Origin of the sequence: Pilimelia anulata (assembly GCF_014647895.1) — a bacterium.
Lineage (GTDB): Bacteria > Actinomycetota > Actinomycetes > Mycobacteriales > Micromonosporaceae > Pilimelia > Pilimelia anulata.
Genome location: NZ_BMQB01000003.1, coordinates 173,015 through 288,357, shown reverse-complemented (window position 1 = coordinate 288,357; position 115,343 = coordinate 173,015). Strand labels below are relative to the sequence as shown.

Here is a 115,343-nt window from a genome sequence, read left to right as displayed (position 1 = left end):
GGGCAGCGCGGCCCGACGCCGAGCCGCTCGTACCGGAGCTGGCGCACCTGGCCCACCGGCGAGGGCGAGCAGCTCACCACCGACGACCTGCGCTGACCCGCGACGCCCGACCCGGCGAAGCGCGACCCCGGCGAAAGCGAAAGCCCCGGGCCGCCCGGCCCGGGGCTTCAACGCGTGCGGATCAGTACGCCGGGCGGCCGAAGCTGTGGATCGGCTGCTCGTCGATGTGCGCCATCCGGACCACGTCGCCGCTGGTCGGGGCGTGCACCATCCACTGCGTGCCGCCCATCTCGCCGGCGTAGATCGCGACGTGGTGCAGGTTGCCGCCGTAGAAGACCAGGTCGCCGGGGCGCAGCTCGGAGCGGCTCACCGACTGCATCGCGCGGCGCTGCGCCGCGGCGTTGTGCGGCAGGCCGACGCCGGCCTTGCGCCAGGCGGCGAGGGTCAGGCCCGAGCAGTCGTACGAGCCGGGGCCCTCGGCGCCCCACACGTAGGGCTTGCCGATCTGCGAGCAGGCGAACCGGATCACCTTGCCGACGGCGCCGCCGGGGTAGTTGGTCGGGCAGGGGACCGGGCGCAGGCTGCCGGTGCCGCCGGTCCGGCCGTACGCCTTGAGGCGCAGCGCCTCCAGCTTCTTGACCTCGGCGTTGATCTGCTTGGCCTTCTCGGTCAGCGCCGCGTCGGTCTTGGCCAGGTCGGTGATCATCGCGTCGAGCGGGGCCTTCTGGTCGGCGTACTGGGCGCGCAGCTTCGCCGCGTCCTCGACCTGGGCGGCCTGGCGGCGGGCGAACTGGTCGATCACGCCGAGCTGCTGCACCAGGCCGGTGGGGGAACCGCTGGTGAGGACCGCGTTCATCGCGTTGACGTTGCCGCCGCGGTACCGGACGGCGGCGAACCGGCCGACCCGGGCCATCGCGGCGTCGACCTTCTCGGCCAGCGGCTTGATCTTCTCCTCGAACTTCGCGGCGGCCTTGCGCTTGGCCTTGAGCTGGCCGCTGACGAGGTTGTGCTGCTCGATGACGGGTTCGAGCTGGTTCCAGGCCCCGTCGATCTGCTTCTCGATCTCGGCCACGGTCGGGTCCGCGGCGGCGGGCGTCGCCGGTACGGCGAGGGCCCCGACGGCCACGGTCGCGCTGGCGAGGGCGGCGAGGATGGTCTGGCGCGCGGTGAGCCGCCGGTGATCGCTGTCCACGGAGGGCAGCACTCCTTCGGGATTCGCGGGCACCGCCACTCGAGGGAGGGGGTCGCTTCAGCAGCGTGAGGCGGCCGCGGAGGGCGGTGGCGAACCGGCGCGCCCGAGGGGATGGGCACCGACGTCCGGTCCGACGCCCACTCAGGTTAGGGACGGCACCGCCGCCCCGCAACTCCCGGATCGCATCCTGTCACCATTCGGGAATGGGGTTTATCCCCGGATCACCCATTATGGAGTACGGCCGTGATTACCCCGTCACAGCGGGTAGATGCTGACGAATACGTCCTCGATCTCGCCCGCGAACTGGTCGTTACCGGGGTTGACGCTCTTGCCGCCGATCCGCAGCGGCTGGTCGTTGTGCACCCGCAGGCCGGGGGGCAGAGTGGTGCGCGTCACCGTGCCGTCGACGTTGATCAGCAGGTGGCCGTCCGTGACCGTGCAGGCGACGCCGTGCCACCGGCCGTCGGTGACCGCGCGGGTCGACTCCAGCTTGTGAATCCGGCCGCCCGCCGAGATCACGCAGCTCGGGTGGCCGGCGGCGCCGTCGACCTGCACCTTGTACTGCGTGCCGCCGCCGGTCGAGAAGCCCTTCTGCAGCACGTTCGCGCCGGGGCCGGCGTCGACGGCGGTCATCTTGAGCAGTGCGCCGAAGCGCATCGGGCTGCCGTCCGGGTTCAGCAGCAGCGGGTCGTTGGCCTCCAGGATCGCCCGCGGGCAGGCGGCCGACTCGGGGCAGCGCGGCGGGAAGTACGCGGCCCGCCCGCGCGGCGACGGGACGAACTCCACCGCACCGCCCTTGGCCACCCGCGGCCGCAGGTCCAGCGGCGGCGGGGTCGGCGCGCCGGCGGTCTCCGGCAGCACCCGGCTGGCCGGGTCCGGGGTGTCGAAGCCGAACCGCACGGTCGTCGGCGGGCCGGTCGGCAGCACCGCGCGCTCGGCCGCGGCCAGCAGCACCACGGACTCGTCCAGGCCGATCGGCTTGGCCGGCTTCTCCGCCGTGCAGCCGACCAGGGTGGCGCAGAGCAGGGTCAGGGCGAGTGCGGTGCGCGGCGCGGTCATGCCGCTAATTGTTCCTCCCGGCGTGGCCCGGGCCGACGACGGCGGTCAGCACGTCGTCCAGCGTCACCACCCCGAGTGGCGCCCGGCCGTCGCTGATCAGGACCATGTGCCGCCGGTCCCGGCGCATCCCCAGCAGGACGTCGGCCAGCGACCGCTCCGGCGGGACCACCGGCAGCGGGCGGACCACGTCCGGCGGGATCGGCGCCACCCGGGCCGGGCCGGTGTACCCGAGGATGTCCTTGACGTGCACGAAGCCCAGCACCCGCCGGGTCTCCCGGTGCACCACCGGGAACCGGGACCGCCCGGTACGGCTGACCAGGTCCTCCAGCGACGCCGGCGAGACGTCGTCGGCGACCGTGGTGACCTCGGGCCAGGGGCGGCCGGCGTCGCCGGCCGTGCGCTGGCGCAGCGCGAGCGCGCCGGCCAGTCGGGCGTGCTCGCGCGGGTCGAGCAGGCCCTCGGTCCGGGACTGGGTGACCAGCCCGGCCAGCTCCTCCGCGGTGAACACGGTCTTGACCGCGTCGGTGACCTCGATCCGCCAGACCCGGAGGAAGTGCTTGGCCGCCCAGCGCATCGCCATCAGCAGCGGGCGGGTGAGCCGGCAGAAGGCGAGCATCGGCGGGCCGAGCACCAGCACCGACCGCTCGGGCCCGGCCAGCGAGATGTTCTTGGGCACCATCTCGCCGAGCACGGTGTGCAGGAAGACGATCACCGCGAGCGCGAGCACGAAGGCGATCGGGTGCAGCGCCCGGTCCGGTACGCCGAGCGCGTGGAACGGCGCTTCGAGCAGGTGCGCGAACGCCGGCTCGGCGATCGCGCCCAGGCCGAGCGAGCAGACGGTGATGCCGAGCTGCGCGCCGGCGATCATCAGCGGGATGTCGTTCATCGCGGACAGCGCCCAGCGGGCCGCCCGGGAGGTGGCGACGAGCGGCTCGATCGCGCTGTGCCGGGCGGCGATCAGCGCGAACTCGGCGCCGACGAAGAACGCGTTGCCGAGCAGCAGCCCGACGGTGATCAGCAGGCCGGTCACGCGACCCCCTCGCGCCGGGCCACCCGCACCTGGGCGATGCGGTGCTTCTCCACCTCGATGACAGTGAACTCCCAGCCGTCCGCGCGCAGCGACTCGCCGGGCGCGGGCAGCCGGCCGAGGCGGGCGAGCAGGAAGCCGGCGAGGGTCTCGTACGGACCGTCGGGCAGCCGGTACCCGGTGCGCTCGTACACCTCGTCGCTGCGCAGCACGCCCTCCATCAGGTACGCGGGCTCGGCGCCGGGCGCGGTCAGCTCGCCGACCAGCTCGGGCAGGTCGGGCGCCTCGTCGTGCTCGTCGGCGATGACGCCGACCAGCTCCTCGGCGAGGTCCTCGACGGTGACCAGGCCGTCGGTGCCGCCGTACTCGTCGACGACGATGGCCAGGTCGGCGCCGGCGCTGCGCAGCTCGCCGAGGACGGCGTCCAGGTCGAGGCTCTCCGGTACGTAGATCGGCTCCCGGGCCAGCGCCGCGACCGTGACCAGGCCGCGCCGGTCGGGGACGATGGCCAGCGCGTCGGCCAGCCCGGCGATGCCGGTGATCTGGTCGACGGTCTCGGTGTACACCGGGAACCGGCTGTGCCCGGACTCGCGCGCGGCGGCCAGCAGGTCGGTCACGGTGGCGGTGGACTTCAGCGCGACCACGTCCACCCGCGGGGTCATCGCCTCGGCGGCCCGCTTGTCGGCGAACCGGATCGTCCGCTGGAGCAGCAGCGCGGTGTCCGCGGGCAGCGCGCCGGCCTTGGCCGACATGACCGCGACCAGGCCCAGCTCCTCCGGCGAGCGGGCGTTGGCCAGCTCCTCCTGCGGCTCGATACCGAGCCGGCGGACGACCGCGTTGGCGGCGCCGTTGAGCGCCCGGATCAGCCAGGCGAACGCGGCCGAGAAGGTGCGCATCGGGCCGGCGGTGCGCAGCGCGGCGCGCATCGGGTGCGCGAGCGCGGCGTTCTTCGGGATCAGCTCGCCGAACAGCATCGACAGCAGCGTGGCCACGACCAGGGCGAGCAGGCTCAGCACGGTGTCGGTCGCGCCGCCGGCTAGCGGCCGGACCAGCGGGGCGAGCAGGTCGGCCAGCGCGGGCTCGGCCAGGTACCCGGTGAGCAGCGCGGTCAGCGTGATGCCGAGCTGCGCGCCGGAGAGCTGGAAGGACAGCGCGTGCAGCGCCTGCCGGACGGTCCGGGCCCGCTTGTCGCCCGCGTCGGCCCGCCGGTCGATCTCCGGCCGGTCGACGGTGACCAGGGCGAACTCGGCCGCGACGAAGAACGCGTTGCCGGCGGTGAGGAGCACGAAGCCGAGCAGCGGCAGCACGGTGGTCACGAGCACGGTGTCGATGGAAACCTCACCTCGGGCCGATTCTCGCACGACGCCCCGGCACCCGCGGGGCAACCCGGCCCCGCCGGGAACCGGTCAGCCGGACTCGGTGGTCCGCAGCAGGACGGAGGCGACGTCGACGACCTCGACCTCCTCGTGCCGGCCCTTGCCGGTGACGCCGTCGCTGATCATCGTCGTGCAGAACGGGCAGCCGACCGCGATCGTCCGGGCGCCCGTGGCCAGGGCCTCCTCGACCCGCTCGACGTTGATCCGCTTGCCGATCCGCTCCTCCATCCACATCCGGGCGCCGCCGGCGCCGCAGCAGAACGAGCGCTCGGTGTTGCGCGGCATCTCGGTGACGCCGCCGCCGACCGCCGCGCCGAGCACCTCCCGGGGCGGGGTGAAGACGCGGTTGTGCCGGCCCAGGTAGCAGGGGTCGTGGTACGTCACGCCGCCGGCCAGCGGCGTCACCGGGGTGAGCCGCCCGGTGGCGACGAGGTGGGCCAGCAGCTCGGTGTGGTGCACGACCTCGAAGGACCCGCCCAGCTCGCCGTACTCGTTGCCGAGGGTGTTGAAGCAGTGCGGGCAGGTGGCGACGATCTTCCGCTTGCCCGGCTCCCGCCCCTCGAACGCCTCGTTCAGGGTCTCGACGTTCTGCTGGGCGAGCATCCGGAACACGAACTCGTTGCCGATCCGGCGGGCCGGGTCGCCGGTGCAGGTCTCGCCGGCGCCGAGGACCGCGTACGACACCCCGGCCCGGTGCAGCAGCGTCGCCACGGCCCGGGTGGTCTTCTTCGCCCGGTCCTCGAAGGCGCCGGCGCAGCCGACCCAGAACAGGTACTCGAAGTCCTCGACCTCGCCGACCCGCGGTACGGCGAAGTCCAGGCCCTTGGTCCAGTCCGCCCGGGTGTTCGGCGGGGCGCCCCACGGGTTGCCCTTGTTCTCCAGGTTGCGCAGCATCACCCCGGCCTCGGCCGGGAAGCTGGACTCGATCATCACCTGGTACCGGCGCATGTCGACGATGTGGTCGACGTGCTCGATGTCCACCGGGCACTGCTCCACGCAGGCGCCGCAGGTGGTGCACGACCACAGCACGTCCGGGTCGATCACGCCGCCGGCCGCGGCGTCGCCGACCAGCGGCCGCTCGGCCTCGGCCAGCGCGAGCACGTCGACCCCGGCGAGCTGCTCGGCGGTGCCCTGCTCCTCGCCCATCAGGTCCTTGCCGCCGCCGGCCAGCAGGTACGGGGCCTTGGCGTACGCGTGGTCGCGCAGGCTCAGCACGAGCAGCTTCGGCGACAGCGGCTTGCCGGTGTTCCAGGCCGGGCACTGGGACTGGCAGCGGCCGCACTCGGTGCACGTACTGAAGTCCAGCAGCCCCTTCCAGGAGAACTGCTCGACCTGCGCGACGCCGAACTGGTCCTTCTCGGGGTCGGCGTCGTCGAAGTCGAGCGGCTCGCCGGCCGAGGTCATCGGCCGCAGGGCGCCCAGGCCGGAGCCGGCGGGCTTGGCCGGGTCCCGCTTGAACCAGATGTTCGGGAAGGCGAGGAACCGGTGCCAGGCCACGCCCATCGTGACGTTCAGGCTGATCACGATCAACCAGGTCATCGAGATGCAGATCTTGACCATGGCGGCGACGCTGATGCCGGCCGGCCAGGCCGGCAGCGCCGCGCCGACCCAGTGGCTGACCGGGGTGGCCCAGAACGGGTGCGCGAAGTGCCCGGTGGCGACCTGGAAGCCGCGGATGAGGAAGCCGCAGACCAGGACCGAGAGCACGACGTACTCGACGAAGTACGCCTGCCACATCGTCGAGCCGGTGAACCGCGACCGCCCGCCGGCCCGGGTCGGCAGGTTGGCCAGCCGGATCGCGATCAGCACCGCGATGCCGACCGTGCCGAGGACGCCGATCCACTCGGTGAGCAGGCCGAACGGCAGCCAGGTACCCAGCCAGGGCAGGTGCCCGGCCGGCGTGACCACCTCGAAGTACGCCTCCAGCACCAGCGTGGAGAGCGCGATGAACGCGATCATCACGAACCAGTGCGCGGCGCCGACGACGCTCCACTTGAGCATCCGGGTGTGGCCGAGCGTCTCGGCGAGCATGACCCTGGCCCGGGCCGGCCAGCTGCCGGTCCGGGTGGGGTCGGGCTGGCCGAGGCGGACCACGGCCAGGATCCGCCGGACGGCGCGGACGGCCAGCACGGCCGCGACCGCGGTGATCGCGGCCGCGACGAGCGAGGTGAGCACCTGGATGAGCATCCAGCGACTCAGCGCCAGCGGGAGAGGATGCCCAGGGAAGCCACCATGGCGCCGAACCCGACGGCCAGGTTCCAGTAGTGCCAGGACTTGACCGGGAACTCCTGCTCAGACAGGTAGAACACCACGAGCCACGCGATGCCGAAGAGGATCAGGCCGACCGCGAGGGCGGGCACCCACATCGGGCTGGGCTTCTTGCTCGCCGCGGCGGACGTCGCGCGCACCTCCGGCGGCGGCGCGTAGCTCTTCTTCTTGCGGACGGTTGACTTGGGCACGACGCTCTCCTGAGGGGCCAGTGGGCGAACACGCTCGCCGGGCGGCCCCTGCCCGGCCGGGCGGCGGAGCGCGGACCGGCCGAACGGACCGAGCCGCGCCGCCGGTCCTGCGGGTTGCGCCCTCCTCCGGGTCCCGGTATGGGTCCGGTGGCGCGCGGTCCCGCCCGGGTGACGGACGACGACGAATAATGTTCGAGAGCTAGCGTAGTCACATTCGGCCCGTCGAGCACCAGCGGACACCCCGTCCGTCGGCGCGCGACACGCCGCGGGAGCTTGGAGGCAGCGTGGAGTACACGTCCGGGACGTCATCGTGGCGCACCGCGGCACTCCGCTCGCTCCGGGCGCTGCGGCCCCGGCGCCGGCCCCGGTCGGGTTGGGCGGCGGGTGTACCGGTGATCGCGCTGGCCGCCGGCCTGCTGTTCACCACCTCGGCGACCACGGCCGAGGGGACGGCGCTGCGCGAGGACCGGCGCCCCCGGCTGGCCCAGTTGATCAAGCAGCGGCAGGAGCGGCTGGACCGGGCCGAGGCGCGCGCCGCCGAGCTGCGCCGGGCTGTCGCCGGCCAGACCGAGAATCTCGCTGGAACGGACGTTCCGGTACGACAGGAACGAGCCAGGGCAAAAAGGTTCGAGGCGGACGCCGCGTTCACGCCCGTACACGGCCCGGGACTCACCGTAAGGTTGGATGACGCGCCGCACTCCAGCCGGGCGGACCCGCCCCGCGGCGCGACCAACGACGACCTGGTCGTCCACCAGCAGGACGTGCAGGGCGTGGTCAACGCGCTGTGGGCCGGCGGCGCCGAGGCCATGGCGATCATGGAGGTACGGGTGATCTCGACGAGCGCGGTGCGCTGCGCGGGCTCGGTGCTCGCGCTGCACGGCCGGCTGTTCTCGCCGCCGTTCTCCATCACCGCCATCGGCGACCCCGACGCGCTGCGCGCCGCGCTCGCCGCGGCCCCCGACGTCGCCCGGTTCCGGGCCGACGCCAAGCAGTACGGCCTCGGCTATGAGGAGCGCGGCCACGCCGACGTCAAGCTGAAGGCGTTCGACCGCGCCGACGTCGTCCAGGCCGCCAGGGTGAGCCCGGAATGAGCGACGAGTACGACGTCCACCTCGACGGCGAGCGGCGGACCCGGCGCGGCCGGTACGACCGCGGCGGCAACGAGGGCGCGTACCGGCCCGGCCCGGCCGGCGGCGGCCGGCACCGCAGCGAGGACGCCGACGACCAGCCCGGCCTGCCGAGCTGGATCGCCGACCAGCCGCGCCCCGCCGGCCCGATCAACCCCGGCACGGCCCGCGGCAGCGCCGCCATCCCGCCCGCCGGCCTGACCTCGGCGCCGCCGCCCCTGCCCTCGGAGTACGGCCCGCCGGCGCCGACCCCGCCCGGCTCGTACCGCAGCCGCAACTCCCGCGACAGCGGCCCGTCGGTCGGCGGCTTCGTCCGCGGCACCATCCGGGTCTTCGGCGAGCTGATGATCACCTGCGGGCTGATCCTGCTGCTGTTCGCCGCGTACGAGATCTACGGCAAGACCGCGATCGTGGACGCCGCCCAGGGCGACCTGGACCGCGCGTTCGACACCCCGGCCGCCGCCGCCCGCCCCGGCGGCACGGGCAGCACCGGCAAGCCGCCGCCCGGCGGCGCGGTCGCCCGGCTGCACATCCCGCGGCTGGCGAAGAAGTGGGTCGTCGTCGAGGGCGTCGCGCCGAAGGACATCGAGGTCGCGCCCGGCCACTACCCCAAGAGCGCGCTGCCCGGCCAGGCCGGCAACTTCGCCATCGCCGGGCACCGGGTGAAGTCGACGTTCTGGGACCTGGACGACATGGTCAACGGCGATCCGATCGTGGTCGAGACCAAGACCACCTGGTACGTGTACAAGGTCGCCAGGACCAAGATTGTCAAGCCGTCCGCGGTCGAGGTCGTCGACCCGGTCCCGCCCGGCTTCGCCGCCGGCGACAAGCTCGTCACGATCACCACCTGCAACCCCAAGTGGGACAACTACGAGCGGCTGATCGTGCACGGCGCGCTCATCCGCAGCCAGCCGCGCGCGGCCGGCGACCCGCCCGAGCTGAGGGGCTGAGCCGATGTACGGCCTGATCTGGCGCCTGCTGCCCTTCGGCAGGCCCGGCAAGATCATCGGATCGCTGCTGCTGATCGCCGGCGCGCTCGCCCTGCTGTGGTTCGTGGTGTTCCCGTGGGCCGAGCCGCTGCTGCCGTTCGACGACGTCCAGGTCGGCGGGGTGGACACCACCGGCTGAAACGGCGCAGCGCGCGGGGCGCCGGATCGCCTAGGGTGACGGGGTGCGCGTACTCGTCATCGACAACTACGACTCGTTCGTCTACAACATCGTGCAGTACCTCGGCCAGCTCGGCGTCGACTGCGAGGTACGGCGCAACGACGAGCTGACCGTGGCCGCCGCCGGCCGGATCGACGCCGCCGGCGTACTGCTCTCGCCCGGCCCCGGCACGCCCGCCCGCGCCGGCATCTGCCTCGACCTGATCCGGGCCGAGGCGCAGACCCGCCCGATCCTCGGCGTCTGCCTCGGCCACCAGGCGATCGGCGAGGCGTACGGCGCCGTCGTCGACCGCGCCCCCGAACTCCTGCACGGCAAGACCTCGCTGGTCCGGCACGACGGGACCGGCGTGCTCGCCGGCCTGCCGGACCCGTTCACCGCCACCCGGTACCACTCGCTCGCCGTCCGGCCGGAGACGCTGCCCGACGAGCTGGCGGTCACCGGGCGCACCGACTCCGGCGTGGTCATGGCGATGCGGCACCGGGAGCTGCCGCTGGAGGGCGTCCAGTTCCACCCGGAATCGGTGCTCACCGAGGGCGGGCACCTGATGCTGGCCAACTGGCTGGCCGCGTGCGGGCATTCGGCGGCGCTGGAGCACGCGCCGGCGCTGGCCGCGGAGGTGGAGGCCCGGCGCCGCGCCGCCTTCGCCACCACCTGACCGACCGCCCGCATCGGCACGAGGTGGGCCGCAGCCGCCCCATCCGGCGGGGCATTGGGCATGGCGGCCGAGGGGCACGCCGACCCGCGGCGGCCTCAGGCCGCGCGCGGTGCCCTCGACGAACGGATGGCGGGTTCAGCGGGTCGGGTTGATCGGGGGGTTCGGGGGGAAGGTCGTCTCGGTCGGCGACGGCGTCGGGTTGTCCGTCGGCCGCTGCGCCACCGTGATCCGCACCGTCGACCCCACCTTCAGCACCGTCCCGCCCGAGGGCGTCTGGTCGGTCACCCGCCCGGCGTTCTGCGTCGACGGCTCGCCGTCCTCGGTGATCACCTCGAACCCGGCGCTGCGCAGCGCGTTGACCGCCGCGTCCACCGTCTGCCCGAGCACGTTCGGGACCTGCTTCCGGTTGCCCCGGGAGATCTGCACCTCGACCCGCGAGTTCAGCTCCACCGACCGGCCGGCGGTCGGCACCCGGACCACCGTGCCGCGGGTCGCGTCGCTGTCCACCTGCACGATGTTGGCGTTCAGCTTGACCTCGCCCAGCCGCCGCTCGGCCTCGGCCTGGGTGAGCCCGACCAGGTCGGTGGGCACCTGCACGGTGTTCGGCCCGGCGCACAGCCCGACCGTCACCGTGTCGCCCTTGTTCACCGGCGCGCCGGCCTGCGGGATCTGCCTGGCCACGGTGTTCTTGACGCAGGTGTCGTTCTTGATCGGGTCGCCGACGGCGTACACCAGGCCGACATCGCGGAGCGTGCCCTCCGCCGCCGTCGGCGCCTGGCCGACCAGGTTCGGCACGTCGACCGTCTGCGCCCGCGGCGGATTCTCCCGGGTCAGGCCGATGACCAGCGCCGTCGCGGCGATCACCGCCAGCGCCGCCAGCCCCGCGATCACCCAGGCCGACGCCTTGCGTCGCCGGGCGTTGCCCACCCCGGCCGCCTGCTGCGTCGCGGTCTGCCCGCCCGCCGCGGCGAGCTGCATCGTCTCGGCCTCGCCCAGTACCGGCGTCGCCATCACCGGGCGGCCGGCGGCGGCGCGCAGCACGTCGGCGCGCATCTCCGCCCCGGACTGGTACCGGTTCAGCGGGTTCTTCGCCAGCGCCTTGAGGACGATGGCGTCGATGTCCGGCCCGACCTCGGGGTTGAGCTGGCTCGGCGTCGGCGGGTCCTCCCGGACGTGCTGGTACGCCACCGCGACCGGGCTGTCCCCGGTGAACGGCGGGTGCCCGCAGAGCAGCTCGAACAGCACGCAGCCGGCCGCGTACACATCGGAGCGGGCGTCCACGGCCTCGCCGCGGGCCTGCTCGGGGGAGAGGTACTGCGCCGTACCGATCACCGCGCTGGTCTGGGTCATCGTCGTCGCGCCGCTGGCCAGCGCCCGGGCGATGCCGAAGTCCATGACCTTGACCTGGCCGTTGCGGTTCAGCATGACGTTGCCGGGCTTGATGTCCCGGTGGATGATCCCGTGCCGGTGGCTGAACTCCAGCGCCGCGCAGATGTCGGCGACGATCTCCAGCGCACGCCGCGGCATGATCCGGCCCTCGGCCGCCAGCACCTCCTTGAGCGTGCGGCCGTTGACGAACTCCATCACGATGAACGGGAGCACCTCGCCGGTCGGCGCGTGCTCCTCGCCGGTGTCGTAGACGGCGACGATCGCGGGGTGGTTCAGGGCGGCGGCGTTCTGCGCCTCGCGGCGGAACCGCTCCTGGAACGTGCGGTCCCGGGCCAGGTCGTTGCGCAGCATCTTGATCGCCACGTCGCGGCCCAGCCGCAGGTCGCGGCCGCGGTGCACCTCGGCCATACCGCCGTAGCCGAGCAGTTCGCCGACCTGGTACCGGCCGCCCAGCAAGCGGGCCTGCGCCGTCATGTTCGGGACCGTCCTTCACTCAATTCGTACGTGCCCACTATGCCCTGCTGCGGCGCGTACCGCGCGTTAGCCGGGCCCTGCGGCAGGAGGAATGTGATGACACCGACGCATGCCAGCAGGGCCAGCAGGCCCACCACCAGCGTAATGATCATGACGCGCCGGAACCATCGACCGGAGCCGCCGGACGCGGCCGGGTAACCGTAGCCGGGGGCCGGGGACGGATCGCGGTACGCCCCCCGCGCGGGCTGGCGGTGCTGCGGCGCCGGCGGACGGTACGGCACCGGCTGAGCACCCGCGGCGGGCCGGTCGGCCGGCGCCGCCGCGGGCGGATTCACCCGCCCGGGTGCGGCGCCGGCGGCCGCGGCCGCCGCCCCGCGCGGCGCGGCGGCGGGCGGCTGGTAGCGGGGCGCGGCGCCGGGCGCGCTGCCCCGGGCCGGCGGCGGGGTGGCCGCGCCGCGGGCCGGCGCGGCGCCGCGGGCCCCGGTGCTGGGGACGGCGGTACCGCGGGCGGGTCCGGGCGGCGCGGTCGGCTGGCGCGGCGGGCCGGGCGGGCCGGACGCCGCCACCGCGGCCTGCCGGGCGACCGCGGCGAACGCCGCCGCCGACGGCCAGCGGTCGACCGGCTCCTTGGCCATCGCCCGCTCGACGATCGCCTTGATGCCGGGCGGGATGTCGCCGGGCAGCGCCGGGGCCGGCTCCTGCGCGTGCTTCATCGCGATCTCGATGGGGTTGTCGCCCTCGAACGGCCGCCGCCCGGCCAGGCACTGGTACGCGACGATGCCGAGCGAGTACACGTCGGAGGCCGGCGACGCCTGCGCCCCGGTGGCCTGCTCGGGGGCGATGTACGACGCCGTACCGAGCACCGCGCCGGCGGCGGTGAGCTGGCCGACCAGCGCCGAGCGGGCGATGCCGAAGTCGGTGAGCACGAGCGTGCCGTCCGGGCGGACCATCAGGTTCCCCGGCTTCACGTCCCGGTGGATGATGCCCTTCAGGTGCGCGGCGTGCAGCGCCTCCGCCGCCTGCGCGACCAGCGACATCGTCCGGGCCGGGGTGAGCCGGCGGACCCGGGCCAGGGTGCGGGACAGCGCGTCGCCCTCGACGAACTCCATCACGAGGTACGCGGTCTGCTCCTCGTTGCCGTAGTCGTAGATGTCGACCACGCCGGGGTGGTTGATCGCCGCGATCGTGCGCGCCTCGCCGCGGAACCGCTCGGCGAAGCCGGGCTCCTCCAGCAGCGCGGGCAGCAGGATCTTGACGCCGACCGTCCGGCCGAGCACGTCGTCGGTGCCGCGCCAGACGTCGCCCATGCCGCCGCCGGCGATGCGCTCGTCCAGCCGGTACCGCCCGCCGAGGATCACCCCGGGGCTGAACATGTCAGCCTCCTCGCCGCGGGTCTTCGACCACCGCCCGCATGATCCGCCCCGCGATCCGGGTGGCCTCGCCGCTGCCGCCCTGGCCGGCGTTCTCCAGGACGACCGCGACCGCGGAGATCGGCGTGCCGCCGCTGTCCCGGACGAAGCCGATGAACCAGCCGTGGTCGGGGGCGTCGCCGTTCTGCGCCGTACCGGTCTTGCCGCCGACCTCGTACCCGCTGATCCGCGCGTTCGTGCCGGTGCCGTTGCGGACCACCGAGACCATCATCTGCCGCAGGTCGGCGGCGACCGCGCTGTTGACCGGCTCGCGCAGCTTGGCCGGCGAGGCGTTGTACAGCGTGCTGCGGTCCGGGCCGAGGAGCTGGCGGACCACGTACGGCCGCATCTGCTTGCCGTCGTTGGCGATCGCGCCCGCGATCAGCGCGCCCTCCAACGGGGTCATCCGCACGTCGCGCTGGCCGATCGAGGACTGGGCGACGGCCGCGGGGTCGTCCTGGCCGTTCGGGTTGCGCATCTCGCCGGTCTCGCTCGGGGCGGTGCCGATGCCGCCGTCGTCGAGCCGGCCGACGGTCAGCTCCGCGTCGCCGAAGCCGAACGCCCGCGCCTCCGACTTGAGCCGCTCCGCGCCGAGCTTGACGCCGAGCTGGGCGAAGCCGGTGTTGCACGACTCGGTCAGCGCCTCGATCAGCGTCACCTGCGACTCCGGGCAGATGCTCGGCACCGCGTTGCGGATCTCCTGGGTCGTCCCCGGCGGGCGGTAGCTCGGCCCGGCCGGGATGGCCGTGCCCGGCTCGTACCCGTTCTCCAGCGCCGCCGCGGCGACGATCACCTTGAACGTCGAGCCGGGCGGCAGGGTCTCGGCGGTGGCCCGATTGTTCAGCGGCTTGTCCGAGTCGGCGAGCAGCTTGTTGTACGCCGCCAGCGCCGTCTTGGTGTTGTGCACCACCAGCGGGTTCGGGTCGTAGCTGGGCAGCGACACCAGCGCCTGCACCGCGCCGGTGCGCGGGTCCAGCGCGATCGCCGCGCCGCGGCTGGCGTCGACCTGGTTGCGGGTCAGCTCGGTGAACGCCGCCTGCTGCGCCCGCTGGGACAGGCTGAGCAGCACGTTCCCGCCGCCGGTCTTCTTGCCGGTCAGCATCTCCTTGATCCGGTCGCCGAGCAGCCGGTCGGAGGAGCCGGCGAGGAACGCGTTCTCCGACCGCTCGATGGCGATCGAGGCGAGGTCCAGCGGCTTGTAGCCGACGACGTGCGCGTACTGCGGCCCGAACGGGTACTTGCGCAGGTACCTGAACCGCCCGTCGGTGGCGACGCTGACGGCGAGCGCCTTGCCCTGCGCCTCGACGGCGCCGCGCTGGCGCAGGTACTCCTCCAGCTTGCCGCGGGAGTTGTACTCGCTCTCCCGGTACTCGTCGGCCTTGTACGCCTGGACCCAGTTGAGATTGCCGAACAGCAGGCCGAACAGGATCAGGACGACCACGCCGACCTTGCGGAGCGGGGCGTTCACGGTCGGATCACCTCTGTCTGGGCGCCGTGGATCTGGGCCGGCGGGGCGACCACGCCGCCGGGCCCGGTCTCGGCCGGCGACCGCGCGGCGTCGGAGATCCGCAGCAGTACCGCGATCAGCAGCCAGTTCGCCATCAGCGACGAGCCGCCGGCGGACAGGAACGGCGTGGTCTGCCCCGTCAGGGGGATTAACTTGCTGACCCCGCCGATGATGACGAACAACTGGAGGCCGAGGGTGAAGGCGAGGCCGCCGGCGACGAGCTTGCCGAACGAGTCGCGCACGGCCAGCGCGGTGCGCAGGCCCCGCTCGACGATGAGCAGGTACACCGCGAGCAGCGCGGTCAGGCCGAACAGGCCGATCTCCTCGCCCATGCCGGCGAAGATGAAGTCGTTGTGCACCTCGGGGATCTCGCCCGGCTGCCCGGCGCCCGGGCCCGCCCCGAACAGCCCGCCGGTGCCGAGGCCGAGCAGCGACTGGGTGAGCTGGAAGCCGCCGCCGTGCGCGTCGGCGAACGGGTCCAGCCAGGTCTCGGCCCGGACGACGAAGTTCTCGAACGGCCCGCCGAACGCCCGCCCGAGGTAGTACGCCGAGAACGCCCCGCCGAAGAACAGCGCCAGGCCGATGATCAGCCAACTCGCCCGCTCGGTGGCGACGTACAGGGTGGCGACGAACATGCCGAAGTACAGCAGCGAGGTGCCCAGGTCCTTCTCGAACACGAGCACCATCAGCGACAGCAGCCAGACCACGATGACCGGGCCGAGGTCGCGCCCGCGCGGGAAGTCGATGCCGAGGAACCGCTTGCTGGCCAGCGAGAGCACCTCGCGCTTGCGGACCAGGTAGTACGCGTAGAACGACAGCAGCATGATCTTGGCGAACTCGCCGGGCTGGATGCTGAACCCGCCCACGATGATCCACAGCTTCGCGCCGTTGATCTCGGACATGCTGGCCGGCAGCAGCGCCGGCAGCAGCACCAGGACGATGCCGACCAGGCACAGCGTGTACGCGTACTTGGAGACGATCCGGTGGTCGCGGACCAGCGCGAGCAGCGCGACCGCGCCGACCACCGCGGCCAGCGTCCAGCCGAGCTGGCGCCCGCCGACCCCGCCGAACACGGTCAGGTCGGTGACCGCCTCGCCGGCCTCCGGCGCCAGGTCGAGCCGGCGCAGGAAGCCCACGCCGACCCCGTTGATCAGGGCGACGGCCGGCAGGAGCACCGGGTCGGCGTACGGCGCGAAGATCCGGATCGCGACGTGCAGCGCCACGAACACCGCGGTCAGGATCGCGGCCGGCACCCAGAAGTCCGGGGTGACCCGGCCCAGCACGGTGCCCTCGACGATCGCCCCGTACGCGGCCACGATGCCCATCGCGAACAGCAGCATGGCCAGCTCGGCGTTCCGCTTGCCGCGCGCGGGGCGCGGCAGCGTTGCCGGCGCCGCCCCGGCGGTCACCGGGGCCCCTCGCCGCGCGGTGCGCTAGTCACGGACCACACAGTCGTCGGCGCCGGGCGTCGCGGTCGGCGGCGGCGTGGTCGCCGGGAACCCGAGCAGCGGGTCGGTCGGCGGCGGCGTCGTCCGGTCCGCGGCGGGGCGGGGCCGGCTCGACGCGCTCGGCTTGGCGCTGGCCGCCGGGGACGGCGTGGCCGGGCGGGCCGGCGACAGCACGATCGTCGGCGACGGCGTGACCGGCGACGGGCAGGTCGGCCGGCGGTTCGGGTTGGCCGGGTCCTCGCTGATCAGCCGGCCGAGCACGGCCTGCGCCTCGGACTGGTTGCGCGCCTCGATGCCGCGGCGGACCTCGTCCCGGGCGACCGGGGTCAGCTCCTCCAGGTCGATCATCGTGGCCTCGTGCACGCTGGACAGGCGCAGCCCGGCGATGTCGCCCGGCACGCCCTGGAAGATCGCCACCTTGCCCTCCCGGGTGGCGCCCACGTAGTACTGCCGCTGCGCCCACGTCCAGCCGCCCCACATCGCGCCGCCGACCAGGCCGAGCAGCAGCACGGTGAACACGGCCGCGCGCAGCGGCCGGCGGCGCTTCGGCGCCTCGTACTCGACCGCCGGCTCCGGCGCCGCCGGCTCGGGCGTCGCCGGGCGCGGCGGGGACAGCGCCGCGGAGGCGCGGGCCGCGGGCGTGGACTCGTCGGCGGCGGTGGCCATGCCGCGGTCGCTGGCGGCGGCGCCGCCGACCACCGGCGTGGACTCCACGATGTCGGCGTCGGTGGCGTCGGCGACGATCACCGTGATGTTGTCCGGGCCGCCGCCGCGCAGCGCGAGCTGGACCAGCCGCTGCACGCACTCCTGCAGGTCCGGGATCTCGGCCAGGGTCTGCGCGATCGTCTCGAACGAGACCACGCCGGACAGGCCGTCGCTGCAGATCATGTACCGGTCGCCGGGCCGCACCTGGCGGACCGAGAACTCCGGCTCGACGTCCCGGCCGTCCAGCGCCCGGGTGAGCAGCGAGCGCTGCGGGTGGCTGCTGGCCTCCTCGGGCGAGATGCGGCCCTCGTCGACGAGCATCTGGACGTACGTGTCGTCCTTGGTGATCTGGGCGAACTCGCCGTCCCGCAGCAGGTACGCCCGGGAGTCCCCGATGTGCACCATGCCGATCTTGGTGCCGGAGAACAGCACCGCGGTCAGCGTGGTGCCCATGCCCTCCATCTGCGGGTTGGCCGCGACCGTCTCGCGCAACTGCGCGTTCGCGGTCTCGACCGCCCCGCGCAGCGCGTCGACCAGGGCGTCGCCGGGCGCGTCGTCGTCCAGCGGGGCCATCGCGCCGATGACGATGTTGCTCGCCACGTCGCCGGCCGCCATCCCGCCCATGCCGTCGGCCACGGCGAGCAGCCTGGGTCCGGCGTAGACCGAATCCTGGTTGCCGTCGCGGATCAGCCCGCGGTCACTGCGGGCGGCGTAGCGCAGAGTCAGAGTCATGGGCGCAGCTCGAGAGATGTACGGCCGATGCGGATGGGGACCCCCAACGGTACGGGAGTCGGGCCCGTGACCTTGTTCCGGTCCAGGTACGTCCCGTTCGTCGAGCCGAGGTCCTCCACGAACCACTGCCCGCCGCGCGGCACGAGGCGCGCGTGCCGCGCGGATGCGTAGTCGTCGGTGATCACGAGGGTGGAGTCCTCCGCCCGGCCGATGGTGATCTGCGCCTCGCCGAGCGTGATCCGGGTGCCGGCGAGCTGCCCCGCGGTCACCACGAGCTGGTGCGCGGCCCGGCCCTTGGCCGGCTTGCCGGTCTGCCCACCGGCGAGGGTCGCCAGGTTCGCCCTGGGCGCAGCGACCAGCCGGCTCGGCCGGCCACCGGCGAACAGGTCCCGCCGGATGACCCCCACCACCGCGAACACGAAGATCCACAGCAGGATGAGGAAGCCGAACCGGGCAACCGTGACGACGATCTCGGGCAACGTCGCTAGCCGTCCACGCGGAACGTCAGGGTGGTGGTGCCGAGCTGGATCATGTCACCGGGGCTGAGGGACACCGCCGAGACACGCTGGCCGTTCACCATGGTGCCATTGGTGGAGCCCAGATCGGTCAGCACCGCCTGCGCGCCGTCGAAGTCCAGCCGCGCGTGGCGGCGGGAGATGCCGACGTCCGGCAGCCGCAGGGTGGCCTGGTCGCCCCGGCCGATCACCGTCGAGCCGGCCTGCAGCGGGTAGCTGCGGCCGTCGCCGGCCACCAGCCGGGCGCCACCCTGCTGGTGGTAGCCGCCACCGCCGCCGCCCGCGTCGTACTGGCCGGACTGGTACCCGCCCTGCCCCGCGGGGGCGACGTCGCCGCCGGTGTACACCTCGGCGGTCACCCGGAACATGCCGGTGTCCAGGCCCTCGCCGCGCTCGACCTCGACGATGACGTCGCCGTACACCGTCCAGCCCTGCTCGCCGATGAACTCCGCCTGCGACTGGGCCAGCTCCTGCGCCAGCGCGGCCGCGTAGGGGGCCAGCCGGCTGTGGTCGTACGGGGACAGGTCGATCACGTACCGGTTCGGCACGAGCGTGCGGCCCCCGGCCAGGATCGCCTTGTGCGCCTCCGCCTCACGCTGCATCGCGTTGAGGATCTCCACAGGGTGCACGACACCCTTGAAGACCTTGGCGAAGGCCCCCTCGACCATCCCCTCCAGGCGCTTCTCGAAGCGCTGTAGCACACTCACCGGCTCCTCCTCGGCTCCCGAGGCATCATGGTATCCGTCATCGGCACCGCCGCGACGCAGGCGACCGGCCGCCGGCCGGCGGCCGCCGCACCGACCCCGGCGGGGCCGGGTGCGCCGCGGCGCGGGGGCGGGCCCGCCGCGGCGCGGATATTCGTGGTCGTAATGCCCCGCGGGCAGACTAGTCTGTCAACGCACGTCGAATGAAGGCCGTCACCGCTGCCGGGGCACCCCACGTTCGTGGGACCGCGGTCGGTGGGGTAGCCTTCTCGAAGCGTTGACCACCGGCATTAGCGTGCCGGGGGACTTCCCGCTGGGGGAGTGGCGGAATGGCAGACGCGCACGGTTCAGGTCCGTGTGCCCGAAAGGGCGTGGGGGTTCAACTCCCCCCTTCCCCACCAGCGAACGGCCCGGCTTCCCGCCGGGCCGTTGTTCATTCACCCCCGTAAGCCTGAACCTCGGGCCGCGTACCGGCCCCACCGGCGGGGTGCGGCCTAGCCTCGGCAGCATGATCACTGCTCTCGCCCGGCCGGCCGCCGCCGTCGCCGCGCTCGCCGCCGTCCTCGGCGGTGCGCTGCCCGCCGCCGGCGCGCCCCGCCGGCACACCGGGTACGGCGCCTGCTCGCCGTACGCCGCGATCTCGTCGGCGCCGGGCCTGGCCACCACGTACTTCTACAAGCACTTCACGGCGACCGCGCCGGCCGCGCCGACGGTGACGTGCACGCTGGAGGTGCCGGTCACGGAGTACCCGGGGGACTTCGACGGGGACGTGACGATCGCCGCGAGCGCGGGCGGTCGGCTGGCGCTGGGCCCGGGGGGCACGGCGACGGTCACGATCGAGTCGGGGATGCGGGGGACGGCGCTGGTCCGGCACTCCGAGACGCTGACGGCGGCCGCGGGTGACCCGTGGTCGGTGTCGTCGACGACGCCGCATCGACTGCCGGCGGGGGCCAATTTGACGTTCGTGATCCGTACCACGGTGACGCTCACCGGCGTGGCGGGGTCGGTTTCCGTGACGTCTCTGTCGGCGAGTGGGACGGATGTGAGTCCGGGGGGTCGGCGGCGCTGACGGTTGTCCCCGGTTGTGGGGGCGGTGGGGAAGGGCGGGTGCCCCGGCCGGGGCGGTCAGGCTTGATCCCCTGCCGGGGCACCCGCCCCTCCCCACCTTCGGCCGCACGCGGTCTCGCAGTCGGTGGTCACGGAAACCTTTGGTGGCTGCTGGTGGTGGCTGGGGTTGGTGGGGCGGTGGCGGCCCGCTCCGCGTCCGCCGCACCCGCACCCGGTCAGGCGCCGCGTTGGTGGGGGTGGGTGGCGGACGGGGTGGGGCGGTGGCGGCGGCCGCGGGCCAGTTCGGTGGCCAGGGCGTCGAGGCGCTGGGGCCAGAACGCGCGGAAGCGGTCCAGCCAGTCGTCGATCGCGGCCAGGCCGGCCGGGTCGACCGCGTACAGGCGGCGGGGGCCGGCGGGGCGGACCGTGACCAGGCCCGCCTCGCGGAGCACCCGCAGGTGCTGGGAGACCGCCGGCTGGGAGATGCCGAACTCGGACCGGGCCGCCGCCGTCAGCTCGCCGGCGGCGGCCTCGCCGCCGGCGAGCAGTTCGAGGAGCCGCCGGCGTACCGGGTCGGCCAGCGCCTCGAACGGCGTCACGCCGTGTACGCGGCCAGGCACCGCTCGGCGGCCGCGCCGGCCCTCTCCGGGTCGGTGCCGGCGGCGACGCTGGCCGCCCGCCACGCCTCGCTGCTCGCGGCGATGTACGCCCGCCCCTCGGGCGTGCCGCCGAACGCCGCCGCCTCGGCCGGGTCGAGCGGCTTGCCGGCGAGGTACAGCTCCAGCCCGAGCAGGGCGAGGTCCCAGCCGAGGCCGACGGCGCCGGGGCCGTACTCGTCCCAGTGGTCGTCGATGTGGTTGACGTGGCGCAGTTCCAGGTCGGTGCCGCCGTCGGCCGGGGCCAGGACGGCCTCGACCCAGCTCACGCCGCCGCCGAACTCCCAGGTCAGGGCCAGCCGGCGCGGCGGTACGCACTCGCGGATGACGCCGCCGGCGTTGCCCTGGAGCTGGTACCGGCCGCCGGCGCGCAGGTCGCCGCTGACCGGCAGCAGCCAGCGGGGGATCCGCTCGGGGTTGGTGATCGCGTCCCACACGTCCTCGATCGGCGCGGCGTACCGCCGCCCGGCCACCAGGTCGGCCGCGGGCCGCCCCTGGTGCTCGCGCAGCGCCAGCCGGCGCACGACCCCGTCGATCCCGTCGATCCCGTCGTCACTCATCGGGCCTCCTTTTATAAGCTCTGACTTATATAAGCTAGCACTCATGAGTCGCGGGGCGCCACCGTTTCGGGCGGGCCGCTGGAGTACTGTCTGGGCAGCCGTTCCAGCACGCTCGGGAGTTGACTGAACCGTGGCTGTCGCACTGGTGACCGGGTCCGCCGGACTGATCGGGTCCGAGGCCGTCCGGCACTTCGCCGGGCTGGGCCTCGACGTCGTCGGCGTCGACAACGACATGCGCCGCGAGTTCTTCGGCCCCGAGGCGTCCACCGCGTGGAACGTGGTCGAGCTGACCAGCGAGCTGGGCGACGCGTACACCCACCACGACATCGACATCCGCGACCGGGGCGCGCTGGCCGGGATCTTCCGCCGGTACGGCAGGGACATCGCCGTCGTCATCCATACCGCCGCGCAGCCCTCGCACGACTGGGCCGTGCGCGACCCGTTCACCGACTTCGACGTGAACGCCACCGGCACGCTGAACCTGCTGCAGAACGTCCGCGAGCACTGCATCGAGGCGCCGTTCATCCACTGCTCCACCAACAAGGTGTACGGCGACCGGCCCAACAGCCTGCCGCTGGTCGAGCGGGAGACCCGGTACGAGCTGGCCGAGGACCACCCGTACTTCGGCGGCATCACCGAGGACATGTCGATCGACGCGTGCCTGCACTCGGTGTTCGGCGCGTCCAAGGTCGCCGCGGACGTGATGGTGCAGGAGTACGGCCGGTACTTCGATATGCGGACCGCCTGCTTCCGCGGCGGCACGCTGACCGGCCCCGCGCACAGCGCCACCGAGCTGCACGGCTTCCTCGCGTACGTGATGCGGTGCAACATGGAGCACCGGCTCTACAAGATCTTCGGGTACAAGGGCAAGATGGTCCGGGACGCCATCCACTCCTCGGACGTGGTCTCGGCCTTCGAGGCGTTCTTCCGGGCGCCGCGCAGCGCGGCGGTCTACAACCTCGGCGGCGGCCGGCACTCGAACACCTCGCACCTGGAGGCGTTCGCGCTGGCGCAGGAGATCACCGGGATCGAGATGATCACCGAGTACCACGAGGGCAACCGGGTCGGCGACCACCAGTGGTGGATCGGCTCCAACGCCGCCTTCGCCGCCGACTACCCGGACTGGAAGCAGGAGTACGACGTCCCGATGATCCTGCGCGAGATCCACGAGGCGAACGTCGGCAAGTGGGTCCCCGCGTGACCGACAGCAAGCGCAACGTGCTCGGCGTCCTGGTCGACGCGGTCGACTACGCCGCCGCCGCCGACCGGGTCGTCGCCGCCGCCCGCGAGCGCCGCCCGCTGGCCCTGACCGCGCTCGCCGTGCACGGGGTGATGACCGGCGTCCAGGACCCGGCGCACAACGCGCGGCTGAACTCGTTCGACGTCGTCACCCCCGACGGCCAGCCCGTCCGGTGGGCGCTGAACGTGCTGCACCGCGCCGGCCTGGGCGACCGGGTGTACGGGCCGGAGCTGACCCTGCGGGTGCTCGCCCGGTGCGCGGCCGAGGGCCTGCCGGTGTACCTGTACGGCTCCACCGACGAGACCCTGGGCCGGCTGATCCCGGCGCTGGAGCGGATGTTCCCCGCGCTGAAGATCGCCGGGTCCGAGCCGTCGAAGTTCCGCGCCGCCGCGCCCGGCGAGGACCGCGAGATCGCCGACCGGATCACCGCGTCCGGCGCGCGGCTGGTGCTGGTCGGGCTGGGCTGCCCGCGGCAGGAGATCTTCGCGTACGCCATGCGGCCGCTGCTGGACATGCCGCTGATGGCGGTCGGGGCGGCGTTCGACTACCACGCGGGCGGGCTGCGCAACCCGCCGCCGTGGATGCAGCGGTACGCGCTGGAGTGGCTGTGGCGCCTCGGCCTGGAGCCGCGCCGCCTGTGGCGCCGCTACCTGCTGCTGAACCCGGCGTACCTCTCCCGCCTGGCCGCCCAGCGCACGGGCCTGTGGCGCGCCACCCCGCCGCCCCCCACCGCCGACCGCCCGACCACCTTCGCCATCTGACGCACGAGCACCCTGTGCGACGCCAACTCCTTCGCTGATCGGTGGAGGAGCGCCCCGGACGCGGCCGCGTCGGGGGCGCAGGACCGGATCGCGGCGGCTGCCGCCTCCCGACGCACATGAGCCGGGGTACGCCGTCGTGGTCGGACGGCGTACCCCGGCTCACGGTGCGGCGCCGGCCGGCGGGGCCTGGCGGCGCCGGGTGAAAGCCCGCGGGGAGGTGCGTGCCTTCGGGGGAGGAGGCCGCCGACCCACCAGAGCGCGGGCTGTTGACCGTTGCGCACGGCCGGCGACCGGGTGCTCAGGCGCCGCGGTGCGGATCCTGGGCGTAGAGCAGTTCGAGAATGGAGCGGGTGGCCGCGAACCAGCGGTCCAGCCAGCCCGGCGGCAACTGGGTTCCCTTCGGTGGCAGTTCGAGCAGCAGACCCCGCAGCAGCGGGTGGTCGGCCACGGCGTGGCCCTGGTCGCCGAAGGCGCCGGCGAGGTCGAGGCCCGGGTCGCCGAGCCGGACCGGGTCCAGCTCCGGCAGCGGGCCGGGCGACAGGGCGGGCTCCGCCGGGTCCGGCCCGGGGTGGCCGAACCCGTCGCCCGGGCCGAGCTGGCCCGGCACCCGGGCGCGGCCGTTGTTCATCCGGCCGACCGTGGCGTTGCCGCCGCGCAGGGGGAGGCCGGGGACGGCGCTGTCGGGTTCACCGATGCCGCGGAAGCCGTTGAACTGGTTGCCCGCCGCATCGGGGAAACTCTCCGCTGCCATACCGGCCTTTCTCGATGTTTCGGACGGTCAGGGCAGGTCGAATTCGCCGTCCTTGGCGCCGCCGACGAACGCGTCCCACTCCGCGGGCGTGAAGAGCAGGGCGGGGCCGTCGGTGTTCTTCGAGTCCCGGACGGCGATGGCGCCGCCCACGAACGCGACCTCGACGCAGTTGTCGCAGTTGGGTCCGCTGCGCGCGCTCTTGAACCAGCGCGCCTCGGTCAGGTCGACCCGGAATCCCTTGGCCTCGACGAGTTCCACAGTGGCTCCTTTGCCAGCTTGCCCAGTTGGGCGACTGACTCCTCCGGACTGAGTGCCGCCGCACCGATCTCTTGGAAGATGATGTTGTACTTGCGCAGCTCCTCGGATTTCTCCAGGAACAGGCCGCCAGTCGCGTTCTCGGCGTAGACCACGTCCGGATCGTGTGGTCCCGGGAACCCGAGGATGGCGAAGGTACCGTCCATCCCCGCGTGCCCCCCGACGGAGAAGGGCAGCAACTGGAGCGTCACGTGCGGAAGATCCGCCGCCGTCACCAGGCGGTCGATCTGCGTGCGCATCACTGCGTCGCCGCCGACCGGCCGGCTGACCACCGCCTCGTCCAGCACCACCCAGAAACTGAGCGGATCGTCCTGTGTCAGCAACGACTGACGTCCCAATCGGACACGGACCCGGCGCTCCACTTCGTCCGAAGAGATGTCCGGGCGGGCCGCGCGGATCATCGCGCGGGCGTACTCGTGGGTCTGGAGCAGGCCCGGGACCACCTGCTGCTCGTACGCCTGCACCGACGACGCGGCGGCCTCCAGTCCGACGTAGGCACCGGTGAGCACCGCGCTGTACGGGTGCCACCAGCCCTTCTGCCGCGCCTGCTGGGCGATGTCCACCAACTCGGTGGCCACGTGTCCGGAAACGCCGTACCGCTCCAGCAGCCGGGCTACATCGCGGGGTGTAGCCGAGTTGTGCCCCGTCTCGATCCGCGAGATCTTCGACGTCGAACAGGCGAGGTGCGCGGCGGCGCCCTCGATCGTGATGCCGGCGGCTTCCCGGTATCGACGCAGCTCAGCGCCCAGTCTTCGGCGCCGGATGGTGGGGCTGGGACGGTCGGTCACGGCAACCTCCTCACGCCGCGGACACGGCGATGGCGGCCTGCCGACGCATGTCCGCGCCGGGACCCGAACGGTACCGGTGCCCCGAAAGTCCGCCACAGTGTTACGCCGTCCGACAAAGACCAGCAACCACCGAACGGGGTAGATGTCACCAACGCCACGTGGAATCTGCACGATGCAACTTGCATTGATCATGTTCGTCATGCAAGCTGTGCGTAGGGCAAGGGTTACTCACTGTTGGTTAAAGATCCATCGCGGGCGGACCAGCGAGTGCCCTCGCGTCCGGCGTACCAGCCGGGCGCGGATCCCCATCGGACACACGGCAAGTCGTACAGGCGCTCCGTGGAGAAAGCCCCGTCGGCACACGCGCAGGGCAAGGCTGCGCCGGTGGGCGCACCGCGGAGAAGACGGGTGTTGACCGGTTCGGCGGTACCTCGATGGGGCGGCGGCTCGCGCCCCGGCCGGGCCGGTCAACCCCGCCCGTTCCCCCGGTTCCACCCCCGCTCGACCCTCGTTTCACGACGATCCAGCTCGGGACAGGAGTCCAAGTGCTACCCCGATCCGGCGATGTTCTGGAAGTGACCCGCTCGGCCAGCGTGCAGTTCGTCTCCCCGCTGCTGTTCCGCGTCATCCGGGTCCTCGACTGGCCCACGTACGACGGCTGGGCGTGGCTGGACGGCTACAGCCTGAACGCCGCCGGCGACGCCGTCGAGCGCCGGTCGATCTTCGTCCAGGTGCACGGGCTGCGCCAGGTCACCGCGTGCGCCGAACCGCGCGGCCGGACCGCGCGCCGCGGGCGGGCGACGGCCCCGCACCCGCGCAGCCGCGCCGCCTGTCTGAACTGACGCTCGGTACACCCCCTCCCCACGTGGTCCATCCGGCCCGCCGCCGGCGGCACTCCCCCGCGCGGCGGGCCGGATGGGCCCACCCGCACAACCCGGCGACACCGCCACCCGGCTGACCACCCGGCTCGGCGGCTGACCGGCCGGCCCGCGCCGCCCGGTACCTGCCGAACGACGCGGCCCCGCCGCCCGCTGCCGGCCGTGCGGCCGCGGATCGATGGTCCGCACCCGGTGGTCGGGTGCGGTGACCCGGCGGGCGGTCGGACGAGGGTCGATATGCGGCGCGGCCCGACGCCGGTGCCCGTACGATCGACAGTGGCCCCCCACGGCTGAAGCCCCGCGCGCCACCCGGACCCCGACACCACGGGGGCAGGCGCCATGCAGCACGTCCGCGACACCGCACCACCCGGTCGCCGCTGGCCCACCGCGGCCGTCGCGGTGGCGGTGGTCGGCTGTGGCGGGTTGCTGGGCGCGGCGCTCGGTGCCGGGGCCGCCGGCGGGCGGACGCCGTCCGCGCCGGCCTGCACCCCGACTCCCGCCCCCGCGGCCACGCCCGGCCGCGTGCTGCGCCTCGTCGCATACGCGTGCGCCACCCCGCGGCCGCCCGCCGCCACCCCGGCGCGACCGCGGGCGAGCGCGCTGCCGCCGCCCGGGCCGACCGCGCCGCCGGTACCGGTCGCCACCCCGGCCCCCGCGACGCCCGCCCGCGCCGAGCCGGCGGGGCGGCTGCGCTCGGCCGCGGCGCCCGCACCGCGCCACTCACCGCCGGCGGTACCGCAGGCCGCGGGTCCGCCGGGCCCGCTGGCCGCGACGTCCGGCCGCTCCCTGGTGTACACCGGCGCGGCCGGCCTGATCACGGCCGTCGCCGGAATGATCATGCTGGCCTGGCGCCGCCGCTACTGGTGACGGCGGCGGACGGCGCCGGCCCTCATGCGGACCGAGGCGCGGGTCAGGTGAGTTGGGGGGTGGGTTCTTCCGTTTCCGGGGGGTCCGTCTCGGCCGGCTCCTCGGCGATGGTGAGGGTCACCACCGTGTCGTTCGGGTCGACCTCCTCGCCCGGGCCCGGGTCGGTCGCCAGGACCGTGTCGGGGTCGGCCTCGTCCGTGACCCGGTACCGCAGGCGGTAGTTCAGGCCCGCGGCGTCCAGCCGGCGCTGGGCGTCGGCCCGGCTGCCGCCGACCACGTCCGGGACCTCGACCAGCTCCGGGGCGACCGTGGTCCGGGTCGGGCGCGGCACCGTCCGGGTCGGGGCCGCCGTCGTCGGGCGGGGGCGGGCCGAGGTGGCGGACGCCGTCGGGGTCGGCGCGGCCGGCTCGTCGTCGTCGCCGAAGGCCAGCCACAGGCCGTAGCCGAGGGAGCCGAGCAGCAGGACCGCCACCAGGCCCAGCAGGACCGGCAGCCACCACCGCTTCGGCTCGCCCGCCGGGGCGCCCCAGCCGGGGTCGGGCTCGGCCGCGGGTACGTACTGCGGGACCTCGGCCCGGGCCGACCACTGCCCCGGCCCGCCGGGCACGCCCGGCATCACCGAGGTGGCGTCCGGCGGCGCGGGCCGGCCGGGCATCGCGGCGGTCGCGTCGGTACCGCCCACCGCCGGCATCCGCGTGGTGGCGTCGGCCGGCGGCGCGGCCTGCCCGGGCCGGCCGGGCTCCCCGGCCGGGTGGATCGGCGCGGTGTGGCCGGGCTCACCGCCGGGTGGGCCGGCGGGGGGCATCGGGGCGGTGTGGTCGCCGCCGGGGGAGCCGTCGTCCGGCCACCGGCCGCGCTGCCCCGGCTCGTCTCCCGCCATGCCGGCCCTCCTAGCCCTCGACGTCGCCCACCAACCTAGCGGCCGGGCGCCGGACCCGCGGGCCGCGACACCGTTCACCCGTTGGGGGCATGCGCGCAGGGCCGGACGGACCGTTCCGGCCGGGGCGACGGCGACGGCGTCGCCGCAGCTCACCGCTATGCCCGGCGGTGGTACGGCCCTTCCGTAGCGCGGCGTTTGCGTCGTTCGCCAGCGCGCGGCGTCCTGGCTAGGCTGCGCCCCATGGCCGGACGAGGCTGGGCAACATCGATCGCCACCGCGCACGGCGTGGCGGCGGGGGTGGGTGCTGCCCAACTGGGCCTCGGGTACGGGCTCGGCATCGTGAGCTGGCAGCCGCCGGCCGACGCCGACAGCGCGACCGCGTGGGCGGTGAACGTCACCTGGTCCGTCTGGATCACCGCGACCGCCGTCATCATCGGGGCGCTCGCCGCCGACCGGCTGGCCTGGCGCAGCCGCGGCCCGGCGGCCGCCCCGGCGCCGGACCCCACCCCGGGCGGGCTCTGGCGCCTGGTCCTCGCCGCCGCGGCGGCGCTCGGCGGGCTGGCCGCGGTCGCGCTGATCGCGATCCCCGCCCGGGACGCCCCGGTCAACGGCCCGCTCGGGCCGGCCGCCGCGGCCGCCGGGTACGCGCTCGCCGGCCTGGTCCTCGGCCTCGCCGTCGCCGGGCCCGCGCTGCGCTCGCCGGCCGTCGCCGGCAACGTCGTGCTCACGATCGCCGCCGTGTGGGTGGTCACCATCCTGTCCGTGGTCGCGGGCGCGCTCGGCGCCGGCTCCGGGGCCACCGCGCTCGGCGCCTGGCCGCTGGCGGCCGGGTCGGCGGTGTGGTTCCGCGGCCTGCACGTACCGGCGGCCGGGCTGAGCCTGGGCCTCGCCCTCCTGCTCGGCGCGGCCGGCGCCCTCGCCGTCCGCCGCTGGCCGGCCGGGCGCCTCGGCACGGCGGTCTCCGGCGCGGCCGGCCCGCTGCTGGTCGCCGTCGCGTACCTGATGGCCGGCCCGCGCGTGACCGGCGCCTCGACCACCCAGCTCTCGGCGTTCCTCATCGCCCCGTACGCCGTCCTGGCCGGCCTCGCCGGCTCCCTCCTGGTCACGGGGCTCACCGGCAACGCGGGCCGCCCCGCCGCCGGCCCGGACCCGCGCCCCCGCGCCGGCCGCGCCGCGGTCCCGGCCCCCGAACCCCGCCGCCCGGCCGCCGCCGCCCCGGCCCCCGCACCCGCCGAGGCGCCCGCGGCCGCCCCCCGCCGCCGGGCCACCGCGGCCCGGGCCGGCGGCGCGGGCACCGCGAGCAGCCCGGCGGACACCCCCGCCGACGCCGGACGCCGTACCGACCGGCCGGCGGAGGACGGCGAGAAGCGGGGCGGCGGTTGGCTGTTCGGCCGCGCTGCCCGCGAGAGCCGCGAAACGAGCCGCGACGCCGCCGCGGCGCCCGGCCCCGACACCCCACCGGCCGGCCGCCGTACCACTCCCGCTCCGGCCCCCCGCCGCGCGGGCGCGGACACCGAGACCCGCCGCACCCCCGCCACGGCCGGGTCGGCCGACCGCCCGGCGGCCGCCGACCGCGCCCCGAGCACCGACCGGACGCCCGCCGCCGACCGCGGCACCGCCGCGGCCCGCGCCGCCGGCACCGACAGCCCGACAGCCGCGGGCCGCACCACCACCCCGGCCGGCGCCCCCGACAGCCCGACCGCGTCGGGCTCCGGCGGGGGAACGGCGGAGGGCAGCCGGGCCGCCAAGTCCGCCGGCCGGTCGGCCGCCCGCCGGGAGACCGGCGACGACGAGCCCCCGGCGCCGCCGAAGCGCCCGCGCAGCCGCCGCGCCGCCACGGCCGACCCGTTCACCGAGGACGACTGACCCGGCCACCCGGCGGCCGGTCGGTCCGGGATGGGCCGGGACCGGGCGAGGGGAGCCGCGTCAGCCCACCGGCCAGAGGTGGACCGGTACCTCGGTGCGCTGCAACTCGCTGTACCGCTGGAGCATCGCCCGCAGCGCCGCGTCCCGGTCCAGGTGGTGCCGCTCCCCGTACGCCACCATCTCCGTCTGCCACACCGCCCCGTTGCGCCGCGTCCGGCACCGCCCCTCGACCACCCCGAGCAGCCGGTCCCGGATGGGCGCGTCGACCCCGTACCGGTCCAGCCCCTCGGCGGCCTGCGGCAGCAGCTCGTCCAGCACCAGCTTCGTCACCGGCGTGTCGCCGCGCCGCGGCCAGCGCACCGTGGCGCCGATGCCGCGCCGGGCGGCCGCGTGGAAGTTCTCCTCGGCCGTACTGAACGGCAGCATCGTCCAGATCGGCCGGTCCTGCTCGGCGAGGTACCGGGTCAGCCCGAAGTAGAAGGCCGCGTTGGCCAGCATGTCGACGACGGTCGGCCCGGCGGGCAGCACCCGGTTCTCGACCCGCAGGTGCGGGCGGTCGTTCATGATGTCGTACACCGGCCGGTTCCACCGGTAGACCGTCCCGTTGTGCAGGGTCAGCTCGGCCAGCTTCGGCACCCCGCCGGAGCGCAGCACGGCGAGCGGGTCCTCGTCGCCGCAGATCGGCAGCAGCGGCGTGAAGTACCGCACGTTCTCCTCGAACAGGTCGAAGATCGAGGTGATCCACCGCTCGCCGAACCAGACCCGCGGCCGGACGCCCTGCGCCTTCAGCTCGTCCGCCCGGGTGTCGGTGGCCTGCTCGAACAGCGCGATCCGGGTCTCGGCCCACAGCCGCCGCCCGAACAGGTACGGCGAGTTCGCCCCGATCGCCACCTGCAGCGCGGCGATGGCCTGGGCGGCGTTCCAGTAGTCGGCGAATGTGTCGGGCGCGACCTGCAGGTGGAACTGCACGCTCGTGCAGGCGGCCTCGGGCGCGATCGAGTCGGCGGACTCGCGCAGCTCCTCGACGCCGCGGATGTCCAGCGGGATGTCCTCGCCGCGGGTGTCCAGGATCTCCTCGTTGAGCACGTGGTACCGGTCGTTGGTGGAGATGCTCTCCCGGGTGGTGTGCCGGGTGGTGAGGGTGGGCAGGATGCCGACGAGCACGATCCGCGAGTCGGCCCGCCGGGCCCGCTCGGCGGCCCGCTCGAGGCTCTCGGACAGCTCCTTGTCGTACGCGTCGAAGCCCTCGCCGGCGATGAGCCGGGGCGCCGCGTTCAGCTCCATGTTGAACCGGCCCAGCTCGGTCTGGAAGGCCGGGTCGTCCAGGTGGTCGAGGATCTCGTCGTTGCGCATGGACGGCTCGGCGTCGGGATCGACGAGGTTGAGTTCCACCTCCAGCCCGGTGGTGGGCCGGTCGGCGTCGAACTGGAACTCGTCCAGCATCAGCGCGAAGACGTCGAGGCACTGGCGCACCTTCTGCCGGTACCGTGCGCGGTCCGCGCGCGTGAAGCTGCGCTGATTGACGTCCTTGCCCATGCCCTGCCTCCCGTGCACGCGGGGTGCCGCCGCGTCGACCCTCCACGGTAGTGAGCCCCAACGCCGGGAAGCTAGGGACAAAACGGGCCGATTGTCACCGGAGGGTGTGCACCCGACTGCATACGGTTGCGGTCGTCAGCCCGTCGAGATCCACCCTTTCCCGCCCGCCCCGACCCTCAATCACCGCCGCCGCCCGGCCGGGGTCGGCGCGGGCGGCGGGGGCCGGAAAGTGACCCTGGTCACTGGCGGATGGCCTCCGCCGAAATCTCGATCTTGACCTGCTTGCCGACCAGCACGCCGCCGGTCTCGAGCGCCTGGTTCCAGGTGATGCCGAAGTCCTCGCGGTCGATCTCGGTCGTCGCCGTGAAGCCGATCACCTCCTGGCCCCACGGGCTGCGGGCGACGCCCTCGAACTCCACGGCCAGCTCGACCGGCCGGGTCACGTCCCGGATCGTCAGCTCCCCGGCCAGGACGAACTCGCCGCCCCCGGTCGGGCGCAGGCCGGTGCTGCGGAAGCGCAGCTCGGGGTACGTCTCGGCGTCCAGGAAGTCGGCGCCGCGCAGGTGGCCGTCCCGGTCGGCGACGCCGGTGTCGATGCTGGCGGCCGGGATGTCCGCCGTGACGGACGACCCGGCCGGCTCCTCGGCGATCGTGACCGTACCGCTGACCTGCGTGAACGCGCCGCGCACCTTGCTCACCATCAGGTGCCGGGCGACGAAGCCGGCGCGCGAGTGGGCCGGGTCGAGCGCGAAGGTACCCGCGGTCGGGATGGTGACGCCGTTCCACTGCCGGGTGGTCTCGACAACGTCGGTCATGGCTGCTCCTCCGGAAAAGTTGTTGTTGAAGCAACTATACACACGGCAATAGTCTCCGTGTCAACTTTTGCTAGACTGAAGGCATGGCCACCGATCTGTTCGACGACGGACGCATCACCGCCTTCGGCCTCTTCGTCGAGGCGTACACCGGCATCCTCAACCGGCTGTCGGAGCAGCTCGGCGAGCACGGCCTGTCGCTGGTGGAGTTCGAGGTACTGCTGCGGCTCAGCCGGTCCGACCAGCACCAGCTCCGGATGAGCGACCTGGCCGCCCAGACGTCGCTGTCCACCAGCGGCGTCACCCGGGTGGTCGACCGGATGGAGCGCGACGGGCTGCTCTGCCGGCGCGCCTGCGCGCACGACCGGCGCTCCTCGTACGCGGCGGTCACCGCCTCCGGGCTGGCCCGGCTCAACGACACGCTGCCCGGCCACCTGGCGCTGATCGAGCAGTGGTTCACCGGGCAGCTACCCGACCGCGAGCTGGACGGCTTCCTGCGCAACCTGCGCACGCTGCGCGACGCGGTCGCCCCCGGCGCCACGTCCGGCATCGCCAACCCCGGCTGACCCGCCCGGGCCCGGGCGCTACCGTCGCGGCATGAGGTACGGATTCGTGCTGCCCCGCGGCGACGCCGCGACCGCCGCCGAGCTGGCCACGGTGGCCGAGCGGGCCGGCTGGGACGGCTTCTTCGTCTGGGAGCCGGTCTGGGGCGTGGATGCCTGGATCAGCCTCGCCGCCGCGGCCATGCGCACCTCCCGGATCAGGCTGGGCACCCTGCTCACCCCGCTGCCCCGGCGCCGCCCGTGGGACCTCGCCGGCCAGGTGGCCACGCTGGACAACCTCTCCGGCGGCCGGGTGGTGCTGTCGGTCGGGCTGGGCGCGACGCACGAGGGCTGGCTCGCGTTCGAGCCCGACCGGGGCCGGAAGGTGCGCGCCGAGCTGCTCGACGAGGGCCTGGCCATCCTGGACGGGCTGTGGCGGGGGCAGCCGTTCACGTACGACGGGCTGCACCACAGCGTCCGGCCCACCGACTTCGTCGTGCCACCGCCCCCGGTGCAGCGGCCGCGCGTCCCGATCTGGGTGGTCGGCGGCTGGCCGGCGCCGCGGTCGATGCGCCGCGCCGCGGCCTGGGACGGCTGGCTGCCCAACGTGGTCGCGCCGCTGTCCGGCCCGCTCACCCCCGAGCTGCTCGCCGAGGGCGCGACCTGGATCCGGCACGAGCGGACCCGGCAGGGCCTGGACCCGGCCGGGTACGACGTGGTCACCGAGGGGTGTACGCCGCTGGACCCGGCCGCGGGCCGGGAGATCGTGGCGCCGTGGGCCGCCGCCGGGGCGACCTGGTGGATCGAGGCCGACTGGGCCGTGCCCGCCGGGGAGGTGCGGGCGTACGCCCACGCCCGGCTGGCCGCCGGCCCGCCCCGGTGAAATCACTCGATCGATTCCCGGTCGGCAGCGAAAACTCTCACAAACCGGGCGTACGTCCGGTTAACGTGCTTGTCGGAAGCGCCGAAACCGCGTGGCGAACCGCAGCGGGTGAGCTTCCTCGGGGGATCGCTGAGCCACGCGCGAGGGTGGACAGCGTGCGCCGGGCCGTATCGGGGGAACGGCCCGCCACGCTGTCCACCTCAACTCGCTTCCACCGGCCGGAACGCGCTGCTACAGGCCCAGGTCGCGCGCGATGATCATCCGCTGGACCTCCGAGGTCCCCTCGCCGATCTCCAGGATCTTGGCGTCGCGGTAGAACCGGCCGACCGGGAACTCGTTCATGAACCCGTACCCGCCGTGCACCTGCGTCGCCTCGCGGGCGTTGTCCATGGCGATCTCGGACGCGTACAGCTTGGCGATCGCCGCCTGCCGCTTGAAGTCCTCGCCGGCCAGCATCCGCGCCGCCGCGTCGTAGTACGCCAGCCGCGCGGTGTGCGCCTTCATCTCCATGTCCGCGATCTTGAACTGGATCGCCTGGTAGTTGCCGATCGGCTGGCCGAACGCGTGCCGCTCCCTCGCGTACCTCAGCGACTCGTCCACGCAGCCCTGGGCCAGCCCGACCGCGAGCGCCGCGATGGCGATCCGGCCCTCGTCCAGGATGCGCAGGAACTGGGCGTACCCGCGGCCGCGCTCGCCGAGCAGGTTGCCCGCCGGCACCCGGCAGTCGTCGAAGGCCAGCTCGTGCGTGTCGGACGCGCACCAGCCGACCTTCGAGTACCCCGGCTGCACCACGAAGCCCGGCGTGCCGGACGGCACGACGATCGTGGAGATCTCCTTGCCGCCGTCCGGCCGGGTCCCGGTGACCGCGGTGACGGTGACCAGCGAGGTGATGTCGGTGCCGGAGTTGGTGATGAACGCCTTGGCGCCGTTGATCACCCACTCGCCCGTCTTCTCGTCCAGCACGGCGCGGGTGGTGGTGCCGCCGGCGTCGGAGCCGCAGCCGGGCTCGGTCAGCCCGAAGCCGGCCAGCGCCTCGCCGGCCACCAGCGGCGGCAGCCACTTCGCCTTCTGCTCGGCGGTACCGAACTTGAAGATCGGCATCGCGCCCAGCGAGCAGGCCGCCTCCAGCGTGATGGCGACCGACGAGTCGACCCGGGCCAGCTCCTCCAGGACCAGCGACAGGGCGAAGTAGTCGCCGCCCATCCCGCCGTGCTCCTCGGGGAACGGCAGTCCGAACAGGCCCATCCGGCCCATCTGGCGGACGATCTCGTACGGGAAGCTGTGCTCCTCGTAGTGCTTGCCGATGACCGGCGCGACGACCTCGCGGGCGAACTGCCGGACGGTGTCGCGCAGCGCCACCTGCTCCTCGGCGAGTCGGAAATCCATGGTGCCTCCTTGCGGGATCCGGCGCGGCAGCGCCGGTGGGGTGGGTACCGCTAGACCGGGGTGACGCCGTGCCGGCGCCGGGCGAAGTGCCGGTCCTTGGTGCGCGCGGCGGCGTACCGGGCGACCAGCTCGGCCCGCAGCTCGCCGGGCTGGACGATCGTGTCCACGACCAGCTCGCTGGCCAGCCGGACGACGTCGATGTCGGTCTCGTACTCGGCCCGCCGGGCGGCGACGAACGCGTCCCGCTCGGCCTCGTCGGCGATGGCGGCGATCTTGTTGGCGTACACCGCGTTGACCGCCGCCTCGGCGCCCATCACGGCGATCTTGGCGGTCGGCAGCGCGATCGTCGCCTCCGGCTCGAAGCCGGGCCCGGCCATCGCGTACAGGCCGGCGCCGTACGCCTTGCGCACGACCACGCAGATCTTCGGCACGGTCGCCTCGGAGATCGCGGTGATCATCTTGGCGCCGTGCCGGATGATGCCCTGCTTCTCCACCGCGGTCCCGACCATGAAGCCGGGCACGTCGGAGAGGAACAGCAGCGGCACGTTGAACGCGTCGCAGAGCTGCACGAACCGGGCCGCCTTGTCGGCGGAGTCGACGAACAGCACCCCGCCCTTGAACATCGAGTTGTTCGCCACGACGCCGACGACCTCGCCGTTCAGCCGGGCGAAGCCGGTGGTCAGCTCCTTGGCGAACAGCGCCTGCGTCTCGAAGAAGCTGCCGTCGTCGACCAGCGCCCTGACGTACCGGCGCATGTCGAACGCCTGCCGCTCGCTGGCCGGCACCAGCGCGGCCAGGTCGCCCTTGCCGGGCCCGGCCGCCTCCGCCGCCGGCGGGGGCTGGGTCCAGTTGCTCGGCAGGTACGACAGGTACCGCCGGACCGTCTCGATCGCCTCGGCGTCGGTCTTGCACAGGAAGTGGCCGACGCCGCTGTCCTGGCAGTGCACCCGGGCGCCGCCCATCGCCTCCAGCGTGGTCTTCTCGCCGGTGACCATCTCGACCATCCGGTCGCTGCCCAGGTACATGCTGGCGTTGCCCTCGACCATCGCGACGACGTCGCAGAACGCGGGGATGTACGCCCCGCCGGCCGCGCTCGGCCCGAACAGCGCGCACGCCTGCGGGATCGAGCCGGAGGCCCGCACCTGGTTCCAGAAGATCTTGCCGGCGCCGCGCCGGCCGGGGAACAGGTCGACCTGGTCGGTGATTCGGGCGCCGGCCGAGTCGACCAGGTACACCATCGGCACGCCGGTGTCGTACGCCCGCTCGATGATCCGGATGATCTTCTCGACGGTCCGGGCGCCCCAGGAGCCGGCCTTGACCGTCGAGTCGTTGGCCATCAGCGCGACCGGGCGCCCGTCGACCGTGGCCGTACCGGTCACCACGCCGTCGGCGGGCAGGCCCTCGGCCTGCGCGTTGGCGTACCGGCCGTCCTCGACGAACGAGCCCTCGTCCACCAGCAGCGCCACCCGCTCGCGGGCGAACAGCTTGCCCTTGGCGGCGTTCGCGGCGTGGTACTTCTCCGCGCCCCCGGCCTGCATCCGCTTGCGCAACTGCTCCAGCGCGTCGTGATCGAGCGTCACGGCTTCGCTCCCTCTCGGCACCGACGGACGGGGAGCCCGGCCGGACTCCCTTTAACGATCGTTAGGGTAGCTCATTCGGGTTAACCCGGGTGTCCGGCATACGGCCGCGACCGGCGCGGCACAATGCGCCCTTCGGGGCATTGGTGGCGCGGTGTCGGTATCGCAGGATGGACGCCATGACGCGGCGCTGGTTGATCACGGGATGCTCGTCCGGTCTGGGTGCGGCGCTGGCCGCCGCGGCCGCCGCCCGCGGGGACCGGGTGCTCGCCACCGCCCGCCGCCCCGAGGCGGTTGCCGAGCTGGCCGGCCGGTACCCCGACCTGATCACCACCGCCACCCTCGACGTGCGCGACACCGCCTCCTGCGAGGCCGCCGTCTCCCGCGCCGTGGCGCGGCTGGGCGGCCTCGACATCCTGGTGAACAACGCCGCGTACGGGCAGTTCGGCGCCGTCGAGGAGATCGACGACGACCTGCTGGCCGAGCAGCTCGACACCAACGTCGGCGGCGCGCTGCGGATGAGCCGGGCCGTGCTGCCGCACCTGCGCGCCGCGGGCGCCGGCCGGATCCTGATGGTCTCCTCGACCGCCGCGGGCATCGCGTACCCGGGGCTGGGGGCGTACAACGCCTCGAAGTGCGCCCTGGAGGGCCTCGCCGAGACGCTCGCCGCCGAGGTCGCCGCGTTCGGCATCGGCGTGACGATCCTGGAGCCCGGCGGGTACGCCACCCGGTACGGCGCCGCGCTGCGCGAGCCGCACCGGCGGATCGAGGCGTACGGGCCGATCACCGCGGCCATCCACGACGGCATCCGGTCGATGGCCGACGGCGGGCCGGGCGTCGGGCAGCCGGCCGAGTTCGCCGCCGCGGTGCTCGCGCTGGTCGACTCCGGCGAGCACCCGATGCGGCTGCCGATCGGGGCCGGCGTCGCCGACGACCTGCTGGCCGCCTGGGACCGCCGCCGGGCCGACATGATCGCCGCCCGGGACCGGCGCCGGGCGGGCCTGCTCGCCGCCCATCGGGTGACGGGCGCGCCCGAACCGGTCTGACGAATCGGCGATCCGACCACGGGGCACCGGGTCCCGGTCCTACCCTCATAGGCGATATCGACGCATTCATGGGGGTACGGTTCGTGTCGACGCTTCCTGTTCAGGGCTCCGCCGTCAGCCGGCGCGGCCTGCTCGCCGCCGGCCTGGGTGCCGGCGCCGCGCTCGCCGCGGGCGCCGCGCCCGCCGCCGCCGCGCCGCGCCGCCGACGCGGGCCCGGCGCCGCCGGCCCCGGCCGGCGGGCCGTCGCCTTCCTCGACGCCATGACCGACGCCCACGAGCGCACCGGCCCGATCCGGCTGCCCCAGTCCTACGCCGACGAGCTGGGCCTCTACACCACCGGCTTCACCTACGACGCCGCGCTGGCGGCGCTCGCGTACCTGGCCGACGGGCGGCCGGGCAGCGTCGACCGCGCCGGCCGGCTGGCCCGGGCGCTGGTCTGGGCGCAGCAGAACGACCCGCACCACAGCGACGGGCGGCTGCGCCAGGCGTACGCCGTCGGCCCGTACACCCGCAACGGCGTCGAGCAGCCGTACGGCCTGGTCCGCGGCGACGGCACCGCCAACGTCGGCGGCCCGTTCGGCTTCGTCGGCTCCGGCACTGGCGAGCTGGCCTGGGCCGGGATCGCGCTGTGCGCGGCGTACCAGCGGATCGGCGACGCCGCCCTGCGCGCCGCGGCGGTCCGGCTGGCCCGGTGGATCGTGAACACCTGCCGGGTTCCCGGCGGCTTCCTGGACGGCCTCGACCGCGGCGGGCGCCCCGTCCGCTACCTGGGCACCGCCCGGCACGCCGTGCTGGCCGCGTTCTTCGACCACCTGGAGACGGCCACCGACGACCACGAGTGGCACCGGCACAAGGTGCACGCCAACCGGTTCGCCCGGTCCATGTTCTCCGCCGACCGCGGCGGCTTCCGCGCCGGCCGCCCGGTCGACGCCGACGAGCCGGACCGCGGCCACTTCGTGCTGGAATCGCAGACGCTGGGCTACCTCGGCCTGCCCGAGCACCGGCACCGGGACGCGCTCGACCTGGTCGACCGGCGGCTGATCGTCGAGGACACCGCCGGCCGGCGCAACAGCGCGCTGCGCGGCGCCCAGCGGTTCGTCGGCACGACGATCTCCACGCTGAGCCGCACGGTGGACGAGAACACCCCGATCGAGGGCGGGACCGTCCGGCCGGACCGGTACGGCGTCTGGCTGGAGGGCACCGCCCAGTACGCCGTCGCCCTGCACGCCGCCGGCGACCGCGCCGGCACCCGCGAGCAGCTCGACACCCTGGAGGCGGCCCAGGAGCAGCTCGGCGTGGACCAGCACGTCGGCGACCGGCCGATCGCCGGCGGCGGGCTGGTCGCGGCGACCAGCCCGCTGCACGTCGGGTACCTCGACTCCGGCTACTACCCGTACCTGCACGTCGCGGCGACGTCCTGGTACGTGCTGGCGCTGACCGGACACAACCCGCTCACGGTCCGCCCCTGGTGCTGACCCGGCCGGCCCGGGTCGACCGGGCCCGCGGCCGGGCGCCGACGCCGTACCGGCGGGCGGCCGGGTCGCGGCCCGGCTCAGCCGATCGGCGTCAGCCGGGTCCGCGGGCCCGCCCGCAGCACCCCGGACGGCAGCTCCTTGCCGACGATCTCCCGGGCCAGCTCGGCCGCGGACAGCAGCGCGGCCAGGTCGATCCCGGTCTCGATGCCCATGTCGTGCAGCATGTGCACGACCTCCTCGGTGGCCACGTTCCCGCTGGCGCCGGGCGCGTACGGGCAGCCGCCGAGGCCGCCGACCGCCGCGTCGTACTCGGTCACGCCCAGGTCCAGCGCGGTCAGGATGTTGGCCAGCGCCGTGCCCCGGGTGTTGTGGAAGTGCAGCAGCAGCGGTACGTCCGGCTGCCGCCCGCGCACCAGCGACACCAGCTCGCGCACCCGCCGCGGGGTGCCCATGCCGGTGGTGTCGCCGAACGCGATCCGGTCCGCGCCGTCGGCGAGCACCCGGTCGACCAGGTCGGCGACCCGCTTCGGGGCGATGTCCCCCTCGTACGGGCAGCCGAACGCCGTCGACACGATCACCTCGACCCGGGCGCCCGCCCCGTGCAGCAGCGGGATCAGCGCGGCGATGTCGTCCAGCGACTCGGCCGTGGACCGGTTCACGTTCTTCCGGTTGTGCGTGTCGCTGGCCGAGACCACGACCTCGATCTCCCGGAAGCCGGCGGCCAGCGCCCGCTGCGCCCCGCGCGAGTTGGGGATCAGGGCGGAGTAGCCGACGGCCGGGTTCTTCGCTGCCCGGGCCCACACCTCGTCGGCGTCGGCCATCTGCGGGATCGCCCGCGGATGCACGAACGACACCGCCTCGATCCGCTTGACCCCGGTCGCCGACAGCGCGTCGATCAGGCGCACCTTGGCGTCGGTGGGCACCGGCGCCTCGTTCTGCAGGCCGTCCCGCGGCCCGACCTCCCGGATCGACACGACCCGCGGCAGCTCACCCATGCGACTTCCTCCCGTCCCTGTCCCCAACGCCCGCGGCCGGCCGCGGCTTCCCGCGGCGGTCAGCGCATCCGGCCGACGATGCCCGTGTCGTAGTCGCCCGAGCGGAACTCGGCGTTGTCCAGCAGCTCGGTGAAGAACGGCAGGTTGCACTTCGGGCCCTCGATGGCGAACCCGGCGACGGCCTCCCGGGCCCGGGCGATGGCCTCGTCCCGGTCGGCCCCGTACACGATCAGCTTGGCCAGCAGCGAGTCGTAGAACGGGGTGACCGTCGTCCCGGCGGCGTAGCCGGAGTCCACCCGGACGCCCTCGCCGGTCGGCTCGACCCAGGTCCGGACCGGGCCCGGGCCGGGCAGGAACCGCTTCGGGTCCTCGGCGTTGACCCGCAGCTCGATCGCGTGCCCGCGCGGGGCGAGCGCGGCCGGGTCGAACGTCGGCGGCAGCCCGGAGACCACCCGGAGCTGCTCCTCGACCAGGTCCACGCCGTACGTCAGCTCGGTGATCGGGTGCTCGACCTGGAGCCGGGTGTTCATCTCCAGGAAGAAGAACTCGCCGGTGGCCGGGTCGAGCAGGCACTCGACGGTACCGGCGTTGCGGTACCCGACCGCCTCGCCGGCCCGGACCGCCGCCGCGCACAGCCGCGCCCGCAGGTCGGCGTCCACGGCCGGGGACGGGGACTCCTCGGCGACCTTCTGGTTGCGCCGCTGCACCGAGCACTCGCGCTCGCCGAGCGCGACGACCCGCCCGTCGGCCAGGCCGAGGATCTGCACCTCGACGTGCCGGACCCGGGGGAAGTACCGCTCCAGCAGCACCGACCCGTCGCCGAACATCCGCTCGGCGAACCCGCGCACCTTCTCGAACTCGGCCGCCAGCGCGGCCTCGTCCGCGGCGACGGCCATGCCCATCCCGCCGCCGCCGGCCGCGGCCTTGACCATGATCGGGAAGCCGATGTCGCCCGCCGCGGCCAGCGCCGCCTCGACGGTGCCGACCGGCTCGACGGTCCCCGGCGCGACCGGCACGCCGGCCGCCGCCATCAGGTTCCGGGCGTTGATCTTGTCGCCCATCGCGGTGATCGCGTCCGGGTCCGGCCCGATCCAGCCGATGCCGTTGGCGACGACCGTACGGGCGAACTCCGCGTTCTCGGACAGGAAGCCGTAGCCCGGGTGGATCGCCGCGGCGTTCGTCCGCTTCGCGGCGGCCAGCACGGCCTCGACGTTGCGGTAGCTCTCGGCCGGGTTCGCCGGGCCGATCGCGACGGCCTCGTCGGCCTCCGCCACGAACGGCAGGCCGACGTCGGCCTCCGAGTACACCGCGATGGTCCGCACGCCCAGCCGCTTCGCCGTCCGGATCACCCGTCGGGCGATCTCGCCCCGGTTCGCCACCAGCACCGACTCGATCACTCTGGCCACTCCTGAAGTCCGTGGTCGCGCGCGTGGGTGAGCGCGTACCGTCCCCGCATGATGGCCGGCGGGCCCGCGGGGTGTCGAGCCGGCCGGGGGTGACGCCGGTTACCCGGCGCCCGGGCCGCGCAGCGCGCCGAGCGCGGCGGCCCGCAGCAGGTCCGCCCGGCGGGCGGCCTCCACCTCGCCGCCGTGGTACGGCGTCGAGTTCATCAGCCCGAACGCGGCGTGCGCCAGCACCCGGGCCTCCTCCGCCCGCAGGCCGGCGCGCAGCGCGACCAGGACGCCGACCCACTGCTCGACGTACTGGCGCTGGAGCCGGCGGATCTCCCGGCGGGGCTCGTCGGGCAGCCGGTCGAGTTCGTGCACGTGCAGCGCGATGACGGCCGGGTTGCGCAGGGCGAAGTCGACGTGGAAGTCCACCAGGGCAGTCAGCGCCGGGTCCGGCCCGGCCGCCGCGGCGACCCGCTCCCGGGCGCCGGTGAGCAGCGCCTCGCTGACCGGGGTCAGGGCGGCGGCGAGCATCGCCTCCTTGCCGGCGAAGTGGTGGTACAGCGCCGGGCCGGTCACCCCGGCGGCGGCGCCGATGTCGTCCATCGAGACGCCGTGGTACCCGCGGTTGGCGAACAGCCCGACCGCGATGGCCAGGATCTCGTCCCGGCGCGACCGGCGCCGCCCGGTGGTCGTCCCGTGCGTCATCGCTACAGGGTAGCGGCGAATCCGCCGAACCTGAACGATCGTTCACCGGCGGCGCCGTGCGGGTGCGCGCATTTCGGTGGGCGGCCGGCGGGACCGGCCGGCCGCCCACCGGTCCTCATGCGTACGTGTCGAACCCGCCGCTCGCGGTCACGCCGGACAGGACCGTCCCGCCGTGCGCGACGCCGCGCAGCGCCTGGAGCAGGTCCGCCTGTGCGTTGACCTGCGCCTGCCGCGCCGCCGGATCGACCGTCTGCCCGGCGTGGACGACGCTGAACGCGCCCCCGCCGATTCCACCCACCGACATGTACCACCGCCCTCGCTCCGGGGGCCGACCCGCGCCGGCACCCACCCACTCGGCGGGCTCACCATCGGCCGGGCCCCGGCGGACCTGAGCCCGGCCCGCGGCCCTGTGGTCCGGCTGAATCGCCCGGCACCCGCCGCGGGCATTCCCGGGGCCGCGCGCGGCCATTTCCGGGGTACCGCCGCTGTCCGGCGCCAGCGCCCGGAAAGCGGGCCACCGGCACCCCCGCCGAATGGCTATTCCTGCGCGCTGGGAACAACGCCGGGAACTATCGGAACCGCTCCGGAATGCGGCTTTCCGGGCCATCCCGCCGCTATTCGTGAACGCCTCAAGAATGGCATTGACCGGTAGCATTTCCGCAGGTCAGAGCGACTTCTCCGCGATCGTCCTCGATGGATGGGCAGCCCCGCCCGACCCACCGTCCCCACCGCCACCGCGGATGAATTCACCGACTCCGATCGGGTGGCGCACCTCACCCCGGACCCGGGGAATCGATAGGTCTTGCCTCAGGTGACGGACCACTTGAACACTTTTCCTCCGTACCCCGCACACGGTGACGAGAACGCCCCGGTCACCCGGTCCATGGAGGACACCCCGCCCATGATCGCCCCTCGCATCGGCAAGCGCGGCCGCGCCCTGGCGGCGGCCGTCACCGCGGCGCTCGCCACCCTCACCGTCGCCGGCCCCGCCGCCGCCGGCCTGCCCGTGGTCGGCCCGGAGAACAACGTCAAGAACTTCCCGCTGTACGTCGAGGACGGCAACGGCCTGCGCCTCTCCCTCTGCGACGACCCCGCCGCCGGCTGCGGCCTGGCCGCCGAGGAGCTGCCGAACCCCGACGCGCCGATGTCGTTCCCCGACAACTACGCCGCCGAGAACTTCTACTTCTACGCCGGCTCCGCCATCAACAGCGGCGGCGTGACCGGCGAGCTGGAACTGACGCTGGAGACCGGGTACCTCAACGACGCCCCGATCGAGGGCGACGAGATGATGTTCGCCCGGGCCGAGCTGGACAACGTCGAGGGCCTCCAGCCCAACTCGACGTACCGGATCATGCACCCGTACGGCGACTTCACCGTCGTCAGCGACGGCGACGGCGACGTCGACCGGATCTCGCACCACCCCGAGACCGGCTGCGGCCCGGCCGAGCCGGGCGAGGCCGGCGAGGAGCCGGAGGCCGAGTTCGGGCAGCTCTGCGGGCCCGAGGGGTACAACGCGGCCGCGGCGGCCTTCCTCGGCGACGCCGCCGACCTCAACGGCGACCCGCAGACCCCGGCGCCGTTCGTCACCTGGGACCCGATCGCCGACGCCCCCGCCGGCCACATCGGCGACCCGGCCACCCCGCACGCCATCACCGGCTCGATCGTCGCCGACGACGACGGCGCCGCGCAGAACTACTTCCGGATCGTCGGCCCCGGCGTGGACGTCCGGCAGACCCTGTTCACCCTCCAGGGCCGGATCGCGCCCGTGAACCCCGGCAACCCGCCGACCACCCCGAACGTCGCCGACGGTTCGGACAGCGGCTGGTCGCACCTGGACAACGTCACCAGCGACACCACGCCGACCGTCGCCGGCCGGGCGTCCGGCGGGACCGTCGAGCTGCTCGCCGACGGCCGGGTGGTCGCCACCGCGCCGGTCAGCGGCCGGGCGTACGAGGTGACCGTCCCCGCCGCCGAGTCCCTCGGCGACGGCCAGCACACGCTCAGCGTGCGCAACGGCGACGAGGTCTCCGGCGACGCCGCCGTCACCGTCGACACCGCGGCCCCGGCCGCGCCGGCCATGCCGAACGTGGCACCGACCTCGGGCGACACGGCCACCCTGAGCTGGGACGGCGTCCCCGGCGCCGAGCGGTACACCGCGTACCGCGACGGCGTCGAGGGCGAGACGACCATGGTCGCCGACATCGGCTGGGGCGGCGCGACCGAGATCGCCGACCTGCGCGGCCGGATCACCGGGCACGCCATCAGCGCCACCGACGAGGCCGGCAACACCTCGGGCCGCTCGCCCGCCCGGCTGGTCGGCGTACCGAGCCGGGTGACCGCCAAGTCGGTCGCCGGCAGCAGCCGGGACCGGCTGGCCAACGCGACCGTCTCCTGGTCGTCGGCCTCGCCGCACGGCGCCGCGATCACCGCGTACCGGGTCACCGCGATCCGGTCCGGCACCGGCGCCCGGGTCACCAAGGGCGTGCGGCCGGCGCTGCGCCGGCACGCGTTCCCCGGCCTGGAACGCAACGTCCGCTACCGGTTCGTGGTCACCCCGGTCAACGCCTTCGGCCCGGCCACCCCCTCGTACGGCACCCCCTGGACCTTCGTCCGCTGACCCCGCCCCTTCCCATCCCCCTGGAGCAACGCATGAACGCACCCCGGTCCGAACGCCTCAGCCGGCGCGACCTGCTGCGTTGGACGGCTGCCGGCGCCCTCGTCGCCGGTGCCGGCGCCGCCATCCCGTTCACCCGGGACGTCCGGACCGCGGTCCTGCCCGCGCTGCCCGCGGCAAAGATGCCGCGGCCGTTCACCACGCCGTTCCGCCGGCCGCCGGTGCTCAAGCCGTACCAGACCGGGCAGGACGCCACGGGGAAGTTCGCCAAGTACGCGATCACGCAGAAGCCCGGCCTGGCCAGCATCGTGGCCGGCCTGCGGACGCAGATCTACGCGTACAACGGCATCTTCCCCGGCCCGGTCGTCGAGCTGGAGCAGGGCACCCGGGCGATGGTCCGGATGCGGAACAAGCTGCCGGCCACGCACCCGCGGATGAAGCACCCGTACCACACGTCGACCCACCTGCACGGCTCCGCGTCGCTGCCGCAGTACGACGGGTACGCCAACGACGTGACCATGCCCGGCTACTACAAGGAGTACAAGTACCCGAACTTCCAGCCGGCCCGCACCCTCTGGTACCACGACCACGGCGTGCACCACACCGCGGAGAACGTCTACGGCGGCCTCGCCGCGTTCTACCTCATGCACGACCCGGCCGAGCGGGCGCTGCTGCCGCAGGGCGAGTTCGACGTGCCGCTCATGGTCAGCGACATCATGCTGGCCGCCGACGGCTCGCCGAACTACAACGACCGCTCGCACTCCGGCCTGTGGGGCGACATCATCCTGGTCAACGGCGCGCCGTGGCCGGTGATGAAGGTGAAGCGGCGGGTGTACCGGTTCCGCATCCTCAACGCGTCGATCTCCCGGTCGTACCGGTGGGCGCTGTCCACCGGCGACCCGCTGACGGTCGTCGCGACCGACGGCGGGCTGATGCCGCGGGCGCAGCAGGTGAGCGAGATCCGGCACGGCAACGCCGAGCGGTACGAGGTGCTGATCGACTTCAGCAAGTACCGCCCCGGCCAGCGGGTCGAGCTGCGCAACCTGAGCAACAAGAACAACGTGGACTTCGCCAACACCGGGCGGGTCATGGCGTTCGACGTGGTGGACGACAAGTTCACCACCGTCAACAACCGCATCCCGACCACGCTGGTCCCCTCGCCGGTCATGCAGCTCACCGAGGCGCAGGCGGTCGCCACCCGGTCGATCCGGGTACAGCGCACCAACGGCCACTGGGCGCTGAACGGGCAGACCTGGGAGGAGGTCATCGCCAGCGACTTCCGCGCGGTGCTCGCCAACCCCGACTACAACGACGTGGAACTCTGGGAGATCACGAACCACTCCGGCGGCTGGTTCCACCCGGTCCACATTCACCTGATCGACTTCCAGATCGTCAGCCGCAACGGCGCCGCCCCGTTCGCGTTCGAGCGCGGGCCCAAGGACGTCGTGTACATCGGCGAGAACGAAACCGTCCGGCTGCTCATGCGGTTCGAGCACCAGCGCGGGCGGTACATGGTCCACTGCCACAACCTGCCGCACGAGGACCACGACATGATGCACCAGTTCAGCGTCGGCCTGCCCGACGGCGCCGTGGACCCGAACGACCCGGTCAGCGCCGACAAGCCGATCACGGACTCCCTGCCGCCGGACGCGTGACGCAGCCGGCCGCCGCCCGCCGCCGCCCCCGCCCGCCGGTGGGGGCGGCGCTGGCCGTCGCGGTCGGGATCGTGCTGGTCCTGGCCGGCCGGGCGTGGGCGGCCGAGCCGCTGCGGGTCGAGTCGGACAGCATGACGCCGACGCTGGCCGTCGGCGAGCGGGTGCTGTTCGACAAGGTCACCCCGGCCTGGCACCCGCCGCGCCGGGGCGAGCTGGTGGTGTTCCGCAGCCCCGCCGACGGCGCGCTGACGCTCAAGCGGGTGGCCGGGGTCGCCGGGGACGACGTGGAGATCCGGGACGCGCTGCTGTACGTCAACGACCGCCCGGTCGACGAGCCGTACCTGGACCTGCCGTCGATCGACGGCCTCTACTACGGGCCGGTGCGGGTGCCGGCCGGGGCCGTGCTGGTGCTGGGCGACAACCGCGGGTCGTCGATCGACTCCCGGGACTACGGCCCGGTCCGGCTGGCGGACGTCCGCGGCCGGGCCTGGCGCTGGGCGCCCTGACCGCGCCGCGGCCCGCCGCGCTGTCGGGCTCGCGGCCCCCGTCGGGGTCGCGGCCCGCGGCGGCCGGGTGGTCGCCCGCGGCGGCGGGGCCGCGGGGCTAGTCACGGATCTCCGCGCGGACCTCGCCGCCCGCGCAGCGCACCCGGATCTCCGAGCGCCCGCCCGGGCCCTCGAACCGCACCTTCGCGTCGTGCCGCTCCACCTCGTCCACCGCCCAGCCCTGCGCCGGCGTCCAGCCCAGCAGCACCGGGCGGCCGCCCGCGCAGGCCGCGGTCACCGTCCCGCCGGGGGCGCGGAGCAGCCGGGCCTCGCCGACCGGGTCGGTCCGGGTCGGCCGGGTCGGGGCGGGCGTGCGGGTGGCCGGCGGCGCGGTCGGGCCCGCGGTCGGGGCCACCGTCGGCCGTACGGTCGGCGCCGCCGCCGGGGCGGTACCGGTCGGGGTCGGCCCGCCCGGCGGCGAGCCGGGGGTTCCCGCCGCGGACAGCTCGGCGGCCGCCTCCCGCTCGGACAGCGCCGTACCGCCGCCCAGCCCCCGCCCCAGCGCCACCACGACCGCGACGACGCCGAGCGCCAGCACCGCGGCGGCGAGCCAGCCGGCGGTGCTGCGGAGCGTCCTGGCAGTCATGCCCGCACTATGCCCCCGGACGCCTCAACAGCAGGTCAGCGCCACGCTAACGCCGCCCTAAGGCGCACCGGGACGGCCCCGCCCCGGGCTACGGTGACGGCGATGGCCAGCTTGCTTCTCGTCGAGGACGACCCCGCGATCCGCGGCACCCTGATGCGCGCGCTGCACGACCTGGGGCACGCCGTCCGGTCCGCGTCGACCGCGATGAGCGGCCTGGACCTGGCCCTCGCCGAGCCCCCGGACCTCGTCGTCCTCGACCTCGGCCTGCCCGACCGGGACGGCGTCGAGCTGCTCCGGATGCTGCGCGCGGTCAGCCGGGTCCCGGTGATCGTGGCGACCGCCCGCGACGACGAGGCGGACATCGTCCGGGCGCTGGACGCCGGCGCCGACGACTACGTGGTCAAGCCGTTCCGGGCCGCCCAGCTCGACGCCAGGGTCCGGGCCGTGCTGCGCCGGGCCGCCGACGGGGACCGGGCGCCCGCGGCGATCCAGGTCGGCGCGCTGCGGGTGGACGTCGCCGGCCGCACCGCGAGCCTCGACGGCCGTACCCTCGACCTGACCCCGCGCGAGTTCGACCTGCTGCACTACCTCGCCGCCCGCCCCGGCCAGGTGGTCAGCAAGCGGGAGCTGCTGACCGAGGTGTGGCGGGTGCCGTACGGCGGGGCGGACAAGACCGTCGACGTGCACCTCTCCTGGCTGCGCCGCAAACTGGGGGAGACCGCCCAGCACCCGATGTACGTGCACGCCGTCCGCGGGGTCGGCGTCAAGCTCGCCGCGCCCGGCGGCGCCGGGTGAGGTCCCGGCTGACCCTGCTGCTCGCCGCGACGGCCGCCGCCGTCCTGCTCGCCCTGGTCGTCCCGCTCGCCCTGCTCGTCCGCGCCACCGCCGCCGAACGCGCGGTCGCCGCCGCCGACACCCAGCTCCGGGCGCTGGTCCCCGTCGTCACCACCGGCACCGCCGAGGCGGTCAACCTGGCGGTGGCCGGCGCCGACCGCCCGATCACCGTCTTCCTCCCCGACGGCCGCGCCGTCGGCGCCGCCGCGCCGGTCACCGCCGCGGTCCGGCTGGGGCAGCTCGGCCGCAGCCGTACGGTCGACTCCGCCGCCGGCCGCGAGATCGTCGTCGCGGCCGGCACCCCCGCCGGCACCGCGGTCCTGCGCACGGTGGTCCCGCCGGCCGAGCTGAACCGCGGCGTACCCCGCACCTGGCTCCTCCTCGGCCTGCTCGCCGCCGCCCTGATCGCCCTCGCGGTGGCCGCCGCGGACCGGTTCGCCCGCGCCCTGGCCCGCCCGCTCACCGCCGTCTCGGCCGCCGCCCACCGCCTCGCCGGCGGCGACCTCGACGCCCGGGCCACCCCCGCCGGCCCGCCCGAGGTACGCGAGGTCGCCACCGCCCTGAACCACCTCGCCGAGCGCATCCGCGACCTGCTCGCCCGCGAGCGCGAGCGGGTCGCCGACCTGTCCCACCGGCTGCGCACCCCGCTCACGGCCCTGCGCCTGGAGGCCGAGTCCGCGGTACCGGCCGGACCGCGGCTGACCGCCCTGGTCGACGACCTGGAGCGCGCGGTCACCGGCGTGATCCAGCAGGCCCGCCGGCGCAGCGCCGCCCCCGGCCGGTGCGACGCCGCGGCGGTCGTCGCGGACCGGGTCGACTTCTGGACGGCGCTCGCCGACGAGACCGGCCGACCGGTCCGCCGCGACCTCGCCCCCGGCCCGCTGCCGGTCGCGGCGGCGGCGGACGCGCTCGCGGCGGCGCTGGACGCGCTGCTCGGCAACGTCTTCGCCCACACGCCCGACGGCGCGGGCTTCACCGTGACGCTGAACCGCCCGCCCGGCGGCGGCGCGGCGATCACCGTCGCCGACGAGGGCCCCGGGCTGGCCGCGGCCGCCCTGGCCCGCGGGGTCAGCGGCGGCGCGTCGACCGGCCTCGGCCTGGACATCGCCCGGCAGGTCGCCGAGGCCGGACGGGGCACGCTGGTGGTCGACCGGGCGGCGGGCGGCGGCGCGGCGATCACCCTCACCCTGTCGGCCCCGGCCCCTTAGCCCGCCGTTAGCCATCGACGAACGCGCCGCTAGGGTGCGCCGGCGCAGGCTGTGCCCAGAACCGAGAACCCCTGGAGGTGGGCACGATGAAGAAGTCGATCCTGATCGGTACGGCAGCGGCCGGCATCGCCGCGGCGGCGGCCCTCACGGCGACGGTGGCGCTGGCGGACCCGCCGGCCACCCCGGTGGCCGCCGAGCTGGTGGCCAGCCCCGACGACACCCCGACCGCGGACGCGACCCCGACCGGCGACGCCACGCCGTCGACCGGCGCGACGGACGACAGCGGCCGCGGCCGCCCCGGCGACGACAACCCTACCGGCGACGACCCCGGCGCGACCGCGCCGCGCAAGCCGGCCGCCGGCCGCGCGGTGAGCAGCGCGGCGGCCGGCCGGATCGCGGTCGCCCGGCTCGGCGGCGGCACGGTCAGCCGGGTGGAGTCGGAGTGGGAGCACGGCAGGGCGGTGTGGAGCGTCCGGATCGTCCGCAACGGGGCGCGGTACGACGTGGACGTGGTGAAGGCGACCGGCGCGGTCTCCCGGCTGCGGGCCAAGGACGGCGGCGATGACCGCGGGCGGGGCCGGGGTCGGGGCAGCGACGACGGCGGGCGCGGGCACCACGGCGCGGACGACAGCGGGCACCACGGCGGGCGCGGGCGGGGCGGGGACGACCACCCGCACGGCGACGACCACTGAGCCTTTTCCGCACCGCCGACGGCGGGCCACCCCGGGGGTCGGGATGGCCCGCCGTCGCGCGTGCACCCGTCCGTGTTCGTACTGGTTGCGCTGTTCGGGCAGCTCTCGGTTCGATGCCGGGTGCCGTCCGGGCGCCGGTCGGGGCGCCGGTCAGCCGGTGCGGCGGGCGGACAGGATCGCGCCGTTCCTGCTCTCCGGCGAGGTCACGGTGGTGCGCGCGTCCACGGCGAAGCCGGCGGCGTGCAGGCGGTCGGCCAGCTCGCGCGGCTCGCGCCGGTGCACGCGAACCCGCATCGGGTGGCCGCCGTACCCCTCGGTCTTCAGGCTGCTCCCCGTACCGGCGTGAAAGGCGACGAGGAGTCGTCCGCCGGTGCGCAGGACGCGGCGGAGGTCGGTCAGGACGCCGTCCAGTTCCCGGTCGGGTACGTGGATGAGCGAGTACCACGCGACCAGGCCGGCGGTCGACGCGTCGGCCAGCGGGAGGTGGGTCATCGAGCCGACGGCGAACGGCAGGTGCGGGTGTGTGCGGCGGGCTGTGCGGATCATGGCGGGGGACAGGTCGATGCCGAATGCCCGCATGCCGCGGTCGTGCAGGTACGCGGTGATCCGGCCGGGGCCGCAGCCGATGTCCCCCACGGGTCCGCGGCCGGTGCGTTCGGCGAAGGTGTTCAGCGCGCCGCGTTCGTGGGGGGAGTCGGCGAGGAGGTCGTGGAGCAGGGTGGCGTAGCTCTCGGCGACGGTGTCGTACGACGTCCTGGTTTCGGTGAGCCAGTCCTCCATGACCGGCCACGGTACGGGTCGGATTTCGTTCGTGCGGGTTTCGGGCGGCGGGAGGGGGTGGGTGACCGGCAGGGGCGGTCAGGCTTGATCCCCTGCCGGGTCACCCACCCCCTCCCGCCTCGTGTTGCCCGGTTCGGGTCAGTGTGCTCGGGCCGTTGGGTGTGTCGTGGTGGGACCCGGTGTCGGATTGCTGACGGGAGGCGGGTGTGCGGGTGTGATGCGGCCTACATTCGCGACCATGACTCGCTTATCGCGCTCCGTATCTGCCGCTGCCCTGAGCGCACTGGCGCTCGCGACCCTCGCGACGCCGGCGCACGCGGGGGGCGCCGGCCCCGCCTGGGAACCCCTGACGACCGGGTCCGACGCCAGCCTGCGGGGGCTGTCCGTGGTCAACAGCAAGGTCGTCTGGGCCGGGGGCTCGGGCGGCACCATCCTGCGTACGGTCGACGGCGGCGGCGCCTGGCAGAGGGTCGGCCCTACCGTGGCCGACGCCGCCGCGCTCGACTTCCGGGACGTCGAGGCCGTCGACGAGCGGCGGGCGATCGCGCTGGCCTCGGGCGACGGCCCGGAGTCGCGCATCTACCGCACCGAGGACGGCGGTGCATCGTGGACGGAGGCGTTCCGCGGCGCCGCCGGCTCCTTCTGGGACTGCATGACCTTCTTCGACGCCGACCAGCGCCGCGGCCTGGCCGTCGCCGACCCGGTCGACGGCCGCTTCCCGCTGATCAGCACCGCCGACGGCGGCCGCACGTGGCAGCCGCTGCCCGCCGCGAGCCTGCCGGCGACCACGGCGAAGGACGAGGCGCCGTTCGCGTTCACCGGCTCCTGCCTGGTCGCCCCGGAGGACGGCCCGGCCGGTACGGCGGTCTTCGCCACCGGCATCGGCGCCTCCAACTACTACCGGACGGCCGACCACGGCGCGACGTGGTCCGTCCAGCCGACCGGCTTCCCGGCGAACGAGACCAGCGGGGTGTTCAGCCTGGCGTTCCGCAAGGGCAAGGGCGTCGCGGTGGGCGGCAACGGCGCGTCGCACGCGGGCGGCGCGGCGTCCTGGACGGGCGACAACGGCCGGACCTGGCAGCCGGCCACCGCCAAGCCGGTGGAGCACCGGTCGTCGGCGGCGTGGGCGACGGACAGCATCGTGCTGGGGGTCGGGCTGTTCACCAGCGACCTGAGCACGGACGCGGGGCGGACGTGGTCGACGTTCGACAAGACGGCTTACCGCGCGGTGGACTGCTCCCGGGCGGGAGCCTGCTTCGCCACCGGCGACGCCGGCCGCGCCGCCGTCCTCACCGGCCTCCGCTGACGGCGAGGGCTGAAGCGGCCTGTCGATGGCGACGGGCCGCTGAGCCCCGCTCGCGGTCCGGTTCGAGGGGCCCCGATCAGCTCGGATGCGCGGGCCGCGGCCGTTCGCCGCGGCGGGCGGCCTCCCGCGCGAGGTGGTCGCGCCCGGCCGGGTCGAGCCCCGACCGGCCCGTCCAGGTCGCGCGGGTGAGGGCCAGGCCCAGCAGCATCGCGCCGGCGGCCGCGACGACCGGGACCAGGTGGCCCACGTCGACGTACCCGACCACGAGGTGCCCGGCGATCGCCGCCGTCAGCGACACCGCCCCCGTCACCGCGAGCGTCTCCCACAGCGCCCGGCTCGCCCGCCCGCACCACACGCAGGTCAGCGCCACCAGCCCGGTCAGCGCCACCGCCGCCCCGAAGCCCACCCGGTCGTGCGCCATGAGCGGTACCAGGCGCGGGCTGACGGCCTCCAGGTCCGCCGCGGACAGCCCGATGTACGCCAGGTCTCCGCCGGTACGAAGGTGTCGGTGAGCCCGACGGCGAGGATCACGACGCCGGCGACCGCCGTCCGCCCGCCCCGGCGAGCAGCGTCGCCCGGCCGAGGGCGGCCAGCGTGGTGAACTCGGGGAGTCGCCCGTCGGCCACCATCGACAGTGGACCGCGCCACGGCCGCACCGACCGCCGGCTGCGCACCATCCCGACGACGAAGATGACCAGCAGGAGCGCGGTACCGACGGCGTGCCAGGTGTCGAGGTAGCCATAGTCGAGGTACGTCAGGAAGCTCGCGAAGCCGGCCGCCCCGCTCGCGGCCAGGATCCACCAGGCCCACGCGGCGCCGCGCCGCAGCGGGAAGAGCACCAGGTACGCGTACAGGCCGCCGATGGCGAACAGCGCGCCGCCGAACGCCGCCCGGTCGTGGATCAGGAAGCCGACCACCCGGCAGTCGGCGAGCGCGCACAGCTCGTCCGGCGTGATGCCGAGGTACCACACGTCGTGCGGGAGGAACTGCCCGGTCGCCGCCAGGAAGACGGCGAAGCCGCCGGCGAACATCAGGCCGGCGGCGGTCAGCAGGAGCGGCGGCCGGCCGTCGCCGATCGCCGTCCGCAGGAGTCCTCGGGCCTCGTCGCCGCCGTCCACAGGCGCAGCGTAGCCCGATCCGCGCCCGTACCGGTTCGGAGTGGCGGGATGCCGACCATCCGGCGCCCGGACCGCAGGACGGGGCGGGGTGGGCCGAAGGCGTCACCATGCGAACACCACGACCACGGTCACGGGTGACCCGATTCCCCTACCTATGGTCGGCTCTGCCCGGCGGGGTGGTGCCCGATGAACGACCCTCTCACCCGATTGCTAAAGATCGACCTGTTTGCCGAACAAGTGAAGCATATGGCCTTCGCCGATCCGGCGATTGCGGTGCACAGCAAGATCGTGACAGAGATGATCCGTCAGCTCCACCTCGCGCTGGCGGGTCCGGACCCCCAGATCCTCGACGAGGGCTACACGACGGACGAGGGCTACGCGATGTTCGTGCGGGTGATGCGCCTGCTGAACCAGTTCCTGCCGCCCGAGGACCGTCGCCGGTGAGCGGCCCGACCGTGCGGTCGCGGCGTCAGGGCGACAGGTTGCAGATGTCCGCTGGTCTCACGGTGGTGGGGCTGGCGGGCATCGCCGCGGCGATCTCGTACGGGCACATGGCGGTGTTGGCCGAGCGGCACGGTGAGATCGGCTGGCGGGCGCACATGTTCCCGCTGTCGGTGGACGGGCTGGAGATCGTCGCGTCGATCGTGCTGCTGGCTGACCGGAGGGCCGGTCGACGCTCGGGCTGGCTGCCGTGGGCGGCGCTGGTCGCCGGCACCGCTGCCAGCCTGTCGGCGAACGTGGCGGTCGGCGGGTCGGACTGGGTGGGCAAGGCGGTCGCCGGGTGGCCCGCGCTGGCGCTGCTGCTCGCCGTAAAGCTGCTCTTCAGCCTCCTCGACAACGGGCCCGGCGGCGAGGTGGCTCCCGACACGCGTCCCGCCCCGGAAGCGGCGGTTGCCGGGACGGCGGCCTTGTCGCCCAGCCAGTGGGTGGGACGAAGTATCAGCACTCGTCCCGGGATCACGGCTGGCGAGGTCGCCGTCGAGTTGGGCGTTTCGAAACGGCACGCCCGCCGCTTGCTGGCCGCCCACGCACCCCACGATTCAACTCTGCATACTCACGACGCCGTTGACTGACCCGTCCGGAGGGTTCATTTCGAAGGCCATCGGAACCTCTGGAGCTCGGCGCGACGTCACAATCGGTGGCGATAGCTCACCTTTGGGCGTCCGCTCTCGCCGCATCCAGGCTGTGACTTGCATCACCCAATCGCCGGACCCACCCGTACCTATCCGGACTGAGCCGCACCCACCCGGACGCGATCGGACAGTCGACCTTCGCACCCCTGCTGACCTGCGGAAACAGTGCCTTCCCAAGGGTAGGTGATCGAGCTACGCTGATCAATCACAGGCCAGGTCTAACGCCACTTGCCCGAGCGCCACGAAAGCGCCGGGGTGCGCGCAGCCAGCCTCGATCTAGCCGGCTTCGCCGGCCTGTTTGCCTTCGCCGCGCCACCGACAGCGGCGAGCTACAGGCGCCGACCCGGAATTGCCGATCATCAGCCAACACCGGGCTGCGTTACGCCTGCGCTCATACCCCGGATCCCACGACGCCGCCCTGGCGATGTCAGGGCAGTCCGGCCGTAGACAACACCATAGTGACCATCCACTCACGGCCTCCGCTGCTGCAGCCCGTCCGGCCCGGACCACTTCACCAGCACCTCAAGCGGGGGCCGTCGACCCGAGGGTCGGATGGGCCAGTGCCGACCACGCCACGCTGTTCGTGCCCGGCGCCCAGGTGCGCTTCACCGGCACGGGTTGTCGACCAGCGCCGAGGCTCCACTACAGGAAGATGGAACCGTCTACGAGCCGAGTCAGGTCGATCTGTCAGTTGCTGGCCGGCGCGTTAGCCGGCCAGCAACTGAGTGGCGACTTCTTGATTAGGAAGCCGACTCCAGATCATTGAGCAGGGCATGTACAGGCGCCCAACACATCCGCACGGTGTCTAGATCGGGCACGAGCCCGTACTCGATCTGGCTGCGAGGGTGGACGAAGTTCCGGTAGTCCCTGACCTTCTCCATGAAGTCCTTGGCGTCGGTTTGTACCCACTTCTTGCGATGTGCGTGCTGCAGTAGGAGATGAAGCCCCGCACGGTCGGCCGGAACCCGCCGGCCACGCCCGTCCACTAGGCCACTCTTTCGCACAGCTTCGTCGCGATCGGTCACGACGACGTGTAGCAACCCTTCCACGAAGCTGCCGATGCCGATGATCGCCAGTGCGTAAGCGCCATTGCTTTGACAGATTGACGCTTCGTCAGCCCGCGCCAGCAGGATGTCGACCGCCGTGCTGCGCCCGGATAGTCGCCGCACTCGCTCGTGGAGGTCGGGCGGCGGCCCATAGAGAGGGACATCGCTGGACTGGCTGAGTTCCCCCAGCACTGGACGCCCGCCGACGTAGGTGACCGAATACGCCTCAGGGCGAAGGATGCGGTTCAGCTCCTGTGCTATCGGCTCGGCGGCCTCCATGCCGCCGTCGTACTCCAGCGGATCACAGATCCGACAGAGCAGCCGGTCGAGCGCGGCGGCATCGTCGGCATGGGAACCTAGTTCTTCCGTCAACCAGGGGATACGTGGCGAGCCGTCGTACTGCGGATTGCCCGGCCACCGTACCCGAGATAGAAATCTCTCTATCTGCGATCCTGTCCGCTCGTAAGGTCCGTCTGCGTCGCAGACAAGGCGCGCGACGCGCTCCAGCGTTAGGGGGTCTAGAGCAATCATCACGAGATCTCCCAGTCGGCGCGCTGCTGCGCGATTTCAAGAGCGTCACTCAAGCGTTGGGTGATGACCGAGCCCCGCTTACGGAAGCCGAGCTCGGTCATGGCCTCCTGCAGGCGTTCATCCCGATCACGCTGAAGCTGGTCGCTCACTAGCCAGATACAAATCCGTACCAGTTCTTCACGGGTGTACTCGGTGATACGCAGGCCGACCGGCACGTCGGGCCGCGGCCCACGGCGGGACGCTGGCGGAACCGGTGGATCACCTTGCCGCGGCAAGGCCGCAACGACTTGAGACCTCGCGGCGTGGTCGGCGCGATCCACGGCCTCCTTCCACCGAGCGACAATCCTGGCTGTTTGACCTGCCCGGTCCAGGTACCAGTCCGTCGACCAGATTCGGTGGAACTCCCACCCAAGTCGTTCCAGATGTTGTTGACGCAGCCGGTCCCGGTCCCGAGCACTGCCCGCCTGGTGGTAGGAGTGACCGTCAGTCTCCACAGCGAGGACCATGCGGCCGGGCTGCTCCGGGTGGGCAAGGGCTAGGTCGATTCGATAGCCAGAGACTCCCCACTGCGGCACGGCGCTGATGCCCTCTTGCTGAAGGGCCTCCAGGACACTCCGTTCGAGGCCGTTGAGCTCGACCTGGGTGTGCTCTCGCCCGCCGAGGTGGCCACCGAGGTCAACGAATTCTAGGTAGCGGCGGAGTAGTTCGGGCCCGCGGTTCTTCGTCGCTGCGGTCTGGTTCGGGTCCATGTCGTGATGCGAAAAGGCGCTTACTACCGTCATCCGACTTCGCGCACGGGTGACCGCGACGTTAAGGCGTCGCTCACCACCTTCCTGATTTAGCGGGCCGAACCTGAGCGGTAGTCGACCGTCTCGCGTCTTGGCGTAGCCGATGCTCAGAATGATGGCATCTCGCTCGTCGCCTTGAACGTTCTCAAGACTCTTGATGAAGAATCGCTGACTGGCGAGCTTCTCCTGCGAGAAGTAGTCATCGAGGTGGTCGTTCTCCCGGCGTCGACTGCGTAGGATCGCCTCGATCCGCAAGGCATGCTTCTGACCCATGGTGATGACGCCCAAGCTTTCGTTCGGCCGCTGCTCGACATGCTCGAGAACAAGGTCGACCACGCGATTGACCTCTTCGGCAGATGAGCCGCTCTGCCCGGGGGCTACGCGCCCGTCGACGGTCTCCAAACGCAGCGGGCTATCGACCTGAACGCCAGGGAAGGTAACCAGCGAGCTGTTGTAGATCTCAACGTTGGAGAACGCGATCAGGCGCTCGTCTCGACTGCGGTAGTGCCAAGAGAGGCGGTGCCTGTCGGAGATCAGACCGCCCAAGACGTCGAGCACGGACTCGTAGTCATCAAGGCTCTCGTCGCCGAAATCGTCGTCGTCGCCAGGAAGTGCCTGCTGAACAAGGCGCCGGAAGAACGGTGTTGGAGGGAGTTGCTTCGGATCGCCAGCCACAACGAGTTGGGTGCCACGCATGATCGAGGTGACCGCGTCGTGTGGCTCAATCTGGCTCGCCTCGTCAAAGATGATCACATCGAATGATCGCTCGGGCGGTAGGATCCGGCTGACCACAAGTGGCGACATTGCCCAGCACGGAAACGCGGCGAGGAGCACCTCCGGTGCACTGCTGAGCAGCTTCCGTAGAGAAAGGTGACGGCTCTTCTTGGCCGCCTCCCGACGGACCAAGCCGTTCTGGTCGGGATAGGCATCCCGCGCCTTACGCAGGTTAACTGCCACGTTGCGGCGCACATGCCTTGCAGCCATTTCAATGTGCCGGCTATCGGCAGTGCGGAAGTCCTGGACCACCGTCGAATGCTGCTGTCCGACGAAATGACCGAGATCTGGGATACGCGTGCGCATCTCATCGAGGATCACCTGTAGCCAGGAACGCTGCAACGTGGCGACTGCTTCGCCGCTCGAGACGCTACGTGCGGCTAGGTCATCAAGCATGTATCCCAACCCCAAGGAGCGGAAGAGCCCCCGTTGCTCGTTAAGGTCGGGCATCAAGAACAAGGTTTCGCGGTCGGCATTCAATTCTGCGACGGTGTCCGTAGCGGTGTTGGTTGAGCCACGCTCGAGTCCCTCGATCTGCACACACGCTGCTACCGCGGCGAGGTGGTTCCGCACCTTCGCGAAGGACGACTTGCAAGGGTCGGCACCGGCCAAAGCCGTGGGTGCGCTGTCCTGTCTGCTGAGCTTGCGCCACCGCTCACGCTGGTCCACCGCTGCCGCCAAGCCCAAGTGTTTCTCGGATCGTCGCCGCGGAGCGGCCGGACAACTGCGCCTCAACTCGCGGCGTAGCCGGAGGCGACGGATCAACCCCAGCGCCTCCGGTCGAGGTGGTCGCTTTCGGGATGGTGCCGTTGCATAGACGAAGTCGTCCAGATTCGGGCCGAACGCGGACTCGCCGAAGGTTGCGATTGTGCGCTCGACTTCGCTGAGGAGGTCAAACATTTCCTCCCATGCAGCAAGGTCATCTGGTACCTCGAGCCCTGCCTGGTCGACCAACTCTCGCACCTGGCGCTGGGTGCCCTGCAGAGCGCCGGAAGCAAGTCCATCGAGATGTGCCAGCACCCTGTCCACGTCATCCGGGGTGTGGACTGCAGCCCGCGCCCACGGCGACTCTCCCCGCCAGATCCTCAGTCCACCACGATCTACGAACGTCCGCAGCTTCTCCTGTGTGGACTCCAGCTCTAATCGGTCTAGCTTGCGCAGTCCGGAGGCGCGCAGGTTGTATCCGCTGACGTCACAGGCTGGGAGTGTGAGCAGCTGTTCGATAACCTGAAACGCGCTCATGCCCCAGGGTTGCCGTTCCTCATGCAGCACAGCTGGGTGCCGTATCGCCGTCGCCCGACGGTTGTGTAGGCGGCGGTGCAGCTCGCGGGTGTCGACGGGCGGCTCAGCGCCGGCTTGAGTGAGGACGTCGGCGATTCGCTGCGCGACCTGCCGCTTACTGATCTTGCGGTCGTGAAGGTCGAACACCAGGTTGTCGAGTCCCACGTCGCCGAGGCGGTTCATCACCGCCTCGATGGCAGCCCGCTTCTCGGAGACGAACAGCACGCTGCGACCCATCGCGGCCATGTAGGCGATGATGTTCGCGATCGTCTGGCTCTTGCCAGTGCCCGGCGGACCCTCGATAACCACATGACGGCCGGACAGCACCGCGTCAATCGCCTGCTGCTGAGACGAATCCGCGTCGTGAACGAGGAACTCCTTGGCCGGCTCGATCCGATCCGCGCTGGAGCTGGGCCCCAGGGCAGGCTCGGTGCGCAGCTCTTCCCGAGCATCGCCATCGCCGGCCATGGCGCAGATCACCGCATGCGATGCCAACAGCTCCGCGGAGTTGCGTAGATCCTCGACCATCGGCAACTTGTCGAAGCTGAAGACGCCGGCCACCACCGCTGGCTCGAGCCGGAGAGACAGGTGACTGGGCGCAACTGCCTCAGCGATCACGTCGTAGGTCGTGCGCAGCTGCTGGTCCGGGTCAGCGAGTTCGGACAACATCGCGCCCAGCCTGTCGCCGAGGGCGCTGATGTCCGCCTCCACGCCGTACTGCCTCTCCAGGGCGTATAGGAGGACGGGGTTGATCTCGGGTGAGTCCGACAGCTCCAGCGTGAAGTCGTTCTCAGTTGCCGTCCTGCTGTCAAGCGCAAGCTGGTACAGGATCAGCGGCGCCCGCAGCGGGGGCATCGGTACTGACCCACGCGTATGCGAGCCGACCATGCAGACCAGGCCGCGGGCCACCCAGCCGGCCTCGATGCCCTGCTCCTCCTCCAGCTCGACCAGCTTTCGACGAAGGCTGCGGGCCGTGTTGCAGGCCTTGTTGTGACGGTCTTGGTCGGGGAACAGTGTCCGCAGGCGGACCTTCTGCCCTCGCAACAGGTCGGCGACGGCATCGGCGGCCGCATCGGCAAGATCAAGAGTGGTACTCTGTCGGTCCTTGAAGTAGAGCAACGTGTTGCGCGGGCCGAAGTCGATCAGTTGATCTGCCCACCTGCCGGCGGCCTGCTGGACGAGGTTGAGCACATCCGGTTGGGTCAACAGCATCCCGTCTCCAAGTCAGTCGACGTCCCCAGTGCTGATGCGCCGAGCCGTCGGCCCGAGGCAAAGCCTTTCAGGATAGCGCATACGGCATGTCGCCTCACCTCTGAACAACCAACAATGTCGGCACAGGACGCGGGCGACAAGCCCTCGGCCTGTCGATCGACGCCGTCCATCGCGTACAGCGTCGAGCGACACCGGGTTGCTGTGCTAGAAGTGCACCCGTGGGATCAGTCCAACGAGGAGTGTCCATAGAGGCAGGACAAGGCGGGCGAGGTGACACTTTGCGGGTAAACTTCACATTTCGCGGCGGTGTTCTGATGCGGCCTGGACCCACTCGACCAGTGCTGCGGGGTGGGATTCGGCCGATGCCCGGCAGGACTGCATGAGCATCCAGCCCAGTCTTGATCTAGTGATCTTCGACTGCGACGGTGTGCTGGTCGACAGCGAGCCGATCGTCCTCGGGGTAATGGCGGAGCGGATGCGGCGGCTCGGTATCGCGATCACCGATGCGGAGTGCGCTCGAGATTTCGCGGGGCTCACCCAGAACGCTACGGCGGATCTGATCGCCGGTCGGCTCGGCGCACCGGTGGCGCGGCGCTGGTTCGACGATCTCACGCTGGCCGTGGACAGGGCGCTGGCCGAGCGGGTCCAGCCGGTTCCGGGCATCACCGCGGTTCTCGACCGATTGACGATCCCGTACTGTGCGGCCTCGAACGGGCGACCGGAGAAGGTTGCGCTGACCCTGGCGGCTACGGGGCTCGCTGGCTACTTCCACGGTCGGGTGTTTACGTCGGCGCAGGTCTCACGCGGGAAGCCAGCCCCGGATCTGTTCCTGCTCGCAGCGAAAAGCATGCTCGTGGCACCGGAGCGCTGCGTGGTGATCGAGGACAGCGAGACAGGCGTCTCGGCAGCGAGAGCAGCTGGGATGCGGGTTCTCCGCTACGAGACCGGCGCTCCGGGCCACGGTGCTGACGGCGGGTTCAGCAGGATGGAGGATCTGCCGAAGTTGCTGGGCCTGCCGACGCCTTGATCGCCGCGCCGCAGGACGCGAGGAGGCCCGATATCGGGCAGAGCCGAAGCGACGTCCCACGGTACAGTCGCGGACATGGGTTCGACGGCGCGTAAGGTCTCGCTCACCGGCATCAAGCCGACGGGCGAGCCGCATCTTGGCAACTACATCGGCGCGATCCTGCCGGCCCTGGAACTGGCCGACAGCTACGACTCGGTGTACTTCATCGCCGACTACCACGCGCTGACGACCATCCGCGACCGCGACCTCCTACGGCACTACACCCGATCGGTTGCTGCGACCTGGCTGGCGGCCGGGCTGGACCCGGACCGGACGACGTTCTACCGACAGTCTGACCTCACGGAGACGTTCGAGCTTGCCTGGGTGCTGTCCTGCGTGACCGGCAAGGGCCTGATGAACCGCGCGCACGCCTACAAGGCGGTGCGCGACCGCAACCGCGAGGCAGGCAAGGACGACCTCGACGCCGGCGTCAACATGGGCCTGTTCAACTACCCGGTCCTGATGGCCGTCGACATCCTGATCATGGACGCCGACGTGGTCCCGGTCGGCCGCGACCAGCTCCAGCACGTCGAGTACGCCGCCGACATCGCCGGCGCGTTCAACGCCGTCTACGGCGAGCGGTTCGCCTTCAAGGTCCCCGCGCCGATTGTTCCCGCGGAGGGGACGGCGCACACGTTGCCGGGCACCGACGGGCGGAAGATGAGCAAGTCCTACGGCAACACGATCCCGCTGTTCGCTCCCGAGGCCGCCCTGCGCAAGACCATACGACGCATCCCGACCGACAGCGTCCCGGTTGAGGCGCCAAAGGATCCGGACTCCTCGGCGGTGTTCACGCTGCTGGAGCGTTTCGGCGATCCCGCGGTCGTGGCCGAGACCAGGGCGGCGCTGCTCGCCGGCGGGGTCGGCTGGGGCGACGTGAAGAACCACCTCGCCGAGGCGCTGATCACCCGGTTCTCGCCGCTGCGGGACCGGTACGAAGCGCTGATCGCGCCGGGCAGCGAGCTGGACGACCTGCTCGCCCACGGCGCGGACAAAGCGCGGAAGCAGACCCGGCCGCTACTGGAGCGGGTGCGCGACGCCATCGGCATCGGCTGAGCGACGTCGCGGTCAGGCGATAGCGTCGATGACCTGATCGGCGCAGTGCCAGGCGGTGGTCCACTTGCCGGGAAGCGCGACGATCAGGTTCGCCGCCGGGGACCAGCCCGCAAGCGGGCCGCGGAGGTCCATGATGAGGGCCGACGGGTCCGCCCCTGCTTCGCCTGGCTCGCACACGGTGCCCCAGCGCAGGCTGAGGCTTTCGGCGGCCATGCCGCGCTGTGCAAGCGCGGCATGGAGCCGGGCGTATTCGGCTTCGGTGGTGCCGTAGCGGCCGGCGGTGCCGGGAAGGCCGACTCGGGCGCCGTCTCGGTCCGGGCTGATCGCCAGCATGTCGCCGTCCAACCAGTAGGTCAGCGTTCCGGAGGTTGCTTGCGGGAGCCGACCCCAGGCGATGCGGCGGGTCCGGAGCGTATTCCCGATCCCGGCATGAGCCAGGAGGGCCGGGGTGTCGGCTCCCGTCGCCAGGACGATCGTGCGGAACCGAGGACCGACGCCTGCCGTGACGAGCGTGGTGCTGGGATCCCGGCGGACGGTGACGTCGTATCCGGTTGCCGTTCGCACGCCGCTCGCCCGGGCGAGGTCTAGGAGGCTGGCGCGCAGGGCCGGCAGATGCACGCTGTGGTCCGGGATGCGGAAGGCAGCCACCGCGTGCCCGAATGGGTCCGCCGTACGGGGGTCGACTTCCGCGACATCGATGCCGAGCGTGTGCCACGCGGCACGGTATCGGTCAACGGTGTCGGGGACGCGGAACAACGCCAATCCGTGGGCTCCACCGGCCCGTGCCGGCCCGATGAGGTCGTACCAGCGATGGCGGTACTGCCAGCATGCCTGTGCGACGGCGGGCAGGACCGGCGCGTAGACGGCGCCGGAGTGCAGCTGGCCGAAGTTGTCGCCGGAGGTGCCTGGCCGTCCGTCGCCGACGCACTGCACGGACAGGCCACGGCGCGCCGCGGTGATGGCGACGGCCAGGCCACAGATGCCTGCCCCGACGACGAGAACGTCAACGCTGTCGTCACGCATGGGTCGCTCCTGGGCTGGTGACGGCGAGCCCGGAGTCCCGGTCGTCAGTCACGGTGAGGTGGTAGCGGTGGGCGAAGCGGCGTACCAGTTCCGGTGGAGCGAGGTGGTGGTCAACGAGACTTCGGAGTCGCTGGGGCGTCAGGCGCAGGCGGCTGTGGGCCGCCGCCCTGTGGGCCTGCATCGAGTTACGCCGTAGGAGCAGGCTGCGCAGGTGGGCGATAGCTGCGGATCTCTCACCCCGCGGCGCGGCCGCGTTGGAGCACGCGGCCCTACCACGAAGGGCAGGGATACGCAGCGAAAAGCCTGCCGGCGGTTGCAGACTGCTCTCGAACAACGCGGTGGCGGCCTCGCTGAAGACGCACGTGCCCGCGACCGCCGGGGCGGCGGCTAGTTGAGGTAGGAGCAATGCGACGCCGGACAGGCCGGAGCGCGCATACGTGATCACCTGCCGTCGCTTGGCAAGCCCGTAGGGTGTCTGGAGAAGTCCCGGTGCGAGTACAGCCGTGGTGCTTGCGGCGATCAGGCCGCACCACCGACTCCTCGCTGCCAGGTGCGAATGCAGACGCAGCACGGTCGTCGTTACGCCGTCGATGCTTCGGCGCATGGCATCGACGCCGCTGCGATCGAGCGCGCTGTCGACCAACCAGACATGCCGGTGTCCGGCGGTCAAGCGGTCCACTGCGGTCACCATCCGGACTTGGTCCCGGTGATCGGCCAGGTCCGCGGCGATCCACAGGCCGTTCTGCAGCGCCTCGGGCCGGGTGCGGCTGACCGCGACGACCTCAAAGCCAGCCGCGAGGTACAGCGGAAGTGCAGCGGTGCCGAGCCGCCCGGAGGCTCCGAGCAGGACGACGGTCCTGGTCACGGCGCACACCGGCGCCATGCCTCGGCGAAAGTGGTGAAGGTGTCACAGAACTCCCGGCGAACGTCGGTCCAGGGACCGGGCAGTTCGCCGCGTTCAGCACATGCCTGGCGTGCTTCGTCGACCTCTTGGACGGCCCAGCCGCTGCTCAGCTCGATGGCCGACAGCAGGGCGGCTTGGCTCGCGTCGTCGTCGCTCAGCACCCGTTCGGCGATCTCGTCCGGGGCCATGTTGAGGTGGATGCTGGAGGCCGGAATGCTCTTGGACATCTTCGGGTAGCCGGCGAGCCCTTCGAGTACCCGGAAGTAGAGGGCACCGATCCGGCCGTTCCAGTCCAGGCTCAGCTCACCGGCGGCGGCCTGCCGATCGAGCACCAGCCTGGCGAGGTCGGTGAAGTACGCCTCTTCCATCCCGGAGACCATCAGCACGCTGGACGCGCCGGAATCGAATGGGCCGAGTACGTCGGCGACGGTGTACAGCGAGTCGACGACCACACCGATCTCGCTGCCGAGGAGCCCGTGGTCGGCGTACAGCTCCAGCAGACTCTCCCGGTGCTGCTGAAAGTCGGCGCGAGACAGGTACCGGGCGACCCGGCCAGCACGGACAAGGTTGTCGTGGTCAAGGTGCGAGCGCAGCCCCGCCGTCTCCGGATCGAGGCCAAGCTCGATCAAGAACGCCGACATCTGGTCCCGGACGCGAATCAGCACCGGCCAGGGGACGTTGCGCGAGTTCCATGCACCGAGGTCGGAGATGACGACCGTCATGGGCGCCTTGAGTCGTCGTTGCAACTCGACAGCGCCGAGCATGACTGACAGCGTTCCGGCGGTCGGCGCGTTGGTGGGACCGAATCCGGTGACGACGGCGAGTCCGTCGCGCTGCGCGGTGTCCAGCACCGCAACTGCGTCGTCGATGTGGGTGAACCGGCCGGCGGTCGGGCCGAGGTCTCCGGCCACCGCCGCCGCGGTAGCCGGATCGATGAGGTCAGCAGGCATCTCGGGCTCCCTATCGGGCGTCGGTGAGGGTCGTCAGGAGTCGCATGGCGCGGCCAGACCGGCGCGCGTCGCGGACCCGCCCTGCCGCCTCGAATGGGCCCCAGTACGCACCACTGGCCTCGACGACCAGAGCGGCGTTCGCTTCCACGAGCCGGGTGGTGGGTGTGTCCGGGCCGGCGGCCAGAGCATGGGCAACGAGGGTGGCGTTGGCGCCGTGGGTGGACCGATGTGCGACAGCTCGCCGCCATGAGGCGGTCGGCGGAGCGCCGCGGCGCAGGTCGCTGGTGATGACTCCGGCCACCTGTCGGGCCAACCTCAGCACGCCGACGTCGCCGTACTCGTCGATGGTCTCGCCGGGGGACAGTTCCGTTGAGACGACGAGGCCGGTGTCGAGGTCGGGCCGGATGCGTCGCAGCGCGGCGGCGGCGAGCGTGACGTCGTTGTGCGCCAGGCCGAGTACGTAGCCGCGGGCTCGTACACACATGGTGGCGACTGGCATGAAGAAGCTGGCGGGGTTCAGCACGTCGAAGACGCCGTCGTACCGCGCCGCGTAGCTAGGGCAGAACTGCGGATAAGGAACGAAGGCGATGCCGTACCGGTCCAGCGCCTGCGGAATGGTCGCCGGATCTGGTACTGGCCGGATGCCCAGTGATTCGAGGATGTCGGTGGCGCCCGAGACTGCCGACACCGACCGCGAGATTCCCTTGACGACCGGTGCCCCAGCCGCGGCGGCGAGGATGGCGGCAGCGGTGCTGACGTTAAAGGTCTTGAACTGCTCCTTGCCGCTGCCTGCCACGACCACTGTGCTGTCGGGTACGTGAATGAGGCGAGCGGCACAGGTGGCGAGGACCGGGTCGAACTCCGTGATGACCCGCCACCAGTCGTGGAGGGTCCGGGGTCCCAGCCGGTCCGTCCGGAGCAACTCGGCACACCATCGGCGCCAACGGGTGTCGGAGGCCGGAGAGGCGTCGCGCAACAGCGCCTGGAGGGACTCCCGAGACCAAACGGCGGCAGGGACGTCGAGGGCTCGGGCGTTCAACGGGTCCACCGCGTACCCAAGGTGGTGATTCGCTGGGAACGGCGGCGCACGGGTCGAGGTGCCCCAGGTCCGTGCATCGACAGGTGATTCCATGATCGTTTGGTTCGGCGAGTCATCGGCGCCTCCTCATCGCTGTAGCCCTGAGCGGGGCGACGGCTGTGTGGCGGCGACGCTATGGCGGTCCATGGGGTGTGGATCAGTCCTCGGTAGGGGTCCATGCTGGACTCCCCCTGCGTTCCGACCCAGGACTACGATCGGCCTGCCTCCCACGGAGGCTGACGTCGAGGAGGGCAGGGGTGGCCGCTCCGGAACTGGATCCGACCTGGTGGGCCGCGGCCGAATTCGAAGGTGTGCCGCTACGTCAGGCACTCGCCGGCCATCAAATCGGGCTACTTTTTCGCTTCCTCCGCAGCCGAGGAGTTTCGAGGGCACGAATCGCCCGACACACCGGGCTCAGCGAGACCCGCGTCCGGGCGATCTCCCAAGGCGCCCAGCGAGTGTCCTCGTACGAAGTCCTGGAACGGCTGGCCGAGGGCCTACGAATCCCGCGCCACCTGCTTGGCATCAGCTTCGACCCGCCGCCACCCACCCGCGAGCCCCTCCTCCCGCGGGCGACGGAGAACGACGTCTCTGCTTGGAACAGCTTGCTGCCTCTGGTCGCAGCCGCCACGGCCGACCGCGGGCTCGGCGACAGTCGCGGCGTGGTGCTCGGGCAGCTTCGGCTGATCACCCAGGCATGCGCCCGCGCCCCGGCGAAGCTCCGTTCGAACTTGCTGGTCGTCGAGGCCCGCTGGTTGGAGTTCTTGGCATGGATAGAGGACAACCGACGGGCCTACGCCGACGCCAACCGACATCTCAGGCGTGCGTTCGACCTGGCCACGGCCGCAGGTGACGACACCGTGGCTGCGTACGTACTGATGCGGCGCAGCCAGCAGGCCATCGAGCATCTCGACCCTGCAGGGGGCATCGCGCTCGCTCAGCAGGCGCAGCTTGCGGGTATTGCCCTGCCCGATCGAGTGCGGGCACTCGCGATCGTCCGCGAGGCCGAAGGACACGCGCTCACCGGCGACGACCGGGACTGCCTCTCCGCCCTGGACCGCGCTGGGCACCTCCTGCAGGAGCCCTCGGGCGACGACCCTCTCGCCGGTCACTGCACCGCCGTCTACGTCTCGGCTCACAGGGCCCGCTGCCTGCAACTTCTAGGACGCGCCGACGCCGCCGCGGAAGAACTCCACGCCCTTCTCGCCAACCAGTCGGCCATGCCCGTGGACCAGGCGCTCTGGTTCGCCTGGCTCGCCGATGCTTACGCCGCGCAGCACGAGGTCGATGCCGCAGCTGTAGCCGGACTGCGCGCGCTCGACCTGGCGAGCACAGCCGGATCGGCCCGCGCTCTCCGGGCCATCGCCCCGACCGCTCAGGCGCTGCGCCGACACCGCGGCGTAAGCACGGTCGACCAGTTCCTCGCCAACCACCGACAGACCGCCAGCACCTGGAAGGATTGAGCCCGTGGACCTCATCTCGACCGCCACCAGCGCCGACGAGGCACAGCGGGCCTCGGACGTCGCGGTGCTACCGATCGGCAGCTTCGAACAGCACGGCGAGCACCTGCCGCTGGCCACCGACACCATCATCGCCAGCAGCATCGCCAACGCAGTCGCCGCCGCCTATGGGCTGTTCCTGCTACCGCCGATCACGATCTCCTGCTCACACGAGCATTCCGCCTGGCCCGGCACCCTAAGCATCAGCCACCGGACGCTCAGCGCCATGATCAACGATATCGCCGACTCGCTCCGGCGATCCGGCGTCCACAGGCTCGCACTGGTTAACGGCCACGGCGGCAACTACGTCCTGTCGAACATCGTGCAGGAGGCGAACATCGCCAGGCCGGCGATGACGCTGTTTCCCACCCGCGACGACTGGCACGCCGCCCGTGCTGCCGCCGGGCTAGCCTCCACGTCACACGACGACATGCACGGCGGTGAGCTGGAGGTATCGATCCTTCGACACGTAATCCCGAAGCTGGCGCCACACTCCGTAGACGAGGACGACCACCTCAGCGGTGAACGCAGCCTGCTCCTGGTCCACGGCATGGCCGCATACACCAAGTCCGGAATCATCGGACAGCCATCACTGGCAACGGCTGCCAAAGGCGAGGCGCTTCTCGCCAGCTTGGTCCGCGGGTTCAGCACACACCTCGACGCGCTCCGCGGCCCCGACCGGTCCTGATGAAGGTCGTACCCATGCGACAGCAGGACATCGCGGAGGTCATCGAGCTGATGAGTCTCGGTGAGCCGTACATCCGGCCTCGCACAGCGTCTGACTACTGGCTCTACGCGAAGCTGTTCTCCTCCACCTGCCCGCTCGCGTTCGTCAATGACCATTTGGCCGGCGCGGTCTTTGCCTTCCGCAGCCAGGACGATCCCACCGACGTCTACATCCAGGACGTCATGGTTCACCCCGACCACCGCCGCGAAGGCATCGCGTCGGCACTGCTCACAGGGGTTGGGGACCGAGCCCGCGGCTGGGGCTGCCAGCGCCTCTACTTGACGTCCGAGCCGGACAACGGCGCCGCGCACCGTGCGTGGCTGACCCTCGGCTACACCAACGTTCCCGGCGATCTCAAGATCGGCGACGTGCACGTCCACGCGGACTACAAAGGGCCGGGCAAGGACCGCGCGGTCTACGAGTACCGGCTCTAATCAGCACGGCTCGGTGATCGAGATGCAGTAGCGGCTGCTCTCTGCCGCTGGTCGGTCGTCGCGAGGCCGGGCCGGTAGGGTCCGCCGGACGAGGAGGCTACGCCGCAGCGGCCCGAACGCTTGGCGAAGCTCAGCGAGTCCGGTATCGCTCAGGACTACCTGCCAGCCCTCGGCGCAATAGGCTTGGCTGGGTGGTTGATGGGTGAGTTGTCCGCGGGCGCGGCGAATTGAGCGTGCCCGCCAGCCTCCGTCGTCGCCGTGCCAGCAGAAGGGCTCGGTCAGGTCGGGTGTCCAGGCGAGGTGATGGCCGACCGCGGGGTGGAGTGCGAGCCAGTGGTACCACGGCGGGTCGGTGTCCCTTTCCCATCCCTCGACAACCAGTTGCTGGTCTGCCCAGGCCAGGTATCGAGCCCGGGAGTAGTCGGTTGCGGGCGCCAGGCTCGTTTCCCAGAGTTCCCGGGGAGGCAGCACGATGCCGCCCGCTTCAACTAGCCCGTGCGCGGCCCGGATAGTCCGGCGCTCTTCGGGCAACTCCCACTCCAACCGGACCCACTCGGTGGACTCGGCCAGTACGTATTTCGACGCCAGCTCCACCGCGGTCGCGTAGGTCCGTGCAGCGTCCTCGGTCTGCCTGCACCAGCCCCGCACGTCGTAGCTGGCGTCGGTGGGTGCGCGCCACGGCGCAGGTGTCGTGTCGTCCAGCGGCTCCGGAACGACGTGCACCAGCACTTCATCGATGAGCCCGAGCGCGTACGAAGGGGCGGCGACGACATCGCCATCGAGGGATTCAGCGTCGACCAGCTCGGCGAGAACCAACCCGAGCGCGCGGCGACCAGCCATGAACGCCCACGGGCGGTAACCATGGCGCTGCCCTCGGGTCTCCAGACGAGTTGCATGTGCTTGGTGCCCGCCCTGCAACCACGGCAGGTCGAGTGCTGTCGCGATGGTTGAGGCGCGGTGCAGGACCGCTATCTCCGGCAGTCCTGCAACCCTGGCCGCAAGGCGAAGTGGCTCATCGAACGGCGCGACGATCTGCTGCGGGTCGTGCATGTCGATCATTGGAACCCCGCGGCTGTCCGGTTCGGGCGCGGCGCGCTCTCGCAGCGGGGGTAGGGCCAGTTCGTAGGTGCGTGCCAGTGGGCGCAACGCGGGCACGGCGGCGGTGAGCCCATGGCGCTCGCATAGCCGACGGGCCAGGTCGCGACATATGGCGTCATCTGATGCAGCCGCCGTTTCGATTGACTCCGCGAGTGCCGGCGACAGCGCCGCCCGCGGCGGGCCGTTGACGGCCAGGGTGTGCAGCGCGGCCTCTGCTTGCCACCCACCGAGACTGATGGACTCGGCGAGCACGGTCCCCGCTTCCGGGAGCGCCATCTTGAGTCCAGTGTTCAGGACGCGCCTGGCGCCGAAATCGCGTGGCCGAACGGGATGTCCGAAGTAGCCCGCGACCCATCGCAGCAGTGCCTCCGCTGGTGTGCCGGCAGCAGCAACTGGCTCGTCCGGGCCGGGCACCTGGTGGACTGGTGGCGCATAGACGTCTAGGTGTTCCGCCACCTGTGACCAGGCGGATGCGACTGCGCCTTCGCCGGCGATCGTCTCGAGGATCCGGCGCAGGTCAGTGGGCTCGATCTGCCCCGACAAGGCACCGGTAGACAATGCCCCGGCAAGGTCGGATGCCGCCAGTCGTGCGATGGTCGGATCACGGTGCCGCAGTGCGGCCCGCAGCAGGTTGAGGCGGCTGCCACCGTCGTAGTGGCGGATCCAGCCGTAGGCCGGGGTGCGGGCTAGGGCGTCGGCGAGCGCCTCTGCGGCGGCCTCGGCCAGGCCGGCTCGTGCGGCAATCGCGGCGATCCCACCAAGGGCCTCGCCGTCCATGCGCAGCCGGCTCGCTTCCTTCAGCAACGCCCCGGCAACGGCAGGCGTCACCTCATGGCTAGCCGCTGCCTCGACCGCGCGACCCCAGTCGCGGTGTTCGCCGCCCGGGTGCGGGGTGCGGCGCATCTCAGTCAACAACGCTGTAACGCTCGTTGCGGACACCGCCGGCACCGGGCTTTCGCCACGTTCGGTTGACGCGGCAGGTGGACCAGCGCTGTTGGCGGAGGTGCGGCTGTCGGCGTCCTCGGGCACCGACCACACCGCGATGGCACCGTCGATGGTGGCGACCGCCTGCGGCGTTTGCGGATCCAGGCGCTGCTCGATCGCCCGGCGCACGTCGTGGGAGGGCTGCTTGCGAAGCGGGATGAGCAGTTCCGCGGCCGCTATGGCGGCGAGTTCGACCGGCACTTGCGGGTCGCGTGTACCTCCCAGCAGCACAGCCTCGACCGCGTCGTCCTCGTCGAGAATGCCGGATTCGCACAAGGCCTCTGCCAGTGCCGTGCTCAGAGCGGGGTCAGCCGGCCATACCATTTGGACAAGCAGTGCGGCGGCCTCGGCGATGTCCCCGTCGGCGTCGTTCGCCGCGACTAGCCGGCCCGCGTACCTGCGGGCAGCCTCGAGGAACTCTTCGCGCTCCAGCATGTTGTCGGCGGCAGCGCTCAGCCAGTCGAGCCAGGCGGTCAGCTGTCGGTCGTCGTGATGGATTCCTGGACCCCAAGACGCGCGCAGCGCTGACCGGACCGCCTCCTCCGCCCGCTGCAAGTTCCCAGCCTTGCTCCACGCTTTCGCCTGATCGAGCCAGACCTCAGCCAGGTCGTGCGGTCCGGCGGTCCACCCCGCGATGGCGGTGTCGAGCCGTTCAAGGTGGTCCCGCACTCGATCGATGACAACATCGGCCCTCGCAAAGGACAGAACAGCGCGCAGGGCATGCAACTGCCTCCGCGGCGACCAGTACTTGACTCGATGCGGGTCTTCCCATGCGGCAGCAAACCGGTCCAGGAGCGCCTGGACAGCATCCGGTCCACTAGCCGCGGCAAGTCGGGTCAGCCGCCGAAATAGCCCGGGCGCCGCGTCCGAGACGGAGTGCCAACCCGTCCAGTCCCGTGTCTGGTGATTCGGCACCTCGAGCAGGCGAGTGATCGGATCGGCCTCAGCAGCGACACTTGGTGCGCTCCCACGGCCGATGTTGGCTGCGGCCTGGCGTCCCTCCAATTGCGCGAGGGTGCGTAGGGCAAGCCGGAACCGTTCGGTTCCGGCGTCACGCGACTCGGAGACCGGTGACAGGGCGCCCGTGGGGGTGGTGCCGCCGGTCGCAGCCCTTAGGACGCGCAGCCTAGCCAGGTCGATGAACGTCTGGAACGGCGTCAACCCGTCCCGGCCCGACAGCACGGACGGCCATGCAGCGACGGTATCCGGCGGCACGAGCAGATCGACTTCGGGCGCGTCGGCTAGACCGCTAGCGATGAGCATGTCCACGGCCGTGAGGCGAAGGCCGAGCGGGACCCCACCGGGGCGCGTTGGTGAGGCATCTTCCTCATCTTCGTCGTCTCGCTCAACCGTGTTCAGCGAGACGATCTCGCGGCTCCAATGCAAGACGGAGCTCCTATCGCCGTCCTTCCAGGCGGCGACCGCGTGCACAACCCGGGCCCGTGCGCGCCAACCCAAGGGCGACTCCCGGTCGATCCTGTCCCGCAGTGTCGTCAGGGCTGCCTCTTCACGGACTTCGTTGAGCAGATCGAAACACCGGGCCAGCATCACCTGGCGCGCCGACCTTGTCTGGGCGATGCGTTCCTCCTGATCACGTCGGCGACGCTCGGCAGCCCACTTCGTCTCGTCATCGAGCGCCCCCGACAGGGCATCCGGCTCAGCGTCGGCGGTTGGAACCCGCAGCTGGTCATCGAGCTGCGCGAGAACCTCGTCCAAGCCGGAAACCTGGAGTGTTACCTCGGCCCAGTCGGCGGCGCTCCCGGGCTTGTCGCGCACGACCTCAGTCAGGCTGCCGGCAGCGCGGAGAATCTGCGCTGCCGCCTCGATGGATCCCGCACGGGCGAAACGAACAGCGGACTTCAAAGCCGCCTCGATCGGCACTCGCAAGAGACCAGCCGCCACGACGTGCTCGAGAGCTCGCTCGGGCGGCCCCATGTAGACCATCACGCCGGCAAGCTTCTCGGGGCGGATGACCATCTCCCGCTGACAAATCTCGTTATGAAACAGCAGCATCCGGACGAGGTTGGCGTGATCACCAGTATCGGCAGCTGCACGCAACGCGAGCCGCGCCTGGTCTCGCACGACGGCGATCGGGCGCAGCGCCAAGATCTTGTCCCGCAGCAGCCTCGGTGTCGCCAGGTCGATCACCCGCGCGTAGTCCCTTGCCAGGTACCGATGCGCCAGCTCCTCATCCCGGTACAGCAGCCAGCGCTGATCGGAGCGCCCGCAGACGTCGGCCAGCGCGACGTGCAACGCCCGATCCCGCTCGCCGTCGAACGTCCCGGCAACTCGCGACGTCTCCTCCATGAGGAACCGGCGAAAGCTGTTGTGGATGAACCGCCACACCGTTCCCTCACGGCGAAAGAACGTCGCCGTTCTTTGAACGAACGCCTCAAGTACCGGCGTCGCGACCCATGTCTTGAGCCACTCAAGATCCACCGGTGTGCGCAGCCGGGCCACCGCGGCCAAGACGTCGAGCAATTCACGGTCATCGCCAACGGCGAGCAGATAGCCGCGGTATCGCACCCCGACCTCGCTGCCGTACGCCGAGGCATCGCTCAGCAGCGTATCCACGGCCAAGCTCCGTAGCTGCGAATCAGGCTCCGCGGACTCCAGCGCCGCGAGATCCTGCAGGAGGTAGGTCAACGCAAGCGGGTGACCCTCGCTGGCCGCAACTAGGCGTTCGCGCTGCCCGGGAAGCAGCCAATCGCCCGGTCCGGCGGCGTCGGCCAGCGTAAGCACCTCATCCGGCGCCAGCGGCGGCAGCTCGACCGTCCGATCCTCGACGGTCAACGCCTCACGGATCGGCCGCGGCAGGATGCCGGTCGTCTGCGTGCCGAGCACGACGAACACGCCCTCCGGCAGCCCCACCGGTGAAGGCAACTCCTCTAGAAGCGACCGCGACGGGTTCTGCTCGCGCGGGATGTGGTCGAGCCCATCGACCACGATGACAGTCGCCTCCTCGCTATCCCGCCACCGCTCGCCGGCCTCGGAAAGCTGCGCCTGCAGCACGGCACGCTGGCTGCGCAGGTCGTTGCCGTAGCCGCGACGACGGAAGCCGACCCCTTCCAGCGCGAGACTCACGTCGTGAAGGAAGCTGTCGGCCTCACCGCGCCCACTCAGCGGATCGGAGGCGTCGGGAACAAACGCGTAGTACCGGACAATCCGCCGCTTCGGCCAGGTCAAGCTGGCCAGCAACGTCGACTTGCCCGCACCGGCCGGACCGACCAGTGCCACGTAGCCGCCCGTCAGTTCGTCGAGCCGTACCTGCAGTTGCCGCCGGGCGGCCTCGTTCGCCGTATAGACAGTGGGTACTGGGAAGGTATGTCGATTCCGGTAGCGGAGCCTGTCGGTCCAGCCAAGCCGTTCGAACAGCGCCTCGCGGCTAAGCTGCATCGGTCTGGCCGGGTCAGCTACCAGCGCCTGCAGCGTCGCGGCGAGGTGCTCCAGGTCTTCGTCTCGGGGGGCCTCGTCCGGGCGCAGCAGCGGATCTTCGACCGCAGGGCCGAAGTGCAGGTCCAGGTCGCCGACGAATGCGGCGAACGCATCGGCGTCCAGGCCGGTCGCGACGCGCAGTGCCTCCCACGCGGACTGCCAGGCGGTCGCCTCAGGCAGCGCCGCGACTTGCGACCAACTGCCGTCGCCACGGCGTAGGCGCTCCCGAAGCGGCATCCAAGACCTGGCTAAGAACGCGGCGAAATGCCGCGGCGGCAGCGCTGAACTGGACGCCAGGGCAGAGCCTTTGCGCGGTGCGGCTGCCGAGGGGTTCTCGTTGCTCCATAGCCCGATCTCGAGCGGTCCCGACCAGGTCTCACGGATGCGCTGCCAGGCTTGCGCGAGGCGTGCGACAAGCGGTGGCGCATCTTTCGAAGCATTGACCAGTTCGGCCCAGCCGAAGGTGCTGGGGTACTGCGCCCACTTGACCTGCAGGGCGTACCGAGTCCCTCCGGCCTGGAACTGAAAATCGTCCGCGGCTCCCGCATCGGGATCCGCGACTCGAATCCACTCCAGGGTAGTGATCTTTGCGCGTACGGTCCGCGCAGCCAGCCTGTACTGGCCGCTGAACCCGACGACGGCGGCGCGCTCACCTTCGGCTGGACGCGGGCCGCCGTTGTCGACCCTGGGCCGGTCTGGATGCACGCAATCATTGTCGCCTGGTCCCCACACAGTGGAAGTGTGACACCCGGATCCCGCCGTCTGAGACCGACCTGCGTCACCACCCGGAGCCGCATCGATCGTCCGCTCCTCGGGACGGACTTCGTCACCCATGATCGAGTGCCACGTCGCTCTTCGGGATCGGCCGTTGCGCAGGAGCTGCTCGGCGGCCTAGGCGAGCCGGCAAGTCCGGCCGGGCCGGACACACCGCGGCGGTTCGACCGGGGCTGACCACGTTCGTCCGACAGCCCGACGGCAGCTACCACCGCGACCACTAACACCACCGCAACGTGCTGCTCAACACCTCGAACCTTCCGGCACCCCTCCGGGACCATGCTGTGAGAGCAACGATCGGCAGCCCTTCAACGACGAGGCGCACCCGCCGCCAGTCGGGTTAAAGAGCAGCATCGGCTATCGGAATCGCTCGCCAACACCATGACCAAGCCGGCCGGCGGGTTGCGACGCCGCCGACCTATCCCCAAACGACGCCGCTCAGCGCGCCATCGGCGGCACGAGAGTATGTCGGGCACAACGCGTTCGATCCGGCCGTCAAGGAGTACGCGCGCTACGCAGATGCACCATGCGCGATCACACCGAGGCTGTCCGTCGACGCTCCTCGACTCGGTCCAGCAGCCTATGCAGCAAATCAGCAAAGAGTACGATCTCACTCGCCAGAGTCGGATCCTCGTAGTCAACGGGCCGGTGAGAGGAAGGGTTTTTGAAGAGTCCGATGGCGCCCTTGAATAGCTCCATCATGGCAACCTGCTCACCGCGGTCAGCCGTAGTGTCTGTTAGCGGCCCCGGCCTGGTGGGCGAGAAGGCTAGGGCCATTAGGTCAGTACCCAGGACAGAATTTGGCTGTCCAGCCATCTCTCTGACCCGGACCTCGATCTCCTTAGTAGCGATAAACACCGCCTGCTCGAACTCTCCGAGCAGAAATTGCTGTTCAACTCGTTGCCCAATTCGCGGATGCAGTGTCGTTACGCCCAGCCGTTCGGCTGCGGCAAGCCTAGACAAGCCGTGCGTCAACGTTTGCCTTCCGAGTCTCGAAATTCGGTACGCATTGGGGGAAGCTTGCGTGGCATCTGGCACGACTAGACCATGCGTCATGAGCCATGCCCAGCCCTCGCTTAAAGCACCATTGATCTCGGGATCCCGCGCCGTACCCTGCTGCTCGGCCCCGCGCATCCAGTTCTGCCAGTTCCAACCATTTGTAGCGTCGTAACTCTTCAAGATCGACAACGCCAAGGCATCGATCGGTAGCGCGAGCGTCTCCTGCTTGTCCCTGCTCCAAGTCACGCCAGCATTCTGACAGCACACCCTTTTGGAGGCTGTACTGACCTCCGGCGTCCCTTCGGGGCGGCGTGACGGCCCATGGCCACGGCTCGACCACCTGCCCAGGGCAGGACACAGGGCCGGGGATCCGACCCGCAGCAGATGAGGATATCGGCATCTCGTGTGTCAGCGGAGCTCGGAGAGCTTGGCGGGACCGCTGGTCACACGTGAGGCGAACTCCGTTCGGAGTTACGTTGACAGACCGGCGGACGAGTGCCCCCACGTAGCGCGCTGCTGCCAAATATCCAACCCGCAGCGTCCGGCGCTGCCACAGTGAGGCCATGGCTGTCTCACCGATCAAGGCCGCAGCGGACGTGCTCGATAGGGCAGATGAGTTGCTGAAGCTCGACGTTGCTGGGACACCGATTGGAACACGGGAGGACCTCCGTCGTCAGGCGTGGGTCATGGGGATTGCTGCAATTGACACCTACTTACACTGGGCCGTTCACAGAGTGGACTTGAACGGAAACCTCCCGAAGGAACTTCGGAACACAGAGGTTCCGCTGTCTGACCTAGTAGAGATGGCGCGGTCGTCCGTTTCTGCACGCCAGAAGACCCCCACGACCTCCAAGGCGCTCAAGCCAGCTACGACGGCGAACGCAGTCAAGGCAACCAGACCGGCGAAGGCGGCTAAGGTGGCGCCTCAGAACTTCCGCCCAACGGTCCGCGTCAGAAACGCGCTTCACCGCGCAATCCTTAAACAGACTTTCCAAGGGCAGAGGAACGTGAGAACAGCACTCAAGATGTTGGGAGTCCACGACTGCTGGAAGGCAATCGGCGGGATTACGGGCGAAGCCCCGGGGCAGGTCACAGGGCGGCTCGACTCCCTGACGAAGCGCCGGAATCTTATTGCACACGAAGGCGATATCGAAAGGCAGTCACGACCACGCAAAATAAAGCGCCATCCCATTGACGGCATCACTGTAGCCGACACCCTGTTATGGGTGAGGACTTTTATTACCGCCATGGATACCTTAGTTCCATGAGATGCACTGTCGCACTGCCCAGCTCTCAATGCCGAGCGCCCATCTCGGCCTGATGTGGCGCACTCAACTCGGCACGACAGTGCGGCATCAGGGGAGGCGTGGGTGCATCGCGGTTTCGACCGCGGCTGTGTGTTGCCGAGGATCGTCCACCACTGAGTGCCAGTGGGGCCAGTGAGGCCGTCGGGGTGGGAACTCCGAGAACCACTACCCGGACCAGGCGCGCTTCACCATCTGAAAGATTGCTCGTAGCATCCCGAATCGGTCTCGATTCTGGACTCAGGCGTACTGGGAAGGACTGAGGCGTACTGACCCGCACGTCATGCTTGGCTGCCGCCTGCGGGGGTCAGAACAGCGACTTGACCTGGCGTTGTGATCGAGGGATCGTCGTTGTCGAGGTTGTTGTTGACCTCGGCGAGGCTGGCCTGCTGCCATCTGCCTGAGCGCGTGGACGCGCCGGGGTGTGCGGGGCCGTTTCGTCTTCGAGCCCAACCGTGTTCGGGGTCGGCCGTACCGCTCATTCGCATGCGGGCGCCGCCGCCGAGCCGACCATCGGCTCACTCAATCCACCAACTGGTGTCGCTGCTTCATGCCGTGACGCGGCACGACTGTGCCCGCGACGCGGTGACCAGGTCTGCCGCCGACCGTCGGTCCGGCGCTGTTCATTGACAACTCCACAGCGACGTCCTCACCCGCCGGCTGCATCTCGGGCGCTGTCAGCGGCTGGCGGGTTGCCCGGGCGGGCGCCCGTGTGGGTGCCCGGCTTGGCGCCCGTGTTGGGACGGTGCCCCGGACGGGCTCGTTGCCACCGTGCTTCCGCAGCGTGTGGCCGCTGGCAGCGGCTGGTGCGCTGCTCAGACAGACCCTTTGGGGTCATCCTTCTCTCCCCCTGGAGGGGCTTATGGCAGCAACTGACCATGTACTGACAATCCAGTCCCGGCTGACCGGCCGGGACCTCCAGCTCCTGGAGTGGCTCGCCGATCATGGCGTGCTGACCTCCGACCAGATCGCCAGGGGGCTGTTCCCGTCGCTGGACGCCGCGCAGCGGCGGCTGCAGACCCTGCACCACGCCCGCGTGCTGGGTCGGTTCCGGCCGCAGCGGTGGGAGGGCGGCTCCTACCCCTACCACTACGTTCTCGACCAGCTCGGCGTCGACGTGGTCGCCGCGCAACGCGGGGACCCGGTACCGCGGCGCACGGCGGCCAGGCAGCGGCGCTGGCACCTGACCCAGCGGGCGAACCTGGACCACAAGCTGGGCGTCAACGGGTTCTTCGCCGACCTGGCCGGCTACGCCCGCACCCGTCCAGGGGCGGCGCTGCTGCAGTGGCGGCACGCGGGGTTCTTCCAGGGCGAGGGGGCGTTCCGCGAGCCGGGCGACAGCCCGTTCAAATCGCTGCTGCGGGCGAAGGTCCGCCCGGACGCGGCCGGGGTCTTCGCCGAGGACGGCCGGCGGGTGAGGTTCTGGTTTGAGTACGACACCGGTTCGGAGTCGCTGACGGTGCTGGTGGACAAGATGCACCTGTACAGCGACATGGCCAACGACTTCGAGCGCGTCCGACCGGTGCTGTTCTCGCTGGGAACCTCAGCGAGGGAGGGGAACCTGCACCAGCGGCTGCGGGAGGCGGGTATCACGCACCCGGCGGCCACGCTGGCCCGTGACAGCCTCCCAGCCGGCCTGTGCGCCGCCGACGCGGTGTGGTGGGCCACGCAGGGGGATCCGGCTCGCAGGCGGCTGATCGACCTAGATCGGTTCGTCCTCGACAGGCACACCAACCGTGATCTTTGACGTACCCGCACGGGCCGGACATCGCTGTCCGGCGCCCGGACAAGGCATGTCCACCCGGCGAGCGTCCACCAGCGGCCAGGACCGGACCGATGTCCGGGGCAGCGGACCGACGTCCGCCGCCGCGTCCGCCCGCATTTCCGCATGCTTCGTCGGCTCGAGTGCCGGCGGGCAACAGTGTCACACAATCCGACTGCCGATGCCTCGGCGCTGCCAGCGGCCGAAGGTATCATCCCGCTCCTTTATCGACAGAAAGGAAGGACCCGCATGAACGGACTCCATCGACTCCACAAGAATGCCCTAGCCGGAGGAACATGGCTTCCACACGCCGTCCACACCACATCAATCCGAGCTATCCTGACCAGGCAAAATCCATACCAGACGATACGTCAGCTACGTCGCGGCGACGCGGTAGAAGGCGAAGCCGCAACACCGAAACCACACAGTTGGCGAAAGTCGAAACCGCCTCCATGAACCGCGACGAACTCGACACGGCGGCTGACGCTTTGGCCGTCCTCATTCAACGATTCTGGACCACCGACAAAGAACCCCCAGACCCCTTGCAGGAGCAGATATGACCAGCCCACCCTTGACACCGCCGCGGCGGCGCGGGCGACCCAGCCCCGCCGCCGCCGCGGCGGCACCTGACAGCACACGGATGCGGCGGGTAGCGATCTACACCCGCCGCTCCACCGACGAAGACAACCAGCCGTTCTCCATCGACGCCCAACGCGGCGGGCTGCACCGCCACGTCGACGCCCGCGACGACGCCACCATCGTCGCCGAGTACTCCGACGACGCCTCCGGCGCCACCCTCAACCGGCCCGGCCTGCAAAACGCCCTCCGCGCGGCCCGGGCGGGCCGCTTCGACGTCCTGCTCGTTTACCGCCTCGACCGGCTCTCGCGCCGCCAACGCGACCTGCTCAAGCTCTTGGCCGATCTGGACGAGGTAGGGGTGGCGTTCGAGTCGGCCACCGAGTCGATCGACACCAGCAGCTCCGTGGGCAAGCTCAACATCCAGATGCTGGGGATGTTCGCCGAGTTCGAACGCAACACCATCATCGACCGGGTCAAGGCCGGCACCGCCGCCAAGGCCGCCAAAGGCCGCTGGGTCGGCGGACGCACCCCCTACGGCTACACCGTCGACCGCGACACCCAGAAACTCACCCCCTGCTCCCACGAGGAGTTTGTGGTACGCGAAGTCTTCCGCCTCTACGTCGAACGCCGGCTCGGCACCCGCGCCGTCGCCGACGAACTCAACCAGCGCGGCCTGACCACCCGCGCCGGCAAGCCCTGGTCCGGCGTCATCATCGGCCGCCTCCTCGACAACCCCGCCTACGCCGGCGACATCGCCTACCGCGACGTCTACGTCCCCGACGCCCACCCCGCACTCATCGACCGCGACACCTTCACCAAAGCCCAGGCCATCGCCGAGGCCCGCACAGACAGGACCAGCCACCGCGCCATGAGCGACTCCGACTACTACCTCACCGGCCTCATCCGCTGCCCAGCCTGCGGCAACCGCTACATCGGCACCGCCGCCACCGGCAAGACCCGCCGCTACCGCTACTACACCTGCTACCACCGCATCCGCTACGGCACCAACGGCTGCCAAGCCCGACGCCTACCCGCCGACATCCTCGACCAACTCGTCCTCGACGCCCTCGCCGACTTCTACGCCAACGCCGACACCCTCCTGGCCGCCGCGCTGCAACGCGCCCACGACCAACACCACCAGGACGCCGCCCACCAACGACAGGAACTCGACGCCCTCACCACCCAGATCCGCGCCAAGAACGCCGCCATCGACAAGTACCTGACCGCCTTCGAAACCGGCACCCTCGACGACACCACCGCCGGAGCACGGCTACGCCAACTCCGCACCGAGATCGAACACCTACGCGCCCGCCACGGCGACCTCGAAGACCACCTCAACGACGTCCCGACCGCCCCACCACCAGGCACCATCGACCGGCTCCGCCAACACCTCACCGAGATCATCGCCAGCGGAAGTCAGGCAGAAAGGAAGGCCACCATCGAAGCACTCGTAGCCGAAATCAAGATCACCGACGAAGGAGTGATCCCCGTGTTCCGGATCCCCAACCAACCCACCGGCATACCCGCCACAACCAGCGGAAACACCGAACCACGTCAGGTTCGCGCAATGCAACCTTCGGTGGAGCCAAGGGGACTCGAACCCCTAACCCCTGCCTTGCAAAGGCAGTGCTCTGCCAGTTGAGCTATGGCCCCGGTGCGCCCGCTCCCGCAGGCGGCCGGTTCAGCGCAGGTCGGGTGCGGCCGTGGCCTCGTGCCAGAGCGCCCGCTCGTCGCTGGCGCTCTTCACCTTCTTCGCCACCAGCGCCGCGGCGCCGACGATCCCGGCCAGGATCAGGAGCTTCTTCCACATGGGGCAGTCCCCTCAAAGGCGGTGTGGCGCTGCTGGTTGGCTGTGCTGGGTGGGGCTAGCTGGAATCGAACCAGCGACCTCAGAGTTATCAGCTCTGCGCTCTAACCGACTGAGCTATAGCCCCATCGAACCGCCGCCGCACGGCGGTGACCACGCTGATCCGCAGGATCGGCGGGCCGCCTCGTACGACCGAGCTAGGTTACCGTACCCCGCCGCCGCGGCCGCCCGCAGGGCCCCATCCGGCGGACGGCGGGCCGGCGGCGGACCCCCGCGCGCGGCCCGACCGGGTCGGTGCCGGTCGGGCGCGTCGGGGGCGGTCAGTCGCGCTCGGCGAGCGTCAGTTCGACGCCGCCGACCAGGTCGGCGCAGACGTTGTAGATGAACGCGGACAGCGTCGCCAGCGCGGTCATCAGGACGATGTTGACGAGCCCCAGCAGGGCGGCGCTGCCGATGACGCCCTTGGCCGTGATCATGAAGCTGCCGCTGCCGCTGCCGCCGCCGGCGTTGACCAGGTCGACCAGGGTCGAGTTGACCTTGTCGAAGACGCCCATGGCGTCGAGCACCAGGTACAGCACCGACGTCGCCACGATGATCACGATGAACAGGACGATCGACAGGGCGAACGACAGCTTCATCACCGACCACGGGTCGACCCGCTTGAGGTGCAGGCGGGCCCGGCGCGGTCCGCGGGAGGTGCCGGTGGCGGCGCCCCGGGCGGCCCGGACGGCCTCGGCGACCCGGGCCGCGCCCGTGGCGCCGGGCGCGGTCGGTGCCGGCTTGACCGCGGCGCCGGTCGGGATCGGCATGGTGGTGGCCGCCGAGCGGGCCGCCGCGGCGATCCGGATCGGCGCGGTCGGGTTGTTGCCGGCGCCGGCCGGGGCCGGCTTGCCGGTGCCGTTGGGGCCCTGGCCGGGCTTGCCGCCCGGGCCGGGCTGGGGCTTGGCCGGGGCGGCCGGCGCCGGCTTGCCGGCGGTACCCGGTGTCGTACCGGCCGGTCCGGCAGGAGCCGGCTTCGCCGCCGCGGCGGGCTTGCTCGGCGGGGCCGCGGGCGCCGCCGGCTTGGCGTTGCCGGGCACGATCCTGGTCGTCTTGTCCGCGGACGCCGACGCGGACGCGGTGGGGGGCTGGCCGGCCGGCTTGGCGGGGGTGCCGCCCTGGCTGCTTCCGGGTGCCGACGTGCCGGCCGCGGGGGCCGACTTGGCGCCAGTCGCGTCCGCGGCCGCGGAGGTGCGCGTGACGACGCGGGTGGCGTCCGGGTCGTCCGGCTTGCTCCCGTCCGCCGGCGCCCCCGTGGCACCAGACTTCGCCTGTGTCTCCGTCATCAACTAATCCTGTTCGTCCGGCTCGTCGGCATTGCGAGCAATGGCCACTAGGCTCACGCCGTCTGGTAGGTCCATCAGCTTGACCCCCATTGTGTTCCGATCTCGCGTTCGGCGCACTGGCTTCACCGGAGTCCGAATAACTCCACCATTACTGGTGATCGCGAACAATTCGTCCCCCGGGTCCACCACCAGCGCGCCGACCAGGCCGCCGCGCCGCTCCGTGATCTTGGCCGTGAGGACGCCCTTACCACCGCGCCCCTGCACTGGATACTCCTCGATCGGAGTACGTTTCGCATATCCTCCGTCGGTCGCCACCAGGACATCCGTTCCGTCCTGCACGACCTCCATGGCCAGCAGCACGTCGTCGTCGCCGAACCGCATCCCGATAACGCCCGACGTGGCCCGGCCCATCGGCCGGAGCGCCTCGTCCGTCGCGTTGAACCGGATCGCCTGGGCGAGCTTCGACACCAGCAGCAGGTCGTTCTCCTGGGAGATGAGCGCCGCCCCCACCAGCTCGTCGTCGTCGCGCAGGTTGACGGCAATGATGCCGCCTGTCCGGTTCGAGTCGAACTCCGTGAGCCGGGTCTTCTTCACGAGACCATTCTTGGTGGCGAGCACAAGGTACGGGGCCACCTCGTAGTTCGGGATCCGGATGACCTGCGCGATGATCTCGCCCGGCTGGAACGCGAGCAGGTTCGCGACGTGCTGGCCGCGCGCCGTCCGGTTGGCTTCGGGCAGCTCATAGGCCTTGGCCCGGTACACCCGGCCCTTGTTCGTGAAGAACAGCACCCAGTCGTGCGTCGAGCAGACGAAGAAGTGGCTGACGATGTCGTCGGCCCGCAGGCCGGCGCCGCTGACGCCCTTGCCGCCGCGCTTCTGCGACCGGTACAGGTCGACTTTTGTCCGCTTGGCGTACCCCGTCCGGGTGATGGTCACCACCACGTCCTCGCGGGCGATGAGGTCCTCCATCGAGACCTCGCCGTCGAACGGGATGATCTGCGTCAGCCGCTCGCCGCCGTACTTGTTGACGACCTCGGCCAGCTCCTCGGAAATGATCCTCCGCTGCCGCTCCGGCTTGGCCAGGATGTCCCGGAGGTCGGCGATCTCCGTCTCGATCTTGGCCAGGTCGTCGATGATCTTCTGGCGCTCCAGCGCGGCCAGCCGGCGGAGCTGCATGTCCAGGATCGCGGTCGCCTGGACCTCGTCGATGTCCAGCAGGCGGATCAGGCCCGACCGGGCGTCCTCGACGGTGGGCGAGCGGCGGATCAGCGCGATCACGTCGTCCAGGGCGTCGAGCGCCTTGACGTACCCGCGCAGGATGTGCGCCCGCTCCTCGGCCTTGCGCAGCCGGTACCGGGTCCGCCGGACCACGACCTCGACCTGGTGCTGCACGTAGTGCCGGACGAACTGGGCCAAGTTCAGCGTGCGCGGCACGCCGTCGACCAGCGCGAGCATGTTCGCGCCGAACGTCTCCTGCAACTGGGTGTGCTTGTACAGGTTGTTCAGCACGACCTTGGCGACCGCGTCGCGCTTGAGCACGATCACGATCCGCATGCCGGTCCGGCCGGACGACTCGTCCCGGATGTCGGCGATGCCGGCGAGCTTGCCGTCCTTGATCAGCTCGGCGATGCGCTCGGCGAGGTTGTCCGGGTTGACCTGGTACGGCAGCTCGGTGATCACCAGGTTCGTCCGGCGCTTAACGTCCTCCTCGACCTCGACGACCGCGCGCATCCGGATCGAGCCGCGGCCGGTCCGGTACGCGTCCGAGATGGCCTGCTTGCCGACGATCAGCGCGGCGGTCGGGAAGTCCGGGCCCCGGACGATGCCGAGCAGGGCGTCGAGGGTGCTCTCCTCGTCGGCCTCCGGGTGGTCCAGGCACCACTGGACGGCCGCGCCGATCTCGCGCAGGTTGTGCGGCGGGATCTTGGTGGCCATGCCGACCGCGATGCCCTCGGAGCCGTTGACCAGCAGGTTCGGGATGCGCGACGGCAGGATGGTGGGCTCCTTGGCCCGGCCGTCGTAGTTGTCCTGGAAGTCGACGGTGTCCTCGTCGATGTCCTTGAGCATCTCCATCGCCAGCGGCGCGAGCTTGCACTCCGTGTAACGCATCGCTGCCGGAGGGTCATTTCCGGGGGAGCCGAAGTTGCCGTTGCCGTCGACCAGCGGGTACCGCAGCGACCACGGCTGCGCCATCCGGACCAGCGCGTCGTAGATGGACGAGTCGCCGTGCGGGTGGAACTGGCCCATCACGTCGCCGACGACCCGGGAACACTTCACGTACCCGCGGTCCGGCCGGTACCCCGAGTCGAACATCGCGTACAGGATCTTGCGGTGCACGGGCTTGAGCCCGTCCCGCACGTCCGGCAGCGCCCGGCCCACGATGACGCTCATCGCGTAGTCGAGGTACGAGCGCTGCATCTCGATCTCGAGACCGACCGGCTCGACGCGCTGCCGCTGGCCCGGCGCACCCTCCTCGGGCGTGGCCGCCGCGTCGCCGTCTGGTGTCTCCGTCACAGTCAACCCTCATCGTTCGTTTACCGGCTGCCCCGAGCATCAAACGGGACAAAGTTCTATGTACCACCACATAAGGCTGTGGATAACGCCTGTGGATAACTCTGTGGCTGTGGACAACCACTCAGATATCGAGGAAACGCACATCCTTGGCATTGCGCTGGATGAACGAGCGCCGGGCCTCCACGTCCTCGCCCATGAGGACGCTGAACAGCTCGTCGGCGGTCGCCGCGTCGTCCAGCGACACCTGGAGCAGGGTGCGGGTGGCGGGATCCATCGTGGTGTCCCACAGCTCGGGGTAGTTCATCTCGCCGAGGCCCTTGAACCGCTGGATGTCGTCCGGCTTGGCGTTGGGCTTGGTCTCCTGGCGCAGCCCGATCAGGCCGTCCCGCTCGCGGTCGGAGTAGGCGTACTGCGCGTCGTCGCCGCGCCTGTTCCACTTGATCTTGTACAGCGGCGGCTGCGCCAGGTACACGTGGCCCATCTCGACCAGCGGCCGCATGAACCGGAACAGCAGGGTCAGCAGCAGCGTGCGGATGTGCTGGCCGTCCACGTCGGCGTCCGCCATCAGGACGACCTTGTGGTACCGCAGCTTCTCGATGTCGAACTCGTCGTGGATGCCGGTGCCCAGCGCCGTGATCAGCGCCTGGACCTCGTTGTTCTTGAGCACCCGGTCGATCCGGGCCTTCTCCACGTTCAGGATCTTGCCGCGGATCGGCAGGATCGCCTGGGTGCGCGGGTCCCGGCCCTGCTTGGCCGAGCCGCCGGCGGAGTCGCCCTCGACGATGAACAGCTCCGACTCGCGCGGGTCGGTGGACTGGCAGTCGGCCAGCTTGCCCGGCATCGAGCCGGACTCCAGCAGCGACTTGCGCCGGGCCAGCTTGCGCGCCTGCTGCGCGGCCACCCGGGCCCGGGCCGCCTGGGACGCCTTCGTGATGATCGTCTTGGCCTCGGCGGGGTTCCGCTCGAACCAGTCGGTCAGCCACTCGTTGGCCGCCTTCTGCACGAACGACTTGACCTCGGTGTTGCCCAGCTTGGTCTTGGTCTGGCCCTCGAACTGCGGGTTCGCCAGCTTCACCGAGATGATCGCGGCCAGGCCCTCGCGGATGTCCTCGCCGGTCAGCTTCTCGTCGTTCTTGAGGATCTTCTTCTCGGCGCCGTACTTGTTGACGATCGAGGTCAGCGCCGCCCGGAAGCCCTCCTCGTGGGTGCCGCCCTCGTGCGTGTTGATCGTGTTCGCGAACGTGTAGACCGACTCGCCGTACGACTCGTTCCACTGCATCGCGACCTCGACGGACGACCCGGTGCCCTCGGCCTCGAACCGGATGACCGACTTGTGGATCGGGCTCTTGGTGCCGTTGAGGTGCCGGACGAAGTCCGCGATGCCCTCCTTGTAGCAGAAGGTCACCTCCCGGACGCCGCCCTCCTCCTCCGGCTTGCGCTCGTCCCGCAGGATGATCGTGAGGCCGCGGTTCAGGAACGCCATCTCCTGCAGCCGGCGGTAGATCGTCTCGAACGTGAACTCGACCGTCTCGAAGATCGTCGGGTCCGGCCAGAACGCGACCTTCGAGCCGGACCGGTCGGTCGGCTCGCCCTTCTCCAGCGGCGCGGGCTTGGACGCGGCGTACTGCTGGCGCCAGACGTGCCCGTCCTTGTGGATCTCCACCGACATCCGCGTCGACAGCGCGTTGACCACCGAGACACCGACGCCGTGCAGGCCGCCGGAGACCGCGTACGCCTTGCCGTCGAACTTGCCGCCCGCGTGCAGCACGGTCAGCGCGACCTCGACGCCCGGCTTCTTCAGCTTCGGGTGCAGGTCGACCGGGAAGCCGCGGCCGTTGTCGGTGACCGACACGCCGCCGTCGGCGGTCAGCACGACGTTGATGGTGTCGCAGTGCCCGGCCAGCGCCTCGTCGACCGCGTTGTCCACGACCTCCCAGACCAGGTGGTGCAGGCCCCGCTCGCCGGTGGAGCCGATGTACATGCCGGGGCGCTTGCGGACCGCCTCCAGGCCCTCCAGCACCGTGATCGACTCGGCGCCGTACTCCTGCTTCTTCGCTGCCACCCTCGGTCGCTTTCTCGCCCCGTGGCCGGGTCCCGACGGGCTCGCCGGGGCGGCGCGGTGCGGGTCAGTGGGGCGGTCACGGCGGGTGTCCACGGGCCGCGCCGGGCACGGCGGTACGGACACGCGGCGACCGTCCCCGGTCGTCGGACTCGATCCTACTGTGCGCCGCCGACAACGACATGCTCCGGCACCCGTGGCGAGGCACCTGAGAGGGCCGTACGCGGCCGAACGACACTAGTCGTAACTCCCCCCACGCACGCCGGGGTGCGGGGAGGGCCCGGTCGATCGAGGCCCGATGACACGCCATCACCCACCCGGGCACACCCCCTGTCGCAGCGCGACGCCGTGGCGTAACCTCCCCGCGGCACGGACTTCGAGGGGAGTGACCCGCCATGGGCCTGGAGAACGTGGCCGTCGTGTGGCCGCGCATCGGCGACCAGTACCAGCCGGCGAACCCGGCCGGCTTCGCCGACTTCCACGGGATCGCCGAGGCCACGGCGGGCGTCTCCGGCGCCGCCGCGGCGCTGGCCGACGCGGTGGCGAAGACCGCGACCGTACCGGCCACGCCGTACACCGGCCTGGTCGACCTGCTGCTCGGGCTGGACGGCGTGCTGTACGCGACCGAGGCCGCCGCCGAGGACGAGGACCCGGTCATCGACCCGGACGGCTGCGCCTGGATCGCCGGCGGGCTGGAGCGGTTCGTCGCCGGCCACGAGGCGTACGGCGAGCGGGTGGAGTTCGCCTCGGTCGGCGCGGTGATGCGGGCGGCGCTGGCCGACGGCCGGCTGGCCGAGCAGCAGCTCCGCTGGCTGGACGCCCGCCTGGACGCCCTGCGCGACGCCGACGGCCGTCCGCCACAATGGAGCTTCGCCCGGACGGAACTGGCCGTCCTGGCCCGCTTCTACCGCCACTGCGCCACCACGGGCCACGCGGTCTACGCCGCCGCCTGACCACCCCGCTGCCGCTGCCGACGCCGACATGGGTTCGGTACCGAATGGCGGCGGAATGAGGTCGCTGGCCTCACGGTGATCCTCAGCGGCCCAGCGGCGGGCGCGTCGGCGCGGGGCGGGCCGGTCAGCCGTAGGTGTCGCCGGGGCCCTTGCCGCGGACGCGCAGCGGGCCGCGGCTCCACGACGGCGCCGCGGGGCCGTGGATGCGCAGCCGGCGGACGACGCCGTGGCCGACCTCGCCGGCGATGTTGCGCAGCAGCGTGGCCTGGAGCAGCCGGAGCTGGGTGGCCCACGCGGTCGACTCGGCCTCGACGGTCAGCTCGCCGTCGTCGAGCTTGACCGGCCGGCTGTGGCTGGCGATCTCGGCGCCGACGACCCGCTCCCACGCGCCGAGCACGGTCGCCTCGGCGGCCGACTGCTGCCAGCCGCGGGACTTGAGCAGGCGCTGGATGACACTGCCGAAGAGCTGCGGGTCGCGCGGGTCCGGTCCGGGACCGGTGTAGCCGCGGCGGCGCCGGGGCTCGCCGGTACCGTCGCCGCGCGGGCGGCGGGCGGTCCGCGCGGCCTGGCGGTGGGCCCGGGCGGCGTCGAGGACGGCCCTGGCCAACTCGGGCCCGGCGGACCGGGATCCGGCGGGCGCGGCGCCGGTGGGCTCGGGTCCGGCGGACCCGGCACCGGCGGGTGGGGGTCCGGCGTGCCCGGTGCCGGCGGGTTGGGCTCCCGGGTCGGTGGCAGGGGACGGGTCCGCGGCCGGCAGGGTGACGGCGCTGTCCGGCGGCAGTGCGGGCCCAGCGGGCCGGCGGGCGGCGCGGCGGGCGGGCGCAGCGTCGGCGGCCGGCGGGCGGCGGGCCGGCTCGGGGGTGCGGTCAGTCGGCACGGGCCACCCCGCCGCCGCCCACGTCGTACCGGGTGCCGCGCAGCGCCGCCGGCACGTCCTCGGCGACCGCGCAGGTGACGATCACCTGGGCGCCGCCGCCGATCAGCTCGGCGAGCCGGGTGCGCCGGCCGGTGTCCAGCTCGGCGAAGACGTCGTCGAGGGCCAGCACGGGCTCGATGCCGTCGGCGCGCAGCAGCTCGTACGCGGCCAGCCGCAGTGCCAGCGCGTACGACCAGGTCTCGCCGTGGCTCGCGTACCCCTTGGCGGGCAGCTCGCCCAGCCGCAGGACGAGGTCGTCGCGGTGCGGTCCGACGAGCGTCGTGCCGCGCTCGACCTCGGCGCCGCGGGCCTCGGCGAGCGCCGCCCGCAGGGCACCCGCCAGCGCCGCCCGGTCGGCCCCCGGCCCGCCGCCGCCCCCGATCGCCCGACCGACATCGCCTCCGCCCGGTCGGCCCCCGGGTCCGCCCGCCCCGCCGCCGCCCGGCCCACGGCCGCTCGGCCCATCGCCGCCCGGGAGATCGCCGGCCCGGGCGTCACTGGATGTTCCGCCATCGGCCCCGGCGGCGGGTCCCCCGGCGGGGTCGGTGGCGGCGGCCGGGTCGACCGTGCCGCGGTACGTGATGGCGGCGCCGCCCCGCCCGTCCGCGACCGCGTCGTACGCCTTCGCCACGTGCGGCCGCAGCGCGTCGACCAGGTCGAGCCGGGCGGCGAGCAGCTCGGCGCCGTGCTCGGCGAGGTGGACGTCCCACACGTCGAGGGTCGACAGGTCGCCGGCGGCGCCGCCGGCCCGGCGGGCGAGGTAGGCGGTCCGGAGCAGGGCGTTGCGCTGCTTGATCACCCGCTCGTAGTCGGCCCGGACCGCGGCGAACCGCGGCTGCCGGGCCACCAGCAGGTCGTCGAGGTACCGGCGCCGCTCGGCCGGGTCGCCGCGGACCAGCTCCAGGTCCTCGGGCGCGAACAGCACCAGCCGCAGCGCGCCGAGCACGTCGCGGGCGCGGCGGGCGGGCGCGCGGCCGAGCCGGGCCCGGTTGGCCCTCCCCGGTACGATCTCCAGCTCGACCAGCAGCTCGCGGCCCTCGTGCTCGATCGCGCACCGGACGACGGCGGTGTCGGCCCCGGCCCGGACCAGCGGCGCGTCGGCGGCGACCCGGTGGCTGGCCAGGGTGGCGACGAAGCCGAGCGCCTCGACGATGTTGGTCTTGCCGGCGCCGTTGGCGCCGACGAGGACGTTCGGGCCCGGCGCGAGGTCGACCCCGACCCGCTCGTACGAGCGGAAGTCGACCAGCTCCAGGCGCCGAACGTGCACGGCTACCGCTTCACGGCGTGGCCGCCGAACTGCTGGCGCAGCGCGGCGACGGCCTTCATGGCCGGCGAGTCGTCCTGCCGGGACTCGAACCGGGCGAACAGCGACGCGGCGATCACGTGCATCGGCACGGCGAGCCGGATGGCCTCCTCGACGGTCCACCGGCCCTCGCCGGTGTCGTCGGCGTACCCGCGCAGGCCGGCGAGCTGCGGGTCCTCGTCGAGCGCGCGGTCGAGCAGGTCGAGCAGCCAGGACTTGACGACGGAGCCCTCGCGCCAGCTCTTGATCACGGCGGGCACGTCGGTGACGACGTCGGACTTGCTGAGCAGCTCGAAACCCTCGGCGTACGCGTGCATGAGGCCGTACTCGACGCCGTTGTGCACCATCTTGGCGTAGTGGCCGGCGCCGACGCCGCCGGCGTGCACGAAGCCGAACTGCCCGGCCGGCTTCAGCGCCTCGAAGACGGGCATGAGGTGCTTCACCAGGCCGGCGTCGCCGCCGACCATGAGGGCGTACCCCTCGGCCTTGCCCCAGACGCCGCCGGAGACGCCGCAGTCGAGGTACCCGATGCCCTTCTTGGCCAGCTTCTCGGCGCGCGGGCCGTCGTCGGAGAACCGGGAGTTGCCGCCGTCGATGACGATGTCGCCCTCGGCGAGCAGGCCGCCGAGCTCGTCGATGGTCGCCTCGGTGACGCCGGCGGGCACCATGACCCAGACGGCGCGCGGCGATTCCAGCCGGCCGACCAGCTCGGCGAGGCTGGCGACGTCCGACACTTCTGCGTTGCGGTCGTACCCGACGACCTCATGCCCCGCCGCCCGCAGGCGGTCCCGCATGTTGCCGCCCATCTTGCCGAGGCCAACCAGTCCGAGCTGCATCGTCTGCGTCCCCTTGTCGTTGTCCCGGCCGGGTATCTTCCCTGGTCACGACGGGTGCCGGCCGCTGGCGGATCCGGGTCGGGCCCGGCGATGTCGGCCGGTACGGGTCAGCGCGCGACCCGAATCGGCATGATCAGGTAACGGTATCCCGAAACGATCTCGCCGTCCTCGCCAGCGGGGGAGATCACAGCCGGTTTGAAGGCGTCGACGAACGACAGGACGGCGGTGGGCGCGCCGAGCGCGCCGAGGCCGTCGAGCAGGTACTGGGGGTTGAACGCGATCGTCAGCGGCTCGCCGGTGAACTCGGCGTCCATCGCCTCGCTGGCCCGCGCGTCCTCGGTGCCGCCGGCCTCCACGACCAGGCCGTCCTCGCCGAAGCTCAGCCGGACCGGGGTGGTGCGCTCGGCGACGAGCGCGACCCGGCGGACGACCTCGACCAGCGCCGACACGGACACCTTGGCGCGGCTGGCGTGGGTGTCGGGGAACAGCGAGCGGACCGGCGGGTAGTTGGCGCCGTCGAGCAGCCGGCTGGTGGTGCGCCGGGTGCCGCCGGACCAGCCGACCATGCCCTCGCCGGCGCCGCCGCGGGCGAGCGCCAGCGTGACGTCGCCGCCGAGCGGGCCGAGGGTTTTGGCGGTGTCGGCGAGGGTACGGGCGGGGACGAGCGCGTGCAGCTTCACCTCGGGGTCGGCGGGCGACCACTCGATCTCGCGCAGCGCCAGCCGGTACCGGTCGGTGGCGAGCAGGGCGAGCCGGTTGCCCTCCAGCTCGATCCGGACGCCGGTCATCATCGGCAGCGTCTCGTCCCGGCCGGCGGCGATGGCGACCTGGGCGACGGCGGCGGCGAGGACGGCGGCGTCGACCGTACCGGCGCTCTCCGGCATCGCCGGCAGGGTCGGGTAGTCCTCGACCGGCATGGTGGGCAGGGTGAACCGGGCGCTGCCGCAGACCAGTTCGAGGTGGGTACCGACGGCGGCGATGTCCACCGGCTTCGCCGGCAGCGCCTTGGTGATCTCGGCGAGCAGCCGGCCGGAGACGAGCGCGGCGCCCTCGGCGTCGGGCTGCACCTCGACGGTCACCTGGCTGGAGACCTCGTAGTCGAAGCCGGAGACGTCCAGCATGCCGTCGGCGACGCGCAGCATGACCCCGGCGAGGACGGGTACGGACGGGCGGCTGGGCAGGCTCTTCGCCGTCCACGCCACGGCATCGGCGAGCGCGTCGCGCTCGACTCGGAACTTCATGCGCTGCCTCCGGACCTCAGGCCCCGCTCGGGTTCGTTCGGTGGTGCGGTGTACCGGGGCCACCTTAGGGCTCGGCACCGACACCCGCACACCCGCCCCCTGCTTTCGGTGATCCACTCCGGGTGCCGACCGCGAGTAATGGATCTTGCACAAGCCCCGATTTTGATCTTTTCCCTTCCAGAAATATCAGTAGTCGTAGTAATAGGGCCTGTGGATACTGTGGATAACCGCTGTTTCCGCAGGTCAGCGAGTTTTGGGCCTGTGGACGTCCCGGGGATAACCCGGGGATAACCCGCGGGGTTGTCCACAGCCCGCTTTCTTGTCCACAAGCCGTCCACAGGTCGACGGCAGTTGTCCACAAGATATCCACAGGTTATCCCCGGGGTTATCCCCGGGGATGATTCTTGACGACGCAATCATGAGCGACGTTGTCCCCAGGGTTATCCACATTGAATCCACAGGGAGATCCACATGCATGAACGGCCATGGGGTTATCCACACGCTGTCCACAAGATATCCACAGGTTATCCCCGGGGTTATCCCCGGGCCCTGTGGATAACCCGGTTATCCCCGGGATCCCGGGGATAACTCTGCACCGTTATCCCCGGGCTGTGGAAAACGTGGCGCTGCCCGGGGATGTGGGCGGAAGGGGCGTACCGGACAGCCGCGGTACGGGAAATCCCCCGGCCGGGTGGCCGCCGGATGACGCGCACGCGTCCGGCGGCCTGCACGGTGTGACCGGTGGCGGTGGCGGTGGCGGTGGCGGTGGTCGGCGGCCTGGCGGCGGCCCGGCCGGCGAACGGGATCGCGCGGGAGAGCGCGAGGTGGCGCCCGCGGTGGGGAAGGCGCGAGGTGGGTGCGCCGCGACGTGGGTGTGCCGCAGAGTTCAGGCGGCACGCAGTGGGGACGGACCGGGCCCGGGTGGGGGGCGAGGTCGTTCGTTGTGGTCGATGCCGTGCGGCCGGCATCAGGCCACGTCGGCTTGGCCGGCCAACGACCTGCCGGCCAAGCCCCGGCGGCAACGCCGGCCGGGCGCCTGATCGCCGGCGCCCGCACCGCGGGACCGGCCGGGCCCTGCCTTCGGTGACCACCGGGCGGGAGCCGCTGCGTCGTCGTTGCGGTCGGCTCGCGAACGCTTCGGCGTCCTGGGCCGGACGCCGAGCCCGGACGCTCGGTGCAGGGGGCCACGGATCAAACAAGGTGCGGACCGTCGGGGCTGCGGGACCCCCCATACCCCCGGCGGCCGCCACATCACCCGTGGCCCGTTCGGTTCGGCCCGGGCCGTCGCGATGTTGCCGGAGACGGGACAGGTAGGCCGCACTCCACCACCCGGCGCGACGGCACTGTCGGCGAGGCCGGGCATCACAGCCGGGACGGGTGCCATCGACGCCGCCGGGCGAGACCGTCGGCACCGGCACCACTGGGCTGTCGGGTTCTGCTGCGCTGTCGGGCGCTACCGCGGTGCCGTGCTCCGCCGCGGTGCCGTGCTCCACTGCGGTCCCGGGCCCATGGCGCGCCCGGGTCTACCGGCCGGTGCCGGTTCGGCTGGGGTCGGACCTCGACGCGCGGTGCGGGTGGTGCCGGCCGAGCTCGTCGGCACCGGTAACCGCCACTCGGCGGAGAAGCGGCGGTCGCGACCGCCGCGACAGCCCGCCGGGAGCAGGTGTGGATGCCGGGAAAGAGGACCCGCACAGCCCTCGGCGAATACCCAGCGACGGCCGCGGGTAAGGCCCTCGCCCCGCCGCCGAAACCGTCGCCACCCCAGCCGTCGATCAACTCCCCACGACCAACTCCGGCGACCAACTCCCGCGACGCCATCGTCGGGACACCGCGACCGAGAATGGATCATGAATCGGCCCGCCGGCCGGGCTCGGATCAGGTGGCCTCTATTTGCTTGATGCGGTTCGTGAGTTCGGCGATCTGGTTGTACAGCGACCGCCGCTCCGCCATCTGCTGCCGGATCTTGCGGTCCGCGTGCATCACCGTCGTGTGGTCCCGCCCGCCGAACGCCTGACCGATCCGCGGCAGCGACAGGTCGGTCAGCTCGCGGCACAGGTACATCGCCACCTGCCGCGCGTTCACCAGCACCCGGGACCGCGAGTGCCCGCGCAGGTCCTCCAGGCTGACCCCGAAGTAGTCGGCCGTCTCGGCCATGATCCCGTCGGCGCTCATCTCCGGCGCCTCGCCGTCCTCGGCGGGGATGAAGTCGCGCAGGACCTCCTCCGCCACCGACATCTGCACCGGCGACCGGGTCAGGCTGGCGAACGCCGTCACCCGGATGAGCGCGCCCTCCAGCTCGCGGATCGACGAGGACATCCGGGAGGCGATGAACTCCAGGACGTCCGGCGGCGCCGACAGCCGCTCCTGCGCTGCCTTCTTCTGCAGGATCGCGATCCGCGTCTCCAGGTCCGGCGGCTGGATGTCGGCCAGCAGGCCCCACTCGAACCGGGTGCGCAGCCGGTCCTCCAGCGTCGCGAGCTGCTTCGGCCCGCGGTCGGAGGTGATGACGATCTGCTTGTTGGCGTTGTGCAGGGTATTGAAGGTGTGGAAGAACTCCTCCTGGGTCCGCTCGCGGGTCTCCAGGAACTGGATGTCGTCGATCAGCAGGATGTCGACGTCCCGGTACCGGCGCTGGAACGCGCTGGTCTTGTCGTCGCGCAGCGAGTTGATGAAGTCGTTGGTGAACTCCTCGGTGCTGACGTACCGCACCGAGCGCGCGTTGCCCAGCGTCGTCGCGTAGTGGCCGATCGCGTGCAGCAGGTGGGTCTTGCCGAGGCCGGAGCTGCCGTAGATGAACAGCGGGTTGTACGCCTTGGCCGGCGACTCGGCGACCGCGACGGCGGCGGCGTGGGCGAACCGGTTGGACGAGCCGATGACGAAGGTCTCGAACGTGTACTTCGGGTTCAGCCGGTTCCCGCCGGCCTCCGGCCCGGCCGGCGAGCGACGCAGGTCCCGCATTGCGGCCTCGCGCGCGTCGCGGCCGGTGGCGGTGGCCCGGCCCGGGCCGTTGTCCGGCGGGGTGTCGTCGGCCGCGCCGAACAGGGCGTCCTGCGCGGACCGGCCGGCGGGGATGCGCGCGGCGGCCGCGGCGGCGGTGCCGCCGGGCGGCTCGACCGGCTCGCGGACCGGCCCGGTCGGCGGGGCGGCGGCGGATGAGTAGGGCAGGGGGGCGGGCTCGCGGTACGGCTGCTGGGCGGTGCCGGTCGGCTCCGGGTACGGCGCGCGGGCGGCCCGGGCCGGCTCGCCGACCGGCCCGTGCTGGGTCGGGACGTACGGCGGGGCGGGCGGCAGCGGGGCCGGCGGCGCGTACGGCGAGGGGTCGGGCGGCGGGGCGAGCACCGGCGCGGCGCCGCCCTCGGGGTTGCGGACGGTCACCGCGACCTGGATCGGCCGGCCGAGCAGCCGGGACAGCGCCTCGGTGATCGCCGGGCGCAGCCGGGACTCGATGACGTCCCGGGTGAAGGAGTCGGGGACGGACAGCAGCGCGGTGTCCTCGACGATCGCCCGCAGCCGGGTCAGCCGCAGGTAGGCCCGCTGCTGCGCCGAAATGATCTCGTCGGCGAGGGTGTCGGTCGCGGCGTCCCAGACCGCGCCGAGGTCCATCGGATCCGCCACGCCGCCACCTCCTCCCCTTGGTTCCGCCCCGGTCAGCCCACTCACCGGCGACGTACGGCGGCGGTGGCGGCCGGCGCGGACGCTGGTCTTGTCCACAGGTTATCCACAGGCCCGGACCGGCCGGTCGGCGCGGTCGTGCGTCCCTGTGGATAACGCACGGGCGAGGGATTCTGTACCTGATAACGGTAATTCGTCCGGTTCGGTCATCGGTAAATCGGGCGTTGTGCCTCAGCGTGGGCCGACGCTGGATTCGTGATCATCGACGCGGTGTGACGAGTTGTCCACAGGCCCCGCGGGATCGGGTGCCGGCGGACGGGGGCATCGGCGCCTTTGCTATCGTGGCGACTTGCTTGCTGTTCCCCGTCAGGGTGACCCGACCCGGCCGTGCCGGTCCGCGGGGCCGCCCATCCACCGCGGCGGCGGCAGGTGACCATGGACGCATCCGGACCGCTGAAGCCGGACGCTCGGAAGACGGAGAGCCTGACGTGAGCAAGCGGACGTACCAGCCGAACAACCGTCGGCGCGCGAAGACCCACGGCTTTCGGCTGCGCATGCGCACCCGCGCCGGCCGTTCGATCATCTCGACGCGCCGGTCCAAGGGCCGCGCGCGCCTGTCGGCCTGAGAGCCAGCCTGACGCCGGGATGTAGGCGGTGGTTCCCGCGGCGTGCCGACTGCGGCGCAGTGCCGACTTCGCCGCGGTGATCCGCCTGGGCCGGCGGGCCGGGCGAGGGGCGCTCGTCGTCCACCTCGCCGTACCGAACGACCCCGAGCCGGCGCGTCCGGACAGCCCCGAGCTGCCGGTACGTGCCGGCTTCGTCGTGTCCCGGGCCGTCGGCGGCGCCGTCGCGCGCAACCGGGTGAAGCGCCGCCTCCGGCACCTCGTCGCCGCCCGGCTGGGCGGCCTGCCGCCCGGCACCGACGTCGTCGTCCGGGCGCTGCCCGCGGCGGCCGCCGCCACGTCCGGCGGCCTCGGCGCCGACCTCGATGCGGCGCTCGCCGCGGCGCTGCGCCCCCGGCGCCCGCGGGGCACGCCGTGACCCGGCGCGCCACACCGGCTGCCCGCATGATCGGCCTGGTGGTCGTCGCGTACCGTCGGTGGGTGAGCCCGGTGCTGCCCGCGCGGTGTCGGTTCTACCCGTCGTGCAGTGCGTACGCCCTGGAGGCGCTGGCGCAGCACGGCGCGCTCCGCGGCTGCCTGCTCACCCTCCGGCGGCTGCTGCGGTGCCACCCCTTCCACCCCGGCGGGTACGACCCGGTGCCCCCGCCCTCCGACGCTGTACACCGGGACCTGACGGGAGCAGTGCAATGAGTCTGGACTGGCTCTATACAGCCATCTCATGGATCCTGCTGTCCTGGCACAGCGTGTGGAACGCCGTGGGCCTCGGCAACAACGGCGCCTGGATCCTGGCGATCGTCTTCGTCGTCGTGACGCTGCGCGTGATCCTGTTCCCGCTGTTCATGAAGTCGATCAAGAGCCAGCGCGCGGTGCAGGCCCTCGCGCCCAAGGTCACCGAGCTGCGGGAGAAGCACAAGGACGACCCGCAGAAGCTCCAGCAGGAGGTCATGGCCCTCTACCGGACGGAGAAGGCCAACCCGCTCGGCGGCTGTCTGCCGATGCTGATCCAGGCGCCGGTGTTCCTCGCGCTGTTCCACGTGCTGCGCTTCCTGGACCCGACCAAGTCGGACGTCAAGTTCAAGACGCTCTACGGCTGGTCGCTGGACCAGTTCGAGCACGCGGTGCAGGCGCGGCTGTTCGGCGCGCCGATCGCGGCGAAGTTCGGCTCCACCGTCAGCGACCTGGCGGTGATGAACGCCAACGCGCTCACCGTCAAGCTCGTCGCGGGCGTGCTGGTCGCGCTGATGATCGCCACGACGTACCTCACCACCAAGCAGATGATCCTCAAGACCGGCTGGGCCGCGGAGCCGCAGCAGCGGATGATCCAGAAAATCATGCTGTACGGCTTCCCGGCATCGCTGCTCATCTCCGGCGCGATCTTCCCGATCGGTGTGATCATCTACTGGGTGGTGCAGAACATTTTCTCGCTGGCCCAGCAGCAGTGGGTGCTGCGCAAGTACCCGCCGCTCAACGTGAACGCCAAGGGGGAGGTCGTGGCGGGCGCGAAGGCACCGCCGAGCGAGTCGGCGAAGGCGCTCGCGCCGAAGCCTGGCGCGCGACCGGCCAACCCGAAGAAGGGCACGGCCAAGCGCAAGGGCTAGGCGCGTCGGGCGTGGAGCGGCCCGCAGCGGCGCCCGGCCCGGCGATGGTGAGGTGACGGCCGGCGACGGCCGACGAGAACGGACCGGCGAGAGGGCGCCCGGGGCGCGCCGAGCCGGTGGACGGGACCAGCGGGACGTGACGCGTGCCGCGGACAACGGAGATGACAACGTGACCGAGACGAGTGCTCCCCACGCCGAGCAGGACGACGCGACCGTCGCCGACGGGGCGGCGGACGATCGCCGCGCCGGTACGGTCGACGACGAGCCCACGGCGCGCGCGGCCGCTGCCGACGCTGACCTCGACGACGAGAACGACGAGGACGAGGACGAGGACGACGCCGAGGACGACGAGGACGACGAGGACGACGGCGCTGAGGACGACGGCGCTGAGGACGAGGAGGAGGCCGAGGGCGACGCCGGGGACGGCGGGCGCCGCGGCCAGACCGACGCGGAGCTGTTCGCGCAGAGCGAGATCGCCGCGGACTACATCGAGGGCCTGCTCGACATCCTCGACATGGACGGCGACATCGACGAGCTGGTCTCCGCCGGGCGCCCGGTGGTCGAGGTCGTCGGCGGCAAGCTGCAGGGCCTGGTCGGCCAGCGCGGCGCCACCCTGGAGGCGCTGCAGGAGCTGACCCGCCTCGCGGTGTACCGGCAGACGGGGGCGCCGAGCCGGCTGCTGCTCGACGTCGGCGGCTTCCGCGCCGGCCGGCGCAAGGAGCTGGCCGCGGTCGCGCGGACGGCGGTCGACAAGGTGCGCTCGTCGGGCGAGTCGCTGCGGCTGGAGCCGATGTCGGCGTTCGAGCGCAAGTGCGTGCACGACGTGGTCAACGCCTCCGACGGCGTGGCGAGCGAGTCGGAGGGCATCGAGCCCAGCCGGCGCATCGTCGTGCGTCCGGCCTGATCCGTGCCGGACACCCCCCTCGGCGACGATCTCGGGGTGCCGGCACCCCTGGCCGCCGCCGCCGGCTCGGTCTTCGGCGACCGGCTGCCGGTGGCGGCGGCTTTCGCGCGCAAGCTCGCCACCGACGGCGTGGTCCGCGGCCTGATCGGGCCGCGGGAGGCGCCGCGGATCTGGGACCGGCACCTGCTCAACTGTGCTGTTCTGGGCGAATTGATCCCGGATGAGGCGTATGTTGTCGATATCGGTACTGGCGCCGGTTTGCCCGGTATCGTGCTGGCTGTGGCAAGGCCCGACCTGCGGATCACGCTGGTCGAACCGCTGCTGCGCCGTACCGACTTCCTCACGGAGACGGTCGCGGAACTCGGGCTGACCGGGCGGGTGCGGGTGGTGCGCGGCCGGGCCGAGGAGATCGTCGACGTGCCCGGCATCGGCCTCCCGGCCGATGTCGTCACCTCCCGGGCGGTCGCGCCACTGGACCGGCTCGCCGGGTGGTGCCTGCCGCTCGCGGCGGTCGGCGGCCGGGTGCTCGCCCTCAAGGGCGCGAGCGCCGCGGATGAGGTCGCCGCGCACGCCGGCGCCGTCGCCGCGCTGGGGGGCGCGGCGCCCGCCGTGCACCGGTGCGGCGTGGGCACGATCGAGCCGCCGGCGACGGTGGTGGAGATTGTGCGGGAGCGAGTGGTGGCGGGTACCGTCCGCGGGCCGGAGGGTACCGAGCGGCGCTCGCCCGCACGGCGGGGCGGACGCTCCGCCGGACGGGGCGACGACCGGCGCGGCGAGCGCCGGAGCGAACGGCGCGGTGGGCGGAGGAGCTGATGGCGGTGTGGCCGGATCGGGCGTACGGCCGTAGGCTGGCCGCGCGCTGATGATGAGTCGAGCCGAGCGGAGACCCGCGGCGGGCCGGGACGCGGCTGCCGCCGGCGCACCCTTCGTCCGCCGGCGTCCGAGACGCTCCGACGGAGCCGATCCATCCGAACCGGGCAGGGATGACACGGTGCATGACACGGAGAGCCACGACAAGTACGGCTCGCAGCAGCAGACCGACGACGGCGAGTGGGTACCGGCCGACGGCGCGACCCGCCCGTCCGGCGAGCAGTGGGAGGGCGCCGCGGACTATGCGGTACCCCAGCCCCGGACCGGCCGCGGCATCGGTGCCGCGCGCAACGGCGAACCCGACGACGAGGCCCCGGCCGAGCCGGCCGGCGACACCGCGACCGTCACCGAGGAGCCCCCGCTGGCGCTGGAGGCCCGCCGCGCCGTCCAGGTGCTGAACCCCGCCGGCCCCGTCGCCATGCCCCGCCCCGACCAGCCGCGGATCATGTGCGTGGCCAACCAGAAGGGCGGCGTCGGCAAGACCACGACCACCGTCAACCTGGCGGTGGCGCTCGCGCTGCACGGCAACCGCGTGATCGTCGTGGACCTCGACCCGCAGGGCAACGCCTCCACCGGCCTCAACGTGCCGCACCACGCGGGCGTGCCGGACGTGTACTCGGTGCTCATCGAGAACGTCCCGCTGGTCGAGGTGGCGCAGCCGGTCGAGGGCATCCCGAACCTGCGCTGCGTCCCCGCCACCATCGACCTCGCCGGCGCCGAGATCGAGCTGGTCTCGGTCGTCGCCCGGGAGACGCGGCTGAGCAAGGCGATCGCTGCGTACCCCGAGGAGTTCGACTACGTCCTCATCGACTGCCCGCCGTCGCTGGGGCTGCTCACCGTCAACGCGCTCGTCGCGGCCCGCGAGGTCCTGATCCCGATCCAGTGCGAGTACTACGCGCTCGAGGGCCTCAACCAGCTACTGAGCAACATCAACCTGGTCAAAGCGCACCTCAACCCCGACCTGGACGTGTCGACGATCCTGCTCACGATGTACGACCGCCGTACCCGGCTGGCCGACGCCGTCGAGCAGGATGTGCGCAACCATTTCAGCGGCAAGGTGCTCAAGTCGGTGATCCCGCGCAACGTGCGGGTGTCCGAGGCGCCCAGCTACGGGCAGTCGGTCATGACCTACGACCCGGCCTCGCGCGGCGCGACCAGCTACTTCGAGGCGGCGCAGGAACTCGCCGAGCGCGGCGTCGGCAAGACCACCGGCGATGCGTAGCCGGACCATGTGGGCAGCGGGAGGCAAGGCATGAAGAACCGTCCGCGTGGTGGCCTCGGCCGTGGGCTGGGCGCGCTGATCCCGACGGGACCGGCGCGCAGCTCGGCGGTCACGTCACCGACGCCGCCGTCCCAGGTCACACCCGCCGGCGAGTCCGCGGCGGCCGAGCGGGCCGAGGCGGAGGCGCGCGCCGCGGCCGAGGTGGCCGAGCGGGCTGCCGCCGAACGGGCCGCGGCTGCGGAGCGGGCCGAGGCCGAGCGGGTCGCGGCGGAGCGGGCTGCCGCCGAGCGGGCGGCCGCTGACCGGGTCGCTGCCGAGCGCGCGGCGGCCGAGGCGGCGGAGCGGGCGGCTCGGGAAGAGGCCGAGCGGGCCGAGCGCGACGCCGCCGAGCGGGTCGCTGCCGACCGCGCTGCCGCGGAGCGGGTGGCTGCGGAGCGGGTGGCGGCCGAGGAGGCTGCTGCCGGACGGGTCGCGGCCGAGCGCGCTGCCGCGGAGCGGGCGGCGAGCGAGCGGGCGGCCGCTGACCGGGTCGCTGCCGAGCGGGCCGCGGCGGAAGCCGATGAGCGTGAGGCGAGCCGGCGGGAGTCCGGTGGGCGCGGCAAGCGCGGCAAGGCCGTCGCGGGCGCGTCCGGCGGCTCGGCCGATGTCGCCGCCGGTGTGGCGCCGGCCGTGGTGGCGCAGGCGTCCCGCGCGTCCGGCCGCTACGACGACGGTGCCGCCGATCCGGCCGACACCGATCCGGCCGACGGGTTCGGCGCGGGCGACCGCGTGGCCGGCGGGGTGGAACTCGCGCCCGTACCGGGGGCCACGTTCGCCGAACTGCCCGTCGACGCGATCGTCCCCAACCCGAAGCAGCCGCGGCAGGTCTTCGACGACGACCTGCTGGAGGAGCTGAAGACCTCGATCAGCGAGGTCGGCTTCCTCCAGCCGATCGTCGTCCGCGCGCTCGGCGGGGACCAGTACGAACTCATCATGGGCGAGCGGCGCTGGCGCGCCGCCAGGGCGCTCGGCCGGACCGCGATCCCCGCGATCATCCGGGAGACCCGCGACGACGCCATGCTCCGGGACGCCCTCCTGGAGAACATCCACCGCGCCCAGCTCAACCCGCTGGAAGAGGCGGCCGCGTACCAGCAACTGCTGGACGAGTTCGGCGCCACCCACGAGGAGCTGGCCCGCCGGATCGGCCGCAGCCGGCCGCAGATCACCAACACCATCCGGCTGATGAATTTGCCGGCGAAGGTGCAGCGGCGGGTCGCCGCCGGCATCCTGTCCGCGGGGCACGCGCGGGCGCTGCTGAGCCTCGATGACGCCGCCTCGCAGGAGGAACTCGCCGTCCGGATCGTCGGCGAGGGCCTGTCCGTGCGGGCGACCGAGGAACTCGTTTCGCTGGCGGTGGCCGAAGGTCCGAAATCGACACCCGGCCGGCGCCGTACCAAACCGACGGCTCCTGCGTTGTCCGAGTGGGCGGAGCGGTTGTCCGAGCGCTTCGACACCCGGGTGAAGGTGGACCTCGGACGGAGCAAGGGAAAGATCGTGATCGAGTTCGCGTCGGTGTCGGACCTGGAGCGGATCGCCCGCATCATGGACGTCCCCGACGGCCTGGACGAGGACTGACCCACCGCCCGCCGTGTGCGGGTGCCCTATGTAGCGCGATGGCTTCCCGGTGTTCGGCGTGCCCTGAGCCGAGCGGCTGGGTGCTCGGGGTCATGCTGGGCGGGCCCGGCCGCACTGCGGTCGCCTCGGGGCCGTCGGCGCGGTTCGGGTGGTCGGTGTGCGAGGCACCGCGGCACGGCGACTTCGTTTCCGGGCCGCCGGTGCTCGGGTGATTGGATGCCGGTGCTTCGTACTCGGTGGGTGGCGGCTGGCTCGGTGGGCGCTCCGTGCTGCTCGCTTGCTCGCCCGGTGCGCGTGACGTACCCATGCACCAGACGTACGTGGCGATGTCCACCGGTCGTGCGCCGGTCGGGAGGGTAGCGCGACCTCAGCGGGCGTCGTGGCTCGACGGGAACGGTCTGCCGCTCGGCAACAGCGTCCCGGCCGGCACCCGGCGCGCCGTGGGCGGCTCCACGCGGCGCATACGGCGTCGTCGTGGGCGCCGGGACCTTCTGGCCCTCGGTAACGCTCGGAGCTACATACGCCAGGTCGGGAATCGGCGTGCTCGGGGGGCGAACCGCGGTCCTCGGGGGACCACTGCCGTCCTGACCACGCAACGCAGCGGTCACCCGGGTCCACCCGACCTCAACGGGCTGCGTCGGTGTACCGGCCCACCGTTTTCCGGCCGACCATTCCGCATCGGTACGCCCGCGTGAGTCGGATCTTGCCTGAACACGGAGAGTGAAGCGGTGGCGAGCACGAAACCTCGCTTTGGGTGAGTGATCCGTCGCCCAGCGAGGTGTCGAGTACTCGATCTTGGATATCTAGGGGTTCGGGCGACCACTGTCCACAAGACGTGCGTTATCCACAGGGTTTGTGACGTCGACCTGTGGATAACTCCTGTGGATAACTCGGCTGCGAGCGTGTTTGCCTGTGGACAACGCGTGTGCGCCCCGGGGATAGAGTGCGTAGCCCACAGGTTTATCCACAGCCCTGCGCACACCCGGGGACGACCGTGGGCGCCCAGTTTCACGTGAAACGGTCCGGCCATGAGGTCATAGAACCGGATTCCGGCCTTACTTTCGTCACTCAGGTAGCATTCGGCAGACGCTACTGGCGGTAGCCGGCGACCCGCACATTGTGGGCATCATTGCTCAATATGCTGAGATCGCGCTAGTCCGGAATAGCACCAAACTGTGGGACAGCGCTTTCGCCAACGATGACCCGTGAGCCGCTCGAACAACGGTGGCGGTCTTACGAGTTTCACGTGAAACGGAGGCGCTGTCCGTGGCGTTTCACGCGAAACACCGTTTCTCCCACGCCATGATCACGCCCACGTCCACTCTCACGTCCGCGCTCCTGTCCGCGCTCACATATGCGCGAACAGTGGGCGATCGTTGTCGCCTAGTTTCACGTGAAACCTATGAAGGCGCGCTTCCCGTTCGATCGTTCAGCGATCCTCGGAGCATGCGGACATCCCAGATCCATCGACCTCGTTTCATGTGAAACAAGGTCTGAGGCGGACGGCAACCCCGTGCAGACAAGGCGAGGCATCGATGTCCATAGCATCGAAGCCCAGCTTCGGTAGTGCAGCTTGAAGCGTTTCACGTGAAACCAAGCGACCGGCTGTCCGAGAGCCAACGCATACGCACGGTCGGTGTTCAGTAGCGGCGCCGCCGAGCGACGGGTAGCTGTTTCACGTGGAACACGGCTTACGGGTGCAGCAGCAAGCCCGGTGGTCGTCGTTTCACGTGAAACAGAGCTTGTAAGAGTAGCGAAGAGCCCGCAGCCCCGTTTCACGTGAAACAGAGGCTCGCGGGCTCGTTCGTTGCGTGTATCAGCGCTTGGTGTCGGCGGCTCGCCGCGTCAGCACCGCCAGCAGCTCGCCGAAGTTCCACTCCGCCGCACTCACCGCCATCGGCAGCAACGACGTTTCCGTCAGCCCCGGCGCGACGTTCACTTCGAGCACCTGCGGATCCCCCTCGCTCGGCACGATGAGGTCGACCCGCGACAGGTCCCTCAGCCCGAGCGCCACATGCGCCCGTACGGCCAACTCCTGCACCCGTGCCAGCGTCTCCGGTGCCAGCCGGGCCGGCGCGTGCCACGTCGTCAGCCCCGCCGTGTACCGGGCCGCGTAGTCGTACACCCCGGCGTGCGGCGTGATCTCGACCGGCGGCAGCGCCTCGGGGCCGTTCCCCCGGTCGACCACCGAGACCGCCACGTCCACCCCCGGCACGAACCGCTCCACCAACGCCGTGGAGTCGTACCCGAAGCAGCTCACCATCGCCGCCGGCAGCCCCTCCGCCGTCGTCACCGGCGTGACCCCGAGCCCCGAGCCGCCCTGCGCCGGCTTCACGATGACCGGCAGGCCCATCCCCGCCGTGACCCGGCCGAGGATCGCGGCGCCGCCCAGCTCGGAGAAGCGGTCCTGCGGCAGCGCCACCCAGTCCGGCGTCGGTACGCCCGCCGACCGCAGCACCGCCTTCGCCGCCGGCTTGTCCCAGGCGAGCCGAGCGGAGCGCGCGTCCGCGCCGACGTACGGGACGCCGGCGAGGTCGAGGATGGCCCGCAGCGAACCGTCCTCACCGGACCCGCCGTGCAGGGCGATCAGGACGGCGTCCGGCGGGTCGGCGACGAGGGTCGGGATGAGCGTCGCGTCGGCGTCGTGCAGGACGGCGTCCACGCCGGCGCCGCGGAGCGCGTCGACCGCCCGCCGGCCGGAGCGGAGGGAGACCTCGCGCTCGTACGAGAGCCCGCCGGCGAGGACGAGCACGTGCAGGCCGGCGGCGGATCGCGGTTCGCTCATGCGGGAATCATGCCAAGTCGGGGCCGGGCGCGTCCGCCCCGGGGCGCACCCGGCGGTGCGGGCCCTCGACCGTGCGGCCGAAGATCGACCGCGTCGCCAGCTCCTGTTCGACGACCCCGGCGAGCCGGCGGACGCCCTCGCGGATGCGGTCCGGCGGCGGGAAGGAGAAGTTGAGCCGGAGGTGGTGGTGGCCGCCGCCGTCGGCGTAGAAGCCGGTCCCCGGCACGTACGCGACCCGGGCGGCGATCGCCCGCGGCATCATCGCCTTGGCGTCCAGGCCGGCCGGCAGCGTCGCCCAGACGAACAGGCCGCCGGCCGGCGTCGTCCAGGTGAGCCCGGCGGGCATCAGGTCGCCGAGCGCGGCGAGCAGCGCGTCCCGCCGTTCCCGGTAGATCTCGCGGTACGTCTTGAGCTGGTCCCGCCACGGCATCGTGCGCAGGTACCCGGCGACGGCCGCCTGGGCGAACGCGCTCGGGCAGAGGATCTGCGCCTCGCTGGCGATGACGAGCTTCTCCCGGACGGCGTGCGGGGCGAGGATCCAGCCCACCCGCAGCCCCGGCGCGAACGTCTTGGAGAACGTGCTCAGGTACAGCACCCCGTCCCGCCGCCGCGCGCGCAGCGGCCGCGGCGCCGGCCCGTCGAAGCCGAGCTGGCCGTACGGGTCGTCCTCGACGACGAGCACCCCGGCCCGTTCGCAGATGTCGAGGACCTCCTCGCGGCGCTCCTCGGTGAGCGTGACGCCGGCCGGGTTCTGGTACGTGGGGATCGTGTAGAAGAACTTCACCCGGTCGCCCGCCCGGGCGGCGGCGTCGAGCGCCTCGGCGAGCGCCGCGGGGATGACCCCGTCGTCGTCCATCGGCACGTGCCGGACCCGGGCCTGCGCGGCCTGGAAGACGCCGAGCGCGCCGACGTACGTGGGCCCCTCGGCGAGGATCAGGTCGCCGGGGTCGAGGAACAGCCGGCCGACCAGGTCGAGCGCCTGCTGCCCGCCGACGGTCACGACGACGTCCTCGGGGGAGCCCTCGATGCCGGACTCGGCCATCACCTCGCAGATGCCCTCGCGCAGTTCGAGGGTGCCCTGGCCGATGCCGTACTGCAGGGTGGTCGGGCCGTGCTCGGCGGCGAGCGAGGCCAGCATCTCGCCGACGGCGTCGAGCGGGAGGGCGGCGACGTAGGGCGCGCCGCCGGCCAGCGAGACGACCTCGGGCCGGCTCGCCACGGCGAAGAGGGCCCGGATCTCGGACGCGGTCATGCCGCGCACGCGCCGGGCGTATCGATCGGTGTAGTCGTCGTGAGTCGTACCGGACACGCGGGTGCCTCTCGGGCCGGGGATGACCCATCGATGGTAAGCGCTCGGGGCAAGCCCGCGCCCTCTTCGATCACTGGTCACCGTCGTACTACGCAGGATGTATGTATGCGGTTCGGGGGTGGTGACCTCTCCCCCGAGGGGACCGAACGGGCGTACCATCGACGATGGGCCTCGATCGGACGAGCCAATCGATCGGGCCGGCCCTCACCGTGCTCGGTACCAGCAGTTCCGGTACCGGCGGGCCCGGGGCCGGCTCGGGCGGGTCGGCTCGGGTCGGCCGGACCGGGCGCGCGCCCGGTCCGAGCGGGCCCACTGTGCGACCGGTCGACCGACGGTCGACCCGGACGGCTGCCGCGGGTGCTCCCGCGGGACGTCCCGCGGCCGGCTCGGGCGGCGGGGCGCGAGCTGTCAGAGGAGGCGCCGGTGCCGGACCACGCAGTCGTGGTGGAACACGTCGTACGATCCCCGCTCCGGGGCCGCTGATGTCCCGCCGACTCGTATCCCTGACCCTCGACACCCTCGAGGACCTGCCGCGGTCGTGCCGGCAGTGCGTGTACTGGGAACTGGACCCCGTCGCCGCCGAGCGGGCGTGCGCCACCGGCGACCCCGGCCTGGAGAAAGAGGCATGGGTGTCGCAGACCCTGCTGGAGTGGGGGTCGTGCGGCAAGCTCGCGTACGTCGACGGCATGCCGGCCGGGTTCATCATGTACGCGCCGCCGGCGTACGTGCCGCGGAGCATGGCGTTCCCGACCTCGCCGGTGTCGGCCGACTCCGTCCTGTTGACCACCGCCCACGTGGTCAGCGCGTTCGCCGGCGGGGGGCTCGGGCGGATGCTGCTGCAGGGCGTCGCGCGCGACCTGACCAAGCGGGGCGTGCGGGCGATCGAGGCGTTCGGCGACGCGAAGTTCGGCGACCCGGACGACGACCACAAGGGCGGCACGTGCGTGGCGCCGGCGGACTTCTACCTGTCGGTGGGGTTCAAGACGGTCCGGCCGCACCCCCGGTACCCGCGGCTGCGGCTCGAACTGCGCACGGCGCTGTCCTGGAAGTCCGACGTGGAGTACGCGCTGGAGAAGCTGCTCGGCTCGATGAGCCCCGAGACGCTGCTGCGCCCGGTCCGGCCGGTCGCCCGCACCCCGTCCAACCCCGCCGCCGTCTGACCGACCACCGCCGCAGAACCGACCCTCTCCCGATCCACGCCGAACCGGCCTGCCGGGACACGCGGCCGGACCGATTGTACGGCCGTGCCAACCGTCGGTGCGGCCGCTCCGGGGAGGGCCGGCCGAACGCGGCGCGGTCAGGTGCGGCGGGCCTCGGCCAGCGCCGCGCGTAGCTGCCGGACGTCGATCGAGCCCGTCGGCACGTCGTGCTCCAGCGGGATGTACATCCGCTGCACCGCCGCCACGATCGCGTCCACGATCCGGTCCAGCGTGCCCGGCTCGGTCAGCCGCGCCGCGTCGCCCGCGTTGGTGAGGTACCCGACGTCCACCCGCACCGCCGGCATCCGGGTGAGCCGCAGCAGCTCCCAGCTCTTGGCGTGCACCCGGCAGTCGCGCAGCCCGGTGCGTGCGACGATCTCCCGCTGGACCAGCCCGGCGAGCCGCTCGCCGACCGTCGAGGTGGCGCCGCTGGTGACGCCGTAGTGGTACGTGGACACCCCCTCGGCCGCGGGGTTGCGGTGCGCGTCGACGTGCAGCGAGATCAGCAGGTCGGCGTCGAGGGTGTTGGCGAGGGCGGCCCGGTCGGCGTCCGGGACCCGCTGCGCGGGCCGCGGGCCGCGGGTGAGGTGCGCGCGCATGCCGGCGGCGGCCAGCCGGCCCTGCAGCCGGGAGGCGAGGTCGAACACCAGCTCGGCCTCGTGCCGCGCGCCGGCGGTGATGCCGGCGTCGGGGCCGCCGTGGCCGGGGTCGACGACGATGGTCTTGCCGACGAGGTTCGGGCCGGAGTGGCGGAACCGCTCGGTCTCGCGCAGCCACTGCGGGCGGCCGCCGACGACCTTGCGGCCGAGCCGGTCCAGCGCGGCGACGGTCTGCGGGCCGCACGAGCCGTCGGGGAACAGGCCGACCTCGCGCTGGAACTGGGCCACCGCGCGGGCGGTCGCGGCGGCGTAGACGCCGTCCGGGCGGCGCGGGTCGTAGCCCAGTTCGAGGAGGCGCTCCTGGAGTTCGCGGACGTCCTCGCCGACGAGCGGCGCCGACACGGCGTGGTGCAGGGTGCGCGAGCCGAGCCGCCAGCGCGCGGCGTCGAGGGCGTGCCAGGTCTCGGCGCCGACCGTACCGTCGATGGTGAGCCCGCGGTCCTGCTGGAACCGGCGGACGCCGTGCTCGACGTGCCGGTCGAAGGTGTCCCGGTCGGCGCGGTCGACGAGCCGCAGCTCGTGCAGGATCGTGCTGATCTCGATGACCGCCGGACCGGTGTCACCGTGTCGGATGGGCCGCACCTGGAAGTCCTCCTGCCCGTGACCGTCCGTTATGCCGGAAGCGTACCCGCGATGGCGGTGCCAGGTCCGGACGCGACGCACCATGGGTGGGCCGGCGCCGGCCCACCGACCCCATGCTGCCGCACCGGATGCGGTCGGCCCGGAGTGCGCGCGGGGCGACCACGTGGAGCGGTCCACCCGCGACTCTCGGTGCGTACCGGGCGTGGGTCACGGGCGCACCGGGCCCGGAACGGCGGCAGCCGCGGCGCCGGCCCGGTCGGGCGGCGCCGCGGCTGCGCGCGAGCGAACTCGTCAGAGGGCGGATTCGATGAGCTTGATCAGCTCGCCCTTGGGCTTGGCGCCGGCCACGGACTGCACCGGCTCGCCGCCCTTGAACACCGTCAGCGTCGGCACCGACATGATCCGGTACGCGCGGGCGGTCTCCGGGTTCTCGTCGATGTTCAGCTTCACGATGCGGACCTTCTCGCCCATCTCGCCGGCGATCTCGTCGAGTACGGGGGCGACCTTCTTGCACGGCGCGCACCAGTCGGCCCAGAAGTCCACCAGGACCGGGGTGTCGGACTGCAGGACGTCAGCGACGAACGTGGCGTCGGTGACCGCCTTCATGGATCCCACGGGTACTACCTCCTCCGGTGCGGGGCCGTGCGCCCCACTCGCGAAAACTCGGGCCGGGGTCAGCCCAGCGCGGCGATGTACCGCTCGGCGTCCAGGGCCGCGGCGCAGCCCGTGCCGGCGGCGGTGATCGCCTGCCGGTACGTGTGGTCGACCACGTCGCCCGCGGCGAACACGCCGGGCAGGCTGGTCCGGGTGGTCGGGGCGGCGACGGTGACGTAGCCGTCGGCGTCGGTCTCGACCTGGTCGCGGAACAGGTCGCTGCGCGGGATGTGGCCGATGGCCACGAACACGCCGGTCACGTCCAGGATCCGGGTCTCGCCGGTGGTCGTGTCGCGCAGGCGGGCGCCCGCCACCTTGCCGCCGGCGCCGACGATCTCCTCGACGACGCTGTTCCAGGCGACCTTGATCTTGTCGTTCTTCAGCGCCCGCTCGGCCATGATCTTGCTGGCGCGGAACTCCTCGCGGCGGTGCACGATCGTCACCGAGGCGGCGAACTTCGTGAGGAACGTCGCCTCCTCCATCGCCGAGTCGCCGCCGCCGACCACCGCGATGTGCTGGTCGCGGAAGAAGAAGCCGTCGCAGGTCGCGCAGGACGAGACGCCGTGGCCGAGCAGCTCCTGCTCGCCCGGTACGCCCAGCGGCCGCCAGGCCGAGCCGGTGGTGAGGATCACCGCGCGGGCCCGGTACTCGGCGGCGCCGACCCGGACGGTCTTGACGTCGCCGGCCAGCTCGACCGCGGTGGCGTCGTCGGTGAGGAACTCGGCGCCGAACCGCTCGGCCTGCTTGCGCTGGGCGTCCATCAGCTCGGGGCCCATGATGCCGTCGGGGAAGCCGGGGAAGTTCTCCACGTCGGTGGTCGTCATCAGCGCGCCGCCGGACTGCACGCCCTCGATCACCAGCGGGCGCAGGTTGGCCCGGGCGGCGTAGATGGCCGCCGTGTAGCCGGCCGGGCCGGAGCCAATGATGATCAGTTCACGAATCTCGGACAACGCCGACTCCCCTGGGGTGTGTGAGGCCATGGCACCGCGGTCCCGCCGGGGAGGGGGGCACTGCCGGCGCCGCCGTACGCGATCGTCATACGGGTGAACGCCATCGTACGTACCGGCATTCCGCCCCGGGGGGCGGGCGGGGCAGCGCTCAGCGCGCGGCGACCCGGCGGAGGATCCGGGCGTTGCCCGGCACCGCGCCGCAGTCGGCGCCGAGCGCCGTGACCGCACTGCTGCGGTCGCGGTCCTCACTGACCACGACCAGGGCCGGCTGGCCGCCCACGGCCGCGAAGTCGACCAGCCGCACCCGCGCGGTCTGCGGGTGGGCCAGGCGCAGCGCGTTCAGGCAGGCGTCCAGGGCGGCGGAGTCGGTGAGCCGGCGCAGCGCCGGCGGAACTTTTGTCAAGTCGGGGCTCGTGACGGCGCGCTCGCCGGCCAGGGCGGCCGCGCCGGCCAGGGCGGCAGGGGCGTACGTGGTGCCGCTGACCTGGATGACGACGGCCTCGGGGCTGTTGGCGGCGCGGGTGCGCTCGTCGGCCAGCGGCGAGACGCCCGGCGCGTCGGCCACGCTGCGGGAGGGCTCGTCGCCGCCCGAGCGCAGCTCGGCGGTGACGGTCACGCCGACCCCGGCGACCGCGAGCACGCCCGCGGCAACGGCGACCCGGCCGAGCCAGCGCGGCGGCGCGGCGCGGCGCCGGCGGCCCGTGGCGACCCCGATGGGGACGACCGGGGCGAGCGGGGCGTCGGGCGCCCCCGTAGGCGCCGGGCCGATGCCCTCGGCGCGCAGCACGGCTGCCAACCGCGCGGCGACGTCGTCGGGCATCGGCTCCGGCGCCTCTGCCCAGGAGCGCAGGTCCACCTGTACGGCCGAGAAGCCGGCGACGAGCGTGTCGTGCGCCCGCCGCCAAGCCGGGTCGGCAGCCACCCACTGCGCGACCTCGGCCTCGACCGGGGTGTCCGCCAGCGCCCCACCGACGTAGTCGGCGAGCAGATCGCGCTGGGCAGGTGTCAGCTCGGCACCCGCGTCCCGCGTGCCACCTGCATCGAACGTCCCGGTCACTCGTGCTCCTCCTGGCTCACGCCCGCCGACGGGGAACCGTCTCGTGGCGCTCCTGTCCCCGATCGGACGCCGGCCGCCGACCCGCGGTTCCCGCCGATCACGGGGGATTCGCGGAGGTGGCCCAGGATGCCGGCGAGCTTGGCCCGGCCGCGGGCGCAGCGGCTCTTGACGGTGCCCTCGGCGATGCCGAGCATGGCCGCGGTCTCGGCCACGGCGTACCCGTGGACGTCCACCAGGACCAGCGCGGCCCGCTGGTCGGCGGGGAGCTTGCCGAGGGCCTCCCAGACCACCAGCCGGGTGTCGTGGTCGGCCACCGGGGCGACCGGCTCGGGCGCGCTCGGGGCGTCGTCGTCGTGGCTGCCGTCGCCGAGCGCCACCGTCGGGTGGGCCTTGCGCCGGCGGATGCGGTCCAGGCAGGCGTTGACCACGATCCGGTGCAGCCAGGTGGTGACGGCCGAGTCGCCGCGGAAGCGCGGGGCCGCGCGGTGGGCCGAGAGCAGGGCGTCCTGGAGCGCGTCCTCGGCCTCCTCGCGGTCGCGCAGGGTGCGGATCGCCGCGGCCCACAGCCGGTCCCGGTGGCGCATGAACAGCTCGGCGAACGCGTGCGGGTCACCCGCCACGTGTGCGCGGAGCAGCTCCAGATCGGTGGTTTCGGGTGCGGTCACGGGCCCTCGACAACGATCTCCCGGACGCCGAGCTTGTAGCCGCCGGTGCCGTCCGACGGCAGGGCGGTGATCCAGAGCATCAGGTACCGGTACGTGGCGTTGGGGTCGAAGTCGCCGTACGCCCAGGTGCCGCTCGCGGTGACGGCCCGGGTCAGGTTCCGGTACGAGGACAGCACGGCGCGGTCGCCGCCGGCGCTGGCGCCGGGGTCGGCGGTGCCGTGGCGCAGGCTGACCGCCGCGCCACCGGCGGAGAAGTCGGCCCGGATCGAGCTGACCCGGCGCGGCCCGCCGAGGTCCAGCAGGATGCCCATGCCGGGCTTCACGGCGGTGAGCGGGGAGGTGTACCGCTGGGTCTCCCACTCGGTGTCGGCGTCGCCGTCGACGATGGCGCCGGCGTCGTCCAGCTCGGTGCGGTCGCCGCCGGGGTCGACGATGCGGACCTGCGCGCCGCTGAGCGGGATCGGCTTGGGGTCCAGCGCGGCGCCGCTGCGCTGCGGGGACGGCTGGGCGCCGGGCGTCGGGGTGGTCGCGCCGGGGTCGGCGGAGCCGCCGAGCAGCCGGAGGCCGACGAACGTACCGGCGACCGCGAGCACGACCAGCGCGAGCACGCCGGCGAGGATCTTGCCGTACGGGGTCCGGCCGCGGCGCAGCGCGACAGTGGAGTCGGCGCCGAACCGGACCGGGCTGGGCTCGTCCAGCAGCGCGTCCGCCGGGTCGGTGTCGAACCGGGACAGATCAGCGGATACCAGGTCGGACGGCGGGGCCGGGTCGCGCTGGTCGAGCAGCGCCATCGTGAACGCGTCCAGGTGGTCCGGCACGCCGGCGCGCATCTGCCGCGGGGCGATGGCGTTGCCGGCGGCGTCCCGGATCGCGTCCGGCACGCCCGGCGCGGGGGTCAGCTCGGTGCCCGGCCAGTGGCCGGTCAGCGCGAAGTACAGGGTGCCGCCGACGCAGCGCACGTCCGTGGCGACGGTGGTGTCCCGGTCGGTGCGGGCGTCGGCGAGGACGACCCGGCCGTCCTGGGCGACGAGGACCGTACCGGGGTGGATGTTGCCGTGCACCATGCCGGTGGCGTGCACCGCGGCGATCGCCGCGGCGACGGCGTGCGCGATCGTGGTCGCCCGGCCCGGGTCCAGCGGGCCCTCGGCGGCGACGATCTCGCGCAGCGAGGCGCCCTCGACCCACTCGCGGACGACGAACGCGCGGTCCGCCTCGTCCACGGCGTCGTACACGCCGACCAGGTTGGGGTGCACGACCCGGCTCGCGGCGACGGCCGCGCGGAGCATCTCGGCCGCCCGCTCGCCGCCGGGGTAGCGCAGCACCACCGCGACGGGGCGGCGCAGGATCACGTCGACGCCGCGCCAGACCTGCCGGCCCACGGCGTCCTCGGAGATGTGGGCGACCAGCTCGTACCGGTCGGCCAGGAGGTCGCCGACGGTGGGAGCGCCGTGGGTCGGGGCGTCCGGCAGTGCCTCAGTGGCATCGCGGCCCTGCTCGACCTGCGTCACCCGTCCTCCTCGGGGCCCGTCGGTGGTGCCGACTCGGTGGCCACCGGGTGCCGGTGGCCGCGGCGCGCCTCCGGCCCGCGGGTGCCGCCGGTCCGGCGTCCCCGGCCGAGCCGGGTGCCGGACCGCTCCGGTCCCCGGGGTCGGCGGGGAGTCGGCCCCCGCGGCGCGGCGACGTCGTCCCACCGCACGATACCCGTCAGGGGTAGAACAGCGACACGTCGTCGCGTGCGCTGGTCCTATCGTCGCAGCTTTCGGGCCACCAGGCCCAGCACATCATCGATCTCCCGCAGCCGGACCAGGCGGGCCAGGCCGAGGTACGCGCCAACGATAACCACGCCACCCAGGGCCAATCGGATCAATGCTGCGCCGGTGGGTAGCGGATCGCCGCCCGGCAGGACGCCCACGAGCAGCCAACCGGCCAGCGCCGCGCCCCCGGCGGCCAGCGCGACCCTGCCGAATGTGAGCAGGATCCCACGCAGTCCGATCCGTCCGATCCGGCCGCGCAGCAGCGCGGCCGAGATGACCGCCGCGGCGACGTACGAGACGGCGTTGCCGATCATCACCCCGACGGCGGCCAGCGCCGCGCCCAGGGCGAGGTACAGCGCGACCTGCACCGCCACCCGCAGCACCACGACCGGGATGTTGATCAGGGCGGGCGTCCGCGTGTCGGGCAGGGCGTAGTAGGCGAACGTGAAGAGCTGGCTCAGCGCGAACGGGATCAGCGCGAGCGCCGCCAGCACCAACACCTCGGCCGTCCGGCGGGAGTCGGCGGAGGTGATCGCGTTGTGCTCGAACAGCGTCACCGCGATCGGCTCGGCCAGCACCGCGAAGGCGACGGCGATCGGGGCGAGCACCGCGGTGGTCATCCGGGTGCCGCGGGACAGGTCCGCGGCCAGGTCGC

General features: G+C 72.3%; 100 protein-coding genes, 3 tRNA genes and 1 pseudogene (2 of these 104 running past the window's edge). 43 read left to right on the top strand and 61 right to left on the bottom strand.

Annotation, left to right across the window (positions count from 1 at the left end):
- Nucleotides 1-96: the final stretch of a dCTP deaminase gene (gene dcd / locus IEY94_RS08925; RefSeq protein WP_189169609.1), read on the top strand. 516 nt of this gene lie to the left of the window's left edge; 96 of the gene's 612 nt are visible here — the last part of the coding sequence; the start codon falls outside the window, past its left edge; the stop codon is at nucleotides 94-96.
- Between the two features lie 85 nt (nucleotides 97-181).
- Here the strand turns inward: dcd and IEY94_RS08920 are convergent, their stop codons facing one another.
- From IEY94_RS08920 to IEY94_RS08895, 6 genes are all read right to left on the bottom strand, one after another.
- The gene (locus IEY94_RS08920) at nucleotides 182-1,192 is read right to left on the bottom strand and encodes a C40 family peptidase (protein WP_189169608.1); all 1,011 of its coding nucleotides are present in this window, start codon (nucleotides 1,190-1,192) and stop codon (nucleotides 182-184) included.
- Nucleotides 1,193-1,447: 255 nt separating this feature from the next.
- Nucleotides 1,448-2,251 (bottom strand): LamG-like jellyroll fold domain-containing protein, encoded by an 804-nt coding sequence (locus tag IEY94_RS08915; RefSeq protein WP_189169607.1) that lies wholly within the window; start codon nucleotides 2,249-2,251, stop codon nucleotides 1,448-1,450.
- A 4-nt stretch (nucleotides 2,252-2,255) separates the two neighbouring features.
- Nucleotides 2,256-3,281 carry a hemolysin family protein gene (locus IEY94_RS08910; RefSeq protein WP_189169606.1) on the bottom strand — a complete coding sequence of 342 codons (1,026 nt, stop codon included), beginning with the start codon at nucleotides 3,279-3,281 and terminating at the stop codon, nucleotides 2,256-2,258.
- A complete protein-coding gene (locus IEY94_RS08905) occupies nucleotides 3,278-4,609 on the bottom strand; it encodes a hemolysin family protein (RefSeq protein WP_229783492.1) in 1,332 nt (443 codons plus the stop codon). The genes IEY94_RS08910 and IEY94_RS08905 overlap by 4 nt, the downstream gene beginning before the upstream one ends.
- Before the next feature lie 75 nt (nucleotides 4,610-4,684).
- Entirely contained in the window at nucleotides 4,685-6,841 is a 2,157-nt protein-coding gene (locus tag IEY94_RS08900) for a (Fe-S)-binding protein (RefSeq protein ID WP_189169605.1), read from the bottom strand.
- Between the two features lie 8 nt (nucleotides 6,842-6,849).
- On the bottom strand, nucleotides 6,850-7,113 hold the full coding sequence (locus IEY94_RS08895; RefSeq protein WP_189169604.1) for a cell division protein CrgA: 264 nt from the start codon (nucleotides 7,111-7,113) through the stop codon (nucleotides 6,850-6,852).
- A 284-nt stretch (nucleotides 7,114-7,397) separates the two neighbouring features.
- Here IEY94_RS08895 and IEY94_RS08890 point away from each other — a divergent pair, with 284 nt between their 5' ends.
- From IEY94_RS08890 to IEY94_RS08875, 4 genes are read left to right on the top strand one after another with little or no spacing between them, the layout of a single operon-like run.
- Nucleotides 7,398-8,204 carry a DUF881 domain-containing protein gene (locus IEY94_RS08890; RefSeq protein ID WP_189169603.1) on the top strand — a complete coding sequence of 269 codons (807 nt, stop codon included), beginning with the start codon at nucleotides 7,398-7,400 and terminating at the stop codon, nucleotides 8,202-8,204.
- Nucleotides 8,201-9,190: a class E sortase gene (locus IEY94_RS08885; protein WP_189169602.1), complete on the top strand. Its 990-nt coding sequence runs from the start codon at nucleotides 8,201-8,203 to the stop codon at nucleotides 9,188-9,190. The genes IEY94_RS08890 and IEY94_RS08885 overlap by 4 nt, the downstream gene beginning before the upstream one ends.
- 4 nt (nucleotides 9,191-9,194) lie before the next feature.
- Nucleotides 9,195-9,368 carry a hypothetical protein gene (locus tag IEY94_RS08880; RefSeq protein ID WP_189169873.1) on the top strand — a complete coding sequence of 58 codons (174 nt, stop codon included), beginning with the start codon at nucleotides 9,195-9,197 and terminating at the stop codon, nucleotides 9,366-9,368.
- A gap of 43 nt (nucleotides 9,369-9,411) precedes the next feature.
- Nucleotides 9,412-10,062, top strand: a complete 651-nt coding sequence (locus tag IEY94_RS08875; RefSeq protein ID WP_189169601.1) for an aminodeoxychorismate/anthranilate synthase component II — start codon at nucleotides 9,412-9,414, stop codon at nucleotides 10,060-10,062.
- Between the two features lie 135 nt (nucleotides 10,063-10,197).
- On the opposite strand, the gene pknB is transcribed toward IEY94_RS08875, so the two are convergent.
- The 7 genes from pknB to IEY94_RS08840 form a co-directional block, all read right to left on the bottom strand.
- A complete protein-coding gene (pknB, locus tag IEY94_RS08870) occupies nucleotides 10,198-11,925 on the bottom strand; it encodes a Stk1 family PASTA domain-containing Ser/Thr kinase (protein ID WP_189169600.1) in 1,728 nt (575 codons plus the stop codon).
- Nucleotides 11,922-13,298, bottom strand: a complete 1,377-nt coding sequence (locus IEY94_RS08865; protein ID WP_189169599.1) for a serine/threonine-protein kinase — start codon at nucleotides 13,296-13,298, stop codon at nucleotides 11,922-11,924. The genes pknB and IEY94_RS08865 overlap by 4 nt, the downstream gene beginning before the upstream one ends.
- A gap of 1 nt (nucleotide 13,299) precedes the next feature.
- On the bottom strand, nucleotides 13,300-14,802 hold the full coding sequence (locus tag IEY94_RS08860) for a peptidoglycan D,D-transpeptidase FtsI family protein (RefSeq protein ID WP_189169598.1): 1,503 nt from the start codon (nucleotides 14,800-14,802) through the stop codon (nucleotides 13,300-13,302).
- Nucleotides 14,799-16,181 carry an FtsW/RodA/SpoVE family cell cycle protein gene (locus tag IEY94_RS08855; RefSeq protein ID WP_189169842.1) on the bottom strand — a complete coding sequence of 461 codons (1,383 nt, stop codon included), beginning with the start codon at nucleotides 16,179-16,181 and terminating at the stop codon, nucleotides 14,799-14,801. Before IEY94_RS08855 ends, IEY94_RS08860 begins: the two co-directional genes overlap by 4 nt.
- A gap of 93 nt (nucleotides 16,182-16,274) precedes the next feature.
- Nucleotides 16,275-17,726: a PP2C family protein-serine/threonine phosphatase gene (locus tag IEY94_RS08850; RefSeq protein ID WP_189169597.1), complete on the bottom strand. Its 1,452-nt coding sequence runs from the start codon at nucleotides 17,724-17,726 to the stop codon at nucleotides 16,275-16,277.
- Complete coding sequence (locus IEY94_RS08845) at nucleotides 17,723-18,205, bottom strand: FHA domain-containing protein FhaB/FipA (RefSeq protein ID WP_189169596.1); 483 nt, start codon at nucleotides 18,203-18,205, stop codon at nucleotides 17,723-17,725. The genes IEY94_RS08850 and IEY94_RS08845 overlap by 4 nt, the downstream gene beginning before the upstream one ends.
- Before the next feature lie 5 nt (nucleotides 18,206-18,210).
- A complete protein-coding gene (locus IEY94_RS08840) occupies nucleotides 18,211-18,948 on the bottom strand; it encodes an FHA domain-containing protein (RefSeq protein ID WP_189169595.1) in 738 nt (245 codons plus the stop codon).
- A gap of 312 nt (nucleotides 18,949-19,260) precedes the next feature.
- Between IEY94_RS08840 and IEY94_RS08835 the strand changes: the two genes are divergently transcribed.
- Nucleotides 19,261-19,346 (top strand) — tRNA-Leu (locus tag IEY94_RS08835).
- Nucleotides 19,347-19,453: 107 nt separating this feature from the next.
- Complete coding sequence (locus IEY94_RS08830; protein WP_189169594.1) at nucleotides 19,454-20,014, top strand: hypothetical protein; 561 nt, start codon at nucleotides 19,454-19,456, stop codon at nucleotides 20,012-20,014.
- A 214-nt stretch (nucleotides 20,015-20,228) separates the two neighbouring features.
- Here IEY94_RS08830 and IEY94_RS08825 read toward each other — a convergent pair whose 3' ends face one another.
- Entirely contained in the window at nucleotides 20,229-20,591 is a 363-nt protein-coding gene (locus tag IEY94_RS08825; RefSeq protein ID WP_189169593.1) for an ArsR/SmtB family transcription factor, read from the bottom strand.
- Nucleotides 20,588-21,208, bottom strand: a complete 621-nt coding sequence (locus tag IEY94_RS08820; RefSeq protein WP_189169592.1) for an SRPBCC family protein — start codon at nucleotides 21,206-21,208, stop codon at nucleotides 20,588-20,590. Before IEY94_RS08820 ends, IEY94_RS08825 begins: the two co-directional genes overlap by 4 nt.
- A gap of 130 nt (nucleotides 21,209-21,338) precedes the next feature.
- Here IEY94_RS08820 and IEY94_RS08815 point away from each other — a divergent pair, with 130 nt between their 5' ends.
- Entirely contained in the window at nucleotides 21,339-22,409 is a 1,071-nt protein-coding gene (locus IEY94_RS08815; protein ID WP_189169591.1) for an NAD-dependent epimerase/dehydratase family protein, read from the top strand.
- Entirely contained in the window at nucleotides 22,406-23,209 is an 804-nt protein-coding gene (locus IEY94_RS08810; RefSeq protein ID WP_189169590.1) for a WecB/TagA/CpsF family glycosyltransferase, read from the top strand. The genes IEY94_RS08815 and IEY94_RS08810 overlap by 4 nt, the downstream gene beginning before the upstream one ends.
- Before the next feature lie 298 nt (nucleotides 23,210-23,507).
- On the opposite strand, the gene IEY94_RS08805 is transcribed toward IEY94_RS08810, so the two are convergent.
- Genes IEY94_RS08805 through IEY94_RS08795 form a run of 3 tightly spaced genes read right to left on the bottom strand, consistent with a single transcriptional unit; the run spans nucleotide 23,508 to nucleotide 25,063 of the window.
- Complete coding sequence (locus IEY94_RS08805; protein WP_189169872.1) at nucleotides 23,508-23,960, bottom strand: hypothetical protein; 453 nt, start codon at nucleotides 23,958-23,960, stop codon at nucleotides 23,508-23,510.
- Between the two features lie 27 nt (nucleotides 23,961-23,987).
- Nucleotides 23,988-24,218 (bottom strand): DUF397 domain-containing protein, encoded by a 231-nt coding sequence (locus tag IEY94_RS08800; protein WP_189169589.1) that lies wholly within the window; start codon nucleotides 24,216-24,218, stop codon nucleotides 23,988-23,990.
- Complete coding sequence (locus IEY94_RS08795; protein ID WP_189169588.1) at nucleotides 24,179-25,063, bottom strand: helix-turn-helix domain-containing protein; 885 nt, start codon at nucleotides 25,061-25,063, stop codon at nucleotides 24,179-24,181. The genes IEY94_RS08800 and IEY94_RS08795 overlap by 40 nt, the downstream gene beginning before the upstream one ends.
- Before the next feature lie 545 nt (nucleotides 25,064-25,608).
- On the opposite strand from IEY94_RS08795, the gene IEY94_RS08790 reads away from it, so the two are divergent.
- On the top strand, nucleotides 25,609-25,905 hold the full coding sequence (locus IEY94_RS08790) for a hypothetical protein (protein ID WP_189169587.1): 297 nt from the start codon (nucleotides 25,609-25,611) through the stop codon (nucleotides 25,903-25,905).
- Nucleotides 25,906-26,280: 375 nt separating this feature from the next.
- Nucleotides 26,281-26,808: a hypothetical protein gene (locus tag IEY94_RS08785; protein WP_189169586.1), complete on the top strand. Its 528-nt coding sequence runs from the start codon at nucleotides 26,281-26,283 to the stop codon at nucleotides 26,806-26,808.
- Between the two features lie 43 nt (nucleotides 26,809-26,851).
- On the opposite strand, the gene IEY94_RS08780 is transcribed toward IEY94_RS08785, so the two are convergent.
- Nucleotides 26,852-27,688, bottom strand: a complete 837-nt coding sequence (locus tag IEY94_RS08780) for a PASTA domain-containing protein (RefSeq protein WP_189169585.1) — start codon at nucleotides 27,686-27,688, stop codon at nucleotides 26,852-26,854.
- A 240-nt stretch (nucleotides 27,689-27,928) separates the two neighbouring features.
- Between IEY94_RS08780 and IEY94_RS08775 the strand changes: the two genes are divergently transcribed.
- The gene (locus IEY94_RS08775; RefSeq protein WP_189169584.1) at nucleotides 27,929-29,554 is read left to right on the top strand and encodes a hypothetical protein; all 1,626 of its coding nucleotides are present in this window, start codon (nucleotides 27,929-27,931) and stop codon (nucleotides 29,552-29,554) included.
- 60 nt (nucleotides 29,555-29,614) lie between these two features.
- Here the strand turns inward: IEY94_RS08775 and IEY94_RS08770 are convergent, their stop codons facing one another.
- Both IEY94_RS08770 and IEY94_RS08765 read right to left on the bottom strand, forming a co-directional pair.
- On the bottom strand, nucleotides 29,615-31,090 hold the full coding sequence (locus IEY94_RS08770) for a glutamate-cysteine ligase family protein (protein ID WP_189169583.1): 1,476 nt from the start codon (nucleotides 31,088-31,090) through the stop codon (nucleotides 29,615-29,617).
- Nucleotides 31,091-31,329: 239 nt separating this feature from the next.
- Nucleotides 31,330-31,905 (bottom strand): YceI family protein, encoded by a 576-nt coding sequence (locus IEY94_RS08765; RefSeq protein ID WP_189169582.1) that lies wholly within the window; start codon nucleotides 31,903-31,905, stop codon nucleotides 31,330-31,332.
- Between the two features lie 83 nt (nucleotides 31,906-31,988).
- Here IEY94_RS08765 and IEY94_RS08760 point away from each other — a divergent pair, with 83 nt between their 5' ends.
- On the top strand, nucleotides 31,989-32,468 hold the full coding sequence (locus IEY94_RS08760) for a MarR family winged helix-turn-helix transcriptional regulator (RefSeq protein ID WP_189169581.1): 480 nt from the start codon (nucleotides 31,989-31,991) through the stop codon (nucleotides 32,466-32,468).
- Nucleotides 32,469-32,499: 31 nt separating this feature from the next.
- The gene (locus IEY94_RS08755) at nucleotides 32,500-33,327 is read left to right on the top strand and encodes an LLM class flavin-dependent oxidoreductase (protein WP_189169580.1); all 828 of its coding nucleotides are present in this window, start codon (nucleotides 32,500-32,502) and stop codon (nucleotides 33,325-33,327) included.
- A 231-nt stretch (nucleotides 33,328-33,558) separates the two neighbouring features.
- Here the strand turns inward: IEY94_RS08755 and IEY94_RS08750 are convergent, their stop codons facing one another.
- Both IEY94_RS08750 and IEY94_RS08745 read right to left on the bottom strand, forming a co-directional pair.
- Nucleotides 33,559-34,713, bottom strand: a complete 1,155-nt coding sequence (locus tag IEY94_RS08750; RefSeq protein WP_189169579.1) for an acyl-CoA dehydrogenase family protein — start codon at nucleotides 34,711-34,713, stop codon at nucleotides 33,559-33,561.
- A gap of 50 nt (nucleotides 34,714-34,763) precedes the next feature.
- Entirely contained in the window at nucleotides 34,764-36,293 is a 1,530-nt protein-coding gene (locus tag IEY94_RS08745; protein WP_189169578.1) for an acyl-CoA carboxylase subunit beta, read from the bottom strand.
- Nucleotides 36,294-36,469: 176 nt separating this feature from the next.
- Here IEY94_RS08745 and IEY94_RS08740 point away from each other — a divergent pair, with 176 nt between their 5' ends.
- Entirely contained in the window at nucleotides 36,470-37,336 is an 867-nt protein-coding gene (locus tag IEY94_RS08740; RefSeq protein WP_189169577.1) for an SDR family oxidoreductase, read from the top strand.
- Between the two features lie 68 nt (nucleotides 37,337-37,404).
- The gene (locus IEY94_RS08735; protein ID WP_189169576.1) at nucleotides 37,405-38,811 is read left to right on the top strand and encodes a Tat pathway signal sequence domain protein; all 1,407 of its coding nucleotides are present in this window, start codon (nucleotides 37,405-37,407) and stop codon (nucleotides 38,809-38,811) included.
- Between the two features lie 77 nt (nucleotides 38,812-38,888).
- Here IEY94_RS08735 and IEY94_RS08730 read toward each other — a convergent pair whose 3' ends face one another.
- The 4 genes from IEY94_RS08730 to IEY94_RS08715 form a co-directional block, all read right to left on the bottom strand.
- On the bottom strand, nucleotides 38,889-39,806 hold the full coding sequence (locus IEY94_RS08730; protein WP_189169575.1) for a hydroxymethylglutaryl-CoA lyase: 918 nt from the start codon (nucleotides 39,804-39,806) through the stop codon (nucleotides 38,889-38,891).
- Between the two features lie 59 nt (nucleotides 39,807-39,865).
- Entirely contained in the window at nucleotides 39,866-41,203 is a 1,338-nt protein-coding gene (locus IEY94_RS08725; RefSeq protein ID WP_189169841.1) for an acetyl-CoA carboxylase biotin carboxylase subunit, read from the bottom strand.
- Between the two features lie 108 nt (nucleotides 41,204-41,311).
- The gene (locus IEY94_RS08720; RefSeq protein WP_189169574.1) at nucleotides 41,312-41,902 is read right to left on the bottom strand and encodes a TetR/AcrR family transcriptional regulator; all 591 of its coding nucleotides are present in this window, start codon (nucleotides 41,900-41,902) and stop codon (nucleotides 41,312-41,314) included.
- Nucleotides 41,903-42,017: 115 nt separating this feature from the next.
- The gene (locus IEY94_RS08715) at nucleotides 42,018-42,206 is read right to left on the bottom strand and encodes a hypothetical protein (protein WP_189169573.1); all 189 of its coding nucleotides are present in this window, start codon (nucleotides 42,204-42,206) and stop codon (nucleotides 42,018-42,020) included.
- A gap of 597 nt (nucleotides 42,207-42,803) precedes the next feature.
- Between IEY94_RS08715 and IEY94_RS08710 the strand changes: the two genes are divergently transcribed.
- From IEY94_RS08710 to lepB, 3 genes are read left to right on the top strand one after another with little or no spacing between them, the layout of a single operon-like run.
- A complete protein-coding gene (locus tag IEY94_RS08710) occupies nucleotides 42,804-44,519 on the top strand; it encodes an Ig-like domain-containing protein (RefSeq protein ID WP_189169572.1) in 1,716 nt (571 codons plus the stop codon).
- 32 nt (nucleotides 44,520-44,551) lie between these two features.
- Nucleotides 44,552-46,171: a multicopper oxidase family protein gene (locus IEY94_RS08705; protein ID WP_229783450.1), complete on the top strand. Its 1,620-nt coding sequence runs from the start codon at nucleotides 44,552-44,554 to the stop codon at nucleotides 46,169-46,171.
- Nucleotides 46,168-46,677, top strand: coding sequence for a signal peptidase I (gene lepB / locus IEY94_RS08700; RefSeq protein WP_229783449.1), 510 nt, complete (start codon nucleotides 46,168-46,170; stop codon nucleotides 46,675-46,677). Before IEY94_RS08705 ends, lepB begins: the two co-directional genes overlap by 4 nt.
- A 97-nt stretch (nucleotides 46,678-46,774) precedes the next feature.
- Here the strand turns inward: lepB and IEY94_RS08695 are convergent, their stop codons facing one another.
- Nucleotides 46,775-47,302, bottom strand: a complete 528-nt coding sequence (locus IEY94_RS08695) for a hypothetical protein (protein ID WP_189169571.1) — start codon at nucleotides 47,300-47,302, stop codon at nucleotides 46,775-46,777.
- Nucleotides 47,303-47,404: 102 nt separating this feature from the next.
- Between IEY94_RS08695 and IEY94_RS08690 the strand changes: the two genes are divergently transcribed.
- The 3 genes from IEY94_RS08690 to IEY94_RS08680 all read left to right on the top strand — a co-directional run bounded on the left by IEY94_RS08690 (nucleotide 47,405) and on the right by IEY94_RS08680 (nucleotide 50,036).
- Complete coding sequence (locus tag IEY94_RS08690) at nucleotides 47,405-48,097, top strand: response regulator transcription factor (protein WP_189169570.1); 693 nt, start codon at nucleotides 47,405-47,407, stop codon at nucleotides 48,095-48,097.
- Nucleotides 48,094-49,344, top strand: coding sequence for a sensor histidine kinase (locus tag IEY94_RS23945; RefSeq protein ID WP_189169569.1), 1,251 nt, complete (start codon nucleotides 48,094-48,096; stop codon nucleotides 49,342-49,344). The genes IEY94_RS08690 and IEY94_RS23945 overlap by 4 nt, the downstream gene beginning before the upstream one ends.
- 86 nt (nucleotides 49,345-49,430) lie before the next feature.
- The gene (locus tag IEY94_RS08680) at nucleotides 49,431-50,036 is read left to right on the top strand and encodes a PepSY domain-containing protein (protein ID WP_189169568.1); all 606 of its coding nucleotides are present in this window, start codon (nucleotides 49,431-49,433) and stop codon (nucleotides 50,034-50,036) included.
- Nucleotides 50,037-50,186: 150 nt separating this feature from the next.
- Here the strand turns inward: IEY94_RS08680 and IEY94_RS08675 are convergent, their stop codons facing one another.
- Entirely contained in the window at nucleotides 50,187-50,816 is a 630-nt protein-coding gene (locus IEY94_RS08675) for a class I SAM-dependent methyltransferase (RefSeq protein WP_189169567.1), read from the bottom strand.
- A gap of 238 nt (nucleotides 50,817-51,054) precedes the next feature.
- On the opposite strand from IEY94_RS08675, the gene IEY94_RS08670 reads away from it, so the two are divergent.
- Nucleotides 51,055-52,122, top strand: a complete 1,068-nt coding sequence (locus tag IEY94_RS08670; RefSeq protein WP_189169566.1) for a beta propeller repeat protein — start codon at nucleotides 51,055-51,057, stop codon at nucleotides 52,120-52,122.
- A 76-nt stretch (nucleotides 52,123-52,198) separates the two neighbouring features.
- On the opposite strand, the gene IEY94_RS08665 is transcribed toward IEY94_RS08670, so the two are convergent.
- Both IEY94_RS08665 and IEY94_RS08660 read right to left on the bottom strand, forming a co-directional pair.
- A complete protein-coding gene (locus IEY94_RS08665) occupies nucleotides 52,199-52,543 on the bottom strand; it encodes a hypothetical protein (RefSeq protein WP_189169565.1) in 345 nt (114 codons plus the stop codon).
- Nucleotides 52,544-52,649: 106 nt separating this feature from the next.
- Nucleotides 52,650-53,240 (bottom strand): hypothetical protein, encoded by a 591-nt coding sequence (locus IEY94_RS08660; RefSeq protein WP_189169564.1) that lies wholly within the window; start codon nucleotides 53,238-53,240, stop codon nucleotides 52,650-52,652.
- Nucleotides 53,241-53,426: 186 nt separating this feature from the next.
- Between IEY94_RS08660 and IEY94_RS08655 the strand changes: the two genes are divergently transcribed.
- The gene (locus IEY94_RS08655) at nucleotides 53,427-53,684 is read left to right on the top strand and encodes a hypothetical protein (RefSeq protein ID WP_189169563.1); all 258 of its coding nucleotides are present in this window, start codon (nucleotides 53,427-53,429) and stop codon (nucleotides 53,682-53,684) included.
- Nucleotides 53,681-54,313: a DUF2637 domain-containing protein gene (locus IEY94_RS08650; protein WP_229783448.1), complete on the top strand. Its 633-nt coding sequence runs from the start codon at nucleotides 53,681-53,683 to the stop codon at nucleotides 54,311-54,313. The genes IEY94_RS08655 and IEY94_RS08650 overlap by 4 nt, the downstream gene beginning before the upstream one ends.
- 800 nt (nucleotides 54,314-55,113) lie before the next feature.
- Here IEY94_RS08650 and IEY94_RS08645 read toward each other — a convergent pair.
- Nucleotides 55,114-55,791: a hypothetical protein gene (locus IEY94_RS08645; protein ID WP_229783447.1), complete on the bottom strand. Its 678-nt coding sequence runs from the start codon at nucleotides 55,789-55,791 to the stop codon at nucleotides 55,114-55,116.
- A gap of 158 nt (nucleotides 55,792-55,949) precedes the next feature.
- Nucleotides 55,950-60,005: a PDDEXK-like endonuclease domain-containing protein gene (locus IEY94_RS08640; protein WP_189169562.1), complete on the bottom strand. Its 4,056-nt coding sequence runs from the start codon at nucleotides 60,003-60,005 to the stop codon at nucleotides 55,950-55,952.
- Nucleotides 60,006-60,384: 379 nt separating this feature from the next.
- Between IEY94_RS08640 and IEY94_RS08635 the strand changes: the two genes are divergently transcribed.
- Both IEY94_RS08635 and IEY94_RS08630 read left to right on the top strand, forming a co-directional pair.
- On the top strand, nucleotides 60,385-61,032 hold the full coding sequence (locus IEY94_RS08635) for an HAD family hydrolase (RefSeq protein ID WP_189169561.1): 648 nt from the start codon (nucleotides 60,385-60,387) through the stop codon (nucleotides 61,030-61,032).
- 75 nt (nucleotides 61,033-61,107) lie between these two features.
- The gene (locus IEY94_RS08630; RefSeq protein ID WP_189169560.1) at nucleotides 61,108-62,127 is read left to right on the top strand and encodes a tryptophan--tRNA ligase; all 1,020 of its coding nucleotides are present in this window, start codon (nucleotides 61,108-61,110) and stop codon (nucleotides 62,125-62,127) included.
- A 12-nt stretch (nucleotides 62,128-62,139) separates the two neighbouring features.
- On the opposite strand, the gene IEY94_RS08625 is transcribed toward IEY94_RS08630, so the two are convergent.
- Genes IEY94_RS08625 through IEY94_RS08610 form a run of 4 tightly spaced genes read right to left on the bottom strand, consistent with a single transcriptional unit; the run spans nucleotide 62,140 to nucleotide 65,926 of the window.
- Entirely contained in the window at nucleotides 62,140-63,150 is a 1,011-nt protein-coding gene (locus tag IEY94_RS08625; RefSeq protein WP_189169559.1) for an NAD(P)/FAD-dependent oxidoreductase, read from the bottom strand.
- Entirely contained in the window at nucleotides 63,143-64,015 is an 873-nt protein-coding gene (locus tag IEY94_RS08620; protein WP_189169558.1) for an NAD-dependent epimerase/dehydratase family protein, read from the bottom strand. The genes IEY94_RS08625 and IEY94_RS08620 overlap by 8 nt, the downstream gene beginning before the upstream one ends.
- Nucleotides 64,012-65,004: a nucleotidyl transferase family protein gene (locus IEY94_RS08615; RefSeq protein ID WP_189169557.1), complete on the bottom strand. Its 993-nt coding sequence runs from the start codon at nucleotides 65,002-65,004 to the stop codon at nucleotides 64,012-64,014. Before IEY94_RS08615 ends, IEY94_RS08620 begins: the two co-directional genes overlap by 4 nt.
- Before the next feature lie 10 nt (nucleotides 65,005-65,014).
- Nucleotides 65,015-65,926, bottom strand: coding sequence for a hypothetical protein (locus tag IEY94_RS08610; protein WP_189169556.1), 912 nt, complete (start codon nucleotides 65,924-65,926; stop codon nucleotides 65,015-65,017).
- A 413-nt stretch (nucleotides 65,927-66,339) separates the two neighbouring features.
- Between IEY94_RS08610 and IEY94_RS08605 the strand changes: the two genes are divergently transcribed.
- The 3 genes from IEY94_RS08605 to IEY94_RS08595 are packed head-to-tail and all read left to right on the top strand — an operon-like array spanning nucleotide 66,340 to nucleotide 68,742.
- Entirely contained in the window at nucleotides 66,340-67,545 is a 1,206-nt protein-coding gene (locus tag IEY94_RS08605; protein WP_229783446.1) for a helix-turn-helix domain-containing protein, read from the top strand.
- A 4-nt stretch (nucleotides 67,546-67,549) separates the two neighbouring features.
- Complete coding sequence (locus IEY94_RS08600; RefSeq protein ID WP_189169555.1) at nucleotides 67,550-68,269, top strand: creatininase family protein; 720 nt, start codon at nucleotides 67,550-67,552, stop codon at nucleotides 68,267-68,269.
- Nucleotides 68,270-68,283: 14 nt separating this feature from the next.
- On the top strand, nucleotides 68,284-68,742 hold the full coding sequence (locus IEY94_RS08595) for a GNAT family N-acetyltransferase (RefSeq protein ID WP_229783445.1): 459 nt from the start codon (nucleotides 68,284-68,286) through the stop codon (nucleotides 68,740-68,742).
- Here the strand turns inward: IEY94_RS08595 and IEY94_RS08590 are convergent, their stop codons facing one another.
- Both IEY94_RS08590 and IEY94_RS08585 read right to left on the bottom strand, forming a co-directional pair.
- The gene (locus tag IEY94_RS08590; RefSeq protein ID WP_189169553.1) at nucleotides 68,743-74,964 is read right to left on the bottom strand and encodes a P-loop NTPase family protein; all 6,222 of its coding nucleotides are present in this window, start codon (nucleotides 74,962-74,964) and stop codon (nucleotides 68,743-68,745) included.
- A 603-nt stretch (nucleotides 74,965-75,567) separates the two neighbouring features.
- On the bottom strand, nucleotides 75,568-76,278 hold the full coding sequence (locus IEY94_RS08585; protein ID WP_189169552.1) for a TIGR02391 family protein: 711 nt from the start codon (nucleotides 76,276-76,278) through the stop codon (nucleotides 75,568-75,570).
- A gap of 317 nt (nucleotides 76,279-76,595) precedes the next feature.
- Here IEY94_RS08585 and IEY94_RS08580 point away from each other — a divergent pair, with 317 nt between their 5' ends.
- From IEY94_RS08580 to IEY94_RS24280, 3 genes and pseudogenes are all read left to right on the top strand, one after another.
- Entirely contained in the window at nucleotides 76,596-77,300 is a 705-nt protein-coding gene (locus tag IEY94_RS08580; protein ID WP_189169551.1) for a hypothetical protein, read from the top strand.
- Between the two features lie 898 nt (nucleotides 77,301-78,198).
- Nucleotides 78,199-79,083 (top strand): replication-relaxation family protein, encoded by an 885-nt coding sequence (locus IEY94_RS08575; protein ID WP_189169550.1) that lies wholly within the window; start codon nucleotides 78,199-78,201, stop codon nucleotides 79,081-79,083.
- A 571-nt stretch (nucleotides 79,084-79,654) separates the two neighbouring features.
- Nucleotides 79,655-80,686, top strand: a pseudogene (locus IEY94_RS24280) (recombinase family protein); the annotation flags it as partial.
- A gap of 18 nt (nucleotides 80,687-80,704) precedes the next feature.
- Here the strand turns inward: IEY94_RS24280 and IEY94_RS23940 are convergent.
- The 8 genes from IEY94_RS23940 to gyrB all read right to left on the bottom strand — a co-directional run bounded on the left by IEY94_RS23940 (nucleotide 80,705) and on the right by gyrB (nucleotide 87,385).
- A complete protein-coding gene (locus IEY94_RS23940; protein WP_268244826.1) occupies nucleotides 80,705-80,830 on the bottom strand; it encodes a hypothetical protein in 126 nt (41 codons plus the stop codon).
- A gap of 147 nt (nucleotides 80,831-80,977) precedes the next feature.
- On the bottom strand, nucleotides 80,978-81,187 hold the full coding sequence (locus IEY94_RS08560) for a hypothetical protein (protein ID WP_189169549.1): 210 nt from the start codon (nucleotides 81,185-81,187) through the stop codon (nucleotides 80,978-80,980).
- Between the two features lie 70 nt (nucleotides 81,188-81,257).
- Nucleotides 81,258-81,330, bottom strand: a tRNA-Ala gene (locus IEY94_RS08555).
- Nucleotides 81,331-81,358: 28 nt separating this feature from the next.
- Nucleotides 81,359-81,487, bottom strand: a complete 129-nt coding sequence (locus tag IEY94_RS23395) for a DLW-39 family protein (RefSeq protein WP_229783443.1) — start codon at nucleotides 81,485-81,487, stop codon at nucleotides 81,359-81,361.
- A 50-nt stretch (nucleotides 81,488-81,537) separates the two neighbouring features.
- Nucleotides 81,538-81,611: transfer RNA gene (locus IEY94_RS08550), tRNA-Ile, on the bottom strand.
- 193 nt (nucleotides 81,612-81,804) lie between these two features.
- Nucleotides 81,805-82,809, bottom strand: coding sequence for a DUF3566 domain-containing protein (locus IEY94_RS08545; RefSeq protein WP_189169548.1), 1,005 nt, complete (start codon nucleotides 82,807-82,809; stop codon nucleotides 81,805-81,807).
- A gap of 3 nt (nucleotides 82,810-82,812) precedes the next feature.
- Nucleotides 82,813-85,323, bottom strand: coding sequence for a DNA gyrase subunit A (gyrA, locus tag IEY94_RS08540; RefSeq protein WP_373291245.1), 2,511 nt, complete (start codon nucleotides 85,321-85,323; stop codon nucleotides 82,813-82,815).
- 121 nt (nucleotides 85,324-85,444) lie between these two features.
- Nucleotides 85,445-87,385, bottom strand: a complete 1,941-nt coding sequence (gyrB, locus tag IEY94_RS08535; protein WP_189169546.1) for a DNA topoisomerase (ATP-hydrolyzing) subunit B — start codon at nucleotides 87,383-87,385, stop codon at nucleotides 85,445-85,447.
- Nucleotides 87,386-87,777: 392 nt separating this feature from the next.
- On the opposite strand from gyrB, the gene IEY94_RS08530 reads away from it, so the two are divergent.
- Nucleotides 87,778-88,335, top strand: a complete 558-nt coding sequence (locus tag IEY94_RS08530; RefSeq protein ID WP_189169545.1) for a hypothetical protein — start codon at nucleotides 87,778-87,780, stop codon at nucleotides 88,333-88,335.
- Between the two features lie 124 nt (nucleotides 88,336-88,459).
- Here the strand turns inward: IEY94_RS08530 and IEY94_RS08525 are convergent, their stop codons facing one another.
- The 5 genes from IEY94_RS08525 to dnaA all read right to left on the bottom strand — a co-directional run bounded on the left by IEY94_RS08525 (nucleotide 88,460) and on the right by dnaA (nucleotide 96,246).
- Entirely contained in the window at nucleotides 88,460-89,116 is a 657-nt protein-coding gene (locus tag IEY94_RS08525; protein ID WP_373291253.1) for a DciA family protein, read from the bottom strand.
- An 85-nt stretch (nucleotides 89,117-89,201) separates the two neighbouring features.
- A complete protein-coding gene (locus IEY94_RS08520; RefSeq protein WP_189169544.1) occupies nucleotides 89,202-90,518 on the bottom strand; it encodes a DNA replication/repair protein RecF in 1,317 nt (438 codons plus the stop codon).
- Nucleotides 90,519-90,520: 2 nt separating this feature from the next.
- Nucleotides 90,521-91,390: a phosphogluconate dehydrogenase (NAD(+)-dependent, decarboxylating) gene (gene gnd, locus IEY94_RS08515; RefSeq protein ID WP_189169543.1), complete on the bottom strand. Its 870-nt coding sequence runs from the start codon at nucleotides 91,388-91,390 to the stop codon at nucleotides 90,521-90,523.
- Nucleotides 91,391-91,497: 107 nt separating this feature from the next.
- Nucleotides 91,498-92,631: a DNA polymerase III subunit beta gene (gene dnaN / locus IEY94_RS08510; protein WP_189169542.1), complete on the bottom strand. Its 1,134-nt coding sequence runs from the start codon at nucleotides 92,629-92,631 to the stop codon at nucleotides 91,498-91,500.
- Nucleotides 92,632-94,506: 1,875 nt separating this feature from the next.
- Nucleotides 94,507-96,246 carry a chromosomal replication initiator protein DnaA gene (gene dnaA / locus IEY94_RS08505; protein ID WP_189169541.1) on the bottom strand — a complete coding sequence of 580 codons (1,740 nt, stop codon included), beginning with the start codon at nucleotides 96,244-96,246 and terminating at the stop codon, nucleotides 94,507-94,509.
- Between the two features lie 485 nt (nucleotides 96,247-96,731).
- Between dnaA and rpmH the strand changes: the two genes are divergently transcribed.
- The 8 genes from rpmH to IEY94_RS08465 all read left to right on the top strand — a co-directional run bounded on the left by rpmH (nucleotide 96,732) and on the right by IEY94_RS08465 (nucleotide 103,074).
- Nucleotides 96,732-96,869, top strand: coding sequence for a 50S ribosomal protein L34 (rpmH, locus tag IEY94_RS08500; RefSeq protein ID WP_189115723.1), 138 nt, complete (start codon nucleotides 96,732-96,734; stop codon nucleotides 96,867-96,869).
- 28 nt (nucleotides 96,870-96,897) lie between these two features.
- Complete coding sequence (gene rnpA, locus IEY94_RS08495) at nucleotides 96,898-97,284, top strand: ribonuclease P protein component (RefSeq protein WP_189169540.1); 387 nt, start codon at nucleotides 96,898-96,900, stop codon at nucleotides 97,282-97,284.
- Between the two features lie 26 nt (nucleotides 97,285-97,310).
- Complete coding sequence (gene yidD / locus IEY94_RS08490) at nucleotides 97,311-97,556, top strand: membrane protein insertion efficiency factor YidD (protein ID WP_189169539.1); 246 nt, start codon at nucleotides 97,311-97,313, stop codon at nucleotides 97,554-97,556.
- Nucleotides 97,553-98,464: a membrane protein insertase YidC gene (gene yidC / locus IEY94_RS08485; protein ID WP_189169538.1), complete on the top strand. Its 912-nt coding sequence runs from the start codon at nucleotides 97,553-97,555 to the stop codon at nucleotides 98,462-98,464. Before yidD ends, yidC begins: the two co-directional genes overlap by 4 nt.
- Nucleotides 98,465-98,633: 169 nt before the next feature.
- Nucleotides 98,634-99,368, top strand: coding sequence for a Jag family protein (locus tag IEY94_RS24155; RefSeq protein WP_306341597.1), 735 nt, complete (start codon nucleotides 98,634-98,636; stop codon nucleotides 99,366-99,368).
- A gap of 36 nt (nucleotides 99,369-99,404) precedes the next feature.
- The gene (gene rsmG, locus IEY94_RS08475; RefSeq protein WP_229783442.1) at nucleotides 99,405-100,181 is read left to right on the top strand and encodes a 16S rRNA (guanine(527)-N(7))-methyltransferase RsmG; all 777 of its coding nucleotides are present in this window, start codon (nucleotides 99,405-99,407) and stop codon (nucleotides 100,179-100,181) included.
- Between the two features lie 331 nt (nucleotides 100,182-100,512).
- A complete protein-coding gene (locus IEY94_RS08470; RefSeq protein ID WP_189169832.1) occupies nucleotides 100,513-101,460 on the top strand; it encodes a ParA family protein in 948 nt (315 codons plus the stop codon).
- Between the two features lie 657 nt (nucleotides 101,461-102,117).
- Nucleotides 102,118-103,074: a ParB/RepB/Spo0J family partition protein gene (locus IEY94_RS08465; RefSeq protein WP_189169831.1), complete on the top strand. Its 957-nt coding sequence runs from the start codon at nucleotides 102,118-102,120 to the stop codon at nucleotides 103,072-103,074.
- Nucleotides 103,075-104,890: 1,816 nt separating this feature from the next.
- Here the strand turns inward: IEY94_RS08465 and IEY94_RS08460 are convergent.
- Nucleotides 104,891-105,859 (bottom strand): D-alanine--D-alanine ligase family protein, encoded by a 969-nt coding sequence (locus tag IEY94_RS08460; protein WP_189169537.1) that lies wholly within the window; start codon nucleotides 105,857-105,859, stop codon nucleotides 104,891-104,893.
- 7 nt (nucleotides 105,860-105,866) lie between these two features.
- Nucleotides 105,867-107,168, bottom strand: coding sequence for an aminotransferase-like domain-containing protein (locus IEY94_RS08455; RefSeq protein ID WP_189169536.1), 1,302 nt, complete (start codon nucleotides 107,166-107,168; stop codon nucleotides 105,867-105,869).
- Nucleotides 107,169-107,650: 482 nt separating this feature from the next.
- Here IEY94_RS08455 and IEY94_RS08450 point away from each other — a divergent pair, with 482 nt between their 5' ends.
- Nucleotides 107,651-108,328: a GNAT family N-acetyltransferase gene (locus IEY94_RS08450; RefSeq protein ID WP_189169535.1), complete on the top strand. Its 678-nt coding sequence runs from the start codon at nucleotides 107,651-107,653 to the stop codon at nucleotides 108,326-108,328.
- A gap of 137 nt (nucleotides 108,329-108,465) precedes the next feature.
- On the opposite strand, the gene IEY94_RS08445 is transcribed toward IEY94_RS08450, so the two are convergent.
- The 7 genes from IEY94_RS08445 to murJ all read right to left on the bottom strand — a co-directional run.
- The gene (locus IEY94_RS08445; RefSeq protein WP_189169534.1) at nucleotides 108,466-109,608 is read right to left on the bottom strand and encodes an N-acetylmuramoyl-L-alanine amidase; all 1,143 of its coding nucleotides are present in this window, start codon (nucleotides 109,606-109,608) and stop codon (nucleotides 108,466-108,468) included.
- Between the two features lie 291 nt (nucleotides 109,609-109,899).
- Nucleotides 109,900-110,223 (bottom strand): thioredoxin, encoded by a 324-nt coding sequence (gene trxA / locus IEY94_RS08440; RefSeq protein ID WP_189169533.1) that lies wholly within the window; start codon nucleotides 110,221-110,223, stop codon nucleotides 109,900-109,902.
- Nucleotides 110,224-110,282: 59 nt separating this feature from the next.
- A complete protein-coding gene (trxB, locus tag IEY94_RS08435; protein WP_189169532.1) occupies nucleotides 110,283-111,212 on the bottom strand; it encodes a thioredoxin-disulfide reductase in 930 nt (309 codons plus the stop codon).
- Nucleotides 111,213-111,360: 148 nt separating this feature from the next.
- Nucleotides 111,361-112,269: an RsmA family anti-sigma factor gene (locus tag IEY94_RS08430; RefSeq protein WP_189169531.1), complete on the bottom strand. Its 909-nt coding sequence runs from the start codon at nucleotides 112,267-112,269 to the stop codon at nucleotides 111,361-111,363.
- Entirely contained in the window at nucleotides 112,266-112,934 is a 669-nt protein-coding gene (gene sigM / locus IEY94_RS08425) for an RNA polymerase sigma factor SigM (protein WP_189169530.1), read from the bottom strand. Before sigM ends, IEY94_RS08430 begins: the two co-directional genes overlap by 4 nt.
- On the bottom strand, nucleotides 112,931-114,442 hold the full coding sequence (locus IEY94_RS08420; protein ID WP_189169529.1) for a protein kinase family protein: 1,512 nt from the start codon (nucleotides 114,440-114,442) through the stop codon (nucleotides 112,931-112,933). Before IEY94_RS08420 ends, sigM begins: the two co-directional genes overlap by 4 nt.
- 236 nt (nucleotides 114,443-114,678) lie before the next feature.
- Nucleotides 114,679-115,343 carry the 3' portion of a murein biosynthesis integral membrane protein MurJ gene (gene murJ, locus IEY94_RS08415; RefSeq protein ID WP_189169528.1) on the bottom strand. 1,030 nt of this gene lie beyond the right edge of the window, so 665 of the gene's 1,695 nt are visible here — the last part of the coding sequence; its start codon lies off the right edge, out of view; the stop codon is at nucleotides 114,679-114,681.

Bases quoted from the DNA above. Each gene is read 5' to 3' on its own strand.
- IEY94_RS08530 (WP_189169545.1), top strand. From the start codon at position 87,778: ATGGGCCTGGAGAACGTGGCCGTCGTGTGGCCGCGCATCGGCGACCAG.
- IEY94_RS08780 (WP_189169585.1), bottom strand. From the start codon at position 27,688: ATGGCGGGAGACGAGCCGGGGCAGCGCGGCCGGTGGCCGGACGACGGC.
- IEY94_RS08900 (WP_189169605.1), bottom strand. From the start codon at position 6,841: ATGCTCATCCAGGTGCTCACCTCGCTCGTCGCGGCCGCGATCACCGCG.
- IEY94_RS08770 (WP_189169583.1), bottom strand. From the start codon at position 31,090: ATGGGCAAGGACGTCAATCAGCGCAGCTTCACGCGCGCGGACCGCGCA.
- IEY94_RS08630 (WP_189169560.1), top strand. From the start codon at position 61,108: ATGGGTTCGACGGCGCGTAAGGTCTCGCTCACCGGCATCAAGCCGACG.
- IEY94_RS08715 (WP_189169573.1), bottom strand. From the start codon at position 42,206: ATGTCGGTGGGTGGAATCGGCGGGGGCGCGTTCAGCGTCGTCCACGCC.
- IEY94_RS08850 (WP_189169597.1), bottom strand. From the start codon at position 17,726: ATGACTCTGACTCTGCGCTACGCCGCCCGCAGTGACCGCGGGCTGATC.
- IEY94_RS08735 (WP_189169576.1), top strand. From the start codon at position 37,405: ATGGGGGTACGGTTCGTGTCGACGCTTCCTGTTCAGGGCTCCGCCGTC.
- IEY94_RS08695 (WP_189169571.1), bottom strand. From the start codon at position 47,302: ATGACTGCCAGGACGCTCCGCAGCACCGCCGGCTGGCTCGCCGCCGCG.
- IEY94_RS08675 (WP_189169567.1), bottom strand. From the start codon at position 50,816: ATGGAGGACTGGCTCACCGAAACCAGGACGTCGTACGACACCGTCGCC.
- IEY94_RS08730 (WP_189169575.1), bottom strand. From the start codon at position 39,806: ATGGGTGAGCTGCCGCGGGTCGTGTCGATCCGGGAGGTCGGGCCGCGG.
- IEY94_RS08855 (WP_189169842.1), bottom strand. From the start codon at position 16,181: ATGCTGCTGTTCGCGATGGGCATCGTGGCCGCGTACGGGGCGATCGTC.
- IEY94_RS08460 (WP_189169537.1), bottom strand. From the start codon at position 105,859: ATGAGCGAACCGCGATCCGCCGCCGGCCTGCACGTGCTCGTCCTCGCC.
- dnaN (WP_189169542.1), bottom strand. From the start codon at position 92,631: ATGAAGTTCCGAGTCGAGCGCGACGCGCTCGCCGATGCCGTGGCGTGG.
- gnd (WP_189169543.1), bottom strand. From the start codon at position 91,390: ATGCAGCTCGGACTGGTTGGCCTCGGCAAGATGGGCGGCAACATGCGG.
- IEY94_RS08580 (WP_189169551.1), top strand. From the start codon at position 76,596: ATGGCTGTCTCACCGATCAAGGCCGCAGCGGACGTGCTCGATAGGGCA.
- IEY94_RS08740 (WP_189169577.1), top strand. From the start codon at position 36,470: ATGACGCGGCGCTGGTTGATCACGGGATGCTCGTCCGGTCTGGGTGCG.
- IEY94_RS08720 (WP_189169574.1), bottom strand. From the start codon at position 41,902: ATGACGCACGGGACGACCACCGGGCGGCGCCGGTCGCGCCGGGACGAG.
- IEY94_RS08545 (WP_189169548.1), bottom strand. From the start codon at position 82,809: ATGACGGAGACACAGGCGAAGTCTGGTGCCACGGGGGCGCCGGCGGAC.
- IEY94_RS08635 (WP_189169561.1), top strand. From the start codon at position 60,385: ATGAGCATCCAGCCCAGTCTTGATCTAGTGATCTTCGACTGCGACGGT.
- IEY94_RS08820 (WP_189169592.1), bottom strand. From the start codon at position 21,208: ATGAGTGACGACGGGATCGACGGGATCGACGGGGTCGTGCGCCGGCTG.
- IEY94_RS08705 (WP_229783450.1), top strand. From the start codon at position 44,552: ATGAACGCACCCCGGTCCGAACGCCTCAGCCGGCGCGACCTGCTGCGT.
- yidD (WP_189169539.1), top strand. From the start codon at position 97,311: ATGATCGGCCTGGTGGTCGTCGCGTACCGTCGGTGGGTGAGCCCGGTG.
- IEY94_RS08625 (WP_189169559.1), bottom strand. From the start codon at position 63,150: ATGCGTGACGACAGCGTTGACGTTCTCGTCGTCGGGGCAGGCATCTGT.
- IEY94_RS08755 (WP_189169580.1), top strand. From the start codon at position 32,500: ATGAGGTACGGATTCGTGCTGCCCCGCGGCGACGCCGCGACCGCCGCC.
- IEY94_RS08885 (WP_189169602.1), top strand. From the start codon at position 8,201: ATGAGCGACGAGTACGACGTCCACCTCGACGGCGAGCGGCGGACCCGG.
- IEY94_RS23395 (WP_229783443.1), bottom strand. From the start codon at position 81,487: ATGTGGAAGAAGCTCCTGATCCTGGCCGGGATCGTCGGCGCCGCGGCG.
- IEY94_RS08595 (WP_229783445.1), top strand. From the start codon at position 68,284: ATGCGACAGCAGGACATCGCGGAGGTCATCGAGCTGATGAGTCTCGGT.
- IEY94_RS08765 (WP_189169582.1), bottom strand. From the start codon at position 31,905: ATGACCGACGTTGTCGAGACCACCCGGCAGTGGAACGGCGTCACCATC.
- IEY94_RS08915 (WP_189169607.1), bottom strand. From the start codon at position 2,251: ATGACCGCGCCGCGCACCGCACTCGCCCTGACCCTGCTCTGCGCCACC.
- IEY94_RS08575 (WP_189169550.1), top strand. From the start codon at position 78,199: ATGGCAGCAACTGACCATGTACTGACAATCCAGTCCCGGCTGACCGGC.
- IEY94_RS08760 (WP_189169581.1), top strand. From the start codon at position 31,989: ATGGCCACCGATCTGTTCGACGACGGACGCATCACCGCCTTCGGCCTC.
- IEY94_RS08655 (WP_189169563.1), top strand. From the start codon at position 53,427: ATGAACGACCCTCTCACCCGATTGCTAAAGATCGACCTGTTTGCCGAA.
- IEY94_RS08775 (WP_189169584.1), top strand. From the start codon at position 27,929: ATGGCCGGACGAGGCTGGGCAACATCGATCGCCACCGCGCACGGCGTG.
- IEY94_RS08665 (WP_189169565.1), bottom strand. From the start codon at position 52,543: ATGGCGCACGACCGGGTGGGCTTCGGGGCGGCGGTGGCGCTGACCGGG.
- IEY94_RS08710 (WP_189169572.1), top strand. From the start codon at position 42,804: ATGATCGCCCCTCGCATCGGCAAGCGCGGCCGCGCCCTGGCGGCGGCC.
- yidC (WP_189169538.1), top strand. From the start codon at position 97,553: ATGAGTCTGGACTGGCTCTATACAGCCATCTCATGGATCCTGCTGTCC.
- pknB (WP_189169600.1), bottom strand. From the start codon at position 11,925: ATGACGGCGCAGGCCCGCTTGCTGGGCGGCCGGTACCAGGTCGGCGAA.
- IEY94_RS08690 (WP_189169570.1), top strand. From the start codon at position 47,405: ATGGCCAGCTTGCTTCTCGTCGAGGACGACCCCGCGATCCGCGGCACC.
- IEY94_RS08830 (WP_189169594.1), top strand. From the start codon at position 19,454: ATGATCACTGCTCTCGCCCGGCCGGCCGCCGCCGTCGCCGCGCTCGCC.
- IEY94_RS08680 (WP_189169568.1), top strand. From the start codon at position 49,431: ATGAAGAAGTCGATCCTGATCGGTACGGCAGCGGCCGGCATCGCCGCG.
- IEY94_RS08865 (WP_189169599.1), bottom strand. From the start codon at position 13,298: ATGTTCAGCCCCGGGGTGATCCTCGGCGGGCGGTACCGGCTGGACGAG.
- IEY94_RS08615 (WP_189169557.1), bottom strand. From the start codon at position 65,004: ATGCCTGCTGACCTCATCGATCCGGCTACCGCGGCGGCGGTGGCCGGA.
- IEY94_RS08805 (WP_189169872.1), bottom strand. From the start codon at position 23,960: ATGGCAGCGGAGAGTTTCCCCGATGCGGCGGGCAACCAGTTCAACGGC.
- IEY94_RS08450 (WP_189169535.1), top strand. From the start codon at position 107,651: ATGTCCCGCCGACTCGTATCCCTGACCCTCGACACCCTCGAGGACCTG.
- IEY94_RS08670 (WP_189169566.1), top strand. From the start codon at position 51,055: ATGACTCGCTTATCGCGCTCCGTATCTGCCGCTGCCCTGAGCGCACTG.
- IEY94_RS08880 (WP_189169873.1), top strand. From the start codon at position 9,195: ATGTACGGCCTGATCTGGCGCCTGCTGCCCTTCGGCAGGCCCGGCAAG.
- IEY94_RS08785 (WP_189169586.1), top strand. From the start codon at position 26,281: ATGCAGCACGTCCGCGACACCGCACCACCCGGTCGCCGCTGGCCCACC.
- IEY94_RS08750 (WP_189169579.1), bottom strand. From the start codon at position 34,713: ATGGATTTCCGACTCGCCGAGGAGCAGGTGGCGCTGCGCGACACCGTC.
- IEY94_RS08640 (WP_189169562.1), bottom strand. From the start codon at position 60,005: ATGCTGTTGACCCAACCGGATGTGCTCAACCTCGTCCAGCAGGCCGCC.